This is a genomic window from Cryptosporangium sp. NPDC048952 (genome assembly GCF_043197895.1).
In the GTDB taxonomy this organism is placed as follows: domain Bacteria; phylum Actinomycetota; class Actinomycetes; order Mycobacteriales; family Cryptosporangiaceae; genus Cryptosporangium.
In genome coordinates, this window is sequence record NZ_JBICTY010000003.1 from 401,742 (window position 1) to 515,247 (window position 113,506).

The 113,506-nt window shown below is 70.4% G+C and carries 107 protein-coding genes and 1 tRNA gene (1 of these 108 running past the window's edge); 72 read left to right on the forward strand and 36 right to left on the reverse strand.

Annotated elements, in window-relative coordinates:
- The coding region (locus tag ACGFY5_RS17885) for a hypothetical protein (RefSeq protein WP_392721071.1) at positions 1-685 on the reverse strand (685 nt) is incomplete at its 3' end.
- Positions 686-997: 312 nt separating this feature from the next.
- Here ACGFY5_RS17885 and ACGFY5_RS17890 point away from each other — a divergent pair.
- The 8 genes from ACGFY5_RS17890 (at position 998) to ACGFY5_RS17925 (ending at position 7,196) form a co-directional block, all read left to right on the forward strand.
- Positions 998-1,258, forward strand: a complete 261-nt coding sequence (locus tag ACGFY5_RS17890; protein ID WP_392721073.1) for a hypothetical protein — start codon at positions 998-1,000, stop codon at positions 1,256-1,258.
- The gene (locus ACGFY5_RS17895) at positions 1,255-1,563 is read left to right on the forward strand and encodes a DUF167 domain-containing protein (RefSeq protein ID WP_392721074.1); all 309 of its coding nucleotides are present in this window, start codon (positions 1,255-1,257) and stop codon (positions 1,561-1,563) included. Before ACGFY5_RS17890 ends, ACGFY5_RS17895 begins: the two co-directional genes overlap by 4 nt.
- Positions 1,564-1,790: 227 nt before the next feature.
- On the forward strand, positions 1,791-2,327 hold the full coding sequence (locus ACGFY5_RS17900; protein ID WP_392721076.1) for a TraR/DksA family transcriptional regulator: 537 nt from the start codon (positions 1,791-1,793) through the stop codon (positions 2,325-2,327).
- 34 nt (positions 2,328-2,361) lie between these two features.
- Positions 2,362-3,306: an RluA family pseudouridine synthase gene (locus tag ACGFY5_RS17905; protein ID WP_392721078.1), complete on the forward strand. Its 945-nt coding sequence runs from the start codon at positions 2,362-2,364 to the stop codon at positions 3,304-3,306.
- Positions 3,303-4,082, forward strand: a complete 780-nt coding sequence (locus tag ACGFY5_RS17910; protein ID WP_392721079.1) for a hypothetical protein — start codon at positions 3,303-3,305, stop codon at positions 4,080-4,082. Before ACGFY5_RS17905 ends, ACGFY5_RS17910 begins: the two co-directional genes overlap by 4 nt.
- A 64-nt stretch (positions 4,083-4,146) precedes the next feature.
- Positions 4,147-5,115, forward strand: coding sequence for a GNAT family N-acetyltransferase (locus ACGFY5_RS17915; RefSeq protein WP_392721081.1), 969 nt, complete (start codon positions 4,147-4,149; stop codon positions 5,113-5,115).
- A gap of 94 nt (positions 5,116-5,209) precedes the next feature.
- Positions 5,210-6,259, forward strand: coding sequence for a MinD/ParA family protein (locus ACGFY5_RS17920; RefSeq protein WP_392721083.1), 1,050 nt, complete (start codon positions 5,210-5,212; stop codon positions 6,257-6,259).
- A gap of 16 nt (positions 6,260-6,275) precedes the next feature.
- Complete coding sequence (locus tag ACGFY5_RS17925) at positions 6,276-7,196, forward strand: DUF2567 domain-containing protein (RefSeq protein WP_392721084.1); 921 nt, start codon at positions 6,276-6,278, stop codon at positions 7,194-7,196.
- Between the two features lie 4 nt (positions 7,197-7,200).
- On the opposite strand, the gene ACGFY5_RS17930 is transcribed toward ACGFY5_RS17925, so the two are convergent.
- Positions 7,201-7,926, reverse strand: a complete 726-nt coding sequence (locus tag ACGFY5_RS17930; RefSeq protein ID WP_392721086.1) for an LON peptidase substrate-binding domain-containing protein — start codon at positions 7,924-7,926, stop codon at positions 7,201-7,203.
- 145 nt (positions 7,927-8,071) lie between these two features.
- Between ACGFY5_RS17930 and hisD the strand changes: the two genes are divergently transcribed.
- The 7 genes from hisD (at position 8,072) to hisF (ending at position 13,765) form a co-directional block, all read left to right on the forward strand.
- Positions 8,072-9,400 (forward strand): histidinol dehydrogenase, encoded by a 1,329-nt coding sequence (hisD, locus tag ACGFY5_RS17935; protein ID WP_392721087.1) that lies wholly within the window; start codon positions 8,072-8,074, stop codon positions 9,398-9,400.
- Positions 9,401-9,438: 38 nt separating this feature from the next.
- A complete protein-coding gene (locus tag ACGFY5_RS17940) occupies positions 9,439-10,533 on the forward strand; it encodes a histidinol-phosphate transaminase (RefSeq protein ID WP_392722511.1) in 1,095 nt (364 codons plus the stop codon).
- Positions 10,530-11,132, forward strand: coding sequence for an imidazoleglycerol-phosphate dehydratase HisB (hisB, locus tag ACGFY5_RS17945; RefSeq protein WP_392721089.1), 603 nt, complete (start codon positions 10,530-10,532; stop codon positions 11,130-11,132). The genes ACGFY5_RS17940 and hisB overlap by 4 nt, the downstream gene beginning before the upstream one ends.
- Positions 11,129-11,740, forward strand: coding sequence for an imidazole glycerol phosphate synthase subunit HisH (hisH, locus tag ACGFY5_RS17950; protein WP_392721091.1), 612 nt, complete (start codon positions 11,129-11,131; stop codon positions 11,738-11,740). The genes hisB and hisH overlap by 4 nt, the downstream gene beginning before the upstream one ends.
- 103 nt (positions 11,741-11,843) lie before the next feature.
- On the forward strand, positions 11,844-12,275 hold the full coding sequence (locus ACGFY5_RS17955) for a hypothetical protein (RefSeq protein WP_392721093.1): 432 nt from the start codon (positions 11,844-11,846) through the stop codon (positions 12,273-12,275).
- Positions 12,276-12,998, forward strand: coding sequence for a bifunctional 1-(5-phosphoribosyl)-5-((5-phosphoribosylamino)methylideneamino)imidazole-4-carboxamide isomerase/phosphoribosylanthranilate isomerase PriA (gene priA / locus ACGFY5_RS17960; protein WP_392721094.1), 723 nt, complete (start codon positions 12,276-12,278; stop codon positions 12,996-12,998).
- Positions 12,995-13,765, forward strand: coding sequence for an imidazole glycerol phosphate synthase subunit HisF (gene hisF / locus ACGFY5_RS17965; protein WP_392721096.1), 771 nt, complete (start codon positions 12,995-12,997; stop codon positions 13,763-13,765). The genes priA and hisF overlap by 4 nt, the downstream gene beginning before the upstream one ends.
- A 107-nt stretch (positions 13,766-13,872) precedes the next feature.
- Here hisF and ACGFY5_RS17970 read toward each other — a convergent pair whose 3' ends face one another.
- Positions 13,873-14,136: a hypothetical protein gene (locus ACGFY5_RS17970; protein ID WP_392721098.1), complete on the reverse strand. Its 264-nt coding sequence runs from the start codon at positions 14,134-14,136 to the stop codon at positions 13,873-13,875.
- Between the two features lie 310 nt (positions 14,137-14,446).
- Here ACGFY5_RS17970 and ACGFY5_RS17975 point away from each other — a divergent pair, with 310 nt between their 5' ends.
- Positions 14,447-14,779 (forward strand): hypothetical protein, encoded by a 333-nt coding sequence (locus tag ACGFY5_RS17975; protein ID WP_392721100.1) that lies wholly within the window; start codon positions 14,447-14,449, stop codon positions 14,777-14,779.
- Between the two features lie 145 nt (positions 14,780-14,924).
- Here ACGFY5_RS17975 and ACGFY5_RS17980 read toward each other — a convergent pair whose 3' ends face one another.
- Genes ACGFY5_RS17980 through ACGFY5_RS17995 form a run of 4 tightly spaced genes read right to left on the reverse strand, consistent with a single transcriptional unit; the run spans position 14,925 to position 17,647 of the window.
- Positions 14,925-15,557: a TIGR03085 family metal-binding protein gene (locus ACGFY5_RS17980; RefSeq protein ID WP_392721102.1), complete on the reverse strand. Its 633-nt coding sequence runs from the start codon at positions 15,555-15,557 to the stop codon at positions 14,925-14,927.
- Positions 15,558-15,577: 20 nt separating this feature from the next.
- Positions 15,578-16,180 carry a TetR family transcriptional regulator gene (locus ACGFY5_RS17985; RefSeq protein WP_392721104.1) on the reverse strand — a complete coding sequence of 201 codons (603 nt, stop codon included), beginning with the start codon at positions 16,178-16,180 and terminating at the stop codon, positions 15,578-15,580.
- 8 nt (positions 16,181-16,188) lie between these two features.
- Entirely contained in the window at positions 16,189-16,923 is a 735-nt protein-coding gene (locus tag ACGFY5_RS17990; protein ID WP_392721106.1) for an ABC transporter permease, read from the reverse strand.
- Position 16,924: 1 nt separating this feature from the next.
- Positions 16,925-17,647, reverse strand: a complete 723-nt coding sequence (locus ACGFY5_RS17995) for an ABC transporter ATP-binding protein (protein ID WP_392721108.1) — start codon at positions 17,645-17,647, stop codon at positions 16,925-16,927.
- Positions 17,648-17,756: 109 nt separating this feature from the next.
- On the opposite strand from ACGFY5_RS17995, the gene ACGFY5_RS18000 reads away from it, so the two are divergent.
- The 3 genes from ACGFY5_RS18000 to hisI are packed head-to-tail and all read left to right on the forward strand — an operon-like array spanning position 17,757 to position 19,468.
- Positions 17,757-18,131 (forward strand): MerR family transcriptional regulator, encoded by a 375-nt coding sequence (locus ACGFY5_RS18000; protein WP_392721110.1) that lies wholly within the window; start codon positions 17,757-17,759, stop codon positions 18,129-18,131.
- Positions 18,128-19,102 carry an aldo/keto reductase gene (locus ACGFY5_RS18005; protein WP_392721112.1) on the forward strand — a complete coding sequence of 325 codons (975 nt, stop codon included), beginning with the start codon at positions 18,128-18,130 and terminating at the stop codon, positions 19,100-19,102. The genes ACGFY5_RS18000 and ACGFY5_RS18005 overlap by 4 nt, the downstream gene beginning before the upstream one ends.
- A gap of 9 nt (positions 19,103-19,111) precedes the next feature.
- Complete coding sequence (hisI, locus tag ACGFY5_RS18010) at positions 19,112-19,468, forward strand: phosphoribosyl-AMP cyclohydrolase (RefSeq protein ID WP_392721114.1); 357 nt, start codon at positions 19,112-19,114, stop codon at positions 19,466-19,468.
- Here hisI and ACGFY5_RS18015 read toward each other — a convergent pair.
- Positions 19,445-20,644, reverse strand: a complete 1,200-nt coding sequence (locus ACGFY5_RS18015) for a PP2C family protein-serine/threonine phosphatase (RefSeq protein WP_392721116.1) — start codon at positions 20,642-20,644, stop codon at positions 19,445-19,447. The two genes, hisI and ACGFY5_RS18015, sit on opposite strands and share 24 nt — an antisense overlap.
- A gap of 79 nt (positions 20,645-20,723) precedes the next feature.
- On the opposite strand from ACGFY5_RS18015, the gene ACGFY5_RS18020 reads away from it, so the two are divergent.
- The 12 genes from ACGFY5_RS18020 (at position 20,724) to ACGFY5_RS18075 (ending at position 36,182) form a co-directional block, all read left to right on the forward strand.
- Positions 20,724-22,238 carry an anthranilate synthase component I gene (locus tag ACGFY5_RS18020; RefSeq protein ID WP_392721118.1) on the forward strand — a complete coding sequence of 505 codons (1,515 nt, stop codon included), beginning with the start codon at positions 20,724-20,726 and terminating at the stop codon, positions 22,236-22,238.
- Positions 22,239-22,264: 26 nt separating this feature from the next.
- On the forward strand, positions 22,265-22,756 hold the full coding sequence (locus tag ACGFY5_RS18025; protein ID WP_392721119.1) for a Trp biosynthesis-associated membrane protein: 492 nt from the start codon (positions 22,265-22,267) through the stop codon (positions 22,754-22,756).
- An 84-nt stretch (positions 22,757-22,840) separates the two neighbouring features.
- Positions 22,841-23,143, forward strand: a complete 303-nt coding sequence (locus ACGFY5_RS18030; protein ID WP_392721122.1) for a hypothetical protein — start codon at positions 22,841-22,843, stop codon at positions 23,141-23,143.
- The gene (locus ACGFY5_RS18035) at positions 23,140-23,589 is read left to right on the forward strand and encodes a type II toxin-antitoxin system VapC family toxin (protein WP_392721124.1); all 450 of its coding nucleotides are present in this window, start codon (positions 23,140-23,142) and stop codon (positions 23,587-23,589) included. Before ACGFY5_RS18030 ends, ACGFY5_RS18035 begins: the two co-directional genes overlap by 4 nt.
- A 133-nt stretch (positions 23,590-23,722) precedes the next feature.
- Complete coding sequence (trpC, locus tag ACGFY5_RS18040) at positions 23,723-24,535, forward strand: indole-3-glycerol phosphate synthase TrpC (protein WP_392721125.1); 813 nt, start codon at positions 23,723-23,725, stop codon at positions 24,533-24,535.
- Positions 24,536-24,644: 109 nt separating this feature from the next.
- Positions 24,645-25,865, forward strand: a complete 1,221-nt coding sequence (gene trpB, locus ACGFY5_RS18045; protein WP_392721127.1) for a tryptophan synthase subunit beta — start codon at positions 24,645-24,647, stop codon at positions 25,863-25,865.
- A 29-nt stretch (positions 25,866-25,894) separates the two neighbouring features.
- Complete coding sequence (gene trpA / locus ACGFY5_RS18050) at positions 25,895-26,689, forward strand: tryptophan synthase subunit alpha (protein WP_392721128.1); 795 nt, start codon at positions 25,895-25,897, stop codon at positions 26,687-26,689.
- A gap of 103 nt (positions 26,690-26,792) precedes the next feature.
- A complete protein-coding gene (locus ACGFY5_RS18055; RefSeq protein WP_392721130.1) occupies positions 26,793-27,377 on the forward strand; it encodes a VanZ family protein in 585 nt (194 codons plus the stop codon).
- Between the two features lie 18 nt (positions 27,378-27,395).
- The gene (gene lgt / locus ACGFY5_RS18060) at positions 27,396-28,415 is read left to right on the forward strand and encodes a prolipoprotein diacylglyceryl transferase (RefSeq protein WP_392721133.1); all 1,020 of its coding nucleotides are present in this window, start codon (positions 27,396-27,398) and stop codon (positions 28,413-28,415) included.
- A 323-nt stretch (positions 28,416-28,738) separates the two neighbouring features.
- On the forward strand, positions 28,739-33,301 hold the full coding sequence (gene gltB / locus ACGFY5_RS18065) for a glutamate synthase large subunit (protein ID WP_392721134.1): 4,563 nt from the start codon (positions 28,739-28,741) through the stop codon (positions 33,299-33,301).
- Positions 33,294-34,748: a glutamate synthase subunit beta gene (locus ACGFY5_RS18070; protein WP_392721136.1), complete on the forward strand. Its 1,455-nt coding sequence runs from the start codon at positions 33,294-33,296 to the stop codon at positions 34,746-34,748. The genes gltB and ACGFY5_RS18070 overlap by 8 nt, the downstream gene beginning before the upstream one ends.
- 48 nt (positions 34,749-34,796) lie before the next feature.
- Positions 34,797-36,182, forward strand: a complete 1,386-nt coding sequence (locus ACGFY5_RS18075; RefSeq protein WP_392721137.1) for a sensor histidine kinase — start codon at positions 34,797-34,799, stop codon at positions 36,180-36,182.
- A gap of 39 nt (positions 36,183-36,221) precedes the next feature.
- On the opposite strand, the gene ACGFY5_RS18080 is transcribed toward ACGFY5_RS18075, so the two are convergent.
- Positions 36,222-36,539, reverse strand: a complete 318-nt coding sequence (locus ACGFY5_RS18080; RefSeq protein ID WP_392721139.1) for a hypothetical protein — start codon at positions 36,537-36,539, stop codon at positions 36,222-36,224.
- Between the two features lie 144 nt (positions 36,540-36,683).
- On the opposite strand from ACGFY5_RS18080, the gene ACGFY5_RS18085 reads away from it, so the two are divergent.
- From ACGFY5_RS18085 to ACGFY5_RS18095, 3 genes are all read left to right on the forward strand, one after another.
- A complete protein-coding gene (locus tag ACGFY5_RS18085; protein WP_392721141.1) occupies positions 36,684-37,340 on the forward strand; it encodes a response regulator in 657 nt (218 codons plus the stop codon).
- Positions 37,341-37,442: 102 nt separating this feature from the next.
- Positions 37,443-38,639: an alpha/beta hydrolase gene (locus ACGFY5_RS18090; RefSeq protein ID WP_392721143.1), complete on the forward strand. Its 1,197-nt coding sequence runs from the start codon at positions 37,443-37,445 to the stop codon at positions 38,637-38,639.
- Positions 38,636-39,805 (forward strand): acyltransferase, encoded by a 1,170-nt coding sequence (locus tag ACGFY5_RS18095; RefSeq protein WP_392721144.1) that lies wholly within the window; start codon positions 38,636-38,638, stop codon positions 39,803-39,805. Before ACGFY5_RS18090 ends, ACGFY5_RS18095 begins: the two co-directional genes overlap by 4 nt.
- Positions 39,806-39,950: 145 nt before the next feature.
- On the opposite strand, the gene ACGFY5_RS18100 is transcribed toward ACGFY5_RS18095, so the two are convergent.
- Positions 39,951-40,391, reverse strand: coding sequence for a winged helix-turn-helix transcriptional regulator (locus ACGFY5_RS18100; protein ID WP_392721146.1), 441 nt, complete (start codon positions 40,389-40,391; stop codon positions 39,951-39,953).
- A gap of 65 nt (positions 40,392-40,456) precedes the next feature.
- Between ACGFY5_RS18100 and ACGFY5_RS18105 the strand changes: the two genes are divergently transcribed.
- Positions 40,457-40,933 (forward strand): PaaI family thioesterase, encoded by a 477-nt coding sequence (locus ACGFY5_RS18105; protein WP_392721148.1) that lies wholly within the window; start codon positions 40,457-40,459, stop codon positions 40,931-40,933.
- A gap of 293 nt (positions 40,934-41,226) precedes the next feature.
- On the forward strand, positions 41,227-43,338 hold the full coding sequence (locus ACGFY5_RS18110) for an ArnT family glycosyltransferase (RefSeq protein WP_392721150.1): 2,112 nt from the start codon (positions 41,227-41,229) through the stop codon (positions 43,336-43,338).
- A 14-nt stretch (positions 43,339-43,352) separates the two neighbouring features.
- Here the strand turns inward: ACGFY5_RS18110 and ACGFY5_RS18115 are convergent, their stop codons facing one another.
- A complete protein-coding gene (locus ACGFY5_RS18115; RefSeq protein ID WP_392721151.1) occupies positions 43,353-43,598 on the reverse strand; it encodes an FmdB family zinc ribbon protein in 246 nt (81 codons plus the stop codon).
- A gap of 86 nt (positions 43,599-43,684) precedes the next feature.
- On the opposite strand from ACGFY5_RS18115, the gene pyk reads away from it, so the two are divergent.
- The gene (gene pyk / locus ACGFY5_RS18120; protein ID WP_392721153.1) at positions 43,685-45,100 is read left to right on the forward strand and encodes a pyruvate kinase; all 1,416 of its coding nucleotides are present in this window, start codon (positions 43,685-43,687) and stop codon (positions 45,098-45,100) included.
- A gap of 65 nt (positions 45,101-45,165) precedes the next feature.
- On the opposite strand, the gene ACGFY5_RS18125 is transcribed toward pyk, so the two are convergent.
- Positions 45,166-45,248, reverse strand: a tRNA-Leu gene (locus ACGFY5_RS18125).
- 226 nt (positions 45,249-45,474) lie between these two features.
- Here ACGFY5_RS18125 and ACGFY5_RS18130 point away from each other — a divergent pair.
- The 10 genes from ACGFY5_RS18130 (at position 45,475) to ACGFY5_RS18175 (ending at position 55,864) form a co-directional block, all read left to right on the forward strand.
- Complete coding sequence (locus ACGFY5_RS18130) at positions 45,475-46,110, forward strand: ANTAR domain-containing response regulator (protein WP_392721154.1); 636 nt, start codon at positions 45,475-45,477, stop codon at positions 46,108-46,110.
- Positions 46,111-46,389: 279 nt separating this feature from the next.
- Entirely contained in the window at positions 46,390-47,523 is a 1,134-nt protein-coding gene (locus ACGFY5_RS18135; RefSeq protein ID WP_392721156.1) for a branched-chain amino acid ABC transporter substrate-binding protein, read from the forward strand.
- Between the two features lie 172 nt (positions 47,524-47,695).
- Complete coding sequence (locus ACGFY5_RS18140; RefSeq protein ID WP_392721157.1) at positions 47,696-48,646, forward strand: branched-chain amino acid ABC transporter permease; 951 nt, start codon at positions 47,696-47,698, stop codon at positions 48,644-48,646.
- The gene (locus tag ACGFY5_RS18145) at positions 48,643-50,196 is read left to right on the forward strand and encodes a hypothetical protein (protein WP_392721159.1); all 1,554 of its coding nucleotides are present in this window, start codon (positions 48,643-48,645) and stop codon (positions 50,194-50,196) included. The genes ACGFY5_RS18140 and ACGFY5_RS18145 overlap by 4 nt, the downstream gene beginning before the upstream one ends.
- A 58-nt stretch (positions 50,197-50,254) precedes the next feature.
- Entirely contained in the window at positions 50,255-51,073 is an 819-nt protein-coding gene (locus ACGFY5_RS18150) for an ABC transporter ATP-binding protein (RefSeq protein WP_392722513.1), read from the forward strand.
- The gene (locus ACGFY5_RS18155) at positions 51,063-51,779 is read left to right on the forward strand and encodes an ABC transporter ATP-binding protein (RefSeq protein WP_392721161.1); all 717 of its coding nucleotides are present in this window, start codon (positions 51,063-51,065) and stop codon (positions 51,777-51,779) included. The genes ACGFY5_RS18150 and ACGFY5_RS18155 overlap by 11 nt, the downstream gene beginning before the upstream one ends.
- Before the next feature lie 106 nt (positions 51,780-51,885).
- Entirely contained in the window at positions 51,886-52,791 is a 906-nt protein-coding gene (locus ACGFY5_RS18160; protein ID WP_392721162.1) for an ABC transporter substrate-binding protein, read from the forward strand.
- Positions 52,791-53,765 (forward strand): amino acid ABC transporter permease, encoded by a 975-nt coding sequence (locus tag ACGFY5_RS18165; RefSeq protein ID WP_392721164.1) that lies wholly within the window; start codon positions 52,791-52,793, stop codon positions 53,763-53,765. Before ACGFY5_RS18160 ends, ACGFY5_RS18165 begins: the two co-directional genes overlap by 1 nt.
- Positions 53,762-54,529, forward strand: coding sequence for an amino acid ABC transporter ATP-binding protein (locus tag ACGFY5_RS18170; RefSeq protein WP_392721166.1), 768 nt, complete (start codon positions 53,762-53,764; stop codon positions 54,527-54,529). The genes ACGFY5_RS18165 and ACGFY5_RS18170 overlap by 4 nt, the downstream gene beginning before the upstream one ends.
- 60 nt (positions 54,530-54,589) lie before the next feature.
- The gene (locus tag ACGFY5_RS18175; protein WP_392721167.1) at positions 54,590-55,864 is read left to right on the forward strand and encodes an ABC transporter substrate-binding protein; all 1,275 of its coding nucleotides are present in this window, start codon (positions 54,590-54,592) and stop codon (positions 55,862-55,864) included.
- 33 nt (positions 55,865-55,897) lie between these two features.
- On the opposite strand, the gene ACGFY5_RS18180 is transcribed toward ACGFY5_RS18175, so the two are convergent.
- On the reverse strand, positions 55,898-57,106 hold the full coding sequence (locus tag ACGFY5_RS18180; protein ID WP_392721169.1) for an RNA-guided endonuclease InsQ/TnpB family protein: 1,209 nt from the start codon (positions 57,104-57,106) through the stop codon (positions 55,898-55,900).
- Between the two features lie 104 nt (positions 57,107-57,210).
- Between ACGFY5_RS18180 and ACGFY5_RS18185 the strand changes: the two genes are divergently transcribed.
- Both ACGFY5_RS18185 and ACGFY5_RS18190 read left to right on the forward strand, forming a co-directional pair.
- Entirely contained in the window at positions 57,211-58,059 is an 849-nt protein-coding gene (locus ACGFY5_RS18185; RefSeq protein WP_392721171.1) for a carbohydrate ABC transporter permease, read from the forward strand.
- Positions 58,056-58,868: a carbohydrate ABC transporter permease gene (locus ACGFY5_RS18190; RefSeq protein WP_392721172.1), complete on the forward strand. Its 813-nt coding sequence runs from the start codon at positions 58,056-58,058 to the stop codon at positions 58,866-58,868. Before ACGFY5_RS18185 ends, ACGFY5_RS18190 begins: the two co-directional genes overlap by 4 nt.
- Here ACGFY5_RS18190 and ACGFY5_RS18195 read toward each other — a convergent pair.
- Positions 58,858-59,259 carry a PaaI family thioesterase gene (locus ACGFY5_RS18195; RefSeq protein ID WP_392721174.1) on the reverse strand — a complete coding sequence of 134 codons (402 nt, stop codon included), beginning with the start codon at positions 59,257-59,259 and terminating at the stop codon, positions 58,858-58,860. The two genes, ACGFY5_RS18190 and ACGFY5_RS18195, sit on opposite strands and share 11 nt — an antisense overlap.
- A 52-nt stretch (positions 59,260-59,311) precedes the next feature.
- Here ACGFY5_RS18195 and polA point away from each other — a divergent pair, with 52 nt between their 5' ends.
- The gene (gene polA, locus ACGFY5_RS18200) at positions 59,312-61,990 is read left to right on the forward strand and encodes a DNA polymerase I (RefSeq protein ID WP_392721175.1); all 2,679 of its coding nucleotides are present in this window, start codon (positions 59,312-59,314) and stop codon (positions 61,988-61,990) included.
- Positions 61,991-62,026: 36 nt separating this feature from the next.
- Here the strand turns inward: polA and ACGFY5_RS18205 are convergent, their stop codons facing one another.
- On the reverse strand, positions 62,027-62,527 hold the full coding sequence (locus tag ACGFY5_RS18205; RefSeq protein WP_392721176.1) for a general stress protein: 501 nt from the start codon (positions 62,525-62,527) through the stop codon (positions 62,027-62,029).
- 293 nt (positions 62,528-62,820) lie between these two features.
- On the opposite strand from ACGFY5_RS18205, the gene ACGFY5_RS18210 reads away from it, so the two are divergent.
- Positions 62,821-63,180: a hypothetical protein gene (locus ACGFY5_RS18210; protein WP_392721178.1), complete on the forward strand. Its 360-nt coding sequence runs from the start codon at positions 62,821-62,823 to the stop codon at positions 63,178-63,180.
- A 51-nt stretch (positions 63,181-63,231) separates the two neighbouring features.
- A complete protein-coding gene (locus ACGFY5_RS18215) occupies positions 63,232-63,912 on the forward strand; it encodes a hypothetical protein (protein WP_392721180.1) in 681 nt (226 codons plus the stop codon).
- 35 nt (positions 63,913-63,947) lie between these two features.
- Here the strand turns inward: ACGFY5_RS18215 and ACGFY5_RS18220 are convergent, their stop codons facing one another.
- Positions 63,948-65,189, reverse strand: a complete 1,242-nt coding sequence (locus ACGFY5_RS18220) for an oligosaccharide flippase family protein (RefSeq protein ID WP_392721182.1) — start codon at positions 65,187-65,189, stop codon at positions 63,948-63,950.
- Between the two features lie 1,127 nt (positions 65,190-66,316).
- Entirely contained in the window at positions 66,317-66,823 is a 507-nt protein-coding gene (locus tag ACGFY5_RS18225) for a pentapeptide repeat-containing protein (RefSeq protein WP_392722515.1), read from the reverse strand.
- Positions 66,824-67,678: 855 nt separating this feature from the next.
- Between ACGFY5_RS18225 and ACGFY5_RS18230 the strand changes: the two genes are divergently transcribed.
- Positions 67,679-67,828: a DUF2613 family protein gene (locus tag ACGFY5_RS18230; protein WP_392721184.1), complete on the forward strand. Its 150-nt coding sequence runs from the start codon at positions 67,679-67,681 to the stop codon at positions 67,826-67,828.
- A gap of 379 nt (positions 67,829-68,207) precedes the next feature.
- On the opposite strand, the gene ACGFY5_RS18235 is transcribed toward ACGFY5_RS18230, so the two are convergent.
- Positions 68,208-69,326, reverse strand: coding sequence for a glycosyltransferase family 4 protein (locus ACGFY5_RS18235; RefSeq protein ID WP_392721185.1), 1,119 nt, complete (start codon positions 69,324-69,326; stop codon positions 68,208-68,210).
- Positions 69,327-69,486: 160 nt separating this feature from the next.
- Between ACGFY5_RS18235 and ACGFY5_RS18240 the strand changes: the two genes are divergently transcribed.
- Positions 69,487-70,191 (forward strand): class I SAM-dependent methyltransferase, encoded by a 705-nt coding sequence (locus ACGFY5_RS18240; RefSeq protein WP_392722517.1) that lies wholly within the window; start codon positions 69,487-69,489, stop codon positions 70,189-70,191.
- Entirely contained in the window at positions 70,188-74,531 is a 4,344-nt protein-coding gene (locus ACGFY5_RS18245) for an alpha-(1->3)-arabinofuranosyltransferase (protein WP_392721188.1), read from the forward strand. Before ACGFY5_RS18240 ends, ACGFY5_RS18245 begins: the two co-directional genes overlap by 4 nt.
- 16 nt (positions 74,532-74,547) lie before the next feature.
- Here the strand turns inward: ACGFY5_RS18245 and ACGFY5_RS18250 are convergent, their stop codons facing one another.
- Both ACGFY5_RS18250 and ACGFY5_RS18255 read right to left on the reverse strand, forming a co-directional pair.
- Positions 74,548-75,936: an acyltransferase family protein gene (locus ACGFY5_RS18250; RefSeq protein ID WP_392721190.1), complete on the reverse strand. Its 1,389-nt coding sequence runs from the start codon at positions 75,934-75,936 to the stop codon at positions 74,548-74,550.
- Positions 75,933-77,837, reverse strand: a complete 1,905-nt coding sequence (locus tag ACGFY5_RS18255) for a hypothetical protein (protein WP_392721191.1) — start codon at positions 77,835-77,837, stop codon at positions 75,933-75,935. Before ACGFY5_RS18255 ends, ACGFY5_RS18250 begins: the two co-directional genes overlap by 4 nt.
- Positions 77,838-78,013: 176 nt before the next feature.
- Between ACGFY5_RS18255 and ACGFY5_RS18260 the strand changes: the two genes are divergently transcribed.
- The gene (locus ACGFY5_RS18260) at positions 78,014-78,961 is read left to right on the forward strand and encodes a DUF3068 domain-containing protein (protein ID WP_392721192.1); all 948 of its coding nucleotides are present in this window, start codon (positions 78,014-78,016) and stop codon (positions 78,959-78,961) included.
- Positions 78,962-79,030: 69 nt separating this feature from the next.
- Here ACGFY5_RS18260 and ACGFY5_RS18265 read toward each other — a convergent pair whose 3' ends face one another.
- Positions 79,031-79,885, reverse strand: a complete 855-nt coding sequence (locus ACGFY5_RS18265; protein WP_392721193.1) for a class I SAM-dependent methyltransferase — start codon at positions 79,883-79,885, stop codon at positions 79,031-79,033.
- Positions 79,886-80,236: 351 nt separating this feature from the next.
- Here ACGFY5_RS18265 and rpsA point away from each other — a divergent pair, with 351 nt between their 5' ends.
- Both rpsA and coaE read left to right on the forward strand, forming a co-directional pair.
- A complete protein-coding gene (rpsA, locus tag ACGFY5_RS18270) occupies positions 80,237-81,748 on the forward strand; it encodes a 30S ribosomal protein S1 (protein ID WP_392721194.1) in 1,512 nt (503 codons plus the stop codon).
- Positions 81,749-81,822: 74 nt separating this feature from the next.
- Positions 81,823-82,704: a dephospho-CoA kinase gene (gene coaE, locus ACGFY5_RS18275; protein ID WP_392721197.1), complete on the forward strand. Its 882-nt coding sequence runs from the start codon at positions 81,823-81,825 to the stop codon at positions 82,702-82,704.
- A gap of 22 nt (positions 82,705-82,726) precedes the next feature.
- Here coaE and ACGFY5_RS18280 read toward each other — a convergent pair whose 3' ends face one another.
- Both ACGFY5_RS18280 and ACGFY5_RS18285 read right to left on the reverse strand, forming a co-directional pair.
- A complete protein-coding gene (locus tag ACGFY5_RS18280; RefSeq protein WP_392721199.1) occupies positions 82,727-84,394 on the reverse strand; it encodes an ABC transporter permease in 1,668 nt (555 codons plus the stop codon).
- The gene (locus ACGFY5_RS18285) at positions 84,391-85,287 is read right to left on the reverse strand and encodes an ATP-binding cassette domain-containing protein (RefSeq protein ID WP_392721201.1); all 897 of its coding nucleotides are present in this window, start codon (positions 85,285-85,287) and stop codon (positions 84,391-84,393) included. The genes ACGFY5_RS18280 and ACGFY5_RS18285 overlap by 4 nt, the downstream gene beginning before the upstream one ends.
- Before the next feature lie 64 nt (positions 85,288-85,351).
- Here ACGFY5_RS18285 and ACGFY5_RS18290 point away from each other — a divergent pair, with 64 nt between their 5' ends.
- The 3 genes from ACGFY5_RS18290 to ACGFY5_RS18300 all read left to right on the forward strand — a co-directional run bounded on the left by ACGFY5_RS18290 (position 85,352) and on the right by ACGFY5_RS18300 (position 89,376).
- The gene (locus ACGFY5_RS18290) at positions 85,352-85,855 is read left to right on the forward strand and encodes a GbsR/MarR family transcriptional regulator (RefSeq protein ID WP_392721203.1); all 504 of its coding nucleotides are present in this window, start codon (positions 85,352-85,354) and stop codon (positions 85,853-85,855) included.
- Complete coding sequence (gene uvrB, locus ACGFY5_RS18295) at positions 85,852-88,038, forward strand: excinuclease ABC subunit UvrB (RefSeq protein WP_392721205.1); 2,187 nt, start codon at positions 85,852-85,854, stop codon at positions 88,036-88,038. The genes ACGFY5_RS18290 and uvrB overlap by 4 nt, the downstream gene beginning before the upstream one ends.
- Positions 88,039-88,170: 132 nt before the next feature.
- Positions 88,171-89,376, forward strand: a complete 1,206-nt coding sequence (locus ACGFY5_RS18300) for a cellulase family glycosylhydrolase (RefSeq protein WP_392721206.1) — start codon at positions 88,171-88,173, stop codon at positions 89,374-89,376.
- Between the two features lie 68 nt (positions 89,377-89,444).
- On the opposite strand, the gene ACGFY5_RS18305 is transcribed toward ACGFY5_RS18300, so the two are convergent.
- Positions 89,445-89,741 carry an antibiotic biosynthesis monooxygenase family protein gene (locus ACGFY5_RS18305; protein WP_392721207.1) on the reverse strand — a complete coding sequence of 99 codons (297 nt, stop codon included), beginning with the start codon at positions 89,739-89,741 and terminating at the stop codon, positions 89,445-89,447.
- 319 nt (positions 89,742-90,060) lie between these two features.
- On the opposite strand from ACGFY5_RS18305, the gene ACGFY5_RS18310 reads away from it, so the two are divergent.
- Together ACGFY5_RS18310 and ACGFY5_RS18315 are read left to right on the forward strand one after the other, a co-directional pair.
- Positions 90,061-91,023 (forward strand): TerC family protein, encoded by a 963-nt coding sequence (locus tag ACGFY5_RS18310; RefSeq protein ID WP_392721208.1) that lies wholly within the window; start codon positions 90,061-90,063, stop codon positions 91,021-91,023.
- Positions 91,024-91,101: 78 nt separating this feature from the next.
- Positions 91,102-92,100, forward strand: coding sequence for a TerC/Alx family metal homeostasis membrane protein (locus tag ACGFY5_RS18315; protein ID WP_392721210.1), 999 nt, complete (start codon positions 91,102-91,104; stop codon positions 92,098-92,100).
- On the opposite strand, the gene ACGFY5_RS18320 is transcribed toward ACGFY5_RS18315, so the two are convergent.
- On the reverse strand, positions 92,081-93,634 hold the full coding sequence (locus ACGFY5_RS18320) for a PucR family transcriptional regulator (RefSeq protein WP_392721212.1): 1,554 nt from the start codon (positions 93,632-93,634) through the stop codon (positions 92,081-92,083). The genes ACGFY5_RS18315 and ACGFY5_RS18320 overlap by 20 nt on opposite strands.
- A gap of 64 nt (positions 93,635-93,698) precedes the next feature.
- Here ACGFY5_RS18320 and ACGFY5_RS18325 point away from each other — a divergent pair, with 64 nt between their 5' ends.
- The 9 genes from ACGFY5_RS18325 to ppk2 all read left to right on the forward strand — a co-directional run bounded on the left by ACGFY5_RS18325 (position 93,699) and on the right by ppk2 (position 101,720).
- A complete protein-coding gene (locus tag ACGFY5_RS18325; RefSeq protein ID WP_392721213.1) occupies positions 93,699-94,157 on the forward strand; it encodes a nucleoside deaminase in 459 nt (152 codons plus the stop codon).
- Entirely contained in the window at positions 94,150-95,106 is a 957-nt protein-coding gene (locus ACGFY5_RS18330) for an isopenicillin N synthase family dioxygenase (protein ID WP_392721214.1), read from the forward strand. The genes ACGFY5_RS18325 and ACGFY5_RS18330 overlap by 8 nt, the downstream gene beginning before the upstream one ends.
- Positions 95,107-95,125: 19 nt before the next feature.
- Positions 95,126-96,547 (forward strand): purine-cytosine permease family protein, encoded by a 1,422-nt coding sequence (locus ACGFY5_RS18335; RefSeq protein WP_392721215.1) that lies wholly within the window; start codon positions 95,126-95,128, stop codon positions 96,545-96,547.
- 49 nt (positions 96,548-96,596) lie between these two features.
- On the forward strand, positions 96,597-97,772 hold the full coding sequence (locus ACGFY5_RS18340) for a PAS domain S-box protein (RefSeq protein WP_392721216.1): 1,176 nt from the start codon (positions 96,597-96,599) through the stop codon (positions 97,770-97,772).
- A complete protein-coding gene (locus tag ACGFY5_RS18345; protein ID WP_392721217.1) occupies positions 97,765-98,136 on the forward strand; it encodes an STAS domain-containing protein in 372 nt (123 codons plus the stop codon). The genes ACGFY5_RS18340 and ACGFY5_RS18345 overlap by 8 nt, the downstream gene beginning before the upstream one ends.
- Positions 98,120-98,542 (forward strand): ATP-binding protein, encoded by a 423-nt coding sequence (locus ACGFY5_RS18350; RefSeq protein WP_392721219.1) that lies wholly within the window; start codon positions 98,120-98,122, stop codon positions 98,540-98,542. Before ACGFY5_RS18345 ends, ACGFY5_RS18350 begins: the two co-directional genes overlap by 17 nt.
- Before the next feature lie 373 nt (positions 98,543-98,915).
- Complete coding sequence (locus ACGFY5_RS18355; RefSeq protein ID WP_392721221.1) at positions 98,916-99,545, forward strand: SpoIIE family protein phosphatase; 630 nt, start codon at positions 98,916-98,918, stop codon at positions 99,543-99,545.
- Positions 99,542-100,723 (forward strand): ATP-binding protein, encoded by a 1,182-nt coding sequence (locus tag ACGFY5_RS18360; protein ID WP_392721222.1) that lies wholly within the window; start codon positions 99,542-99,544, stop codon positions 100,721-100,723. Before ACGFY5_RS18355 ends, ACGFY5_RS18360 begins: the two co-directional genes overlap by 4 nt.
- A gap of 76 nt (positions 100,724-100,799) precedes the next feature.
- A complete protein-coding gene (gene ppk2, locus ACGFY5_RS18365) occupies positions 100,800-101,720 on the forward strand; it encodes a polyphosphate kinase 2 (protein ID WP_392721224.1) in 921 nt (306 codons plus the stop codon).
- A gap of 10 nt (positions 101,721-101,730) precedes the next feature.
- Here ppk2 and ACGFY5_RS18370 read toward each other — a convergent pair whose 3' ends face one another.
- From ACGFY5_RS18370 to ACGFY5_RS18420, 11 genes are all read right to left on the reverse strand, one after another.
- Entirely contained in the window at positions 101,731-101,922 is a 192-nt protein-coding gene (locus ACGFY5_RS18370; protein ID WP_392721226.1) for a hypothetical protein, read from the reverse strand.
- Positions 101,915-103,006: an MSMEG_0565 family glycosyltransferase gene (locus tag ACGFY5_RS18375; protein WP_392721228.1), complete on the reverse strand. Its 1,092-nt coding sequence runs from the start codon at positions 103,004-103,006 to the stop codon at positions 101,915-101,917. The genes ACGFY5_RS18370 and ACGFY5_RS18375 overlap by 8 nt, the downstream gene beginning before the upstream one ends.
- Positions 103,003-103,827, reverse strand: coding sequence for a carbon-nitrogen hydrolase family protein (locus tag ACGFY5_RS18380; protein WP_392721230.1), 825 nt, complete (start codon positions 103,825-103,827; stop codon positions 103,003-103,005). The genes ACGFY5_RS18375 and ACGFY5_RS18380 overlap by 4 nt, the downstream gene beginning before the upstream one ends.
- Positions 103,828-103,845: 18 nt before the next feature.
- The gene (locus ACGFY5_RS18385; RefSeq protein WP_392721232.1) at positions 103,846-104,700 is read right to left on the reverse strand and encodes a carbon-nitrogen hydrolase family protein; all 855 of its coding nucleotides are present in this window, start codon (positions 104,698-104,700) and stop codon (positions 103,846-103,848) included.
- Positions 104,697-106,172 (reverse strand): MSMEG_0567/sll0787 family protein, encoded by a 1,476-nt coding sequence (locus ACGFY5_RS18390; protein WP_392722519.1) that lies wholly within the window; start codon positions 106,170-106,172, stop codon positions 104,697-104,699. The genes ACGFY5_RS18385 and ACGFY5_RS18390 overlap by 4 nt, the downstream gene beginning before the upstream one ends.
- Before the next feature lie 10 nt (positions 106,173-106,182).
- Entirely contained in the window at positions 106,183-107,235 is a 1,053-nt protein-coding gene (locus ACGFY5_RS18395) for an MSMEG_0568 family radical SAM protein (protein WP_392721233.1), read from the reverse strand.
- A gap of 2 nt (positions 107,236-107,237) precedes the next feature.
- A complete protein-coding gene (locus ACGFY5_RS18400; protein WP_392721235.1) occupies positions 107,238-107,768 on the reverse strand; it encodes an MSMEG_0572/Sll0783 family nitrogen starvation response protein in 531 nt (176 codons plus the stop codon).
- Positions 107,758-108,582: an amidohydrolase family protein gene (locus ACGFY5_RS18405; RefSeq protein ID WP_392721237.1), complete on the reverse strand. Its 825-nt coding sequence runs from the start codon at positions 108,580-108,582 to the stop codon at positions 107,758-107,760. The genes ACGFY5_RS18400 and ACGFY5_RS18405 overlap by 11 nt, the downstream gene beginning before the upstream one ends.
- On the reverse strand, positions 108,579-109,904 hold the full coding sequence (locus ACGFY5_RS18410; RefSeq protein ID WP_392721239.1) for an MSMEG_0569 family flavin-dependent oxidoreductase: 1,326 nt from the start codon (positions 109,902-109,904) through the stop codon (positions 108,579-108,581). Before ACGFY5_RS18410 ends, ACGFY5_RS18405 begins: the two co-directional genes overlap by 4 nt.
- A 131-nt stretch (positions 109,905-110,035) precedes the next feature.
- The gene (locus tag ACGFY5_RS18415) at positions 110,036-111,655 is read right to left on the reverse strand and encodes a hypothetical protein (protein ID WP_392721241.1); all 1,620 of its coding nucleotides are present in this window, start codon (positions 111,653-111,655) and stop codon (positions 110,036-110,038) included.
- A 161-nt stretch (positions 111,656-111,816) separates the two neighbouring features.
- Positions 111,817-113,506: the 3' portion of a sensor histidine kinase gene (locus ACGFY5_RS18420; protein ID WP_392721244.1), read on the reverse strand. 53 nt of this gene lie beyond the right edge of the window; 1,690 of the gene's 1,743 nt are visible here — the last part of the coding sequence; the start codon falls outside the window, past its right edge; the stop codon is at positions 111,817-111,819.

Here is a 113,506-nt window from a genome sequence, read left to right on the forward strand (position 1 = left end):
CCGCGCGGAGTCGGATCGCCGTGCGGACGCCGAGCGTCGCGCGGAGTCGGACCGCCGTCCGGACGCGGATCGTCGCGCGGAGTCGGATCGCCGTGCGGACGCCGAGCGTCGCGCGGAGTCGGACCGCCGTCCGGACGCGGATCGTCGCGCGGAGTCGGATCGCCGTGCCGGCGCCGACCGTCACGCTGACGCCACTCGCCGGACCGAGTCGGACCGCCGTGCTGACGCCGAGCGTCGTGCGGAAGCGGATCGCCGTGCGGAGGCGGATCGCCTTCGGGACGTGGAGCGCCGCGAAGCCGATCGGCGTGCCGACGCACAGTGGCGTGCGGACGCGGATCGTCGGGCCGAGGCGGATCGTCGGGCCGAGGCGGATCGTCGGGCCGAGGCGGGCCGATGGGCTGATGCGGAGCGCGCAGCGGACGCGAGTCGCAGCGCAGGCGGGGGCCGCCAGGCAGAGTCTTCCCGCCAGGCAGAGTCTTCTCGCCGGGCGGAGGCCGAGCGCGCGGCGGAGGCCGAGCGTCGGGCGGGGGCCGGGCGGGGTGCGGAAGGCGACCGTCGTGCCGAGGCCGGCCGCCGGGCCGAGGCGGACGCTGGGCGGGCGGGGGAGTGGTGGCCGGAGACGGCTGGGGAGGCGGAGCCGGTTACCGAGGCGATGACTCTGCCTACTGAGCAGGCGGAAAGCCACGGGGGTACCGCGCGCGCGGCGGCGGAATCGCGTTGGTTCGGTGGTGGTGCGGCGGACGAGTCGGCGTCGGCCTCTGAGCAGTATTCGGCGTCGTCGCGGGCGGACGAATCGTCGGGCTTCGGAGCCCAGAGTTCGCCCCCACAGAGCACGTCCGCGCAGGGGACGTCCGCGCAGGGGACGTCCGCGCAGAGCCCGGCCGCGCCGAGCGCGGCATCACGTCAGAACCCCGGTGCGCCGGACGCCGGAGCGGGGTCGGGCGCGGGGTCGTCGGGGGCTAGGTCGGCGGCGGGAGTCGGCGCGGCGGGGAGTGGGTTGCCCAGTCCTACGGGGGACGACTCCGATCCGGAGCCGGCCGCCGAGCTGCTGCTCTCCTCGGAGAAGAAGAAGCTCGCCGGCGCGGAGGAACCGGTCCTCGTCGTCGACGGGCGCCCGCGCTACCACCTGCACGCCTGCCCCCAGCTCGAAGGCCGCACGACCATCGAACTGAACGCCGGCACCGCGATCGACCTCGGCTTCACTCCCTGTAGCCGCTGTGCGGCGGCAACTCGACTCCTCGTCGCCCTCCGCCGGTGACGCAGCGTCAACCAGACCCCGATCGCTTCGTCATCCCCGTCCGAGTGAAACCCGGCGCCTCCCGCCCCCGCGTGGGCGGCACCCACGACGGCCCCCACGGTCCGGCCCTGGTCGTCGCGGTCACCGCCCGCGCGGTCGAGGGCAAGGCCACCGAGGCCGTCCTGGACGCCGTGGCAGCGGCCTTCGGCGTCCGCGCATCGCACGCCACCCTCCTCGCCGGCCGCACGAGCCGGGACAAGCTGATCGCGCTCGACCCGGCCCCCGCCGACGCCGCGGCGCGGCTCACCGCTCTGCGCCACAGCTGAGGCTTTGCCGAACCCACGTCAGGTTTGAGAAGTCCGACCGACACGGTATGTGAGAGAAGACTCACTGTGCGCACAGACCCGGACTGACGGAGACTGTGCCGGACACGAGCGTGTACGGCGTCAGCATTGGTGCGCGTCGCATTGTCGGGCGGGCATCGGCTACGTATCCTGAGCGCTCTGACCAACCGCCGGCTAGGCACGGCGAACCTGGGCGGAGGTGGCCGCGTATGGCCGAGCAGGTGAAGGCCACGAAAGAGACCTCGCGTCGGGTGGCAGCGAAGACCGGCACGCGCCGGACGACGCGCACCGCGGCGACGGGCAGCACACCAACGGGCAGCACACCAACGGGCGGCACGACTGCGGAGGCCCCGCGCGCCCGCGCGAAGGCCGGGTCCGCGAAGTCGGTGGATCCCCGGCACGAGGAGCTGCAAAGCGTCCTCGAAGCACGGCTGCACGAGCTGACCACCGAGTACGACGAGGCTGTCGTCGTCCTCACCGATCTGCAGCGCAGCCGGGTGGCCGACGGGGCCGGCGACGACCAGGCCGACACGGGCACCAAGACGTTCGAGCGCGAGCAGGAGCTGTCGCTCGTCCACGGTCTGCGGGAACGCGTCCAGCAGGTGGAGCACGCGCTGGCACGGCTGGCGGAGGGCAAGTACGGCTCGTGCGAGCGGTGCGGCAACCCGATCCCCACCGCCCGGCTCGAGGCGTTCCCCAGCGTCACCCTGTGCGTGAGCTGCAAGCAGATCGAGGAACGCCGCTGACCCGGCGCGCGGGGCGGGCGGGCACAATTGAGGGATGACTGAAGTCGTCCGCGGCGAGCACCGTACCCTTCCGGTCCCCGACGGACTGGAGGGAATGCGCCTGGACGCTGCGCTGGCCCGCCTGTTCGGCCTCTCGCGCACCGTGGCCGCCGGCGTGATCGAGGCCGGCGACGTGTATCTCGACGGCGCCCCGGCCGGGAAGTCCGACCGGGTGTCGGGGGGCGCGTGGCTCGACGTCACGCTGCCCGCCCCGCCGGCGCCCCCGACGGCCAATCCGGAGCCGGTGCCCGGTCTGCGCGTCGTGTACTCCGACGACCACATCGTCGTCGTCGACAAGCCGGTCGGCGTGGCGGCCCACCCGAGCCCCGGCTGGACCGGGCCCACCGTCGTCGGTGGGGTCGCGGCCATGGGCTACCGCATCTCGACGTCCGGCGCCGCCGAGCGGCAGGGCGTCGTGCACCGGCTCGACGCCGGCACCACCGGGCTGATGGTTCTGGCCACCAGCGAGCGCGCGTACACGCTGCTCAAGCGCGCCTTCAAGGAGCGCGAGGTCAGCAAGGTCTACCACGCGCTGGTGCAGGGCCACCCCGATCCGAGCCGCGGCACGATCGACGCGCCGATCGACCGGCACCCGTCGTCGGACTGGCGGTTCGCCGTGGTGGCCGGCGGCAAGCCGAGCGTCACGCACTACGACACGATCGAGGCGTTCCGAGCGGCGTCGCTGCTGGAAGTGACGCTGGAGACCGGCCGCACCCACCAGATCCGCGTGCACTTCTCCGCGCTGCGGCACCCCTGCGTCGGTGACCTGACGTACGGCGCCGACCCCACGCTGGCCGCGCGGCTCGGGCTCACCAGGCAGTGGCTGCACGCGATGCGCCTCGGCTTCGACCACCCCGACACCGGCGAGTGGGTCGAGTTCACCAGCGAGTACCCGGCCGACCTGCAGGCGGCACTGGACACGGTCCGCGCGGAGTCGTGAGAACCGTCCTGGCCCGGCTGGGGCGCGGGGCGCGTCGGCTGTCCCGGTCGTGGACCGCGCTGGTCACCCTGGTCCTCGTCGTCGCGCTGGTCGTCGTCGCCTATCGGGCGGGAACCCGGACGGCGCCGGTCGACGACACGGTCGGGAACGTGCCGCGCGTCGGACCGGCGGACGGCCAACAGGTCGACGCGTACCGCTCGGCGGCGTCCGCGGAGCTCGCCGGGCTGTCCGCCGGTGCGCCGGTCTGGGCGCTGGTGGGGCTGGCCGACTATCAGCGCCCGGATGCCCTACCGGCGCTGTTCGACGGCTATCCGGTGAACCGGGTGGTGGCCCGGGTGCCGCTCCCGGGCGTCCAGACCCAACTGGTGACGCTGGTCGTCGACCGGTTGGCGGTGGACGTGCCGGCCGGCATGAACCGGGTCGCGTCGGAGAAGGAGCGTGCCGCGGCGGACGCCACCAGCGCCGCGAAGTCCGCCGCGACGGCCGACCTGGCAACGGTCTACACGTCGGCGGCCGACCTCCAGCGCCGCGAGGCGGCCGCCTATCGGCAGCTGTGCGCGTGCGTGTACGCGGCGGTGGTCCGCGCGACGCCCGACCGGCTGCGCGCGCTGGCGCAGCGGCCGGGAATCCGGGTGGTCGACGCGGCGCCCGAGGTCACCCGGTTGGATCGGGCGGCGTTCGCGCCGTTGCTGCCCGAGCAGTCCGGAACTGTCGGTCCGCCGTCCGATAATTCAGCCGGCCCGAGCACGACGCCGTCTCCGACGGCCGCCGGCTGAGCCGGCCCGACCCGACGGCAGAGACCCCGATCCGAACGTTGTTCCGCACGAAAGGCTTTCCAGCATGCACATGAAGACCCATCAGGGCTCACTCTGGGTGACGGAGGCGGCCGGTGCGGCTCTGCCTGCTGTGTTCGCGCTGCGTCACGACGTGTTCGTCGTCGGGCAGTCGGTGCCGGTCGAGATCGAGCGCGACGAGCTCGACGCGACAGCGGTGCACATCGGCGCCTACGAGGTCGATCCGGAGGCACCGGCGGGGGCCGAGCCGCGGCTGGTCGGCACCGGGCGGCTCGTCGGGGAGCCACCGGCACCCGGCCGCGTCGGGCGAATGGCGGTGCGCGCCGAGGCCAGGCGCGGCGGCGTCGGTACCGCGGTGCTCCGCGGGCTGGAGCGGGCCGCGATGCGCCGGGGCAACCCGGAGATCGTGCTGCACGCGCAGCTGCACGCCGCCGGGTTCTACGAGAGGGCCGGTTACTCGGCCGTCGGGCCGGAGTTCGAGGAGGCCGGCATCCGGCACGTCGAGATGCGCAAGGTGCTTCCGCTGATCCGTCCGGTCACCGACGCCGATTCGGCCGGGCTGATCGAGTTGATCGGCACCACCTGGGGCGAGTACCCCGGCTGCGTGCTCGACATCGACGGCGAGGAGCCGTGGCTGCGGGCACCCGGCGCCTACTACGCGACGAATGGCGGCCGGATGTGGGTGGCGGAGCTCAGCGGCGCGGTCGTCGGCTCGGTCGCGTTCCGCCCGGGGCCCGACGACGCCGCGGAGCTCAAGAGCCTCTACGTCGGTGCGGTCGCGCGTCGGCACGGGCTCGGTGAGGTGCTCACCTCGCTGGTGGAGGACGAAGCCGTGCACCGGGGCGTCCGGAAGCTCGAGCTGTGGACCGACACCCGGTTCGCCGACGCCCACCGGTTCTACGCCCGGCTCGGCTACACGCGGCTCCCGGGTAGCCGTGAGCTGCACGACCTGTCGAACACCGTGGAATATCCGTTCGTGAAGTCGTTCCCGTACACGGCGGATCTGGCCGGATGACCGAATCAGATCGCGACTGACGAGCACAACGAGGCAGAAGATACGTAGTCTTGCGGTGAGCTGATCGCAGTGGCGTCCGAACGGGGAGGTGCCGGTGGGGCCCAGTGAGCCCGCCGACCGGGGCGAAGCGGTCAGGCGTTGGCGTGCGTTGCTCGGCCGGTCGCGGAGTCGTCCGCGTCCGATGGGCGTCGCGCAGCCGCTCGCACCCCCGCTCGTGCCACCGCCCCTCGCGCCGACGCTGGTGCCACCACCGCAGCGAGTCGGAGAGATGCCCCCACCGCCCGTGCAGCCGGCCGCACCCCCGTTGCCCGCGGCGCTCGTGGGCACGGTGCCGATCCCGCAGGCACTCGAAGTGATCCGGGCCCACGTCGGTAGGCCGAAAGCGGTGGCGTTCGTCAACCCGAAGGGTGGCGTCCACAAGACCACCGCCACTGTCCTGGCCGCCGCGACACTCGGCAGCGTGCGCGGCGGCGGGGTGCTGGCCTGGGACGACAACGAGTTACGCGGCACGCTCGGCCTGCGCGCGGGCACCGCCCGGCACGCCCGGACGATCAAGCACCTGATCGGCGACCTGCCCGGCGTCGAATCGGCGGTCACGTCGGGTCAGCCGATCCAGGACGTGCTGGAGAACTACCTCCGGCACTCCTCCGACGGCTCGTTCGACGTCCTGGCCGGCGACGAGGACCCGCGGGTGGCCAGGCACCTCAATCCCGACGTCGTGCAGCGGCTGATGAGGCTGCTCACCAGCGCGTACGACATCGTGTGCGTCGACACCGGCAACAACGTCGAGAGCGCGAACTGGAAGACCGTCATCCAGCAGAGCGACCGGATGGTGGTCACGACCTTGCCGCGCGAGGATGCCGCGTTCACCGCCGACTGGATGCTCGACCTGCTGGAGGAGGACGGCCACGCCGACCTCGTCGCGGATGCCGTGACGGTGCTGAGCTGCCCCAGCCCGGTCCGTTCGCCGCTGCTGGAGGAGCTTGTCGAGCACTTCGCGCAGCGCACGCGGGCGGTCGCCGTGATCCCCTACGACCCGGCGCTGGAGTCCGGGTCGACCATCGCGTTCTCGAAGATCGCCGACGCCACTCGTCGGGCCTGGTTGGATGCGTCCGCCGCCCTCGTCCAGGGTTGGGGACGATGAGCACTATGGTTGACGTGTGCGCCAGGAATCGCCGAGGCCGTCGGACGGCGTGACGCCGCCGCCCGCGCCGCCGCCCGGCTCCGCGCATCCGAACACGATCGGTGGCGCCCCGGAGCCCGGGGCAGGCCGCTACCTCATCGGCCCCAACACCGGAAGCGGCCCGAGCGCCGCTGGCGGCCCGAGCGCCGCTGGCGGCCCCAGCGCCGGGAGCGGCCCCAGCGCCGCTGGCAGCCCCAACGCCGGGAGCGGGCCGAGCGCCGCCGGCGGGCCGAACACCGGGAGCGGTGCCGAGCTGGTGCCGGTGCGTCGTCGGCACGGGGCCGAAGACGAGCCGGAGGACCCGGTGGCGCTCTCGCCCGCCGCCCTCTGGGCGGGCCTGCGCGCGTCGATCGCGTGGCGCGACGTTCTCGCGGCCGTGATCCTCGGGGTCGTGGTCGCCGCCACCGGCCTGGGCACCGGCGCGCTGTGGTCCTGGATCGGGCCGCACGTTCCGGTCCTGATGACCGCGAACGGGCCGATCCTCGCCGAGTACTACGGCGAATCGTCGGTCGGCCAGCAGGCGACGTTCGGCGGGCTCGCGCTCGCGGTCGGGCTGATCTCCGGCCCGATCGCGTACCTGATCCGCCGGCGTCGCGGGCCGATCCTCCTGCTCGGGCTGGCCGCGGGCTGCCTGGCGGCCGCATTCGTCAGCTGGAAGTTCGGCGTCTGGATCGGGCAGGAGGAGTACGAGTCCCTGCTGCAGACCGCCGCGCCGGGCCGCGAGTTCTCCATGCCCGTGGAGCTGGACGCCCGGGGCCTGCTGTTCCTCGAGCCGCTCGTCGCGGTGCTCGGGTACGTGCTGGTCGCCGCGTGGTCACGCTATCCCGACCTGAAAGCCGATCCGACGCTCAACCGCGCCCACGGACGCCACTGGGGAGCCCGCCCGCCGGACCAGTGAGCCTTCAGTTGGGGGACTGCACGACCTGCAGCTCCGCCAACGGCACCGGCACGGCACGCAGCCGGGACAGCATCGTCGCCTCCCGCTTCAACAGCCGCAGTTCACGGCGCAACCGGCTGACCGGCTCGTCGATCGCGAGCAGGCTCTGCTGGTCGTCGAGCGTGAGCGGTGCGGCCGACCCCACCAGGTAGGACAGCATCGACGGGTCGCTGGGCAGCGGCAGCGCCGGCAGCACGGGACGGCTGTCGTCGCCCGCGGCCTGCTCCCCGGCGCGCAGCGTCGCGTGCAGCAGCGTCCGGCACCGGGCGAACACCTCGCGCACCCCGCCGGCCAGTACCTCGGCCTCCTCGTTCGCCGAGACGTCGGCGTCGAACTCCGGCAGCCGTTCGATCCGTGCGCGCAGGTAGGGCACGTCGGCGCCGGCCGGGAGGACCTCCAGCAGGCGGAACCGGTTCCGTCCGACAGTGACCACGTCCATCCGCCCGTCCCGGTAGGGATGGACCTGCCGGAGCTCCGCCGTGCACCCCACCTCGTAGAGGGCGGTCACGGCGTCCTCACCGACCTCCCAGCCCTGCCGTATTGCGCACACCCCGAACTGGCGGGAATCAGGCTCGGCGGCCATCAGGTCGCGGATCAACGCCCGGTACCGCGGCTCGAAGATGTGTAGCGGGAGCACCACTCCCGGGAACAGGACGGTGCCGAGCGGAAACAGCGGGATGATCTCGGCCACGTCTTCAGCGTAGGAGCGCAACCGCGAGCGTGCGCGCTGAAACCGTACGCTGCGTCGGTTACCACATTTTGAATCGGGTAGAGCCCATCGTTGAGCGCGTCACCGCGGGGCAAATCCTGTCGGGCCGCTCCGTAGACTCTTACCCGTGCTGACCCGAATCGACCTCCGCGGGATCGCTGCCGAGCGCAGCACCGCCGACCTGCGGGGAGTACTGCCCCGCGCCGCCCTTGACGTGGACTCCGCCGTGGAACGGGTCCGTCCGGTGGTGGAGTCGATTCATCGCCAGGGTCTCCCGGCCGTCCTCGACGCGACCCGTCGGTTCGACGGTGTCGAGGCCACCGGCGTCCGGGTGCCGGCCGAGGCGATCGCTGCGGCCGAAGCGAATCTCGACGCAGGGGTCCGGGCGGCGCTGGCCGAGTCGATTCGCCGCGCCCGTCTCGTCCACGCGGATCAGCGGCGCACCGATGTCACCACGCGGGTCGTGCCCGGCGGCACGGTCACCGAACGGTTCGTGCCCGTGGGGCGCGTGGGGCTCTACGTCCCCGGCGGGCTGGCCGTGTATCCGTCCAGCGTCGTGATGAACGTGGTGCCGGCGCAGGAGGCCGGTGTCGCGTCGCTTGCCGTCGCCTCACCCCCGCAGAAGGAGTTCGGCGGCCTGCCGCACCCGACGATCCTGGCGGCGTGCGCGCTGCTCGGCGTCGACGAGGTCTATGCGGTCGGCGGCGCCCAGGCGATCGCGGTCTTCGCCTACGGCCTGGCGGGCGCCGGTGACGGGGCGGGTCCCGTCGAGCCGGTCGACATCGTCACCGGCCCCGGCAACATCTACGTCACCGCGGCCAAGCGGCTTCTGCGCGGCGTGATCGGCATCGACTCCGAGGCGGGCACCACCGAGATCGCCGTGCTGGCCGACGACACCGCCGACCCGGTGCACGTCGCCGCCGACCTGATCAGCCAGGCCGAGCACGACCCGGCCGCCGCGTCGGTGCTGGTCACCGCGTCCACCGAGCTGGCCGACGCGGTCGACGCCGAGGTGGTCCGGCAGGTGGCCGCCACCAAGCACGTCGAGCGGGTCCGCACCGCGCTGGCCGGCCCGCAGTCCGGCGTGGTCCTGGTGGACGACCTGGAGCAGGGCCTGCGGGTCGTCGACGCCTACGCCGCCGAGCACCTGGAGATCCAGACCGCCGACGCCCGTGAAGTGGCCGCGCGGGTCCGCAACGCGGGCGCGATCTTCGTCGGGGCGTGGTCGCCGGTGTCGCTCGGCGACTACTGCGCCGGGTCCAACCACGTGCTGCCCACCGGCGGCTGCGCGCGGCACTCGTCCGGGTTGTCGGTGCAGACGTTCCTGCGCGGTGTCCACGTCGTGGAGTACACCGAGGAAGCGCTGCGCGACGTGGCCGACTACGTCACCACGCTCGCCGACGCGGAGGACCTCCCGGCCCACGGCGCCGCCGTCCGAGCGAGGTTCCCCCAGTGACCGCTCCCGGCCCGGACGGGCGGTGGGCGGATCGCACGGTGACGCTCGCCGATCTCCCGATCCGCGACGAGTTGAAGGGCAGCGAGCCCTACGGCGCTCCGCAACTCGACGTCCCCGTCGCGTTGAACACCAACGAAAACTCCTACCCGGTGCCGGACGCCGTCGTCGAGGCCATCGTGGCCGCGGTGCGCGCCGAGGCCGCCGGTCTCAACCGGTACCCCGACCGGGAGGCCACGGCGCTGCGCGAGGAGCTGGCGCGGTACGTCGGCCACGGCCTCACCGTGCACAACCTGTGGGCGGCGAACGGCTCGAACGAGGTGCTGCAGCAGTTGCTGCAGGTCTTCGGTGGTCCCGGGCGCACCGCCCTGGGCTTCACGCCCGCGTATTCGATGCACCCGATCCTGAGCCTCGGCACCGGCACCGCGTGGATCGACGGCCGGCGCAACGCCGACTTCTCGGTCGACGCCGAGCAGGCCGCCGCCGACGTGCGGAAGCACGATCCCGACATCGTGTTCCTCTGCTCGCCGAACAACCCGACCGGCACCGCGCTGGGGCTCGACGTCGTCGAAGCCGTGCTGGATGCGGCCCGCGGCATGGTCGTCGTCGACGAGGCCTACGCGGAGTTCCGGCGCGAAGGCACGCCGAGCGCGCTGACGCTGCTCCGCGCGAGCCACCGGTTGGTCGTCACCCGGACGATGAGCAAGGCGTTCGCGCTGGCCGGGGCGCGGCTCGGTTACTTGGCAGCCGACCCGGCGGTGATCGACGCGATCCGGCTGGTGCGGTTGCCGTACCACCTGTCGTCGATCACCCAGGCCACCGCTCGTGCCGCGCTGGCGCACACCGACGTGTTGCTCGCCACTGTGGAGGCCATCAAGGAGCAGCGCGACCGCATCGTCTCGTCGCTGCGCGAACGGGGCCTCGACGTCGTCCCCAGCGACGCGAACTTCGTGATGTTCGGCGGGCTCGGCGACCAGAAAGCGGTCTGGCAGCGCGTGCTCGACCAGGGCGTCCTCATCCGTGACGTCGGCCTGCCCGGCTACCTGCGGGTCACCGCGGGCACACCGGACGAGACCGACGCGTTCCTGGCAGCGTTGGACGCTGCGCTTCCCTCGAAAGGACACGAAACAGCATGAGCCGCACCGGGCGGATCGAGCGGGCGACCGGCGAGTCGAAGGTACTCGTCGAGGTCGACCTCGACGGGTCGGGGAAGTGCGACATCTCCACCGGCGTCGGCTTCTACGACCACATGCTCAACCAGCTCGGCAAGCACGGCGGGTTCGACCTCACCGTGCAGACCGTCGGCGACCTGCACATCGACGCGCATCACACGGTGGAGGACACCGCGATCGCGCTCGGGCAGGCGTTCAACCAGGCGCTGGGCGACAAGGCGGGCATCCGCCGGTTCGGTGACGCGCTGGTGCCGCTCGACGAGGCGCTGGTCCAGGTGGCGGTCGACCTGGCCGGGCGTCCCTATCTCGTGCACGAGGAGCCCGCGGTGATGGAGGTGGCCATGATCGGCCCCGCCTTCCCGGGCACGCTGGTCCGGCACATCTGGGAAGCGTTCACACACAACGCGTCGATCGCGCTGCACGTGCTCGTCCGGTCCGGACGCGACCCGCACCACATCGCGGAGTCGCAGTTCAAGGCCGTGGCACGGGCATTGCGCGACGCCACGGCGTTCGACCCGCGGGTGAGCGGTGTCCCGTCGACGAAGGGGCGGTTGTCCGGATGAGCCGCCGGGTCGTCGTACTGGACTACGGGTCGGGCAACCTGCGGTCGGCCGAGCGGGCGCTGGAGCGTGCCGGGGCCGACGTGACGGTGACGCCGGATCTCTCGGCGGCTGCGGAGGCCGACGGGTTGGTCGTGCCGGGTGTCGGTGCGTTCGCGGCGGTGATGGCCGGGATCGAGAAGCTGGGCGCGCAGGACGTCATCCACTCGCGGGTGGCCGACGGCCGGCCGGTGCTCGGGATCTGCGTCGGCATGCAGGTGCTGTTCGACTACGGCGTGGAGCACGGGGTTCGCACCCACGGGTTGGGCGTGTTCCCCGGGGGTGTCACGCGGCTGACCGCCGAGCGGATTCCGCACATGGGGTGGAACACGATCGAGGTGGGGGCCGGGTCTGCCCTTTTCCAGGGGGTGGAGGACGAGCGGTTCTACTTCGTCCACTCGTACGCGGCACCGGCCGCCGGCATCGACGGGGTGCTCACCACCGCCTCGCACGACGAGCCGTTCCTGGCCGCGATCGAGCGCGACGCGGTCGCGGCTACCCAGTTCCACCCGGAGAAGTCCGGTGACGCGGGCGCTGCGGTGCTCGCGAACTGGGTACGAGCATTGCCATGACGATCACCGTGCACGCCGCGGCCGCCGCCCGAGCGGTCCCCTTCGCACGCGTCATGGCGCACCCGATGGGGACCGCTTCGCGGTCGGCCGCGGAGCGAATCCGATGACGAGCAAGGCGCGGGCGCTGGCGCGTGCCGCGCGGGAAGCCGAGGCGGAGCGCCTCCGGCTCGAAGCCGAGCGGCGCGCCCGCCGCCGGGCCATCCTCACCGCCCCCTACCGCGCGGTCCGCGCAATCGTCCCCGGCCGAGCCGGCGGCCCGACCGGCTCCGCCGGCCGCTCCAGCCGCGGCACGGGTGGCCGCGGCGGCTCGGGCGGGCGCGGGCTGTTTCGGCGGGGCCGCACCGGCCGCGTGTCCGCGCGGCGCGACCGCGCGCAGCTCGCGACCATTGCGACCGGTCTGATCGTGCTGCTGCTCGTCGTCTGGGTCACGCTCGACTCGCTGGCGCTGCGCATCGGCGCAACCATCCTGGCGTTACTGCTGACGCCCGTTCTGCTTGCCCTGACCCGAACCGATTACTCCCGGAGTGTGCGCTAGATGACAAGGCTCGAACTGCTTCCCGCGGTCGACGTCGCCGACGGCCAGGCGGTCCGGCTGGTGCAGGGCGAGGCAGGCAGCGAGACGTCCTACGGCGACCCGCTGGAGGCCGCCCTCACCTGGCAGCGCGACGGCGCGGAGTGGATCCACCTCGTCGACCTCGACGCGGCGTTCGGCCGCGGCTCCAACGCCGCGCAACTGGCGCAGGTCGTACAGGCGGTCGACGTCAAGGTCGAGCTCTCCGGCGGCATCCGCGACGACGCCTCCCTGCGCGCCGCCCTGGCGACCGGCTGCACGCGGGTCAACATCGGTACCGCCGCGCTGGAAGACCCGGAGTGGTGCGCCAAGGCCATCGCCGAGCACGGTGACCGCATCGCGGTCGGCCTCGACGTCCGCGGCACGACGCTGTCCGCGCGGGGCTGGACCAAGGACGGCGGCGAGCTGTTCGAGGTGCTGGCGCGCCTCGACTCCGAGGGCTGCGCGCGGTACGTCGTCACCGACGTGCGCCGCGACGGCACGCTGACCGGCCCGAACGTCGAGTTGCTGAAGTCGGTGTGCGCGGCGACCGACCGTCCGGTGGTCGCGTCCGGCGGTGTGTCCACGCTGGACGACCTGCGTGAGCTCGCGACACTCGTGCCGCAGGGCGTCGAGGGCGCGATCGTCGGCAAGGCGCTGTACGCCGGGGCGTTCACGCTGCCGGAGGCTCTGGACGCCGTCAAATGACGGTGGCCGTGCGGGTCATTCCGTGCCTGGACGTCGACAAGGGACGCGTCGTCAAAGGCGTGAACTTCACCCGTCTGCGGGACGCCGGTGACCCGGTGGAGCTGGCCCGCGCGTACGACGCAGCCGGCGCCGACGAGTTGACGTTCCTCGACATCACCGCGTCCTCGTCCGGTCGGGAGACTACGTACGACGTGGTGCGTCGCACCGCCGAGACCGTGTTCATCCCGTTGACGGTGGGTGGCGGTGTTCGCACCACCGACGACGTCGACGCGCTGCTGCGTGCCGGTGCCGACAAGGTCGGCATCAACACTGCCGCGATCGCGCGGCCGGAACTCCTGCGGGAGGCTGCCGAACGGTTCGGTTCCCAGTGCGTCGTTCTTTCGGTCGACGCCAGGCGAGTGGTCGACGGGCCGCCGACGCCGAGTGGGTTCGAGGTCACCACGCATGGTGGTCGGCGGGGGACGGGCATCGACGCGGTCGAGTGGGCGGCGCGGGGGCAGGAGTTCGGGGTCGGTGAGATCCTCTTGAACTCGATGGACGGGGACGGCACGAAGGACGGATACGACCTGCCGTTGATCACGGCGGTACGGAAGGTCGTGGACGTGCCGGTGATCGCGTCCGGGGGTGCCGGAGCCCTCGAGCACTTCCCGCCCGCGATCGCAGCGGGCGCCGACGCGGTTCTCGCCGCCAGCGTCTTCCACTTCGGCGAACTGACGATCCCCCAGGTCAAAGACACTCTCCGAGCCGCAGGCACCCCGGTCCGCTAGCCCGACCAAACAGCGCCCCCCGCCGAAGGCGGAGGGCGCTGTTCGCTCTGACATGGAGCCCTCCCAGGGCTCGCCTGTCAGCCTCGGTCTGGGAGGGCCGTGCAGGACTAGAGCTGGAGCAGGCGGCCTATTACCTCGCGGTGGCGGAGGAGAGCCACGCGGAGGTCTTCGGTACCATCGGCGGCCTCGGCGGCGTCGGTCACCGAGCGGCGGAGCCGCTCCAGGCCGCGACCGATCTCACCGATCGAGTCCTCCAGCACGACGCTGGCCTCACGCACCGCGCTCTCGGGGTCGTCGACGAACGCCGACTGCACCCCGAACCACCGCTCCCGCACGGTCGCGGCGTACTCGGCTTCCAGCAGCGGCTGCACGTCCGGCCGGGCTGCGGCGCCACCGGCATCGCGCCCGCCGTTCAGGCCCGAGCGGGCGCCGCCACCGGGAGCAGGCCGTCCAGCCGGGACCAACCCAGCGGTGCCGTCACCCGCACCCGTTCCCGTCCCGGCCGTCCCGGGAGCCCCTGCGCCAGGGCCGCCTGCGCCAGAGCCCCCTGCGCCGGGGGCGCCGGTGCCAGGACCACCAGCACCCGGCACGCTAGTCCCGGGGCCGCCCGACGAACCGGAACCACCGGTACCACCCGGAACGCCGGAACCGGGGGCACCCGAACCGGCCGAGCTCGCCCCCGTGCCGAACGTCGGGTTCGTACTGGGCGTGCTGCCGACCGAAGAGGTCGACGATCCGCTCGACGTGCTGCCGGGGGTGGACGACGGGCCGGCTCCGGTCGGTGCGCTGCTACCGCCCGGCGCGCCGGGGCCGCGCTGGGCGGGCGTCACCGGCGGCGTGGTGCGGGCGCTGTCGCCTGACCGGTCGCTCGTGTCGACGTCTGGCACTCGAGACTCCTGTCCTTTGCTCCGTTGTAGGGCCGCCCAGAGGTTGTCGACGACCTCCTCGGCCGACTGGCCCGACGGGTCGGACCCGGCCAGTGACGTCCGCGAACGGTCACCGGGTTGCATCTGAAGGTCCTCTCCTCATGACGAACCGCGAGCCCGCGATCGGCAGTTGATCCCCGCGCCGACGGCAACCTCGGCTCCGGCGAACCCCCCGGGTCGCCGGTACCAGAAACGCACGTTACCAGTGCCTATTAACGTGACTCAGGTTTTCTTTACACACCCAGGTCGGTACCGCGCAGCTTCGCAGCTGCCTCGGCGTCTCCCTCGATCGTCACCCGCGTGTGTTCCTGACGACCGAAGCAGAACATCACGAGCTCAGCCGGCTCGCCCGACACCTTGAGCATCTGCTCCCCGGATTTCGCGATCCGTTCACCGTGACCCGGTGACACCAACCGCACGCCCGCCGGTGCCGACCGCAGCAACAACCGCGCGCTGCCGAGCGTCCGCCAGAGAGCTTTCTGGAACTCGGGGGACAACGAACGCGGTTCCCAGCCGTCCTGCGCCCGCCGCACGTCCTCGTGGTGGACGAACATCTCACCCATGTTGGCGAGCCCGTCGACACCGGGGAGCCCGAATGGACTCAGCAGCGGCGGGCCCGAGCGCAGTTCGGCGATCAGGCGCTCGTAGCCCCGGGAGCGCAGCGCGCCCAGGCGGACGCGGTCGGTGTACCCGGCGAACGCGCCGAGCCGAATGCCGGGCAGGCTGTCCGGGCGCCGCTCGCGGACGACCAGGTGCGCGGCGAGGTCGGCGGTGGTCCACCCCTCGCAGAGCGTCGGGGCGTCGGGGCCCAGGGCTTCGAACAGGTCAGCGAGGGCGGCGCGCTCGGTCTGCGCGATCGTCGGCATGTCCGCAGCCTAGCCCCGCACTAGCCGCCCGGCAGGTCGAGCGGATCGGTCAGGTACCGCTGCAGCGTCGGGCCGATCCCCGCGACGAGTTCGTCCGGAGTGGCCTGCACCATCGCGGGCAGTTTGAGCAGGTAGCGGGTCATCACGATGCCGGCCATCTGGGACGCGACCATGGCGGTGCGCAGCTCCGGCCGGTCGGCGTCGATCGCTTCGACGATCGTGGCGAAGATCGCCCTGCTGGCGAACTCGCGGAACATCGTCGCGGCCCGGTCGTACGTCATCGCGCTCCGCAGCAGTGCCGCGAACGGGTTGTTGTCGCCCGCGCTGTCCCACACTCCCAGCAGCATCCGGACGACCCGCTCGCCGAGGCCGTCGAGCCCCGGTTCGAGCAGCGCGGGCAGGATGACGGTGGGGTCGAACGGCAGCTCCATCGCCGCGACGAAGAGCTGCTCCTTGGTGCCGTAGTAGTGATGCACGAGCGCGGGGTCGACCCCGGCCTTCCCGGCGATGCCGCGGATCGTCGCGCCGTCGTAGCCGGATTCGCTGAACGCGGCGCGGGCGGCGTCGAGGATCGCTTCCTGCGTCCCCGATCCGCCGCCCGGTCGTCGTCCGGTTCGTGGCATGCAGCTCCTTACTCCGTGCGGCGCCGCAGGGTCGCGGCTGCCAGGCTCAGCGCGACGAGCGCGGCACCGCCCACGATCACGATGTCGCGCACCAGCACGCCGGTGATGTCGGTGTTCGCGGTGACCTCGGTGAGCGCGTCCACCGCATAACTCATCGGTAGCACGTTACTGATGCCTTCGAGCCACCCGGCCATCGCCTCGCGCGGCGTGAACAGCCCGCAGAGCAGCAGCTGGGGCAGGACGAACGCCGGCATGAACTGCACGGCCTGGAATTCGGTGCGGGCGAACGCGCTGACCCACAGCCCCAACGCCATCCCCAGCACCGCGTCGGCGACGGCGATCACGACGACCAGCCACACCTGCCCCTGCGTCTCGAGACCGAGCAGCCAGTACGCAGTGGCACATGCGACAGCGGCCTGGACGGCGGCCGCGAGCGCGAACGCGATCCCGTAGCCGAGCAGCAGGTCGAGCTTGCCCAGCGGGGTGGTGAGCAGGCGCTCCAGCGTGCCGCTCGTGCGCTCGCGCAGCATCGCGACGCTGGTGACCAGGAACATGATGATGAACGGAAAGACGCCGAGCAGCGCCGGAGCGAGCCGGTCGAACAGCTGGTCGCTGTTGAAGACGTATCGCAGCAGCACCATCAGGACGCTGGGGACGATCAGCAGCATCGCGACCGTGCGGCGATCGCGCAGGAGCTGGGTGAGCACCCGCCGGGCCGTGGCGGCGGTGACACGTGGGGACATTTCAGGCCACCTCCATCGACGCGGAGCGGATCAGGCGGAGGAACGCCTCCTCGAGGTCTTCGGTGCCGGTCTCGGCGCGGAGTGCGGCCGGGGTGTCGTCGGCCACGAACCGGCCCTCGCGCATCAGCAGCAGCCGGTCGCAGCGGCCGGCCTCGTCCATCACGTGGCTGGAGACCACGAGGGCCGTGCCCGCGGCGGCCAGTTCGTGGAACCGCTGCCAGAGTTCGTTGCGCAACACCGGGTCCAGGCCCACCGTCGGTTCGTCGAGCACCAGCACGTCGGGCCGCCCCACCAGCGCGCACGCGAGCGATGCCCGGGTGCGCTGGCCGCCGGAGAGCGCGTCCACCCGCTGACCGGCGTGGTCGGAGAGACCGACGTCGCTCACCGCGCGGTCGGCTTCCGCCGGCGAGACGCCCAGTACGGCGGCGAAGTAGCGGGCGTTCTCCCGGACGGTCAGGTCGCCGTAGACGGAGGGCGCCTGGGTGACGTACCCGACCCGGCGACGCAGGGGAGCGCTGCCTGCTGGTTCGCCGAGCACGGTGACCGTGCCCGACCGGACTTTCTGGACTCCCACCAGGCACCGCATGAGTGTCGTCTTGCCGCAGCCGCTCGGCCCGAGCAGCCCGACGACGCTTCCCGGCGCCGCCAGGAAGCCGACGCCGTGCAGCACCCGCCGCTTACCGCGATCGACGACGAGGCCGTCGACCGCTATCGCCGGTTCCATGTCTCCTCCTGAAGTCATCGGCTGTTGAATTCAACGGTAGTGGAAATCCGGCGGACGCGGCAAGAGGGAAGCTTGACTTCGAGCGCGCTCTAAGAGAGAGGCTTGATCCATGACGCCAGGGCTCACTGTCCAGGACACCGCCGACAAGACCGGGCTGACCGCCCACACGCTGCGTTATTACGAGCGCGTCGGGCTGATCTGGGACGTCGCGCGCGACTCCGCGGGGCACCGCCGCTACACCACGGGCCAGATCGACTGGCTGGTGATGCTCACCCGCCTGCGCGCCACCGGCATGCCGATCGCGGGAATGCTGCGCTACGCGGAGCTGGTGAAATCCGGCCGCGCCGACGCGGAGCGCCTGGAATTGCTGCGACACCACCGCGTAGCGCTCGCCGCCCGGGTGGCCGAGCTCACCGCGGACCTGGCGCTCATCGACAACAAAATTGCCGTCTACGAACGGCGCGTGAGTGAGGAATCAGCATGAAGCACCGGGTACTCGGCCGGAACGGACTGGAAGTCTCCGCGATCGGCCTCGGCTGCATGGGCATGAGCCACGCGTACGGACCGAGCGACGAGGCCGAGTCGCTGGCCACGCTGCACCGGGCGCGCGAGCTCGGCGTGACGTTCTGGGACACCAGCGACCTGTACGGCTGGGGCGAGAACGAGAAGCTGCTCGCGAAGATGCCCCGGGACGGCATCCAGCTCGCCACGAAGTTCGGCATCAGCCGCGACGCCGACGGCAACCGCGTGATCCGCAACGAGCCGGCCTACATCCGCGACTCCATCGACGCCTCGCTGCACCGGCTGGGCACCGACCACGTGGATCTGTACTACATGCACCGGCGTAACCCCGACGTGCCGATCGAAGACGTGGTCGGCACGATGGCCGACTTGATCGACGTCGGGAAAGTGCGTTTTCTGGGCCTGTCGGAAGTGAACGGCGAGACGTTGCGCCGGGCGCACGCCGTGCACCCGATCGCCGCGGTGCAGCAGGAATGGTCGCTGTGGACCCGCGACCTGGAGGACGACCTCGTGCCGGTGGCGCGTGAGCTCGGGGTCGGCCTGGTGCCGTACTCGCCGCTCGGGCGCGGGGCACTGACCGGTGCGCTGACCTCGCTCGACGATCTCGCCCCCGACGACTTCCGGCGCACGAACCCGCGGTTCGCCGACGGCAACCTCGACCGGAACGCGGCGCTGGTGGAGGCGGTCGGGCGGGTCGCGGAGGAGGTCGGCTGCACACCGGCGCAGGCGGCGCTCGCGTGGCTGCTCGCGCAGGGCGAGAGCGTGGTGCCGATTCCGGGCACGCGGAAGATCTCGCGGCTGGAGGAGAACACCGCAGCTCTCGACGTCGAACTGACGGCGGAGCACCTCGCCGCGCTCGAAGCCGCCGTGCCGGCTGCCGCGGTCGCCGGAGCCCGGTACGACGACGCGGGCATGGCCGGAACGCTTCTTTAGGATGGGGGAGTGACTCGTCTCGATCCAGCGATCGCCGCTCAGCTCAAACGAAACGACCAGGGTCTGGTCACCGCGGTGATTCAGCAGCACGACACCCGCGAGGTGCTGATGGTCGGCTGGATGGACGACGAGGCGCTGCACCGCACGCTCACCACCGGCCGCGCGACGTACTGGTCGCGCAGCCGGTCGGAGTACTGGGTGAAGGGCGAGACGTCGGGGCACCGGCAGTGGGTCAAATCGGTCGCGTTGGACTGCGACGGGGACACGCTGCTGGTCACCGTCGACCAGGAGGGCGCGGCCTGCCACACCGGCGACCGCACCTGTTTCGACGCGAAAGTGCTGCTAACCGCGCCACTCGACCAGTAGGACCGTCGCGTCGTCCTGCAGGTGGCCCTCCTGGTGGTCGAGGATCGACCGGATCAGGCGGCGCAACGTCTCGGTCGCGGGCTGGTGGTCGGCCTCCCGCCGGATCACGAAGTCGACGAGACGGTCCAGGCCGAACTCGTTGCCGTCGGAATCGCGCGCCTCGGTGACCCCGTCGGTGTAGAACAGCAGCCGGTCGCCGGGCTCGAGCTGGACGGTGCCCACCTCGGTCGGGCGACGCAGGCCGATTCCCATCGGCAGACCGGGCTTCAGCCAAAGCGTCTTGACCCACTTGCCGTCCCGGATCAGCACGGGCGGCGGATGACCGCGCAGCACCCACTGGAGTTTCCCGCTGCCCGCGTCGAAGTGCGCGAGGACGCCCGTGACCAGCTCCGGCGGGCCGAACCGGGCCGCGACCTGCTCGTCGATCGCATCGCCGAGCTCCCGCAGGCCGAGGCTCTGCCGACGTCCCTTCCGGTACGCCGCCGCTGCCAGGCCGACGACGACGGCCGAGTTCAGGTCGTGCCCTGCCGCGTCGAACAACGCCAGGTGGACGCCGTCGTCGATGACGCCGTAGTCGAACGTGTCGCCAGCGACCTTGTACGCCGGCTCCAGCGCCCCTGCCACCACGATGCGCTCGGTGGCGAACGTCAACGGGGGCAGCAGACCCCACTGCATCTCGGCGGAGAGCGTCATGTCGGAGTGCCGGGTGAGCTCCACCAACGTGTCGCTGTACGCGCGCTTGGTCACGACCAGCAACCCCACCAGCGACGCCAGACGACGGGCACGCTGGGCGATCGTCGGATCGACGTCGTGCCGGTCGTCCGCGTCGACGGTGATCCGGAACACGCCGAGTCGCTCGGAGCCCTCCAGCAGCGGCATCCACATGTGGGCGCGCCCGTCGTCGGTGGGCGTGAAGTGACATTCGCCGTAGCGGAAGATGCGCCCGAGCGCGGTGGTGTCGATCGGTACCCGCTCCGCCGACCGGATCGGGGCGCTGACGCGGCCACGCGGCACCCGGACGAGGTTCGCCTGCTGGAGATCGGCCAGGTAGAGCACCGGGTCGTGCAGCCCTACCGGAGCCGCATGGATGGCGACGAGGTCGATGAGATCTTCGGGATGGCACCGATGGGAGTCGAACAGCAGCCGGTCGAACATGGCTTCACCGAGGTCGCTCACTTCGCCTCCGTCCCGACGCGCTATCCACAGAGGGCTTTACCCGGCTGCTCGGAAATCTCCCGTCGGCCACAATGGGTTCGTGACTACTGGCACCGACGGTACGTTCAGCCCCGATCGCGACGAGTTCGCCCGCCTTGTCCGCGACCGGCGGGTCGTTCCGGTGACCCGCCGCCTGCTCGCCGACGGCGAGACCCCGGTCGGGCTCTACCGCAAGCTGGCCGGAGGACCGGGCACCTTCCTGCTCGAATCCGCCGAGCACGGCGGCGTCTGGTCGCGCTATTCCTTCGTCGGCGTGCGCAGTGTAGCGACGCTCACCAGCCGCGACGGTTCCGCCCACTGGCTCGGTGACCCGCCGCCCGGCCTGCCCGTCTCCGGCGATCCGCTGGCCGTGCTCGGTGAGGTCGTCACCGCGTTGGAGTCACCCGTGCTGCCCGGGTTGCCCACGCTCACCGGTGGGATGGTCGGCTATCTCGCGTACGACATCGTCCGCCGGATAGAAAAACTGCCCAGCAACGGAATCGACGATCTGGAGCTGCCCGAGCTGGGCATGATGCTGGCCACCGACCTGGCCGTGCTGGATCACACCGATGGGTCGCTGCTGCTGATCGCGAACGCGATAGTGCCTGCGGGCGCGTCTCCCGAGGCGGTGTCCGAGGCGTACTTCCGGGCGGTGGGCCGGTTGGAGTCGATGACCACCGCCTTGTCGCGGCCGACACCACCCGGCGTCTCGACGATGACGCGGCTCGGGCCGGGGTCGTTCCGCAGCCGCACGCCGGACGGTGAGTTCCCGAAGGCCGTGGAGGTCGCCAAGGAAGCGATCCGCGCCGGCGAGTGCTTCCAGATCGTGCCGAGTCAGCGGTTCGAGGTGAGCACCGAGGCCGATCCGCTCGACGTCTACCGCGTGCTGCGGACGACGAACCCCAGCCCGTACATGTACCTGCTGCGGTTCGACGGGTTCGACATCGTGGGGTCGTCGCCGGAAGCGCACGTCAAGGTGACCGACGGGCGGGCGTTGCTGCACCCGATCGCCGGGACGCGGTGGAGGGGCGCGACGCCGGAGGAGGACGCCCGGCTGGCCGCCGAGCTGATCGCCGACCCGAAGGAGCGCGCCGAGCACGTGATGCTCGTCGACCTCGGGCGCAACGATCTGGGGCGGGTGTGCCGGCCCGGCACCGTCGACGTCGTCGACTTCATGGAGATCGAGCGGTACTCGCACGTGATGCACATCGTGTCGACGGTGGTCGGCGAGATCACCTCGGGTCACTCCGCGTTCGACGTGCTGACCGCCACGTTCCCGGCGGGGACGCTGACCGGCGCGCCGAAGGTGCGGGCGATGGAGATCATCGACGCGTTGGAGCCGACGCGGCGCGGGCTCTACGGCGGCACCGTGGGGTATTTGGATTTCGCGGGGAACCTGGACATGGCGATCGCGATCCGTACCGCGCTGATGCGTGGCGGAACCGCGTACGTGCAGGCCGGGGGCGGTGTCGTCGCCGACTCCGACCCGCTGGCCGAGGAGCGTGAGTCCCAGAACAAGGCCGCGGCCGTGCTTTCGGCCATCGCGACCGCCGAAACCCTCCGGGCCGCGCGATGAGCTCGCGCGGGCTTGCCGTGTCGGTGGTGACCGCGGTGGTGGGGGGCGCGGTCGCCTACTTCGCGACCGGGCGGGTGTGGGAGTCCACGACCGTGGAGCGAGCCGCGCCGCTGTTGCCGGAGACCGTGCGGACGACCGGCAGCGACCTGGTGCCGTGGGCGTCGGCTGCGGCGCTGGTCGGGATCGCGGGAGGGTTGGCGTTGCTGGCCACGCGGGGGCGGGGTCGGTTCGCTGTCGCGTGCCTGGTGGCGTTGGCCGGGCTGGGAGCGGCTGCGGGCGGTGTCCGCGGGCTGGTCGGTGACACGACGTTCGGGTGGCCGTTGCTCAGCGTGGCGGGTGGGGCGTTGGTGCTCGGCGCCGGTGTCGTCGCGCTGGCGCGCGGGAAGCGGTGGGCGGCGATGGGTGCCCGTTACGACGCCCCGGCCGCCCGGGCGGAGGCCCACGCCGCGACCGGCCCCGATGCGCCCCCCACAGCCCTCTGGGACGCCATGGACCAGGGCGACGACCCCACCCGCTGAGTAACGCCCTACACCGTTCAGCCGACCACCTTCCACCCACTCAGCGCTACCTGTCCCCGCTCACTCATAGGTACGTTGGCCCGTATGAACGCATCAACCGCTACGCAGGCTTATGATCACGAAGTGGCCGATGAAGCGGGCAATTTCGTCGTCGAGGGTCTCGACCCGGAAGACCTCGCCGTTCTCGCCGCTCACGGCATCGACGCCGCCGCTCTCGTGCAAGCCCACCTGCACGAACGCGCCGAACAAATTCGCGCCGAAGAGCGCCATGCCTATCGAAAGCGTCTGATTCGCGAAGTCGGTTCGTCGGATCGATTCGGTAGGGCGACCACCGAGGAGATCGTCGACGGCATCCACGCCGATCGGCGAGAGGCGGGGTGGGAGTGAACACCGCCCCGACCGATCCGATCGTCGTCGACTCCTCCGTGGTCATCCGCTGGCTGCTAGTCGATGGCGGGGATGCCGGCGAGCGTCGCCGCGCGACCGCGTTGTTGGAGCGGTCGCACGGCCGCCTGGTCGCCCCGGCGTTATTCGTCAGCGAAGTACTCGGCCGGATCTCGGGTCGCACAAAGGCAAGGGGTGCCGACCGACTCGCCCCGGAGCTCGCAATCGAAGCGGCATCCACTGTCTGGGATCTCGACGTCTCCTTGTTCACCCCGGATCCGCGTCGCGACACCGCCCAGTTGCTGAGCCTGGGCAAGAACCTGTCTATCTCGGACGCGCTCTACGTCCAGTTGGCCGATCGCCTGGAGACGGTCCTGTATACGTTCGATCGGCGGTTGATCGACGGGGCGGGGAAACTCGGGCTCGGCGAGCTCGCAACGCAGCCGTGAGGTGGTGACGGGTTGGAGAATTGGGGGGTTTGTACGGCGGTGAGCCGTGTAGAGGGCACCCGGAGTCACCCCGGATCCATACGGTCTGGCACTCTCGTTACGATTCCGCCATGGCACCACGGGATGGAGCCGCATGACGAGCGCGCTGGACGAGATTCTGGTCGGCGTCCGAGCCGACCTTGCTGACCGCGAGAGCCGCGTACCGTTCGAACGGGTCAAGGAACTCGCTGCGGCCGCGAAGCCGGCACGCGATGCTTGGGCTGCGCTGCGCGCGCCCGGCGTCGGCGTGATCGCAGAGGTGAAGCGTGCGTCGCCCTCGCGCGGCGCGATCGCCGACATACCTGACCCGGCTGCACTGGCCGGCGACTACGAGGCCGGGGGCGCCCGCTGCATCAGCGTCCTCACCGAGCGGCACCGCTTCGGCGGTTCCCTGGAGGACCTGGACGCGGTCCGGGCAAAAGTAGACGTTCCGGTGCTGCGCAAAGACTTCATCGTCTCGACGTACCAGGTCCACGAGGCCCGCGCCCACGGCGCCGACCTCGTGCTGCTGATCGTCGCGGCCCTCGAGCAGAACGTCCTCACGGGTCTGCTGGAGCGCGTCGAGTCCCTCGGCATGACCGCGCTCGTCGAGGTCCACACCGAGGAAGAGGCCAGTCGCGCACTCGAAGCGGGGGCGCGCGTGATCGGCGTCAACGCGCGTGACCTCAAGACGCTCGAGGTCGACCGGTCGGTGTTCGAGCGCATCGCGCCGGGCCTGCCGTCGCAGACGGTGAAGATCGCCGAGTCCGGCGTCCGTGGCCCGCACGACCTGATCTCGTACGCCGCCGCCGGTGCCGACGCGGTGCTGGTCGGCGAGGGCCTGGTCACCGACCGCAGCCCCCGCCAGGCGGTGGCCGACCTGGTGACCGCGGGAAGCCACCCGGCAACCCCGCGAAGCCCCCGGTAACCATGGCAACGACGTACCGCACCGGGGACGACAGGGCTCGTCCCGACGGGAGACGATGGCGCAACGGCGGAGTTCGCTCAGCCCACGCCGTTCTCCCGTAAGGAACCTCATGACCGTAATGCCCGACAAAACTGGACACTTTGGTCGTTTCGGTGGTCGTTTCGTCCCGGAAGCCCTGATCGCGGCTCTCGACGAACTCGACGCCGAGTACACCAAGGCGCAGGCCGACCCGGAGTTCCGCGCCGAACTCAAGGCGTTGCTCGACGACTACGCCGGCCGCCCCAGCCGTCTCTACGACGCCCAGCGGTTCAGCGAAAAAGCCGGCGCGCGCATCCTGCTCAAGCGCGAGGACCTGAACCACACCGGCGCGCACAAGGTGAACAACGTTCTCGGTCAGGCGCTGCTCACCCGCCGCATGGGCAAGAAGCGCATCATCGCCGAGACCGGCGCGGGCCAGCACGGCGTCGCGTCGGCCACCGCGGCCGCACTGTTCGGCCTCGAGTGCACCGTCTACATGGGCGAGGTCGACACCGAGCGCCAGGCGCTCAACGTCGCCCGGATGGAGTTGCTCGGCTCCACTGTCGTACCGGTCAAGTCCGGTAGCCGCACGCTCAAGGACGCGATGAACGAGGCGTTCCGCGACTGGGTCACGAACGTCGACACCACCCACTACCTGATCGGTTCGGTCGGCGGCCCGCACCCGTTCCCGCTGATCGTCCGCGACTTCCAGAAGATCATCGGCGAGGAGGCCCGCGAACAGACGCTGGCCCTCACGGGCCAACTGCCCACCGCCGTCTGCGCGTGCGTCGGCGGCGGCTCGAACGCCATCGGCATCTTCCATGCATTTCTGGACGACGCCCAGGTGCAGCTGTTCGGCTTCGAGGCCGGGGGCGACGGCATCGACACCGGTCTGCACGCCGCCGCGATCACCGGCGGCTCGCCGGGCGTCCTGCACGGGGCACGGTCGTTCGTGCTGCAGAACGAGGACGGCCAGACGATCGAGTCGCACTCGATCTCCGCGGGTCTGGACTACCCGGGTGTCGGGCCGGAGCACGCGCACCTGCACGACATCGGCCGGGTGAACTACCAGCCGGCCACCGACGCCGAGGCGATGGAGGCGTTCCGCCTGCTCTGCCGCACCGAGGGCATCATCCCGGCAATCGAGAGCGCCCACGCGCTGGCCGGGGCGCTGCGCGTCGCGAAGGAACTCGGCCCCGACGTCACGATCCTGGTGAATCTGTCCGGGCGCGGCGACAAGGACGTGGCGACCGCTGGCCGCTGGTTCGGCCTGCTCGACGAGCGCGACCTGGAAGCGAGCGAAGGCCGATGAGCCGCGTGCGCGAAGAGCAGGGTGCACGGATGAGCGTCTCCACGGTCTTTTCGAAGGCCAAGGCTGACAACCGCGGTGTGCTGGTCGGCTACCTGCCGGTCGGGTTCCCCGACGTCGCCGGTTCGCTGGACGCGATGAAAGCAATGGTCGACGCCGGGGTGGACGTCGTCGAGGTCGGCGTGCCGTACTCCGACCCGGTGATGGACGGGCCGACGATCCAGGCCGCGGCCGAGCAGGCCCTTCGGAACGGCGTCCGGGTGAAGGACGTGTTCAAGGCCGTCGAGGCGGTCGCGTCCGCCGGAGCGCCGGCGCTCGTCATGACGTACTGGAACCCCGTGGAGAAGTACGGCGTCGAGCGGTTCGCCGCTGATCTGGCGTCGGCCGGGGGAGCGGGGCTGATCACCCCCGACCTCATTCCCGACGAGGCCGAGCCGTGGTTGGCGGCGTCCGACGCGCACGGGCTCGACCGCGTGTTCCTGGTGGCACCGTCGTCGACCACGGCGCGGATCGCGTCGACGGTCGCTGTATGCCGAGGGTTCGTGTACGCCACCGCGGTGATGGGTGTGACCGGCGCTCGCGAGTCGACCAGTGAGGCCGCGGGGCCGCTCGTCGAGCGGGTCCGGCAGGCCACTGACCTGCCGGTGGGTATCGGGCTCGGGGTTTCCAACGGAGCCCAGGCGGCCGAGGTCGCCGGCTACGCCGACGGTGTGATCGTGGGTTCGGCCCTGGTGCGTTGCCTACTCGACGCAGAAGATCGCGCCGCGGGCCTCCGTGCGATCGCGGACCTCTCCGCCGACCTGGCCGCCGGGGTCCGTCGCCGCTGACGCCCCTCCGGGGCGTGCACATTTTGGGGGGCTATGGCCCACCAAAATGTGCACTCCTCGGAGGCCACGATTGAAGTTCGTGTCCACGGGGGACTGGCTCTCCGTGACCGCGAACGTTGAGACCGCAGCGCCCAAGGCCATTGATCGCCTTCGCACGAAGATCGCGCGCAAGCCCCGACGGACGGCACCTCCCGAGCCGAGGAAAACCCGGTCGGAGTCGGTCTCGGTCGAGAAGGGCAAGTACCGGCGGCCGTGGCTGCGGATCGGGCCCCTGCTGCTCCTGGTGATCTACCTCGCGATCACGGCCGCGATCACCCTCGGCCCCGGCGATCCCGAAGCCGCCGCCGGTGCGGGCGCCGCCGACAACTACACGCCGTTCGCGGAGATCAACCGCTCGCTCGCGGACGGTTCGCTGCGGTCCCTCGCGCAGGTCGTCGGCAATGCATTGCTGTTCGTGCCTTTCGGCATCCTCGTGCCGCTCTCGTTCCCCCGACTGAGCATCGTCACCGCTGTCCTCGCGGCTGCCGCAGCGTCCGCCGTGGTCGAGTTGGTCCAGCTCACGCACATCGCGGGCCGGATGTTCGACATCGACGACGTCATCCTCAACGTCGCCGGTGCCCTGTTCGGCGGCCTGCTCGTCGGGATGGCGCGAGGTGTTGCCGCCCTGATACGTCTGGTGCGGCGCTGACCGTCTAGCGTGGGGGCCGTGACCCTCGCCTCGATTCCGAGTCCGACGACCAGCGTGTGGCACCTCGGGCCGATCCCGCTCCGGGCGTATGCGCTGTGCATCCTCGCCGGGGTGTTGGTCGCGGTGTGGTTGTCCGACCGTCGGCTGCGTGCCCGCGGGGGGCCGCCCGGGATGATCGTCGACATCGCGGTCTGGGCGGTGCCGTTCGGCATCATCGGCGCGCGGATCTACCACGTCATCACGTCGCCCGATCACTACTTCGGCGCGAACGGCCAGCCGCTGGACGCGTTCAAGATCTGGGAGGGCGGCCTCGGCGTCTGGGGCTCGATCGCGGGCGGGGCCGTGGGGGCGTGGATCGCCTGCCGCAGGTCAGGGCTCCCGCTGATGGTTCTCGGTGACATCGTCGCTCCCGGCATCATCCTGGCGCAGGCCATCGGACGCTGGGGGAACTGGTTCAACAACGAGCTCTACGGCAGTGAGACCTCGCTGCCGTGGGGCCTGGTCGTGCACCGGATGGGTTCCGACGGCAGGGCCGTCGAGGAGATCCCGGGCACCTACCACCCGACGTTCCTCTACGAGTCGCTCTGGTGCCTCGCGATCGCGGGGCTGTTGCTCTTCGCCGAGCGTCGGTGGCGCCTCGGGGGCGGCCGGGTCTTCGCGTTGTACGTCATGGGTTACACGGTCGGGCGGGCCTGGATCGAGCACCTGCGCATCGACGAGGCCCACCACTTCCTCGGGCTGCGGCTCAACGAGTGGACCGCTCTGGTCTGCTTCATCGGCGGCCTGATCTGGTTCCTCACCCATCGCGGGATCGCCCCGGCCCGTCTGGAGTACACCGACGACGGCCGCATCCTCCTGCTCGACCCCGACGCCCCCGCCGTCGAGGCCACCGAAGCAACCGACGGCGCCGCCGCTGAGAGCGACGCGGGCGAGAGCGCCCCCCACCCGGCCTCGACGGACGGCGCCGATGCCACGGCGCCCGCGCGCTCGGCGTCGGCCGGAAAGACCGAAACCGACGCGAAACCCGAGCGGGACTGACCTCTCTCACACCGTCGGAGCGGTGTCAACGCGACGCGAGTCGGGCATAGTAGAAGGATCGCGCGTTCGGGCAGGCCCACCAGCGTCGTCGCCGGGCACCTTACGGCGCTGACCACGCCCGGAAGCGCGAACAACTGGAGTGAGCGTTACCGCACGGTGTCTGCGCCACGCCGGTGACGTTGCTCACTTCAGCTCTTGTTACCGGCGGGTCGCCACATGTGTAACCTCTAGGAAACCTGGGCCGACGTCGTCCCGCATCGACCTCGCCCGTCGATCACGCACCCAGCGGATCTCAGCGGGCTGACGACGGAAGGAGCCCGCGCGTGACCTTTTCTGCGCTCCCCCCGGCTCAGGGACTCTATGATCCCGCGAACGAACACGACGCCTGTGGTGTCGCGTTCGTTGTCGATGCCCAGGGCCGACGGTCTCATCGCATCGTCGAGCAGGGAATCACCGCGCTGGCGAACCTCGATCACCGAGGCGCCGCGGGTGCCGAGGCCAACTCCGGAGACGGTGCCGGCCTTCTGCTGCAGATTCCGGATGCCTTCCTGCGCGAAGTCGTGGACTTTCCGCTTCCCGCCACCGGCGCGTACGTCGTCGGTAATGCCTTTCTTCCTGCCGACGCCGACGAGCGCGCCCGCGCGGTCGAGCTGATCGAGCGCATCGCGGTCGACGAGGGTGTCACGCCACTCGGTTGGCGCACCGTTCCGACCGACAACGACGGAGCCGACATCGGGCCGCAGGCCCGCGCGGTCGAGCCTCACGTCGCCCAGTTCTTCTTCACCGACAGCGTGGTCGGCGAAGAAGCTCGAACCGATCTGAAGCTCGACCGGGTCGCGTTCGTCATCCGCAAGCGGGTGGAGCACGAGTCCCGCGCCGCCGGCATCGAGGTGTACTTCCCCTCGCTGTCCTCGCGGACCCTGGTCTACAAGGGCATGCTGACGACCAGCCAGCTGCCGCTCTTCTTCCCCGACCTGCTGGACCCGCGGGTGGAGAGCGCGATCGCGCTGGTTCACTCCCGCTTCTCCACGAACACGTTCCCCTCCTGGCCCTTGGCCCACCCGTACCGCTTCATTGCCCACAACGGTGAGATCAACACCGTACGAGGCAACCGCAATTGGATGCGTGCCCGCGAAGCGCTGCTGCGCTCGCCCGGCACCACCGAGGCCTTCGGCGGCGACATCGAGCGGATCTTCCCGATCTGCACGCCGGGCGCGAGTGACTCCGCCACGTTCGACGAGGTGCTCGAGCTGCTCCACCTCGGTGGGCGGTCGCTGCCGCACGCGGTGCTGATGATGATCCCGGAGGCCTGGGAGAACAACACCGCGATGGACCCGAAGCGGCGGGCGTTCTACCAGTTCCACTCCACGATGATGGAGGCCTGGGACGGCCCGGCCGCTGTCTGTTTCACCGACGGTTCGCTGATCGGCGCCGTACTCGACCGCAACGGCCTGCGTCCCGCCCGCTGGTGGAAGACCAAGGACGACCTCGTCGTCCTCGCCAGCGAGGCCGGCGTCCTGGACATCGACCCCGCGGACGTCGTCGCGAAGGGCCGTCTCCAGCCCGGCCGCATGTTCCTCGTCGACACCGAGGCCGGCCGCATCGTTGCCGACGACGAGATCAAGGCCGAACTCGCTGGCGCCGAGCCGTACACCGAGTGGCTGCACGCCGGCTTGATGAACCTGTCCGACCTCCCAGACCGTGAGCACGTCACCTACGGCCACGAGTCCGTTCAGCGCCGTCAGCAGACCTTCGGCTACACCGAGGAGGACCTGAGGGTTCTCATCACGCCGCTCGCGCGCACCGGTGGCGAAGGCCTCGGCTCGATGGGCACCGACACCCCGATCGCGGTGCTGAGCAACCGCTCGCGGCTGGTGTTCGACTACTTCAGCCAGCTGTTCGCGCAGGTCACGAACCCGCCGCTGGACGCGATCCGGGAAGAGATCGTCACCGCTGTCAGCAACGCGATCGGTCCGGAGCAGAACATGCTCGAGCCGGGTCCGGCGTCGTGTCGTCTGATCACGCTGCCGTTCCCGGTCATCGACAACGACGAGCTCGCGAAGATCGTCCACATCAACGAGGACGGCGACAAGGCCGGCTTCCAGGCCGTCACCGTCTCGGGTCTGTACCGGGTCGCCGACGGCGCCGAAGGCATGAAGGCCCGCCTCGACCAGATCTGCCAGCACGTGTCCGAGGCGATCGAGGACGGCGCGCGCCTGATCGTGCTGTCCGACCGCGATTCCACCCGCGACCTGGCGCCGATCCCGTCGCTGCTGCTCACGTCCGCCGTGCATCACCACCTGGTGCGGGAGCGGACGCGGACGCAGGTCGGCCTGATCGCGGAGTCCGGTGACGCCCGCGAGGTGCACCACGTCGCGCTGCTGCTCGGCTTCGGCGCGTCCGCGGTCAACCCGTACCTGGCGTTCGAGTCGATCGAGGACATGGTCCTCACCGGCGAGCTGGCCGGAGTCGACCCGCACAAGGCGATCCGCAACTACGTCAAGGGCCTGGGCAAGGGCCTTCTCAAGGTCATGTCGAAGATGGGCGTCTCCACCGTGGCGTCCTACGCCGGTGCGCAGATCTTCGAGGCGATCGGTCTCTCCCAGGAACTCGTCGACAAGTACTTCACCGGGACGACGTCGACGCTGGGTGGTATCGGTCTGGCGACGATCGCCGCCGAGGTCGAGTCGCGGCACAGCCGGGCCTGGCCCGCGAACTCCACGGAGCTCGCGTACCGCCGGCTCGAGGTCGGCGGCGAGTACCAGTGGCGTCGCGAGGGCGAGGTGCACCTCTTCAACCCGGAGACGGTGTTCCTGTTGCAGCACGCCACGCGCAGCCGGCAGTTCGAGGTCTTCAAGAAGTACACGGAGACCGTCGACCAGCTGGCGGCGAAGTCCGGCACGCTGCGCGGACTGTTCAAGCTCAAGACCGGCGAGCGGCCCCCGGTTCCGATCGAGGAAGTCGAACCGGTCGAGTCCATCGTGAAGCGGTTCAGCACCGGCGCGATGAGCTACGGCTCGATCTCGATGGAGGCGCACCAGACCCTCGCGATCGCGATGAACCAGCTCGGTGGCAAGTCGAACACCGGCGAGGGCGGCGAGGACCCGGAGCGTCTCTACGACCCGTCGCGTCGCAGTGCGATCAAGCAGGTCGCCAGCGGTCGGTTCGGCGTCACCAGCGAGTACCTGGTCAACGCCGACGACATCCAGATCAAGATGGCGCAGGGCGCGAAGCCCGGTGAGGGTGGTCAGCTGCCCGGCCACAAGGTCTACCCGTGGATCGCCAGGACCCGGCACTCAACGCCGGGCGTCGGGCTGATCTCGCCGCCGCCGCACCACGACATCTACTCGATCGAGGATCTCGCGCAGCTCATCCACGACCTGAAGAACGCGAACGACGCGGCGCGGGTTCACGTCAAGCTCGTCGCCGAGATCGGTGTGGGTACGGTCGCCGCCGGTGTCTCCAAGGCGCACGCGGACGTCGTCCTCATCTCCGGACACGACGGCGGAACGGGTGCCGCCCCGCTGACCTCGCTGAAGCACGCGGGTGCGCCGTGGGAGCTCGGCCTGGCCGAGACGCAGCAGACGCTGCTGCTCAACAACCTGCGCGACCGCATCGTCGTGCAGGTCGACGGCCAGCTCAAGACCGGTCGTGACGTGGTCATCGGCGCGCTGCTCGGCGCCGAGGAGTTCGGGTTCGCGACCGCTCCGCTGGTGGTCAGCGGCTGCATCATGATGCGGGTCTGCCACCTCGACACCTGCCCGGTGGGCGTGGCGACGCAGAACCCGGTGCTGCGCGAGAAGTTCAGCGGCAAGCCGGAGTTCGTCGTCACGTTCTTCGAGTACATCGCCGAAGAGGTCCGCCAGTACCTGGCCGAGCTGGGCTTCCGCTCGATCGACGAGGCGGTCGGCCACGCCGAGCTGCTGGACGTCGCCGGGGCCATCGAGCACTGGAAGGCCGACGGGCTCGACCTGTCGCCGATCTTCGAGGTGCCGTCGATTCCCGAGGGTGCCTCGCGCAAACAGGTGATCCAGCAGGACCACGGGCTCGACCGGGCGCTGGACAACACGTTGATCCAGCTCTGCGAGGGCGCACTGCTCGACGGCTCGCCGGTGAAGTTCGAGATCCCGGTGCGCAACGTCAACCGGACGGTCGGCACGATGCTCGGCTCGATGGTGACCCGTCGTTACGGCGGCGAGGGCCTGCCGGACGGCACGATCGACCTGACGTTCACCGGCTCGGCCGGGCAGTCGTTCGGTGCCTTCGTGCCGAAGGGCATCACGCTGCGGCTCTTCGGCGACGCGAACGACTACGTCGGCAAGGGTCTGTCCGGTGGCCGGATCATCGTGCGCCCGGCGCGCGAGGCGACGTTCCTGCCGCAGGAGAACGTCATCGCCGGCAACACGATCCTCTACGGCGCCACGCAGGGCGAGCTGTACCTCCGCGGCCGGGTGGGCGAGCGGTTCTGCGTCCGGAACTCCGGCGCGATCGCCGTCGTCGAGGGCGTCGGCGACCACGGGTGCGAGTACATGACTGGTGGTCAGGTCGTCGTGCTCGGCCCGACCGGCCGTAACTTCGCCGCCGGCATGTCCGGTGGCACCGCGTACGTGCTCGACCTCGACCCGGTGCTCGTCAACACCGAGATGGTCGATCTGGAAGAGCTCTCGACCGACGACGCCGCGACGCTGCGCGCGCTGATCGGACGACACCTGGACGAGACGGGGTCGACGGTGGCCGAGGGGCTGCTGTCCGACTGGAACCGGCACGTCCGGTCGTTCACGAAGATCATGCCCCGCGACTACAAGCGGGTTCTCGAAGCGACTCGTCAGGCGCAGGCCGCTGGCCGTCCGGTGGACGAGGCGATCATGGAGGCGGCACGTGGCTGATCCCCAGGGTTTCATGAAGAGCGGACGGGAGTTGCCCGTCCGGCGTCCGGTCGACATCCGGATCACCGACTGGCGCGAGGTCTACGAGGAGTTCCCCGAGAAGAACCTGCGCACGCAGGCCTCCCGGTGCATGGACTGCGGCATCCCGTTCTGTCACAACGGCTGCCCCCTCGGAAACCTCATCCCGGAGTGGAACGACCTGGCCCGCACCGGGCAGTGGTCGCTCGCGATCGATCGCCTGCACGCGACGAACAACTTCCCGGAATTCACCGGGAAGCTCTGCCCGGCGCCGTGCGAGGCCGCCTGCGTCCTCGGCATCGCCGACGACCCGGTGACGATCAAGCAGATCGAGGTCGAGACGATCCTTCGCGCCTTCGACGAGGGCCTGGTCAAGCCGCAGCTGCCGGAGAACCTGTCCGGCAAGAAGGTCGCGGTGATCGGCTCCGGTCCCGCCGGGCTCGCGGCGGCTCAGCAGCTCACGCGGGCCGGACACGAGGTGACCGTGTACGAGCGGGCCGACAAGATCGGTGGCCTGCTGCGGTACGGGATCCCCGAGTTCAAGATGGAGAAGTCGAACATCGATCGTCGCCTTGCGCAGATGGAAGCGGAAGGAACGAAGTTCGTCACCGGGGTCTCCGTCGGCACCGACCTGCGCGTCGAAGACCTCGACGCCGACGCGATCGTGCTGGCCACCGGCTCCACCGTGCCGCGCAACCTGCCGGCGCCCGGCCGGGAGCTGAACGGCATTTACGCCGCGATGGAGTACCTGGTCCCGGCGAACAAGGCCGCGCTCGGCGTCGAAAACCCCGAGGGACACATCGACGTGCGCGGCAAGCACGTCGTCATCATCGGCGGCGGCGACACCGGCGCGGACTGCCTGGGCACCGCCCACCGGCAGGGCGCGAAGAGCGTCACGCAGCTCGAGATCATGCCGCAGCCGCCGGAGGCGCGGGCCGGTCACATGCCGTGGCCGACCTACCCGATGCTCTACCGCGTCACGAGTGCCCACGAGGAAGGTGGCGACCGGGTCTACGCGGTCAACACCGAGAAGTTCGTCGGGGACGAGAACGGCAACGTGCGGGCGATCGTGCTCCACGAGGTCGTGTCCGAGGGTGGGAAGTTCGTGCCGGTCGAGGGCACTTCGCGGGAGATCCCCGCGGAGGCGATCTTCCTCGCGATGGGCTTCGTCGGGGTCGAGAAGGGGCCGCTCTACGACGAGCTCGGCGTCGAGATCGACGAGCGTGGCCGGGTCGTCCGGGACGCGAACTGGAAGTCGACAGCCGACAACGTGTTCGTCACCGGTGACGCCGGTCGTGGCCAGTCGCTGATCGTCTGGGCGATCGCCGAGGGCCGCGCGGCCGCCGCCGCCGTCGACAAGCACCTCGCCGGGTCGACGTTCCTCCCGTCGCCGATCCTCCCGACGACGATGGCGCTCACTGCGCGCTAGCTCTGAAGGGTGACGCCGCACCGGCGCTCACACCGTAATCTCGGGCTCATGAAAGCGGTCGCGTCCTACCTACTCGGTGTGTGGGACGCGGCCGTTCGGGCGCCGATCAAGCCCGTGCAGGGGCGCCCCTGGTTGCCCCGGCGCGGGTGGCGGCGGTGGGCGCTCGGCGCGTTCTCCGTGCTGCTCGGGGGCGCGCTCACCGGCGGCACGATCGCCGAACTGGTGCTGGCGCTCCGCGTCCCGAGCGTGTTGGCCGCGTTCCTCGGCCTAGGTCTGGCGTTGCCGTTCGTCGTCGCGCCGGCGCGGCCGCTGCTGGCCTGGCGGATCATGATCGTCTGCTTTCTGTACACACCCCTCGCGGTCACGTTCGGTCCGCGTGAAGGGGTGGTGTGGCCGTGGCCGGTCACCGCGTGCGTGGCGATGCTGTTCACGCTCATGCTGATCGGGGCGTCCCACCCGCGCCCCATCTGGTTCGGCGTCGGTCTGCTGAGCAGTGTCGCGGTGTTCGTGTTCGGGGTGACCGCCGGGATGCCGTTCTGGATCGGCGACATCCTCATGGCGTCCGCGTTCGCCGGGCTGCTGTTCGGGGATGCGATCGGTGGCCGCCGCAGCATTCAGGCCCGGCTCGACGAGCAACGTGCGCTCCGGAAGCGTGATCTGGCCCGCCAGGCCGTGCTCGAGGAGCGGGGCCGCATCGCGCGTGAGCTGCACGACGTGGTCGCGCACCACATGACGATGATCGCGATCCAGTCCGAGGCGGCGCCGCTGAAGGTGCCGGACCTGCCGCCCGCGGCGGTGGAGATCTTCGCGCAGCTCAACAAGGCCGCGCGGGAGGCGCTGAGCGAGACGCGCACTGTCGTCGGGCTGCTCCGTTCCGAGGAGGAGGCCGCTGAGCGGTCTCCGGCTCCCGGCCTGGAGCTCCTCGACGACCTGGTGACCCACGCCCGCGCGGGCGGCCTCACGGTGACACCCGCCGTCGTCGGCGTCCCGCGTCCGCTGTCCGCCGCCGTCGACGTCTCCGCCTACCGCATCCTGCAGGAAGCCCTCAGCAACGCCACGCGCTACGCGCCCGGCAGCCAGGTGCGGGTCGAGGTCCGCTACGGTCCCGAGGCCCTGCACCTGACCGTCACCAACACCGCGATCGACGCCATTCACCGCACCCCCGTGGGCGCAGCCACCGGCCCGCCACCACCCGACGCTTTCCGCGCCGCGGAAGCGCGCGGAGGTGGTGCGGGTGCCGCGGGTTCGCGGGGCGCGGGGGAGCGCGCTAGCGCGGCGGCGGAGGCTGCGGAGCGGGCTTCGATGGGTGGGGGACACGGGTTGGTGGGGATCCGGGAGCGGGCCGCGATGCTCGGGGGAGAGATGTCTGCCGGGCCGCGCCCCGGCGGGGGATGGGAAGTCACAGCGGTGCTCCCGACGAACGATGTGGCGTAAGGCCCACCAGGGCGGCCCCTACGCCACATCGTTCGCGGATCAGGCGGACTTGCGAGGGCGCTTCTTGGACGCCTTCTTCTGCTTCTCGGCGGCGACTTCGAGCGCGTCGCAGAACGCGTTCACCGAGTCGCGCAGAAGACGCGCCTTGCGAAGCGCGTTCTTACGGTCGCCGGCCGAAGCGTTCGAGTACACGTCGAAATCGAGCGTCGCCGAACGACGACAGTCCGCGAGCTGGAACTGGGCGATCAGGTCGAGCCCGCCATCGTCCGGGCGCAGCTCGATCTCCGACAACACGAACGCGGAACTGTGGAATCCGGGCCGGTTCAGCCAGAACCGCCGGTAGAAAACGCGTGACACGGGGTGCTCCCAGAGCGACGAGATGGGCCGGGATTCGCCGGTCCGGCTAGCGAATCCCGCAGGGCAACAGCCCTTGCCGCAGCTCTTCTCTGCTCATCACGTCCTCGACTCTACGACCCGGAACCAACCGAATAAGGTGCTCGCATGACGATCCGGGTGGTGGTCGCCGACGACCAGGTGATGATTCGGGACGGTCTCGCGACCCTGTTGACCGCCGCCGGCGACGTCGAGGTGGTGGGTCAGGCCGGCAACGGCCGGGAGGCCGTCGAGCTGGCCCGCGAACTCACGCCCGACGTCATCGTGATGGACGTCCGGATGCCGGTGCTCGACGGCATCGCCGCGACCGCCGAGATCCTCGGTGACACCCCGGAGGACGACGCACCGAAGATCCTCGTGCTCACGACGTTCGACCTCGACGAGTACGTGTACGACGCGCTGTCCGCCGGAGCGAGCGGCTTCCTGCTCAAGGACGCCCCGGGCGCGGACCTGCTCAACGCGGTCCGCGTCGTGGCGCGTGGCGATGCGCTGCTCGCCCCGTCGGTGACGCGTCGGCTCATCGGCGACTTCGCACGCCGCCGGAAGCGCGATCTGCCTGGTGGTGCTGTCACCGAGCTGACGCCACGCGAGCGCGAGGTGCTCGGGCTGATCGCGCGGGGGCTCTCCAACGCGGAGATCGCGGGGGAGTTGTTCCTCGCCGAGCAGACGATCAAGACGCACGTCGGGCACATTCTGACAAAACTCAACCTGCGTGACCGCACCCAGGCGGTCGTCTTCGCGTACCAGCGGGGGCTCGTCGGGTAGGGGGTACTAAGGGTCGACGTCTCGACCGATACCTGAGAGGGAGGCAGGCTGGACTCCGCAGCGTGACGATTCACGGCGCCAGAATTTCTAGCGTCTGGAGGCATGAAGGCCAGCCTCACCCTCCTCCTCAGTGGATTGATCCTCATCGGCTCGATCGCCGCCACCGGATGGTGGGCGACCGGCAACCCCTCCTCGCGTCCGCAGGCGCCGCTCGGTGCCGAGGCCTGGGCCAGCGTCGTCGCCACGATCGCGCCGGACCTGCGCCGCGCAGACGTGCCCGCGCTGACCGCGGCACCCTCCGAAGTGGCCGCTTTCGTCGAGCGTCTCACCCCGCGTCAGCGGGATGATCTGGTGCGGCTCGCGCCCACCACTATCGGCAACCTCGACGGCATCCCACTCACCATGCGTTACGCCGCCAACGAATCCGTCCTGGCCGAGACCACCACCCCCACCGTCGAACAAGCGCTGGCCGTAGACGCCCCCACCAATACCGCGGCGCTCGCGCCGGTGCGGTGGGTCGTGGCGCCGAGTGCCACTCCCACCGACCACGGTGGGCGGCCTCGGGGCATCGAGATGGAGCGAACGGCGGGGACGGGGCAGGTGCGGCCCGGGCGCACGTTGGCTTACGACCCGCGCGGCGACGGCCGCGTGGTGCAGGTGATCGGTGACCTGGAGCGGGCGAAGCACATCGCGGTGCTGGTACCCGGCAGCAGCTGGCGGCTCGACAACGTGCTGCGCTGGCCGTCCGGGCACCGGGTGTCGCCGCTGGCCAACGCGCTGGTCCTGCAGAGCGCGCTGGGCGACGACGCGGCGATCGTCGTCTGGCTCGGCTACGACGCTCCGGAGCGCGTGGACCTGGCCGCGGTCGGGTCGGCGCGCGCGATCGCCGGCGAGGGCGCCCTGCGCCGGTTCCTGAACAGCCTGCCGGACGCGCACGTCAGCCTGCTCTGCCACAGCTACGGCTCGGTGGTGTGCGGCCGCGCGCTCCCCGGCTCCCCGGTGGACGAGGTCGTCGCGATCGGCTCGCCGGGCATGGACGTCGGCAAGGCCTCCGACCTGCGCACCACCGCCCGCGTCTGGGCGGCCCGCACCGCCGACGACCCGATCCGCATCACCCCGGCGGTCCGCGTGCTCGGCCTGGGCCACGGAACCTCGCCGGTCAACCCGAAGTTCGGCGCCCGGGTGTTCCGCACCGGCACCGCCACCGGCCACGACCAGTACTACGCCGAAGGCACCGAGTCGCTGGCGAACATCGCCCGGATCGTGCTCGGACACGCAGGAGAGGTGACCCTCCGATGACGCTTGCCACTCGAATCGAAGCCGCTACCCCCGCCAACCGGGACCGGGCGCTCGACGGGCTGCGTGCGCTGGCCGTCATCGGCGTGGTGGTCGGGCACTTCCTGGTGATGGCACTGGTGCCGGACGCGAACGGCGCGCTGCGGGTGCGCAGCCCGCTCACCGCGCTGCCGGACTTCGCGCCCCTGAGCTGGGTGCTCCAGATGCTCGCGCTGTTCTTCCTGGTCGGTGGATACTCCGCGGCGCGGAGCCTCGGGGACCGCGAGTACGGCCCGTGGATCCGGCGCCGATCGATCCGGCTGACCCGCCCGGTGATCGCCGTGACCGCAGTGCTGGCGTGCGCGTTCCCGCTGCTCGCGCTGGCCGGTGTCCCGGCGGGGACGCTGCGCACCACGACCGCTCTGGTGATCCAGCCGCTGTGGTTCATCGCGGTGTACGGGGTGGTCACGGCGCTGACGCCGGTACTGGTGGGTATGGTGCGCCGGCTCGGGGCGTGGGCCGCGCTGCCGCTGGTGGTGACCGTCGCGGCCGTCGACGCGCTGCGCTACGGGGTCGAGAACGTGCCCGGGTGGGTCGGGTTGATCAACGTTCTGCCGGGCTGGGCGTTCGCGTACGTACTGGGTGTGGCGTGGGCGCAGGGGCGGTTGTCGCGGCGGGCGGCTCTGGTGCTCGCGGGCATCGGGGCGGCGCTGCTGGTGTCACTCGTGCTGTGGTTCGGCTACCCCGCGAGCGTGGTCGGCGTTCCCGGCGCGGGTCGGGTGAACTCGCACCCGCCGTCGTTGCTGGTCGTGGCGCTGGCGATGGCGCAATGCGGGCTCGCGGTGGTGCTCCGCGACCGGCTGGCGTCGTTCCTGCGGGAGCCGCGGCGGTGGGCGGCGGTGGCGATGCTGAACCTGGTCGCGCTCACCGTGTTCTGTTGGCACCAGATCGCGCTGGTGCTGTTGACGCTCGTCACTTTCGACCTGCCGGGTCTGCACCAGCTGCCGGACGGGCTCGGCTGGGCCGGCTGGCGACTGCTGTGGCTCCCGGTTCACTGCCTGGTGCTGGCCGCCCTGGTCTGGGCCACCCGCCGCTTCGAAGCACCCTGGACCGGTGCGTTACGCCGAGTCGGTCCCGTGGCGGTACTGGCCGCAGCGGGCTTCGGCGCCTACGCGGTATCGGTGCTCTAGCGCCGACCGGGCGCCGACCGGGCGCCGACCGGGCGCCCAGCGGGCGCCCAGCGGGCGCCGAGCGGGCGCCCAGCGGGCGCCGAGCGGTCCCGTTCCGGCGGGCTGTGGCGCGCCGGAACGGGACCGCTCGGCGCGCTCGGATGAGTCAGGCGGGGGTGGCGCGGACGTCTCGGGCGGTGACCGGGTCGCCGCAGGTGCCGCACGCGAGCGTGGGGGCGAGCGGCCCCTCGCAGCCGAGGTGCGTCAACAGCACCGGCGGCCCGCTGCCGTCGTCCATCCACCGATCGCCCCAGCTCATCAGCGACACGATCACCGGATACAGCTCGAGCCCCTTCGCGGTGAGCCGGTACTCGTACCGGTCGGGCTTCTCGGCATAGCGCTCGCGCCGCAGCACCCCCTCGGCGGTGAGCTGCCGAAGCCGCTCGGCGAGCACCGGCCGCGACGCCCCGGTGCGCTGCTGAAAATCCTCGAACCGCCGTACGCCGCGGAACGACTCCCGCAGCACGAGCATCGTCCAGCGCTCACCGATCACCGAGAGCGTCCGGGCGATCGAACACCGCTCGCCGCCGATCTCCGACCATCGCATGTTCCGCATCCTATCGTTGAACTGCTAGGTTCTGAAACAGAACTCACTAGCAGCGAGGAGCCGCCGTGACCACGATCCGACCCGGACAGTCGGACCCGTCCGCTCTGCACGGCCTGGCCGGCCACTCGGGGCTCGAGCTCATCCGCGCGATCTCGACGGGCGAAGCAGCGCCCCCGAACATCGCGCTGCTGCTGGGCATGGCCCTCACCGAAGCCGACGAGGGCCGGGTCGTCTTCACACTCGACACCCGGCCCGAGTTCTCCAACCCGCTCGGCACCGTGCACGGCGGCATCCACGCGACGCTGCTCGACTCGGCGATGGGCTGCGCAGTGCACACCACGCTCCCCGCCGGCGTCGGGTACACCACGCTGGAACTGAAGGTCAACTACATCAAAGCCATCACGCTCGACGCGGGCACGCTGACGTGCGTCGGCGAGGTGATCCACGTCGGCGGCCGCGTAGCCACCGCCGAGGGCCGAGTAACCGACAGCGCCGGCCACCTCCTCGCCCACGCCACCACCACCTGCATGATCTTCCGGTAGTGGGCGGCCCGCTCAGAACGACGCTGCCGAGCGGGCGGCAGGACTTGAGTGTCACTTACACGCGGCGTCCTGCCGCCCGATCGGCAGCGCCGCTCTGAGCGGGCTCCAGGTCAGAGCAAAGCAGGACAAGCACAGGTTGTTCTTGGGCTCGTCTCAGCTCGGCGCCAGGTTCGGCGTAGATCGTCGGGGCCGTGCTGGAGACTGCGACCGAACCGACCCCCTCGTCCGCGCCCCCGACGGCGCCAGCGGAGAACGCACCGCGGTGGCGCCTCCGCGGGCGCCCAGGCGATCCCGTGTGGGTGCGCCCCACGCTCGCGCTGATTCTCGCCGTGTCCGCCGGGCTCTATCTGTGGGACCTGGGCGCCTCCGGGTGGTCCAACGACTTCTACGCCGCCGCGGTACAGGCCGGCACGAAGAGCTGGACCGCGTTCTTCTTCGGCTCGTCCGACTGGGGCAACGTCATCACCGTCGACAAGCCCCCGGCGGCGATGTGGGTGATGGCACTGTCCGGGCGCATCTTCGGCTTCTCCAGCTGGAGCATGCTGGTGCCCGAGGCGCTGATGGGCGTCGCATCGGTCTGGCTGCTGTACGCGGCCGTCCGCCGCTGGTCAGGGCCTGCGGCCGGCCTCGCGGCCGCCGCGCTGTTCGCGCTCACGCCGGTCGCCGTGCTCATGTTCCGCTTCAACAATCCCGACGCCCTGCTCGTGCTGTTGATGCTGGTCGCGGCGTACTGCGTGACGCGTGCCGTGGACGCGGCGGCGTCGCGGGGTGGTACATGGTGGCTGGCGCTGGCCGGTGTCGCGCTCGGGTTCGCGTTCCTCACCAAGACGCTGCAGTCGTTCCTGGTGCTGCCGGCGCTGGCCCTGGTGTACCTGGTGTGCGCGCCGGCCGGACTCTGGCGCCGGATCTGGCAGCTGCTGGTCGGAGGCGCCGCGATGGTCGTCGCCGCCGGTTGGTACGTGGTGGCGACGATGCTGTGGCCCGCGGACAGCCGGCCGTACATCGGTGGGTCAGGGGACAACACGTTCCTCGGGCTGGCGTTCGGTTACAACGGGCTCGACCGGGTCGTGTCCGGGGGCGGTAGTGGACCGGGTGGCGGCGGTCCCGGCGGTGGCGGCGGGATGGGCGGCGGTGGGTTCGGTGGGACCACCGGGATCACCCGGCTGTTCAACGACCAGATGGGGACGCAGATCGCGTGGTTCCTACCGGCGGCGGTGGTGGCGTTGATCGCCGGGCTGTGGATCACGCGGCGGGCGGTGCGCACCGACCGGGTGCGGGCTGGGTTGATCCTCTGGGGCGGATGGCTGGTCGTGACCGCCGGGATCTTCAGCTACATGGAGGGGATCTTCCACTCGTACTACAACATCGCGCTGGCGCCCGGGGTGGCGGCGACGCTCGCGATCGGCGGGCGGGAGCTGTGGCGGACGGCGGTGGCCGGACGGGTGGTTCTCGCCGGGATCGTCGCGGTGAGTGCCGTCGTGGCGTGGGACCTGCTCGGGCGGGCGTCGGACTGGAACCCGTGGCTGCGGTGGGTGGTGCTCGTCGCCGGCGTGGTCGGGGTGTTGGCTCTGTTGCTCGGAGCCCGGATCGCCCGGCGGGTGGCGGTCGTGGGTGCGGCGGTGGGGGCCGTGGCGGTGTTGGCCGGTCCGGCTGCGTACGCCGCCCAGACCGCCGTGACGCCCCACAGCGGCTCGACCCCGACAGCCGGCCCCGCCGGCACCAGCGGCTTCGGCGGCCCCGGCGGCACCCGCCGCGGCTACTTCCCAGGCGGCCAATTCCCCGCCAACCAGGCCCAAGGCCAACCCGGCCAGGCCCAGCAGGCGCCGGGCCAGCAGGGCCAGGGCCAGCAGGTGCCGGGCCAGCAGGTGCCGGGCCAGCAGGTACCGGGCCAGCAGGTACCGGGCCAGCAGGTACCGGGCCAGCAGGTGCCAGGCCAGCAGGGCCAGGGTCAGCAGGGGCAGCAGGGGCAGGGGAACCAGGCTCAGGGGATGCCCGGCCAGCAGGGGCAGCAGGGGATGGGCGGGCAGGGTGATCAGCAGGGAGGGCCCGGCGGCTTCGGCGGCCAAGCCAACAAGGAACTCGTCGCGCTGCTGAAGAAAACCACCACGAAGTGGGCCGCAGCCACCAACGGCTCACAGAGCGCGTCGTCGCTCCAACTCGAGAGCGACCGCGCGGTGATCCCGATCGGCGGCTTCAGCGGCAGCGACCCGGCTCCCACCCTCGACCAGTTCAAGAAATGGGTCACCGAGGGCCAGATCACCTACTACGTCGGCGGCGGCCGAACCGGCGGCCCGGGCGGCGACCGAGGCACCAGCAGTGACATCAGCACCTGGGTGCAGCAGAACTACACCGCCACCACCGTCGGCACCCAAACCGTCTACGACCTCACGAAACCGAAGTCATAGCGGGACGGCGCCGATCAGCTGCAGCACCCACCACCGCAGCAACCGCCAGCGGCAGGCGCGGCCGTCATCGGCGCGGACGCGCCACCACCAACCGCCACGGCGGAGAACACCCGCGAGGTGTCAGCGTGACCCGCCGGGCACGGAACGACGGACGGGGAGCTCTCGTGCACGGAACGCCGCACCTCGAAGATGCTCGAACACTCCCGACAGCGGTACTCATAGGCGGCCACGGGCACCACGATAACGCCACCCCGGCACACCCCTCCCCAGCTATAGCACCCTAGTTGACATCAATCAGCCACGGGAGGGATGTGAATCGGTTCACTAGGAGGGCTACCTTGACCTCATGACGCGTCGAGCCAAAATCGTGTGCACCATCGGACCGGCGACCGCGTCGTCAGAGCGCCTCCGCGCGCTGGTCGACGCTGGTATGAACATCGCCAGGCTGAACTTCAGCCACGGTGCACACGCCGATCACGAAGGGGTCTACCAACGGGTCCGGGAGGCCGCAGAGGCCACCGGTAAGGCAGTCGGCGTCCTCGCCGACCTGCAGGGACCCAAGATCCGCCTCGGAAAGTTCGCCGAGGGCCCCGTCGAGTGGAAGACCGGTGAGGTCGTCTCGATCACCACCGACGAAATCGTCGGCGATCACGACCGGGTCTCCACCACCTACCGCAAGCTGGCCAACGAGGTCGCGATCGGCGACCGGCTGCTGATCGACGACGGCAAGCTCGCCCTCGAGGTCACCGGCGTCGAGGGCAACGACATCCGCTGCCTCGTCCTCGAAGGCGGCCCGGTCAGCAACAACAAGGGCCTCTCGCTGCCCAACGTCAAGATCAGCGTCCCGGCGCTCTCGGAGAAGGACGCGGAAGACCTCCGCTTCGCGCTCCGCCTCGGTGCCGACATGATCGCGCTCTCGTTCGTCCGCTCGCCCGACGACATCAAGCTCGTCCACGCGATCATGGACGAGGAGGGCCGCCGGGTCCCGGTCATCGCCAAGATCGAGAAGCCCGAGGCCGTCGAGTACCTCGAGCAGATCGTGCTGGCGTTCGACGGCCTGATGGTCGCCCGCGGCGACCTGGGTGTCGAGCTCCCGCTCGAGCAGGTGCCGCTGGTGCAGAAGCGCGCCATCCAGCTGGCGCGGGAGAACGCCCGCCCGGTCATCGTGGCCACGCAAATGCTCGACTCGATGATCGAGAACTCGCGCCCGACCCGCGCGGAGACCTCCGACGTCGCGAACGCCGTCCTCGACGGCGCCGACGCGCTGATGCTCTCCGCGGAGACCAGCGTCGGCCGCTACCCGATCCTCACCGTCCGGACGATGGGCAAGATCATCGAGACGGTCGAGGACTCCAAGACCCCGGTCCCGTCGCTGCTGCACGCGCCGAGGACGCAGGGTGGCGCGATCGCGGCCGCCGCGCGTCAGATCGGCGAGGTCATCGAGGCCAAGGCCCTGGTGGCGTTCACGCTCACCGGTGACACCGTGCGCCGCGTGGCCCGCCTGCACACCCAGCTGCCGCTGCTCGCGTTCACGCCGATCGAGAGCGTCCGCAACCAGCTCGCGCTGTCCTGGGGCGTCGAGACGTTTCTCTCACCGTCGGTGGAGCACACCGACGACATGGTGAAGCAGGTCGACACGCTGCTGCAGGAAGCTGACTGGTGCTCGCAGGGCGACAGCGTCGTCATCGTGGCGGGTACGCCGCCGAACCAGGCCGGCGCCACCAACACCGTCCGCGTCCACCGGATCGGCTCGCTGGGCTGAACCAATTCAGTACCTATCCAGCACAAAGGGCCTGGCCGCAGCTGCGGCCAGGCCCTCGTCATCGGTGCCGGGAGCGGGATTCGAACCCGCACGCCCTTTCGGGCAGACGCTTTTGAGGCGTCCGAGTCTGCCATTCCTCCATCCCGGCGGTGGCGGTAAAGGAGTTACCACCGCCAGCGCCGCCCCCGCAACTGCGAACCGGAGGAAACGGGCAGCCGGAAGTATCCGGCGGCCGGTTCACGGCCCGCGCACGGAAGCTCTGACAGCTTAGCCCGGTACGCTGCTCGCCAGCAGGCAACATCAGCCGTCGGCCTCCGACGCCTCGTGACCCGGGGCGCGAAAGCCCGGCTCCACGTCAACCCAGAGGAGGCCCCATGGCTGAGTCTCCGGCGTCCAACCCGGCTTCGGCCGCCGCCGAAACCGCAACTACGACGCGACGCGTCCTCATCGCCGAGGACGAGGCGCTGATCCGCCTCGATCTGAAGGAGATGCTGGTCGAAGAGGGTTACGAGGTGGTCGGCGAAGCCGGCGACGGTCAAAAGGCGATCGAGCTCGCCGAGGAGCTCCGCCCCGACCTGGTGATCCTGGACGTCAAGATGCCGATCCTCGACGGCCTGGCCGCCGCCGAGCGCATCGCCGGCGACCGGATCGCGCCGGTTGTGATCCTCACCGCTTTCAGCCAGCGTGACCTCGTCGAGCGGGCGCGCAGCGCCGGGGCGATGGCCTACCTGGTGAAGCCGTTCCAGAAGAAGGACCTGCTGCCGACGATCGAGATGGCGGTCTCGCGGTTCTCCGAGATCACCGCGCTCGAGAAGGAGGTCACCGACCTCACCGAGCGCCTCGCCACCCGCAAGGTCATCGAGCGGGCCAAGGGTCTTCTGCAGGAGCAGGGCATGAGCGAGCCGGAGGCGTTCCGCTGGATTCAGCGCACCGCGATGGACCGCCGGACGACGATGAAACTGGTCGCGGAAACGATCGTCGAAACACAGACGCAACGCGCCGGTAGTTGAGAAACGCTAGTCCGTTCGGGCACCCGGTCGTCCCAATTGGGTAACGGCCGGGTTGTCAGTCTCTGCTGGTCAGACGTACGACGTGCGGATTTCGTCCCGTCCGCGGCTCTCGTCTGGTCACTTTGGGGTTACGACGTCCAACAAGGCTGGTCAGAGCAGTGACGGCCCTCCTATAGTCCCTCCCACACAGGGGGATGCGGATTCGTGCCGAGAGCGGTGACGGACGGCATGCCCACGTTTAGTGGAGGTTTACTCGTGCGTCTTCGCAACCTCGCGCGCGTGGCGGCTGTCAGTGCCGCCGTCGCGCTCGCCATCACCGGCTGCAGTAGCGGCGGTGACGACGACGGCGGGTCGAACGCCAGTGGCGGCGACAAGGCCTGCGACCTGATCATCGGGTTCGTCGGTCCGCAGACCGGTGACAACGCGGCGCTCGGGATCAACATCTCGAACGGTGCCCAGTTGGCCGTCGACCAGTACAACGAGAAGAACGCGGACTGCAAGGTCACGCTGAAGAAGTACGACTCCGAGGGCAAGCCGGAGAAGGCCTCCACGGTCGTTCCCGAGGTCGTCCAGGACGAGAAGATCATCGGCGTGGTCGGCCCGGCGTTCTCCGGTGAGACCAAGGCGACCGGTCCGACGTTCGAAGAGGCCGGCCTCCCGATCATTTCGGCTTCGGCGACGAACCCGGCGCTGTCGGAGAACGGCTGGAAGACCTTCCACCGCGTTCTCGGTAGCGACAACGCGCAGGGCCCGCAGGCTGCCAAGTACATCAAGGAAGACCTGAAGGCGACGAAGGTCTACGTCGTCGACGACGCTTCCGAGTACGGCAAGGGCCTCGCCGACATCGTCAAGAAGGACCTCGGCGCCTCCGTGGTCAAGTCGCAGACGGTCCAGGACGGTCAGACCGACTTCTCCGCGGTCGTCACCGACATCAAGGCGTCCGGTGCCACCGCGATCTACTACGGCGGTTACTACGACGAGGCCGGCCTGCTGCGCAAGCAGCTGTCGCAGGCCGGTGGCCAGGCCATCACGATGATCGCCGGTGACGGTGTGAAGGACGTCAAGTTCGTCGACGGCGCCGGTGCGGCTGCCGCCGAGGGCACGATCGTCACCTGCCCGTGCCTCCCGCCGGAGAAGGCCCCGGGCACGTTCTTCGACGACTACAAGAAGGCGTTCAGCGCTGACCCGTCGACCTACTCGGCCGAGGCGTTCGACGCCGCGACCGTGTTCCTCGACGGCATCGCCGACGGCAAGAAGACCCGCGCCGAGATGCTCGAGTTCGTGACCTCCTACGACAAGCAGGGCATCACGAAGCAGATCAAGTTCGACGACAAGGGCGAGGTCGCCGACAAGGGCGTCTGGGCCTACAAGTTCGAGGGCGGCAAGATCGTCGCGCTCAAGGAGATCAAGTAACACCAGCGGGCCGGACGTATCTCCGGCCCACCTGATCTGCTCTTGAGTAACGACGAGGCCGGGCGCCGGCACCGACCGGCGCCCGGCCTTCGTCGTGCAAGGCCAGACGTTGCCGCCACGAACGGCGGCGTCACCCCATAGCCCCCGAACCCACCGGTTGGAACTTTGGCAGATGGACTTCTCTGCACTATTCGATAACTTCGGTCAGCTCACCGCGACCGGATTCACCCAGGGAGCGATCTATGCGCTCATCGCCCTGGGTTACACACTCGTTTACGGCGTGCTGCGGCTGATCAACTTCGCGCACTCCGAGGTGTTCGTCACCGGGTCGTTCGCGGCGATCCTCACCACGCGGTTGCTGGGTGTCGGCGCGGACGATGCGATCCCGGGCACCGCGGTCGTCATCGCCGTGCTGTTCGCCGCGGTGATCGCCGCGATGGCCGCCTCCGGCGCCACGGCGCTCATCGTCGAGCGGGTCGCGTACCGGCCGCTGCGGAAGCGCAACGCGCCGCCGCTGGTCTTCCTGATCAGCGCGATCGGTGCGTCGATCGCGATCTCGGAGGCGTTCGGCGTCTTCTACAGCCGCGACAACGTGCCGGTCGGCAACCTGATCGACCCGAAGACGCAGTTCGAGATCTTCGGTGCGTCGATCACGAACCGGATGATCCTGATCGTCGTCGCCGCATTCGGCATGATGATCCTGCTCGACACGATCATCAACCGCACCCGCCTGGGCCGCGGCATCCGCGCGGTGGCCATGGACCCGGACGCCGCCGCGCTGATGGGCGTCAACAAGGACCGCGTCATCGCCTGGACGTTCGTCCTCGGCGGTCTGATGGCCGGCGTCGCCGCGGTGCTCTACAACCAGAACATCGGCGTCACGAAGTTCAACGCCGGCTTCCTGCTCGGGCTGAAGGCGTTCACCGCCGCGGTGCTGGGCGGTATCGGCAACCTGCGTGGCGCGCTGCTCGGCGGGCTGCTGCTCGGTCTGGTCGAGAACTGGGGCCAGGCGGTGATCGGGTCCGAATGGCGTGACGTCATCGCGTTCGTCTTCCTGATCCTGGTCCTGATGTTCCGGCCGACCGGTCTGCTCGGCGAGTCGCTGGGGAGGGCCCGCGCATGAGTCAGGACACTCTCGCACCGCCGGCGCCGCGTACGGGGTCGCCGCTGCTGAAGGTCGCCGACGCGATCGCCGACCGGCGGTCCGCGGCAATGGGGTCGCTCCGCTCGCGGTTCGCCAGGCTGCCGAAGCCGGCCCGGTACGTCCCGGCCGCGATCCTGCTGATCGTGCTGGTGCTGCTCCCGGTCTGGGACAAGAACCTGCGCTCGTCCACCGGCTCCGGGCTCCCGGTCATCGGCACGCCCAACACGAGCTTCTCCGGCGTGCTGTTCCTGGTGGGTGCGTTCGCACTCTGCGCGATCGGCCTGAACGTCGTCGTCGGCTTCGCGGGCCTGCTCGACCTCGGGTACGTCGGCTTCTACGCGGTCGGCGCGTACACGGTCTCGGTCTTCGGGTCGCCCTCCAGCGACCTGGCCACCGCCTACCCGTGGCTGATTTGTGTGCCGATCGGCATCGCCATCGCGATGTGCGCCGGTGTGCTCCTCGGTGGTCCGACGCTGCGCCTGCGCGGCGACTACCTGGCGATCGTGACGCTGGGCTTCGGTGAGATCGTCCGGCTGGCCGCGGTCAACACGTCGTGGCTGGGCAACCGGTCGGGTATCTCGAACATCCCGAAGCCGCCCGGTGAGAAGGCCGACGGCTCGAAGCTGTTCGGCGTCGTCGACATCACGCCGTTCTACTGGCTGATCCTGGCGTTCATCATCGTCATCCTGATCCTGGTCTCGAACCTGGAGCGCAGCCGCGTCGGCCGCGCCTGGCTCGCGATCCGCGAGGACGAGGACGCGGCGGAGCTGATGGGCGTTCCGACCTTCCGCTTCAAGCTCTGGGCGTTCGCGATCGGCGCCGCGGTCGGTGGCATCTCCGGCGGCATCTTCGCCAGCCGGCAGGGCTTCATCAACCCCGACACGTTCGACGTCCTGACCTCGATCCTGTTCCTGGCCGCTGTCGTCATCGGCGGTTCCGGCAACAAGTTCGGCGTCATCCTCGGCGCGGTCATCGTGGTCTACATCCCCGAGCGGCTGCGCGGTTTCGACGAGTCGCTGTTCGGCACCTGGTTCGTCGTACTGATCATCGCCCTGGTCGCGACGCTGATCGCGCGCCGGAGCACGCTGCTCAGCACCAACCTGCGAGCGGCGGCGACGATCGTCGGGGGCATTCTCGGCTTCGTCGTCGCGGCGTCGGTCGGCACGCAACTGCACTCGATCGTGACCGACGTCGGCACCGACAACCCGACCCGCCTGCTGGTCGGCGCGGTGGTCGTCGTCGCGATCGTGGGAATCCTGCTGGTGCGCGTGATCGGGTTGTCCGAGGCACCGGCGGCGAAGACCGTGGCACTCTTCCTGGGGGCCTTCCTCACGGTGCTTCTCGGTGCGATCGCTCCCTACGTGTTCGACGAGATCGGGGACGGTGTCCAGGCGCTGCGTTATTTCGCGTTCGGTATCGCCCTGATCGTGATGAGCGTGTTCCGTCCGCAAGGTCTGCTGCCGAACCGGCGCCGCGCGACCGAACTCGCCGACCGGAAGAAGGAGGTGGCGGTCGGTGTCAACGCCTGATATCCCCAACGGGGCTGTTCCGGACGCCCCGCCGCCGCACGTCGACGAGCACGTCGACCTGCCCGAGCGGGAAGCGCACGTCAGCGTCGGCCAGAAGTTGCTGGAGATCCGCAACGTCACGTTGCGCTTCGGCGGCGTCACCGCGCTCAACGGCGTCGACTTCGCGATCAACCGGGGCGAGATCCTCGGTCTGATCGGGCCGAACGGCGCCGGCAAGACGACGTGCTTCAACGTCATGACCGGCGTCTACCAGCCCACCGAGGGCGAGGTCTGGTTCGACGGCAAGAAGCTGGGCCGACGCAAGAAGTTCCAGATCACCCGGCTCGGCATCGCCCGGACGTTCCAGAACATCCGGCTGTTCCCCGAGATGAGCGCGCTCGAGAACGTCATGGTGGGGGCCGATGCCCGCCACAAGACGAGCGTCCCCGGCGCGGTGTTCCGGCTTTCCCCGCGGCACTTCCGCGAGGAGAAGGACGGCCGCGAGCGGGCGATGGAGCTGCTCAAGTTCGTCGGGATCGCCGACCTGGCGCACGCGTCGGCGCGCAACCTGCCGTACGGGTACCAGCGTCGCCTGGAGATCGCCCGAGCGTTGGCCACCGAGCCGACGCTGCTCTGCCTGGACGAGCCGGCCGCCGGCTTCAACCCGGCGGAGAAGGCCGAACTCATGGACCTGATCCGCGCGATCCGCGACCAGGGGTACACCGTGCTGCTGATCGAGCACGACATGCGCCTGGTCATGGGAGTGACCGACCGGATCGTCGTCCTCGAGTTCGGCAAGAAGATCGCCGAGGGAACCCCGGCGGAGGTCCGCGACAACCCCGCGGTCATCGCGGCGTACCTCGGTGTGCCGGAGGGAGAGCCGACCGATGTTGCTTGAGATCAACGACCTCGCGGTCGCCTACGGGCGGATCGAGGCACTGCACGGCATCTCGATCCAGGTCGAGGCCGGCGAGATCGTGACGCTGATCGGCGCCAACGGTGCCGGCAAGAGCACGACGATGCGCGCGATCTCCGGTCTGCGGCCGGCGAGCCGGGGCAGCATCGTGTTCGACGGCGAGGACATCACGACGTTGCGCGCGGACCTGCGCGTGACCCGGGGCATCTCGCAGGCCCCGGAAGGCCGGGGGATCTTCGCCGGCATGTCGGTGGCCGAGAACCTGGACATGGGCACCTACGCGCGCAAGGACCGGCGTGGCCCGGCCCGCGTCTCCGACCTGGAGCGCGTGTTCACGCTCTTCCCGCGGCTCAAGGAGCGCAGGTCCCAGATCGCCGGCACGATGTCCGGCGGTGAGCAGCAGATGCTGACGATCGGCCGCGCGCTGATGGCGCGTCCGCGACTGCTGCTCCTGGACGAGCCCTCGATGGGGCTGGCTCCGATGCTGATCCAGCAGATCTTCACGATCATCAAGGAGATCAACGAGCAGGGCACCACGGTGCTGGTCGTCGAGCAGAACGCCCAGCAGGCGCTCTCGATCGCCGACCGCGCGTACATCCTCGAGACCGGCTCGATCGTGAAGAGCGGTCAGGGGCGGGAGATGCTCGGCGATCCCGCGATCAAGGCCGCCTACCTGGGCGTCGCTTGATCCTGTAGCACCCCCGCGGGCCGGCTCAGCGCAGAAGTCGGCCCGCGGTCGCAGTCCCGCCGGATCCCCCGACCCGGCGGCAGTTATTTACCGGGAGGTAACTCCAATGCGCTCGCTCCCTGTCGGCCGTGGCCGTCGAATGTTCGCCACCGTGGCCGTGCTCGCCGCGGTCGCCGCCGGTCTGGCCGGCTGTGGTGACGACCCCAGCGATACCTCGTCCGAGTCGTCCCCCGCGCCGAGCGCCTCGGCCGACACCGACCTCGCCTCGAAGGTGCCGGACGCGATCAAGTCCGACGGCAAGATCCTGGTCGGCACCGACTCGTCGTACGCGCCGAACGAGTTCCTCGACACCGATGGCAAGACCATCAAGGGCTTCGACGTCGATCTGTTCACCGCCGTGGCCCAGAAGTTGGGGCTGAAGGCGGAGTTCGTGACCGCTGGTTTCGACGACATCATCCCCGGCATCGGCTCGGGCAAGTACGAGATCGGCGTCTCCTCGTTCACGATCAACGACGAGCGCAAGCAGACCGTCAACATGGTCAGCTACTTCAACGCCGGCACCCAGTGGGCGACGAAGAAGGGCACCAAGATCAACCCGGACGACGTCTGCGGCCAGAAGATCGCGGTGCAGAAGGGCACGGTCCAGGTCGACGACATCACGGCCCGGTCGAAGAAGTGCACCGACGCCGGCAAGAAGGCGATCACGATCGACCAGTACGCGGGTCAGGACCAGGCCACCGCGTCGGTCGTGTCCGGCAAGGACGCCGCCACGCTCGCCGACTCCCCGATCGCCGCGTACGCCGTCGAGCAGTCGAACGGGCAGCTCGAGCTGGCCGGTGACATCTACGACGCGGCGCCGTACGGCTACGTGGTCAAGAAGGACCAGGCCGACTTCGCGCAGGCGATCGCCGACGCCACCAAGGCGCTGATCGCGGACGGCACCTACAAGACCGTCCTGGAGAAGTGGGGCGTCGACGCCGGCGCGATCACCGACCCGGCCGTCAACCCCTGATGTCCTCGCCGGAGGATTCTCCGGCTCCCTCGGCGGGCGCTCCGGCGCCCGCCGAGCGGGTTCGTCCGGAGCCGATCAAGGCAGTTCCCGTCCGTCACCCCGGCCGCTGGGTCGCGGTGGTGGTCATCGTCGTGCTGGTCGCGATGTTCGTGCACATGCTCGTGACGAACCCCGCGTTCCAGTGGTCGTTCATGGTCAACCACATGTTCCGGTCGCCGATCATCGAGGGCGTCCGCACCACGCTGGTCATGACCGTCCTGGCCATGCTCATCGGCATCCTGCTCGGCGTCGTCGCGGCAGTGCTGCGGCTGTCGCCGAACCCGGTGCTCTCGACCGTGGCCTGGCTCTACACCTGGTTCTTCCGCGCCGTGCCCCGGTACGTCCTGCTGGTGCTGTTCGGCAACCTGGGCATCCTCTACGCCCGGTTCGAGTTCGGCCTGCCGTTCGACCACCAGATCGCCGACCTGCTCGGCATCGACTTCAGCGCCCGGATCTTCGGGCTGAACGCCAACACGTTCCTCACCGGCTTCACCGCCGGTCTGATCGGGCTGGCGCTCTCCGAGGGCGCGTACATGGCCGAGATCGTCCGGGCCGGTATCCAGTCGGTCGACCCCGGGCAGACCGAGGCCGCGCAGGCGCTCGGCATGGGCCGCACGGCCACGATGCGGCGGATCATCCTCCCGCAGGCGATGCGGGTCGTCGTGCCGCCGACCGGCAACGAGGTGACAGCGATGTTGAAGGACACCTCACTGCTCGTCGCGGTGCCGGTCACCAACGAGCTGTTCTTCCAACTCGAAGCGATCGGCAACCGCACCTTCCAGGTGTTCCCGATGCTGGTGGCCGCGTGCCTCTGGTATCTGGCGCTGTCGAGCATCCTGATGATCGGTCAGTATTTCCTCGAGCGGTACTTCGGCCGTGGCTTCGGCACCCAGCAGCCGCGCCGCAGGATCCGCGGTGGGACGGGGGGCGCATGACTACCACTCCGATGGTCCTGTCGGAGAACGTCCACAAGTCGTTCGGCCACCTCGAGGTCCTCAAGGGCATCGACCTGAAGGTCGATCCCGGCGAGGTGATGTGCATCCTCGGCCCGTCCGGCTCCGGCAAGTCGACGTTCCTCCGGTGCATCAACCACCTGGAGAAGATCAACGGCGGAAAGCTCTGGGTCGACGGTCATCTGGTCGGCTACCAGGAGCGCGGCGGCAAGCTCCACGAGATGTCCGAGAAGCACATCGCGGAGCAGCGCCGCGACATCGGCATGGTGTTCCAGCGCTTCAACCTGTTCCCGCACAAGACCGTGCTCGACAACGTCATCGAAGCGCCGGTGCAGGTGAAGAAGGAACGCAAGGCCGACGCGCGGGACCGTGCCCGGACGCTGCTGGACCGGGTGGGGCTCGGCGAGAAGGTCGACAACTACCCGTCACAGCTCTCCGGCGGACAGCAGCAGCGCGTCGCGATCGCCCGTGCGCTCGCGATGCGTCCCAAGCTCATGCTGTTCGACGAGCCCACGTCGGCGCTCGACCCGGAGTTGGTCGGCGAGGTGCTCGACGTCATGCGCGGGCTCGCCGAGGACGGCATGACGATGGTCGTCGTCACCCACGAGATCGGGTTCGCCCGCGAGGTGGGCGACAGCCTGGTGTTCATGGACGGTGGCGTGGTGGTCGAGTCCGGCCCGCCGCGTGACGTCATCAACAACCCGCAGCACGAACGCACGAAGTCGTTCCTGTCCAAGGTGCTCTGACCGTCACGACGCTCCTCCGATAGCATCCCTGTCCACTAGGGATTGTCGGAGGAGCGTCTGATGATTACTCGTCGTCGGTTACTGCAGCTCGCCGCTTACGGGGGGAGCGCGGCCGCGTTGGCCGCCTGCGCCGGGCCCGGTTCCTCCGACCCCGGGCCCGAGTCGACGAGCGGATTCGACGGGCCGGTCGAGGGCACGCTCTCGTTCGCACACTGGCGGGCGGAGGACAAGGCGGTCTTCGAGACGATCATCGCCGACTTCGCGAAGAAGAACGCGAAGGTGACGATCCGGCAGGACATCTCGCCGTCCGAGGACTACCAGAGCACCGCGTTGCAGAAGCTGCGCGGCGGCAAGGTCGGCGACGCGTTCACCGCCTTCCGGGGCGCGCAGTTCAGCAACATGGCCAAGGCGGGGCTGTGGTCGCCGCTGGACGGCCAGGACCTGGTGAAGCAGTACGAGCCGGCGCTGATCGAGGCCGGTGCGAGCGGCGGCAAGCAGCTGGGCCTGCCCTACCAGCTCGTCTTCAACATGCCGCTGACCAACGTCGATCTGCTGGCGAAGAACGGCTTCGCGACGCTGCCGGCGGACTGGGACTCCTTCCTCGGCATGTGCGACGCGCTGAAGCGCAAGGGTGTGACGCCGCTGGCGTTCCCCGGCGGTGACCCCGCCAACGCCAGCCAGCTGCTCAACACGATGGTGATGAACAACGCCCCGTCCGACGACGCGTTCGCGCAGGTCGAGGCCGGGAAGCTGAAGGTGACCGACGACTGGTTCCTGACGACGCTCAAGCAGTACGCGCAGCTGCGGCCGTACGTGCAGAACGGCGTCAGCGGCACCGGTACCGAAGCGGCCCAGCAGCTGTTCGCCACCGGGAAAGCGGCACTGCTGGCCACCGGCTCGTTCCACGCCGGTGCGGTGCGCAAGCTCGGCGCGAAGTTCCCGCTGGGGCTGTACGCGCCGATCACGGTGGCCGCGGGCAAGGCCAAGTACGAGGGCGTGCACAACGCGACGTTCATCCTCGGCGTCAACGCCCGCTCGACGCATCGCGCGGCGGCACTGGCCTGGCTGACCCATCTGTCCGACCCCGCGGTCGCCGCCGTGTACGCCAACGGCACCGCGCAACACGTCACGGTTTCCGGGGTCGAGTACACCGACCCGGACCTGAAGGCGTTCGCGCCGTGGCTGGAGAAGAAGAGCCTGCTGGCGCCGCGTTTCCAGTTCCTGAACCTGGACGTGCGGGGCGCGGTGGAGAACGCGGCGATCTCCGTCGTCGGAGGCACCGCGCCGGAGAAAGCCGCCGAGAACGCGCAGAAGATCGTCGATCAGAAGCGTTGACGTCCTCCCGGCCTTGACAGGCCGGGATTCCAACTATTGCCGGTCTCGCGAGGAGGTGGCGAGTTGAGGTTCACGCTTCGCAGACCGGGCCGACTTCGCCCTGTCTCCACGTGCTGCCACGGTCCGTCCGACCGCAGTCTTGCCTTCAGCGATGTTGCGAGCCGCATTGACGTCGGCGTTGGCTTGGTGCCCGCAGGCACAGCACCGGAACACCGCTTGGCTCTTGCAGTTGTCCGTGGCGCAGTGCCCGCAGGCGTTGCAGGTCAGCGACGTGTACGCGGGATTGGTCTTGACGACTCGGCCGGGTGCTTTATGTTCCAACCGAGCCAGCAGCAGGCCCCATCCGGCGGCCAGGATTCCCCGGTTGAGTCCTGCTTTCTGCCGAACGTTCCGGCCCGGTGCGGCAGCCGTGCCGCGGGCAGATCGGGTCATTGCCTTGACGTTCAAATTCTCGACGTGGATCACGTCGAACCGTCGAGCCAGGTCCGTGGTGGTCTTCTCGATCCAGTCTTTTCGCCGGTCGGCATGACGCGCCTTGATCCGGGCGATGCAAAGCCTCACGGCTTCGCGGCGGTTGGATCCGCGCTGCGCGCGGGCGAAACGGCGTTGCAATCGGTGGAGGCGTTCGCTTTCTTTCGGCCGCAACCCGTTCGGCGACGTCAGTTCTCCAGTGGACAGGGCCGCTGCGACGGTGACGCCCCGATCGATGCCGACCACGTCACCCGTGCCCGGCCCGGAGATCGGGTCGGGCACGGCCGCGAACGCGATGTGCCAGCGCCCCGAGCGGTCACAGGTAATGCGGTAGGACTTCGCGACGGGAAGCTCCCGGGTTTGTCGCAGCGCGACCCAGCCGACCTTAGGAATCAGGACGCTGGACCGACGTCGGTTGTCCTGACGGAAACGCGATGCCTGGGGGCCGACAATCCGGAAACCCTCGTGTTGACCACGACGACGCCACGTCGGTCGGCCGTGAGTGCCCGCGAAGAAATTCGTCCATGCCCGGTCAAGATCACGCAAAGCCTGCTGCTGCACCGTCTGCGACCCGGCCGCCAGCCATGGCTCGGCCCGGCGGGCCTCGGTCAGCTGAGCTGCCTGACCGTGGTAGCCGGGAGTAGGGCCGCGTTCGCGCCGCCACATCAGGCGCTGCTCGAGGCCAAGGTTCCATACGAACCTGGCGTGCCTACAGTGCTCCGCCAGCAGCGCTTCCTGTCCAGACGTTGGGTACAGACGGAATCGAGACACGTGGTTGATCATATCGTTGGCGCGTACCATCGAGTTATTGATGGTCGATGTCTGCGGAGGTTTCTGGCCGCAAACGGCGGGGGTCCCATCCCGGGCGTGCTGCGATGAGACGGGTTCCGGCGACGCTGTGGCTGTTCCCGGTTCCCGCGCTCGCGCTCTACCTGACGTTCTTCGTGCTGCCGGCGGTGCAGGGCGTGCAGTACGCGGTGACCGACTGGGACGGGTTCAGCCCGACGTTCTCGCAGGTCGGGGCGTCGAACTTCACCGACATCGCGACCAACGACGACCTGTTCGCGCGGGCTTTGGAGAACAACCTCAAATTTCTGCTCGTCGTGGTCGTTGGCCAGACTGCCCTGTCGCTGCTGCTCGCGGTGCTGCTGGCTCGGCGCAGTCGCGGCTCGACGCTGCTGCGCGCGCTGTTCTTCCTGCCGACGATCCTGTCTTCGGTGTCGGTCGCGTTCGTCTGGCGGTTCGTCTACGACCCGAATTTCGGGCTGCTGAACGCGCTCGGCTTCTCCGGGTCCTACCTGGGTGACGACGCCACCGCGATCCTCTGGGTAGCGGTGGCGCAGGTGTGGTTCCACGCCGGGCAGATGATGATCGTCTACATCGCCGGGCTCAACCAGATCCCGGTGTCGCTCTACGAGGCCGCGCGCACCGACGGCGCCACCCGGTGGCAGCAGTTCCGGCACGTCACCTGGCCGATGGTGGCGCCGGCCACCGCGCTCGTGCTCGCGTACACGACGATCCAGTCGTTCAAGGCGTTCGACCTGGTGCTCGGGCTCGGCGGCAACCCGCCCCGACCGCCGCTGGACATCCTGTCGACGCGGATCTACACGACGTTCGCGGACTCGCGCTTCGGCTACGCGGCGGCCGAGTCGATCGTGTTCATGGCGATCATCGCGTTGGTCACCTGGCTGCAGAACCGCTCCGCGCGGTTGGCACACGGATGAGCAGGCTGTCCCGCGGCGGAATCCTGGCCGTGTACGCGCTGCTGGTCGCGGTGCCGTTGCTGGTCGTCGTCGGCGGCAGCCTGAAGACCACCCAGCAGCTGTTCTCCGCGCCGTTCGGGCTGCCGACCTCACCGACCCTGTCGAATTACCGGACCGTGCTGGGTGAGCAGGACCTCGCCGGCGCGCTGCGCAACAGCGTCGTCGTGGCGTCGATCTCGGTGCCTTTGACGCTTTTCCTGGCGAGTCTGGTCGCGTTCGCTGTCGCGCGGATCCCCGGGTGGCGGGGGCACGTGCTCTACGGGATCTTCACGGCGGGGCTGGCCGTGCCGGCGCAGGCCGTGATGATTCCGCAGTACGTCCAGCTGGACAGGCTCGGGCTGCGGGACAGCCTGCTCGGGTTGGCGCTGGTCAACGTCGTCGTGACGTTGCCGGTAGCGGTGTTCATCCTGGGCGGTTTTCTGCGGACGCTGCCCGCCGAGCTGTACGAGGCCGCCGAGATCGACGGCGCGTCCCCGGCGCTGGTGTACGCGCGGATCGCGATGCCGCTGTCCCGGCCGTCGCTCGCCGCCACCGCGATTTTTCTGCTGGTCATGCACTGGAACGACCTGCTGTACCCACTGCTGCTGATCGACGATCCGGCGAAGCGGACGCTGCCGCTGGCGCTGCTGGACTTCCGCGGGGAGTTCCTGACCGACTATCCGCTGCTGTTCACCGGTGTGGTGGTGTCGTCGGTGCCGATGGTGCTGGCCTACGCGTTCCTTCAGCGGCACTTCGTGGCCGGGCTCACCGCGGGGTCGGTCAAGGGGTGAGGTTGGCGATGAGGTTGGCCAGGCGCACCTGGCCGCGGGCGACGAGTTTGCCGTCCTCGTCGTGGGTCTCGACGACCCAGACCTGCTGGGAGCGGCCGCGGTGAACGGGGGTGGCGACGCTCGTGAGGCGCGCACCCTCCGTGGTGGGGCGGTAGAAGTCGGTCGTGTTGGTGGCGCCGACGACCTTCCCGCGCTCACCGAGCCAGACGGCGGCTCCCGTGCTCGCGAGGCTCTCGACGACCGCGCAGTGGACGCCACCGTGCAGGATGCCGTAGGGCTGGAGCAGTTCGGCCCGGACGGTCCAGCGCGCGGTGATCTCGTCCGCGGTGACGGTGTCGAGTTCGAGCCCGAGGAACTTCGCGAACGGTCCGAGATCATCGCTGGTGAACATGGCGTCCAGCCTAGGCGCGAGTTTTGTCGGTGGTCTTGACTAGGCTCGGGGTGTGAGCCAGACCGCCTCCCGACTGCTCCTGCTCGACGGCCACTCGTTGGCGTACCGGGCGTTCTTCGCGCTGCCGGTGGAGAACTTCTCCACGACCACCGGCCAGCCGACGAACGCCGTGTACGGCTTCACGTCGATGCTGATCAACGTGCTGCGCGACGAGAAGCCGACGCACCTCGGCGTGGCGTTCGACGTGTCGCGCACGTCGTTCCGCACCGAGGCGTACGCGGAGTACAAAGCCGGCCGCTCGGAGACACCGTCGGACTTCAAGGGCCAGGTCAGCCTGATCCAGGAGATCCTGGATGCGCTGCAGATCCCGTTCCTGACCCTCGAAGGCTACGAAGCCGACGACATCCTGGCGACGCTGGCCACCGAGGCCAACGCCGCCGGCGCCGAGGTGCTGATCTGCAGCGGTGACCGGGATGCGTTCCAGCTGGTCAACGACAAGACGACGGTGCTGTACCCGCGCAAGGGCGTCTCCGACCTGGCCCGGATCGATCCGGCGGAGGTCGTCACCCGCTACGGCGTGCCGCCGACGCTCTATCGCCACCTGGCCGCGCTCGTCGGCGAGACCAGCGACAACCTGCCCGGCGTGCCCAAGGTCGGCCCGAAGACGGCCGCGAAGTGGCTCACCCAGTACGGCTCGCTGGAGGGCCTGGTGGAGCACGTCGACGAGGTCAAGGGCATGGCGGGGGAGAACCTGCGCACCCACCTCGGCGACGTCCTGCGCAACTACCAGATCAACGCGCTGCTGACCGACCTCGAGCTGCCGCTGCACCTGGCCGACCTGGAGCGTCGCGCCTGGGACCGGGAGAAGGTCCACCAGGTCTTCGACACGCTGCAGTTCCGCGTCCTGCGAGACCGGCTTTACGCCACGCTCGAGTCCGCCGAGCCGGAGGCCGATTCGACCATCGAGGTCACCGGTGAGCTGCTCGGCGCCGACGCGGTCGCGCCGTGGCTCGCCGCGCACGCCCCGGCCGGCGTCCGCACCGGGGTGGCGTTCGACGGCAAGTGGGGGCGCGGCACCGGCGAGCTGACGGCGATCGGAGTGGCCGGCGCCGACGGAGCCGGGGCATGGTTCGATCCGTCGCAGCTCACCGCCGCCGACGACCAGGCGGTCGCGGCGTGGCTCGCCGACGAGACGCGGCCCAAGGCCGTCCACGACCTGAAGGGCCCGCTGCTGGCGCTGACCGCCCGCGGCTGGAGCATCGAGGGCGTCACCGCCGACACCGCGCTGATCGCCTACCTGGTCAAGCCCGACAACCGCACGTACGACCTGACCGACCTCGCGCTCCGGTACCTGCGCCGCGAGCTCCGAGCCGAGGGGCCCGGCGACGGCCAGCTCTCGCTCGACGGGCTCGACGAGGATGCCGCGAAGAACCACCTGATGGAGCGGGCGCAGGCCACCGCCGAGCTCGCCGAGGCGCTGGTCGCCGAACTCGACCAGCGGGGCGGCACCGCGCTGCTCACCGGCGTCGAGCTGCCGCTCGTGCACGTGCTGGCAGACATGGAGCGCATCGGCATCGCGGCCGACACCGCGCACCTGGCCGATCTGGAGTCGCACTTCGCCGCCGAGGTGAAAGCCGCCCAGCAGGCCGCTTACGGCGTGATCGGGCGCGAGTTCAACCTGGGCTCGCCCAAGCAGCTGCAGGGGATCCTGTTCGACGAGCTCGGGCTGCCGAAGACCAAGCGCATCAAGACCGGGTACACCACCGACGCCGACTCGCTGCAGTGGCTCTACGCGCAGACCGAGCACCCGCTGCTCGAGCACCTGCTGCGCCACCGGGACGTCGCGAAGCTCAAGACCACTGTCGACGGTCTGCTCAAGACGGTCGCCGACGACGGCCGCATCCACACCACGTACAACCAGACGATCGCGGCGACCGGGCGGCTCTCGTCCACCGACCCGAACCTGCAGAACATTCCGGTGCGCACCGAGGAGGGGCGGACGATCCGGAAGGCGTTCGTCGTGGGTGAGGGGTACGAGACCCTGCTCACGGCCGACTACAGCCAGATCGAGATGCGCATCATGTCGCATCTGTCGGCCGACCCGACGTTGATCGAGGCGTTCACGTCCGGGCACGACTTCCACGCGGCGACCGCGGCCAGCGTGTTCGACGTGGAGCCCACCGCGGTCAGCGGTGAGCAGCGCAGCAAGATCAAGGCGATGAACTACGGCCTCGCGTACGGATTGTCGGCGTACGGGCTCTCGCAGCAGCTCGGTATCACCACCGAGGAAGCGCGGGCGTTGATGACCGACTACTTCGAGCAGTTCGGGGGCGTGCGGGACTACCTCGCCGAGGTGGTGGCGCGGGCTCGGGGCGAGGGCTACACCGAGACGATGATGGGGCGGCGTCGGTACCTGCCCGATCTCAACAGCGACAACCGGCAGCGGCGGGAGATGGCGGAGCGGATGGCGCTGAACGCGCCGATCCAGGGGTCGGCTGCCGACATCATCAAGGTGGCGATGCTCGCTGTCGACAAGCGTCTTCGCGAGGAGGGGCTGCGGTCGCGTCTGCTGCTGCAGGTGCACGACGAGCTCGTGTTCGAGACCGCGCCCGGCGAGCGCGGTGCGCTCGAGGCCCTCGTCCGCGACGCCATGGGCGCCGCCTACCCCCTGAACCTCCCCCTCGACGTGTCCGTCGGTTCCGGCCGAACCTGGGACGACGCCGCTCACTGACCGCCGAATGCGATCAATGAGCAGCGTCAGATGTTCTCAGCGGGCCGTCATGCCCTCGAGGACGCGCTGGGCGTCGCCGAGGTGGGCGCTGGAAACGAGGACGTCGTAGCGGCCGGCGGCTAGGGAGCTGCGGGAGGCGAAGTCGCGCTGGCCGCCGGTGAGGGAGTGGGCGACGAGGCCGAAGATCGCGCCCCAGACGGCTCCGATCACGATCGCGGTGATGATCAGCGCGATCCAGGACCCGAAGCTGTCGTCGCTGAAAAGCCCCAGCAGCAGGCCGAAGAAGAGCCCGAACCAGGCGCCGGAACCGGCACCGGCCGCGGCGGCCTTGCCGAACGACATCCGGCCGATCACCTGCTCCACGAGGCGCAGGTCCGATCCGATGATCGTGGTGTGCTCGACCGGGAACTTCTGGTCGGAGAGGTAGTCCACCGCACGCTGGGCGGACAGGTAGTCGCCGTAGCTGGCGAGCAGCGTCCGGTCGACGTCGTTCGCGCTGACGGGCGAACCGGCGGACGGTCCGACGGGGATGGTCATCGTTTTCTCCCGGACAGATCCCGCGGCACGGTGAGCACCGCGCCTCACCAGCCCAGTACCCCGCGTCACCGCCCCGAACCCTGTGTCCCGCGCGACACTCACCGCCATGTCCTTACTCGCGCGCAAACAACCCCGCTAGCCGACGCGCGGCGCTCCCGTGGTGCGCACGGGGCACGCACCACGCGGGGTGCGCGCGAGGACGCGGCGCGCTCGGGGCGGCGCGCTCGCGCGGCGGGGCGGCGCGCTCGCGCGGCGGGCGGCGGGGCGCGACCGCGCGGAGGAGCGCCGTCGCGATGGGCGGTGCTCACTTCGCGGTGGTGATTGCGTTGCGAGGTGTGGCGTCGGTGTGGAGGCAGGTGGGCCGCCGTCCTTTCGCGGCTGCGAGCACGGACGCCCCCGTCGCCGGCGACGGGGGCTCAGCGAACGAGCTGCTCGAGGCCGGCTACGCTCTCGCCGGCTCGACGCGGCCCCGCAACGGCAACGCGCTCCGCGAGGGCGTCGAGGCGGACGAGAACCTCTACCGCTTCGTCCGGGACACGGTAGGCGCACCCGAGCGCACCTACGTCTGGGGCGAATCGCTGGGCGGCGTCGTCGCCGAGCTGCTCACCGAGCGAGAGGACTGGGTCGACGGTGCGCTCCAGTGCGCTGGGTAACCAGGTGTCAAAATCCCGGGAGCACGACGACGCGACCGTCGAATCGCGGTCATGGCCTACGCGACGATCGCTCGGTACGACCTGGAGCTACGGGTCCTGGGAAACCCGTCGTCGAACACCGGGGCGCGCTACGACCAGCGCATCTCCGTCAAAGAAAAGCAGGAGATGGACTTCATCGACCCGGGCGGGCTGCCGGGCCACCTCGCGGAACTGGCGCGCGCACCCCGGGCCGCTGCGGACTCCGCCGCACGCAAGCGGGCCGATCTGCTCGGCGACCCGACCGGCGCACTGCGGGTACCGACGCTCACCATGCATCCGGGTTACGACGGGACCGCGATCGTGCAGAACGAGACCGTGTTCGCGAACCGCACGCTGAGGTCGACCGGTCGCACCGGGGACCTGATGCAGATCTCCACGACGCCGCTGGCGAGATACCCCGGTTCGGGCGCCCCGTACGGCGCCGGGCACTGCAACTTCACGACCGACGAGCGGGTCGGCGCGATGACGAATCTCAACCGCTTGGTGCGTACCGGCGCACGCCCGTCCCTCGCCGACGTGGCGATCCTGATGCGCGGCACCGGCAAGTCCTCCGGCTTCGACCCGCTCTTCGTCCCCGGCCACTGGCCCGCCGAACGCGAACTCGACTCGTTCCCGGCCCTACGCGACTTTTCGGCCCTACGACGACTTTCCGGCCCTACGACCGGCCCTCGTAGGCCCCGAAACCCGTCGTAGGCCCGACAACTCGTCGCAGGCCTGCTGCGGGCTCGTCAGCCTGCGGTCGCGCCGGCGGCTGGTACCGGCACGCGGGGGGTCGTGCCCTGGCGCGAGCGGGTGAGCAGTAGGGCGACCACCACGCTCAACGAGGCGGTCACGAGGGCGACGGTTGCGGTGTGGGTCAGGGAGTACGGACGCCACGCGAGCACCCCCAGCGTCTCCACCAGCGCGGCCGCCCAGAGCGGCGCCGCCACCCAGCGGGAACCGGCCGCGATCCGGGCGGTGAGGAACAGGTTCACCAGGGCCCACCCGGCACCGGCCGCCGCGAACAGCCACGCTTCGTCGGCGAGTCCCGCGTAGTCGCCCTTACCGGCCACCCGAACGGCCAGGTCACCGGCGAACACCGTCGCCAGCACACCGATCAGGCCGGTCGTCCCGACCACGAGCGCGCCGACGAGCAACGCCCGCCGCTGCCCCTGCGCGAGCCGGGGAAGCGCCACGACCGCCACGACCTGCGGCGCCCAGTACGCCGCATTGGACAGGATCGCGCCCACCGCGTACTCACCGCTGACCCCCGCGGGCAGCACCGCCCGAGCCAGCAGCAGGTCCGCGTTGACCAGCGCGAGCATCGCCAGCATCGCGCTGCACGCCCCGAGCACCTCGACGATGCGCGGCGCGCCCGCCGCGGTCGACCGGCGCACCGGCCGGGACAGCGCGTACGCGGCCATCAGCGCGAACGCACCCCCGACCGCGACCCCGAGCAGCGTCCAGAACGCACTCCGGCCGACCAGCAGGCCGATCAGACCGCCACCCGAGCGCCCCACCGCGGCCACCGCGGTGACGACGGCGAGTCGGCCGAACCGCTCGGAGCCCTGCAGGAGCCCCATGTGGATGCCGATCGCGTTGAGCGGCCCCACTGCGGCTGCGAGCGCCACCGCCGGCCACAGGCTCGGCAGGTGCAGCACGGCCGCGAGCAGCGGCGACGCGAGCAGCAGAAGCGCCGAAGACGCCAGCGACAGCCGGACGCCGATCGTGACCAGGCGCTCCGGGTCGCTGTCGCCCTTCGCGGTGCGGACCGCGGCGACCGTCTGCGTGCCGACCTGCAGCACGGACGAGACCGTGAGCAGCGCGATCAACGCACCGAGCGCGCCGTTCTCGTCGGTGTCGAGGAGCCAGTTGCCGCCGAGCCGGAGGCCGTACGCGAGGACGTTCGCCGCCATCGCGGCGACCGCGACCAGCGTCGCTCCGGCGGCGAAACGTGCCGCGGTGACGCCGGTCGGCTGCGGCTCGGACATGGGCCTCCTCGTCCTCGATACGGTGAGGGGGCCCAGCCTAGCTACTGACGAGTAAGTTTGGAGGCGGAACGCGCGTGCCTCGTCGCTCCCGCGCGGCCAAGCACGGGCTCGCCGCCGTTCTCGCGCTTCTCGTGCTCGCGCCGGTGCTGCGTCCGGGGTACGTGTTGAGCTACGACATGGTGGCCACGCCGCGGGTGCCGTTCACCGCGGCGACGCTCGGGTGGGGGGACGGGTTGCCGCGGGCGGTGCCGCAGGATGCGGTGCTGGCCGTGCTCACGAGTGTCGTGCCCGGGTGGCTCGTGCAGGTGGTCGCGCTGGTCGCGGTCGTGTGGTTGGCGGTGGTCGGGGCCGCGCGGCTCGTGCCCAGTGAGCGCGTTGTCGTGCGGCTCGTCGCCGGTGCGGCGTACGGGTGGAATGCGTTCGTCGCCGAGCGCCTCCTGATCGGACACTGGGGCCTCCTCCTCGCCTACGCCGCCCTCCCGTGGATAGTCCGCGCCGCCCTACGCGCCCGCCTCGGCCGCGCGGCGGTACGCGCCCACGGCCGCGCGGCCCGGTTCGCGGCTGCGGCGCCGTTGCTAGGGTGGTGCGCGCTCGCGGCGCTCACGCCTACCGGCGGTGTGATCGCCGCCGTCACCGCGTCCGCGGTGCTCCTCTGGCCCTCACCACGCGATGCCGACGTCCGGCAGGAGCCGTCGCCCGCCGCGCCACCGTCCGCCGCGCCACCGTCCGCCGCGCCACCGTCCGCCGGGCCACCGTCGGCCGGGCCGTCGTCCGCCGGGCCACCGTCGGCCGGGCCGTGGTCCGCCGGGCCACCGTCGGCCGGGCCGTCGTCCGCCGTGCGCGGGTCGGAGCGGGCGGTGGGTGTGAAGCTGTGGCCGCGCATCGTGGTGGTGCTGGCGGTGGTTGCGTTGAACGCGCCGTGGGTGGCCGCGGGAGCCGTGGCGCGGGTGAGTGCGGTCTCCGACCCGGACGGGGTCGGAGCGTTCGCCGCCCGCGCCGAGAACTGGTCCGGCACGCTCGGCGCCGTCCTCGGCCTCGGCGGAATCTGGAACGCCGAGGTGGTCCCCACCAGCCGCACCCTAGCCACCGCCCCCCTCTTCACCCTCCTCGTCCTCGCCATCGCATCCCTAGGCCTCCGCCCCTTCCTCCGAGCCCACCCCGCCGCCGCGCCTCCGCCGCCGGCCGCGCCTCCGCCGCCGGCCGCGCCTCCGCCGCCGGCCGCGCCTCCGCCGCCGGCCGCGGAGGCGCGGCCGGCCGCGTCGGAGGCTGCCGCGCTTTCGCCGCCGGTCGCGTCGGAGGCTGCCGCGCTTTCGCCGCCGGTCGCGTCGGAGGCTGCCGCGCTTTCGCCGCCGGTCGCGTCGGAAGCCGCCGCGCCTCCGCCGGTGGCCGCGTCGGAGGGTGGCGCAACGGAGGGTGGCGCGTCGGAGGGTGGCGCGTCGGAGGGTGGCGCGTCGGAGGGTGGCGCGTCGGAGGGTGGCGCGTCGGAGGGTGGCGTGGCGGCGGATCGCGCTGGGCGGGCCGCAGGGGTCGGGGGGTTCGGGGCGCTGGTCGCGGTCGCGGGCGGGGCGCTGGTGGTGGCCATCACCGGGACCGTGCCGGGGGGTGACTGGGTGCTGGGGGAGGTGGTGGCTCATGTGCCAGGGGGCGGGCTGCTGCGCGACGGGCAGAAGTTCGTGGCGCCGTTCGCCCTCCTGCTCGCGCTCACCTTCGCGCTCGGCGTCGAGCGCATCACCGACGCGCTCCGAACCCGCGGCGCCCGAACCGCCGCCACGGCCGCCGCAGTCGCGGCTCTGGTGTTCCCGATCGTCGCACTCCCGGACCTCGCCTGGGGCGGCGCCGGCCGCCTCACGTCCGTGCTCTACCCCGACGACTGGGAGTGGGTGGCGGAGAAGATCGCCGCCGACCCGCACGGCGAACTCGCCGTGCTCCCCTTCGAGACCTTCCGCGCCTTCGACTGGAACGACAACCGCACCGCGCTCGACCCGGCTCCGCGCTACTTCCCGGTGGACGTCGTCACCGAGGACGCCCTGGTCGTCTCCGGCACCACGGTGAGCGGCGAAAGCCCTCGCGCACTTGCTGTGCGCGAAGCCCTGGCCGACGGACGGTCGCTCAGCAGCGTCGGCATCCGCTGGATCCTGGTCGAGCGCGACACCCCCGGACCCGTGCCGGCCACCGCCCTCGCGGGCTACCACGAGTTCTGGAAGGGCCGGAGCCTCGCCCTCTACCGCGCCGGCTCAGCCGGGGCCCCGCCGAGAGGACCTGAAACGGTACGGGTGGTAACGGTTGTGTTCGGATACGCCGTTCCCGTTGGCATTCTGCTCGGCGCCTTGGCATCATGGGCGCTCACCCGGTCGCGACTGCGCGTCGAACGATCTGAGTAACACCGCAGATCAGTTTTCCGATATCGCACAAGGGTATTCACTTCAAGACTTCCCTTACCAAGCTACTGCTTGGTAACGTCATCCCCGCTTCGTATGGAGGGAGCCCCCATGAGCTCGTTTCTCTCGATCATCGTCGCCGCCGTCATCGGCGTCGTACTGGCGGTGGCGACCACTGTCGGGATCGTGAGCGTCACCAAGCAGTCGCCTGAGAACACCCCGGCGGTGAGCAAGCCGCTGGTTCAGTACGGGCACCGCTGAGTTCACCGAGGTCCCGCTGCCGTTCGGGGGCGGCGGCTGACCAGCGGATCAGTAGTCAGAGGCCGGTGTGGCCGCAGTCGGAACAACTGCGGCCACACCGGCCTCCGTCTGTCGCGCCCCTGTCCGGGTCGCACCTCGGGGCGCCCTCTGTCGGTGAACACCCATTTGCCGGTTTACCGCGCCGCGCAGAATAGTCGTGCCGCGTTTTTGCGCGTCACATGACAACGTTGCGCGACCGATGACGAACGAATTTGATTAGTCATTCCTGGCGGCACCCGAAATGCTTGATGTGTCCACTGGACAACGCCGCGTAATCGAAATGGACAGGCTCTGGTACCGCGCGGTCCCACTTCGACCGCGCGGTACGGAGCAGCCGGTTTCAGCCCGTGACGTCGTCCACCAGGGCCGCAAATCGCTTGCCGGTCTCGTCCCAGGTGAAACGGCCCGCATGGGCTCGCGCCGCTTCGCCCATCGCGCTGCGTAACGCGTCGTCCGCGATCAGGTGGGCGCAGTGCCGGAGGAACTCCTCCTCGTCGTCGGCCAGCAAACCGGTCTCCCCGTCGACGACCGACTCCGCGACACCACCGGCGGTGCGGAATGCCACAGCGGGCGTGCCGTGGGCGGCGGCCTCGATGACCGACAGCCCCCACCCTTCCTTCAGTGACGGCACGAGCATGGCCCACGCCGAAGCGAGCAACCGCTGCTTCTCGTCCTCGTCGACGAAGCCGGCGAACCGCACCCGGTCGCTGACGCCGAGCCGCGAAGCCTCCTCGCGCAGCGGGTCGAGCCACCAGCCCTGCCCGGCGACCACCAGCTGGATGTCCGGGTGTGTCTCCGCCAGGCGCTGCACCACCCGTAACGCCACCTCGACCCGCTTGTGCGGAACCAGCCGCCCGAGCACCAGCAGTGTCGGTGCGGCGGACCGGGCCCGCGCAGCAACAACCGGCGGTGGCGTGCCGTTGTGGATAATCGTGATCCGCTCGGCGTCGACGCCGAGTCCGGTCAGCTCGTCGCGCGTCGACTCCGACACCGCCACGTACCGGCAGCCCCGGTGGACGCGGGGGGACAGCCAGGACTCGACCCACCAGCCGAAGCGGGCGGCGACCGGCCCCAGCACGACCCGCCACTGCTCGCGGTGCACGTGGTGGACGAGCAGGACCACCGGCGTGCGCGCGTAGAGCCGCGACAGGAACGGCAGTCCGTTCTGGACGTCGATCACGACGCCGGGACGCCCCAGCCGACCGCGCACGTACTCCCAGGCAGCACGGGCGTACACCGTGTGACGGCCGCCGCGGCGCACGATGCGCACGCCGTCGGTCGTGGTCTCCTCGGGCGCCCCGTGCGCGTGGGCCGCGCACACGATCGTGACCGGATGGCCCCTTCGGGCCAGCGCCGCGGCGACCTGCTCCGCGTACAACTCGGAGCCACCGCCCTCGGGATTACGTAAATCCCGCCAGTTCAAGATGAGTACGGCGGGTAGAGCGGCGGTTTCCACCACGCATCTCCCTACCAATCAGTAACCTTGCCGCGACACCGTACGACACTTGGCCCGTCCGGAGGGACGAATCGCGTTGATCGACGTTTCAGGGAGCTCGACCGGCATCGCCGCCGACGGGCGCCGTCTGGTCGTGCCGCCGCCCGGAACGCTCCGCCGCTCGATCGCGCTGTTCCGCGCGTTCCGGGTGGAGCAGACCGACCCCGACCTCTTCTACGGGATGCTCGCGGCCGACTCGGCGCGGCAGGTCGCCGGCTACACGGACCTGGCCGGGAAGACGGTGTTGGACGTCGGCGGTGGGCCCGGGTACTTCGCGGACGCGTTCCGCAAGGCCGGGGCGAGCTACGTGGGAATCGACGCCGACCTGGGAGAACTCGCGGCGCGCACCGAGCCGGGACCGGGCACTGTGCTCGGCAGCGGCATGGCGCTGCCCATCCGCGACGGGGCCGTCGACGTCTGTTACTCGTCCAATGTGCTCGAGCACGTCGATCGTCCCGAATTGATGGCCGACGAGATGGTGCGGGTCACCAAGCCGGGCGGGACGGTGTTCCTGTCCTACATGCTCTGGTGGGGCCCCCACGGCGGCCACGAGACCTCCCCGTGGCATTACCTGGGTGGCAACTACGCCGCGAGGCGTTACGCCCGAAAACAGGGTCATCAGCCCAAGAACGTCTTCGGTGAGAGCCTCTTCCGAATTACCGCGGGCGAGATGATCCGGTGGGCCAACCGGGGCCGGAAAGCGCGTAAGTTCGACGTCCTCGACGTCGTTCCGCGCTACCACCCCAACGGCGCCAAGTGGGTGGTCCGCGTGCCGGGAGTCCGGGAGCTCGTGACGTGGAACCTCGTTCTCGTGCTGAGGGTTCGGTGACCGCCACCGCGGTCACCGGTCCTGACGACACGTCCGACGAGCATTCCGTGGATCGCCCGGGGCCGGGGCGCACCACGACGACATCGCCGACCGTCCGCCGCGTGCGGCTGATCGGCGTCGCCCTAGCTCTTGTTGTTCTTGCTTTTCTCCAGAAGCCCGGCGAGATCGCCGCCGACACGAAGCTCGACCTCGTCGTCGACCCGCTCGCGTTCCTCGGTCGGGCGATCGGGCTGTGGGATCCGACCGGCTACGCCGGTCAGCTGCAGAACCAGGCGTACGGCTACCTGTTCCCCATGGGGTCGTTCTTCGCGCTCGGCGACGTGCTCCACATCGACGCCTGGATGGTGCAGCGGCTCTGGTTCGCCGCGCTGCTGGTCGGCGCGTGGGGCGGCACGTACCGCCTGCTCAACGCGATGCGCATCGGGACACCCACGGTCCGCGTGATCGCCGCGCTCACCTACGCGCTGGCGCCGCGGATGCTCACCGAGCTGGGCGGCATCTCGGCGGAGGTGATCCCGTTCGCTGTCGCGCCGTGGGTGCTCACGCCGCTGGTGCTCGGCGCCCGCCGCGGATCGCCGCGCCGGGCGGCCGCGGCCTCCGGCGTCGCGTTCCTATTCGCCGGCGGGGTGAACGCGGCCGCCGCGCTCGCGATCCTGCCGTTACCGGCCTGGTGGCTGCTGACCCGCGAAAAAGGCAAGCGCAAGAACCAGCTGATCCGCTGGTGGGTGCTCGCGATCGGGCTGGCGTCGCTCTGGTGGGTGGTGCCGCTGCTCGTGCTCGGCCGCTACAGCCCACCATTCTTGGATTGGATCGAGTCGAGCTCGTTCACGACGTCGGCCACCAGCCTGATCGAGGCTTGGCGTGGAACGACGCAATGGGTGGCGCGCATCGCGGGACCGGACGGCCCGGAATGGACCGCCGGCTGGGTGCTGCTCACCGCGCCGGCTGCGATCATCGCCACGGTGCTGGTGGCGGCCGTCGGGCTGGTCGGCGCCGTGCAGCGCAGCAATCCGCACCGGCTGTTCCTCGGCGGGGGCCTGGTCATCGGCCTCGCGCTGATCACGTTCGGCCACACCGGTCCGCTGACGCCGCCGTGGGCCGGTTCCGCCCAGGACCTGCTGGACGGCCCGCTCAGCCCGTTCCGCAACATCCACAAGTTCGACCCGGTGATCCGGCTGATGCTCTCCATCGGCCTCGCGCACCTGCTGGCCGCGATCCGGCCGCTGCGCGGCATCCAGCTGCGGGACCTGCCGGTGGCGGCGCTGGTCCGGATCGCCGTCGCGGCAATGCTGCTGGTCAGCGCCGTCCCCGCGTTCAGCGGCGACCTGGTCAACCGGTCCCGGCCCACCGAGTACCCGACGTACTGGGCCGACACCGCGGACTGGCTCGCCGACAACGCGGGGGAGAGCCGCGGGCTGGTCGTCCCCGGTGCGCCGTTCGGTCTGTACTACTGGGGCCGCACCAACGACGACGTCCTGCAGCCGCTGGCGAAGAGCGGCTGGCTGGTGCGTGACGGCGTGCCGCTGAGCTCCGCGGGCAACATCCGCCTGCTCGACGCGTTCGACCAGCTGCTCGCCGACGGGCAACCGTCCGCGGGGCTGGCCACCGCGCTCGCCGGCGCGGGCATCGGGTACGTCGTCGTGCGCAACGATCTGGACTGGCGCCGCGGGCGCGCCACCCGGCCGGAGCTCGTGCACGAGGCGCTCGACGGATCACCGGGGCTGGAGCGGGTGAAGACGTTCGGGCCGGAGCTGACGGTGGCCGGTGACCTCGTCGACCGCAAGCTCTACGACCCGAAGGTGGCCGCGTACCGCGCGGTCGAGATCTACAAGGTCACCGGCGTCCCGGCGACGGTCCGCAGCGTGCCGCTGGAGAACGTCCTGCGGATGGCCGGTGGTCCGGAGGCGACGCTCTCGCTCGCCGAACAGGGTCTGCAGGTCGGTCGGCCGTCGGTGCTCGCCGGCGACGACCGGCTGCTCGGCCCCGGGGTGGGCACGCCGGTCGTCACCGACACGCTCCGGCGGCGCGAGGTCAACTTCGGCGAGGTCAGACACAACGTCTCGGCGACGATGACCAAGGACGAGCCCTTTCTCGCCCCCCGTTCTGCGCACGATTACCTCAACAGCGACGACCCGTCGCTGCTCACCGTCGCCCGCTACACCGGCGTCTCGGGGTTCCGGGCCTCGTCGTCCGGGTCCGACGTCGACGCGGCGGTGTCCCACGACGCCGCCCACGCGCCCTGGTTCGCCGTCGACGGCGACCCGCGCAGCAGCTGGGCGACCGGTTCGCCGGGTGCCCTTGGTCAGTGGCTCGAACTGCACTTCGATACCGACGTCGATCTGACGTCGATAAAAGTGCAGTTCGACGCGGGCTTGAAGCTGGGGCCGTTGCCCACCCGACTCGAGGTCACCACCGACCGGGGAACACGGTCGGTGGACGTCCGGCCGAACGGCGATCCGCAGGAGATCAGCGTGCCGGCGGGGCAGACGCGGACGCTTCGGCTGACCGTGCGGGACGTGGACGGGGACGCTGCCAAGGCCGGTGGCTTCGCGATCTCCGAGATCACGGTGCCGGGCGTCCGGCCGACCCGGACGCTCGTCACCCCGAAGGTGACCGGCACGAACCCGGCGATCGTCGTGTTCCGCGCGGCGACCAGCGGGCACGGGGACTGTCTCACGTACGACGGGCGGCCGGTCTGCCTGCCGGGGCTGTCCACCCCGGCGGAGGAGCCGACCGGCATCGACCGGACGTTCACGCTCCCGGCGAAGGCCTCGTACGCGGTCACGATCGCCGGGCTGCCGACGTCCGGCGACGCACTGGACGCGCTGCTCGCACCCGAAAAGGACGACGCGGCGATCGCGACCAGCGACGACACCGGCTACAACGATCCGAGGACCCGGCCTCAAGCCGTGTTCGACGACGACCCGGACACGGTCTGGATCGCAGCTCCCGGTGTCCAGGCGCCCAAGCTCACCGTCACGCTTCCGGAGCGACGCAGGATCACCGGGCTGACGCTGCGGCTGGACGGCACCGCGACCGCCGCGCCGCCGCGGACGATCCAGGTGACCAGTGACAACGGACAGACCCAGTTCGGCACGGTCGTGCCGAACGGCGTCACCGGATCGGTGCGGTTCGCCAAGCCGCTGACCGGTCGTGCGTTCGACGTCACGGTGATCGAGACGGCACCGGTCGCGACGACGAACGCCGCCAACGGTTTCCAGGAGCTGCTGCCGCCGGGTATCGCCGAGCTCCGGCTCGTCGGGGCCGAGGACACGGTGGAGCCGGTTCCCGCCGACACCGTCGTCGACCTGCCCTGTGGCAAGGGACCGACGCTGCGGATCGACGGACGCACCGTCCAGACGAAGGTCGTCGGTCCCGCGACCAGCACGCGGGCCGCCAGTGTCGTCAACGAGCAGGGGCAGCTCGAGGGTGCGGCGACGCAGCGGCCGCTGACCGTCGGCGACCTGCTGGAGGAGCGGCCGGTCAAGATCGAGCCGTGCGTGGAGGGCGATCGGCCGGGAGCCGACCTCGAGCTGAGCGAGGGGGAGCACCGGCTGCAGCTGGTCGGTACCGACAACCTGCGCCCGGTGTCGGTGATGATGGCGCCGCTCGGTGCCACCGGGATCCGCTCGGCGCAGCGCACGGCCGACGTCCGCGACTGGGGGTCGACCTCGCGGAGCGTCGACCTCGGGCCGTCCAACCGGCCGAGTGTGCTGGTCGTGCCGGAGAACTTCAACGAGGGCTGGGTGGCGTCGCTCGCCGGGGAGGACCTGGTGCCGATCCGGGTCGACGGGTGGGAGCAGGCGTGGATCGTTCCTGCCGGTGACGGTGGCACCGTCGAGCTGAGCTACCGGCCGAAGTGGATCTACTGGGGTGGATTGCTGGTCGGGCTGCTGGCGGTGATCGCGCTGATCGCGCTCGCCCGCTGGGGGCGCCCGCTCGGTCGGACGACGCCGGCCACCGCGGAGGCTGGGTCCCCCGAGGCGTTGGCGCCGGTCGGGGCGGGACGTACGCCGCTCACCCGGCGGCTGCCGTTGCTGCTGCCCGCGGTGATCGGTGGGGTGCCGGGGCTGATCGGCACGATCGTCCTGTGGGTGGTCGTGCGGAAGCTGCGCTGGGGGAATTCGCTCGTGCGGTGGCTGCCGTTGGTCGGGGGCGCCGCGCTGGTGGCCGCCGGGATCGCCAGCGCGTGCCGGCCGTTCGCCGGGGAGCACGAGCCGTGGGCCGACACCTGGCCGGTGCAGGCGTTGTGCCTGGCGGCTGTCGTCGTCGTGGCGGTTGTCGCAGTTCACCCGACGTCGGCCGAGGACGCCCCGGAGCTGACCGAGGAGGACAGCTAGCCCGGCGGCCGCCGGGCTAGTCGGACGGGCCGCGTTGGGCCGGCGGGGGGAGGCGGGGGATGGGTTCGGTGGTCTTCTCGGACGCGGGCTGCTCGGGCACCCACGGGCCGAGCTGGACCGGCTGGTCGTAATCCCAGCGCACGACCGGCTCCACCGGCTCGGCCGGTGCGGCGGCGGGGGCGGCGGGGGCCGCCGGGGTGGGCTGCACGGCCTGGATGTCGGCGGCGCCGCGGCGGGTGCGGCGCCGGACGTAGGCCTGCGCCGGCCGCTCCAGCACCCGGTAACTGATCGCCGCCACGACCACCGCGGCCAGCACCGTGAGGGGGAACAGCGTGCTGAACCCGCCTCGGAACAGCTCCAGGTTCAACGCGTCCACCAGCGTGAACATCAACACGAGGTGGAACAGGAACACGCCGTAGCTGATCTCCCCGAGCCACCGCACGCGTTTGTCGGTGAGCACCCTCCGCAGCGGATGGGTTCCCGGCGCCGGCGACACCAGCGGTAAGAGCATGAAGAACGCGGTGGCACCGTACAGGAGGTGCTTGGCCAGCCACTGCGACGTCGTCGCCGCCTCCAGCGTGTACGGCCCCGCGACCGGCGTCATCGACAGCGAGAACAGGATGCCGGCGATGATCCAACAGGTACCGGGCGCGGTAGCCAGATCCTCCGCGAGCTTCCGCAGCCGCGGCCACGCGTCGACCGAGGCCGCGGACGGCAGACACGCCAGGATCATGCCGAGCGCGAACCAGTCCAGGTAGGCGGGCAGCCACTGCAGCGCGAGCTGGTCACGCAACGTCGGAATCTGGTGGACGACCAGCCCCCACAGCGGGCCGATGGCGAACAGCACCGCGAGCGCGACGGTCTGGCGCCGCATGATCCGGCGCGGCCGCCGGCCCTTCAGCGACACCGCCGCGATCAACGGCAACGCCAGATAGAAGGACATCTCGACGGTGAGGCTCCAGATGTGCGTGAGCGCCTGGTGCGGGTTGTCACCGAAGTAGATGTGCGTGAGCGTCGCGTACTCGATCCAGTCGGTCCACGTCGTCTTCTGCACCGTGAACCCGACGTCGTGCTCCCACGGCCGGATCAGCATCGTGAGCACGAGCAGCGCCCAGTACGCCGGGAAGATCCGGGCGAACCGCCGCCACAGGAACGCCTTGCTCTCCGGCCGCGGACGCAGATCGAGCGCGGACTCCACGAACGGCCGGTACAGCAGGAAGCCCGACAGCAGGAAGAACAGCGTCACGCCGAAGTCGAGCCGGGCCAGGAACGGCGCCCAGAAGCCCTCGACCGCCCGGCCGGTCTGGAACCCCACGTGCGTGCCGACGACCGCGAACGCGGCGATGGCCCGGACGCCGTCCAGGACGTCGAGATGCCCACCGGCCTTCACCGTCGGCGCGGTCATGAGGCCGGCTCCGGGTGGCCGGCTTTCGCCGCCAGGCAGATCGACGCATCGGGGTCGGTGCTGCGGATCACGACCCGGTCGAAGGCCTTGCCCGGCGTGCCGAGCAGCAACGAGGAGTACGTGCCCGCGGTCAGCGTCGGCGTGGCGAACCGACGCGGTGCGAACGTGCGAGCGCCGTCGGCAAGCTCGATCGACACCCCGCTGGGTAACTGCGACAAATAGTCCAGCCGCACGAACGAATCCGGACGAGTGATGCGTTTGCTCAACGTCACGGTCACCGACCCGACCCCGCGTAACGGATGGGCGCAGAACACGCCTGGCTGATCGGCACTGGTGGCCTCCTCCACGAACCGGGCCCGGAGCAGGTGACCTCCCTGGTCGAACATGTACAGCGGTCGTGATGCATCGTCCCATCGGACAGCGGTCGGTAAACCCTGTTCGATCGGCCGGAAGATTTCGGAGACCCGGCGATTGACCTGTAACAGCGTCGCGACGGCCGGGGGTGCCGTGTTGTCGTAGATCGCGATCTGACGATCCGCGGCGTTCGTCCGCAGATCGTGGATTCCGGTGGTGAGGTAGTCGCGGATCGGGTTCTGCACCCAGCGGCTCTCGAACCCGTGGACCGTGACGCCGTAGCTGACCGCGTACACGAGGAGCACGGCGACGAGGCCGAGGCTGACGGTCTTCGTCGGAGGTCCCTCGTCGTCCGAGAAGAGACCCGTGCGACCTCGTTCCGCGACCGCCGCCGGATCCGGCACCACGAGTAGCAGGACGACGGCCAGCACCAGCGGAATCGTCAGCTCGGACAGGTAGTGGAAGTTCCGCGCCAGGATCACGCCGACGTACTCGAACCGGCCGGCCGCCAGCAGTCCCGAGGTGCCGAGCAGCACGGTGAACGGCAGCAGCCAGGCGCGCAACGTGCGCCAGCCGTTCCGGCGCACGGCCACGGCGCTGAGCACGATCACGGTGAGCTGTCCGGCGACGGTCGTGATCGGGCCGGGGTGCGCCGCGCTGTAATAGATGATGTCGGCGGAGTACCAGTGCCACGGCCCGCCGAACAGCGACGGCGCGAGCGAGTGCATCCACGCGTCCCAGAAGACGTTCCAGACGTCGCCGATCTTCGGCGAGGAACCGGCCTTCGGGTAGTCGCCGAGGACGAAGTACGCGAAGAACGCGACGACCGGCACGGCGTAGACCACCCAGGCACGCCACGACTGCCAGACCGCGCGGAACCGGGCCTTTCCGCCGCCGCTGCTCAGGTACAGCAGCGTCAGCAGCGGAGCGAGCGCGACACTGAGCACGGCTTTTTCCCAGAACAACAGAGCCAGGAGGACGCCCAGCGCGCCGAAGACCGCGTAGCGCAGTTCCCGCGTCGCCTCGTACCGCACGTGCATCACCAGCAACAGCAGGATGCCGACGTGGGTGGGTAGCAGGTTGACGCCGCTGGACAGGGAGAGCAGCGACGGAACCAGCAGCGGCGAGAACGCGTAGAGCCCGAGCCCGAGCAGCGCGGCCTTTCCGGGGCCGAGCAGCTGCGCCAGCAGGTAGCCCATCAACGCGGTGGCGACGGCCTGGAACAGCACCCGGACCAGCACCGTCGACGCGTTGTCGTACGGGGCGAGGTGCGCGCTCAACCAGTAGAACGTGCGCAGGCCCGGCGTCAGGTGGTCGTTCAGGGCGAGCGTGACGTAGTCCCAGCCGAACGGGTGTTTCGCGGCCTCGGAACTCATGTCGAGATCGTCGAGATAGAAATAGCCGGACAGCGCCAGCGCGCCGATCACCACGCCCTGCACGGCGGCGACCGTCGCGACGACGAGCGTCCAGGGCCGTAACCCGCGTTTCCCGCCGGCCCCTGACCCCGGGCGCTTGCGCGCCGGAGCCGTCGGCAGGTACGTGGTCATGTCTTCGACACCCTCCTGGAGCTGCGGAGATAACGCCGGAAAACTGCTTCGAGGTAACCATGCGAATGCGCCCACGGGGAGTTTACTCACTGGTAACCTCTGCGGGATCGCTCGGGGAAACAGCGTTGAAGTGCAGGTCTCCTGGGAGGAACCTCATGCGTCGCACCGTGGGTGCCGTGGTTTTGGCACTCGGAAGCTTCTTGGTGGTCGCAGCGATTCTGCTGCCCACCTACGTGGCCGGGAATCTGGTGAAAACACCGCTCGACCAGTACACGGTCAGCGTGGCCACGTCCGACAACGCAACCGTATTCGACGTCGCTTCTCTGCAGGTGCAGCAGAACGTGCCGGTCGAAGCGACCCGTACGGTCCGAGCAGATCCGGAGAAGAGTACCGACGACGTCGTCGTGCTGGACGAGTTCCTCGTTCTCCAGGACGCGCGGGACGACAAGCAGATCACGTACTCGAGCGACCGGGTGGGGCTGCACCGGCGTACCGCGGAGGCCCAGAAGGGCTTCGACGCGGCGGTGGACGACGAGCCCACCGACCACGAGGGCCTGATCTACAAGTGGCCGTTCGGCGCGGAGAAGAAGTCCTACGACTACTTCGACACCACGGCCAAGAAGACGTACGAGGCCAAGTACGTGAGCAGCGAGGACATCAACGGCCTCGAGGCGTACAAGTACGAGATGCAGGTCCCGGCCGTCAAGATCGGTGATCTCGAGGTGCCGGGCGAGCTGGTGGGCAGCGCCGAGCCGGCGGTCACCGCCGACCGGTACTACACCAACACCCGCACGGTCTGGGTGGAGCCGAAGACCGGCGTCATCCTCAAGGGCCAGGAGAACCAGTCGCAGACGCTGCGCGACGCGTCCGGCGCGGACAAGGTGACGCTGTTCGCGGCGACGCTGACGTTCGACGACCAGACGGTGAGCGAAGCCGTCAGCCTCGCCAAGGATTCGATCTCGCAGATCACCCTGGTGAGCACGGTCGCGCCGATCGTGGTCGGTGTTCTCGGCGTGATCCTGATCGTCGTCGGCCTCTTCCTGGCGTTGCGCCGTGGCGGAAATTCGCAGTCGTCGTTTCGCTCCACGAAGCACTCCGACTCGCGGACGCCGGTGAGGTCGTAACGCTTAGGTACGGATACGTACCGGGACGTTCGAATAGTGCCGCCCCCACGGGGCGGCACTATTTCGTTTTTATCGCCGGGAACAGACGTAAATGGCGGTTCCGGGCACCAATGCGCCGCGCAGCGGGCTCCACTGCCCCCACACCTCCTGGTGCCCTTCCGGCCACTCCGGCTCGATCAGGTCGGTCAGCTCGAACCCGGCGCCGACCAGCTCGCGGACGCGGTCGCCGAGCGTCCGGTGGTGCTCGACATAGGTGATGCGCCCGTCGTCGTCGAATTCGGCGTACGGCGTGCGGTCGAAGTACGAGTGGTAGACGGTCAACCCCTCCGGGCCCGGGTCGTCCGGGAACGCCCACCGCAGCGGATGCGTGGTGGCGAACACCCATCGCCCGCCCGGCCGCAGCACCCGGTGCACCTCACGCATGACGACGGCCGAGTCGGCGACGAACGGCACCGCGCCGAACGCCGAGCAGGCGATGTCGAAGCTGGCGTCGGGGAACGGGAGCTCTCCGGCGTCAGCGAGCACGAGGGGTACGGGGACCCCGGACCGGTCGTTGGCCTCCTGCGCGTGACGCAGCATCCCGGCCGACAGGTCCAGCGCCACCGGCCGCGCACCGTGCGTCACCAGCCAGCGCGAACACGACGCCGCGCCGCAGCCGACCTCGAGCACGTCCCGGCCGGCGACCGGACCGAGCAGGCCGGCGTCCTCCTCGACGAGGCCCTCGGGGCACCAGCGGAAGCGCACGTCGCCGAGGAAGTCGCCGTGGGAGGCCTGGTAGTCGTCGGCGTCCGCGTCCCACCAGAGCCGGCTCGCCGACCGGCTCTCGGCCGGGCCCACCTGGCGGTGCGTGATGCCGGTGGTGCCGAGCGTCTGGACGGCGGTGAACTTCTCGGTGCCGTCGTCCGTCTCCGTTGTGTTCTGCACCCGTCCAGTGTGATCGACGCACCGCGTCGGTTGGACAGCCACCTGATAACCGGAATTCCGGTTACGGGAGGCGGAATAGCGTCGCCGGATCGCAGGTTGTTCGGCAGGCGAAGGTGCACAGCACCTCGCGTTGGACCTTAAGCCCGCCTGCACGGTAGGCTTGAGAACGCGTTATGGGCTGACCGTGCCTCAGTAGGGAGCAGGCTCGCAGCCGTATGCGTGATCGGGTCTGAGTGCGCCCGAGTCGCGCCCGTTGGTATCGGGGTGTGACTGGAGTGTTTCGACCCGCGTCCGCGGCGGGCCCTTGACGCACGGCACGACCCATTGTCCCAATCCGGAGCAACCGCCCACATGACGAGCAGCACCGAGGCCCAGCCGACCACCCCGCAGGTAGCGGTCAACGACATCGGTTCGGAAGAGGCCTTCCTCGCCGCGATCGACGAGACCATCAAGTACTTCAACGACGGCGACATCGTCGAGGGCACGATCGTCAAGGTCGACCGCGACGAGGTTCTGCTCGACATCGGCTACAAGACCGAGGGCGTCATTCCCTCGCGCGAGTTGTCGATCAAGCACGACGTCGATCCGGCCGAGGTCGTCTCCGTGGGTGACCACGTCGAGGCCCTCGTCCTCCAGAAGGAGGACAAGGAAGGCCGCCTGATCCTCTCCAAGAAGCGCGCTCAGTACGAGCGGGCCTGGGGAACGATCGAGAAGATCAAGGACGAGGACGGAGTCGTCACCGGCACCGTCATCGAGGTCGTCAAGGGTGGTCTCATCCTCGACATCGGCCTCCGCGGCTTCCTCCCCGCCTCGCTGGTGGAGATGCGTCGCGTCCGCGACCTCCAGCCGTACGTCGGTCGCGAGCTCGAAGCCAAGATCATCGAGCTCGACAAGAACCGCAACAACGTGGTCCTCTCCCGCCGCCAGTGGCTGGAGCAGACCCAGTCCGAGGTCCGCAGCGAGTTCCTCAACAAGCTGCAGAAGGGCCAGGTCCGCAAGGGCGTCGTTTCGTCGATCGTCAACTTCGGTGCCTTCGTCGACCTGGGCGGCGTCGACGGTCTGGTCCACGTTTCCGAGCTCTCCTGGAAGCACATCGACCACCCGTCCGAGGTCGTCGAGGTGGGCCAGGAGGTCGAGGTCGAGGTTCTCGACGTCGACCTGGACCGCGAGCGCGTCTCGCTGTCGCTGAAGGCGACGCAGGAAGACCCGTGGCGTCAGTTCGCCCGTACGCACCAGATCGGCCAGGTCGTCCCCGGCCGGGTCACCAAGCTGGTGCCGTTCGGTGCGTTCGTCCGCGTGGACGAGGGCATAGAGGGTCTGGTCCACATCTCCGAGCTGGCCGAGCGTCACGTGGAGATCCCGGAGCAGGTCGTCAACGTCGGCGACGAGATCATGGTCAAGGTCATCGACATCGACCTCGAGCGTCGCCGGATCTCGCTGTCGCTGAAGCAGGCGAACGAGGGCGTCGTCGACCCCGACTCGTTCGACCCGACTCAGTACGGCATGGCGGCCACGTACGACGAGGCCGGCAACTACGTCTACCCGGACGGCTTCGACCCCGAGACGAACGACTGGCTCGAGGGCTACGAGAAGCAGCGTGAGGAGTGGGAGCGCCAGTACTCCGAGGCGCAGACCCGCTTCGAGGCCCACCAGAAGCAGATCACCGAGGCCCGCGCGGCCGAGGCGAACGCTGCCGAGGAGACCTCGTACTCGTCCGACTCGGGTGCCGCCGCTGGTGCCGCCAGCAGCAGCACCAGCTCCACCAGCACGAGCCGTGGCGACGACTCGGCCGCGACGGGAACGCTCGCGACCGACGAGGCGCTGGCCGCGCTGCGTGAGAAGTTGGCCGGTGGCCGCAGCTAAGTAGTTCAGAACGGACGAAGGGCCCTTCCGACGAGAGTCGGGAGGGCCCTTCTCGTTTCGGGCAGGATGGGCGCATGCTGCGGATCGGGTTGACCGGGGGGATCGGGGCGGGCAAGAGCGCGGTCGCCGCGCGGCTGGCCGAGTTGGGTGCGGTGGTGATCGACGCCGACCGGCTCGCGCGGGAGGTCGTCGAGCCGGGCACGCCGGGGCTGGCCGCGATCGTCGAGGCGTTCGGTGCGGACGTGCTGGCTGCGGACGGGTCGCTGGACCGGCCCAAGCTCGGGAAGATCGTCTTCGCCGACGACGCGGCGCGGGCGCGGCTCAACGGCATCACCCACCCGCTGATCGGCGCGCTCACCGCGGAGCGCGCGGCCGCCGCGCCGCCGGACGGGATCGTGGTCCACGACATCCCGCTCATCGTCGAGGGCGGCTCGGGGGCGAGCTTTCACCTGGTCGTCGTCGTGATGGCGACGGAGGAGATCCGGCTGCGGCGGTTGACGGAGCTGCGCGGGATGCCGATCGAGGACGCCCGGGCCCGGATCGCGGCGCAGGCGACCGACGAGCAGCGGGTCGCCGCCGCTGACGTCCTGCTGGACAACTCCGGTGCGCTGCCGCAGCTGCGGGCCGCTGTGGACGCGCTGTGGGAGGACCGGTTGGTGCCGTACGCGTCCGGGATCGCGAACGGGGTTGCGGCGGAGGCCGCCGGTGCGCCGGTGCCGGCTGACCTCGAGCGCGCCGCTGCGCGGCTGCGCAACTGGCTGCACCGGCCCGACCTGCGCGTCGAGCAGGCCGGGCCCCTGGAGCTACGGGCCTTTCTAGCCGACGCCGACGAGGTGCGGTCGGTGGGCAAGGCCCTGGCGGGGTCGGGCTGGATCCTGGACGGAACCCGCGGAAGTACCGCCCGCTCCGCCGACCCCGGCCAGCCGACCCGCCTGGTCCTCGCGGTCGCGCCCTGACCGCGCTGACCGCCCCCGGCCGTCAGCCGAGGTCGCGGCGGCGGAAGGCGGCTAGTCCGGCGGCGGTGAGTGCCGCCGCGAGCGCTACCAGCCAGCGGTAGGGCGCCGGGGTGGCGTCGGCGCCGGGCAGTTTCGGCAGGTGGGTGAACGGCGACAGGTCCATCACCCACTGCGGCAGCTGCAGGATCTCCCCGAACTGTCCGATGACGACAGCCAGCAGCAACACCACCCAGCTGACCAGCGTCAACCGCGGCAGCAGACCGAAGAGCGCCACGGCGACGCCGGCCAGCACCAGCACCGCGGGCAGCTGCCCGAGCGCGGCCCCGACTTGCCGGGTCACCTCTGCACCGACCGCGTCGGTGCGCAGCCCGTGGGCGAGCCCGGCCAGCAGGCCGGAGGACGCCAGGATCACCGCCGAGCCGACCGCGACCCACAGCACGTGCGCCCCCGCCCAGCGCACCCGGCTCACCGCGCCCGCGAGCACGGGCTCGGCCCGCAGCGACTCCTCCTCGGTCCGCAACCGCAGCATCGCGGCGACCGCGTAACCGGCCACCACCATGCCCATCACCAGGTAGATCATCCCCAGGTAGACGTCGGCGAGGCTGCCACCGGCCCCGGTGTAGTCCCGCAGCATCTCCGCGGTGTTCGGGTCGTCGTTCGCCGCGGTGACCATGTCCTGGGCGAGCCCGCCGAACACGGCCCCGCCGATCCCGGCGCCGATCGCCCACCCGAGGACGCTGCCGCGCTGGAGCCTCCACGCGAGGCCGACCGGACCGCTCAGCGTGGACGGTGCGGACGCCGGACCGAGTCGGGGCCGGAACACGCCCGCGCCCGCGTCGCGCCGGGCTCGCAGCACCACGACGGCGACGAGCAGCACCGCGACCGCCAACGCCGGGACGAGCAGCACCACCCAGCGGTTCCCGGCGTACGGCCGGACCTCCTCGGCCCAGCCGATCGGCGACAGCCAGGTGAGCCACCGGCCGGACGAGCCGTTGACCGCCGCCGAGTCGCCGGCCGCGCGGAGCAGGAACGATGCCCCGAGCAGCGCACCGGCGATGCCTCCGGCGGATCGCGCGTGCTCGGTCAGTTGGGCGGTGACCGCGCCGAGCGCGGCGAAGACCAGCCCGACCGAGACGCATCCGGCCATCAGCGCCAGCGAACCGCTGAACGGGATGCCACCGACGGTGAGCAGCGACGCGACACCGAGCACCAGGATCAGGACGTTGAGCAGCGCGACGTGGACCAGCGCGGCGGCCAGCCGTGCGTAGCGGCCCACCGGCGCCGCGTCGAGCAGGTCGGACCGGCCGGCCTCCTCCTCGGCGCGGGTGTGCCGCAGCACCATGAGGTAGCTCATCAGCGCGAGGATCACGGCGGCGAACGTCAGCACCTGCCAGGCCGTCGCTCCGCCGTACGTGTTCAGCGCGCGCGGCGGGCCGGTGATCGCGACCAGGCCGGGGTTGACGCCGCTGCCGTAGGCGCGGGCGAACGAGTCCAGATCGGCCTGGGTGGGGTAGACGTCCTTGAGCGGTACGGCCTGGCTGTACACGAACAGCGTGACGCCGAGCACCCACGCGGTGGCGCGGACCCGGTCGCGACGCAGGGCCAGCCGGAGCAGCGCCATCGTTCCGGTGAACTCGCTGCTGGAAGCGGGCGCCTGGGTCCGGCGTTCCGCGGTGAGTACCGCGGTCATGACGTGGCCGCCTCGGAGTAGTGCCGGAGGAACAGCTCCTCCAGCGTGGGTGGGCGGCTGGTGAGGCTGCGGATGCCCGACGCCTCCAACCGGCCGAGCAGGGCGCCGAGCGCCGCCTGGTCCACCTGGCACGAAAACCTGTTGCCCGCGATCTGTACGTCGTGCAGGCCGGGCAGGTCGGTCAGCCCGTGCGGCTCCCGGTCGAGCTCGGCGTCGATCGACGTGCGGGTGAGGTGACGCAGCTCGCTGAGCGTGCCGGTCTCCACGACCCGCCCGGCGCGGATGATGCTCACCCGGTCACACAGCTTCTCCGCCTCGGCCAGGATGTGGCTGGAGAGCAGAACCGTGCGTCCGTTCGCCCGCTCGTCGCTGATGCACTGCTGGAACGCCGCTTCCATCAGCGGGTCCAGGCCGGACGTCGGCTCGTCCAAGATCAGCAGATCGACGTCGGACGCGAGCGCGGCGACGAGCGCGACCTTCTGCCGGTTGCCCTTGGAGTAGGTCTTGGCCTTCTTGCGGGGGTCGAGCTCGAACCGGTCGAGCAGGTCCTTGCGCCGCGTCGGGTCCAGGCCGCCGCGCACCCGGCCCAACAGGTCGATCACCTCGCCGCCGGACAGCGTCGGCCACAGGTTGACGTCGCCGGGGACGTAGGCCAGACGTCGGTGCAGTGCCACGGCGTCCTTCCACGGGTCGCCGCCGAGCAGGCGGATCTCGCCCGCGTCGGCGCGCAGCAGGCCGAGCAGGACCCGGATCGTGGTGGTCTTACCCGCTCCGTTCGGCCCGAGGAAGCCGTGGACCTCCCCGGACCGCACCGTGAGGTCGAGTCCGTCGAGTGCGCGGACCGGCCCGAACCTCTTCACGACTCCCGCGAGTTCGATCGCGTTGGTTGGCATAGTTCTGACGGTATCGAGTCTTCACAACTTTGTGAAGATTAAAGAATGCCTCTAGGATTCGGACATGAACGACGATCCACGCGCCGAGTACCGGGAGCGATTCGCGCTGCTCATGACCGACATGGGTCTCCAGCGCATGGTCGCCAGGGTCTATGCCGCACTGACGGTCGCCGAGGGTCCGACGATGACGATGCCCGAGCTGGCCGAGACGCTCCAGGCCAGCGCCGGTGCGATCTCGGGCGCGATCAAGACGCTCACGACGATCGGTCTGGTCGAGCGCGTGCCGGCGCCGGGAAGCCGCCGTGACCACTACCGCATCGCCGACAACGGCTGGTACGACACCGTGATGCACAAGTACAAGGTGCTCATGCAGGGCGTCATCGACCTGGCCGCGGACGGCGTGGAGGCGGTCGGCGAGGACACCGTGGCGGGCCACCGGCTGGCCGAGATGCGCGACTTCTACTCGTTCATCTCGGCCGAGGTGCAGGAGATGTTGCCGCGCTGGGAGAAGGCCCGGGATTCGCGTCGGGGAGAACTGTCGGACCCCCGACGTACCGTTGAATCATGAGTCCGTCAGCCCGCCCCTCCGCCGGTCCGAACGCGCCCGAAGGCCTGCGTGACGACACCGTCGCCCACGGCGCGACCACGGCCATCGTCCGGCGTCCCGGCCGGTTCGAGGTGGTCAGCGAGTACGACCCGGCGGGTGACCAGCCGGCTGCGATCGACGAGTTGGAGCGCCGGGTCAGGGCCGGCGAGAACGACGTCGTGCTGCTCGGTGCCACCGGTACCGGTAAGTCCGCGACGACGGCCTGGCTGATCGAGCGGCTCCAGCGGCCGGCGCTGGTCATCGCGCCGAACAAGACCCTGGCGGCCCAGCTGGCCAACGAGTTCCGCGAGCTGCTGCCCAACAACGCGGTCGAGTACTTCGTCTCGTACTACGACTACTACCAGCCCGAGGCGTACGTCCCGCAGACCGACACCTACATCGAGAAGGACTCCTCGGTCAACGAGGAGGTCGAGCGGCTCCGGCACTCGGCGACGATGTCGCTGCTCACCCGGCGCGACACGATCGTGGTCGCCACCGTGTCCTGCATCTACGGCCTCGGTACACCGCAGGAGTACATCGACCGGTCGATCCCGCTGAAGGTCGGCCAGGAGATCGAGCGCGAGAAGCTGCTGCGCTGGCTGGTCGACGTGCAGTACACGCGCAACGACCTGAACTTCACCCGGGGCACGTTCCGCGTCCGTGGCGACACGGTGGAGGTCATCCCGGCGTACGACGAGCTCGCCGTCCGCATCGAGATGTTCGGCGACGAGATCGAGAAGCTCTACCACCTCAATCCGCTCACCGGTGAGGTCGTCAACGAGGAGACCGAGCTCCACGTCTTCCCGGCCACCCACTACGTGGCCGGCCCGGAGCGGATGGAACGGGCGATCCGCGGCATCGAGGCCGAGCTCGAGGAGCGGCTCGCCGAGCTCGAGCGGCAGAACAAGCTGCTCGAGGCGCAGCGGCTGCGGATGCGCACCAGCTACGACATCGAGATGATGCGCCAGGTCGGCTTCTGCTCGGGCATCGAGAACTACTCCCGGCACATGGACGGCCGGGAGCCCGGCTCACCGGGCTTCTGCCTGATCGACTACTTCCCGGAAGACTTCCTGCTGGTCATCGACGAGTCGCACGGCACCGTGCCGCAGATCGGCGGCATGTACGAGGGCGACATGTCCCGCAAGCGGACGCTCGTCGACTTCGGCTTCCGGCTGCCCAGCGCGATGGACAACCGGCCGCTGCGGTGGGAGGAGTTCCAGGACCGGGTGGGCCAGACGGTCTACCTCTCGGCGACGCCCGGCAAGTACGAGATGGGCCGGGCGAAAGGCGAGTTCGTCGAGCAGATCATCCGCCCGACCGGCCTGATCGACCCGGAGGTGCTGGTCAAGCCCACCAAGGGCCAGATCGACGACCTGGTGCACGAGATCCGCGTACGGGCCGAGCGCGACGAGCGGGTGCTGGTCACCACGCTCACCAAGAAGATGGCCGAGGACCTCACCGATTACCTGCTCGAGCTCGGCATCCGGGTGCGGTACCTGCACTCCGAGGTCGACACGCTGCGCCGCGTCGAGTTGCTGCGCGAGCTGCGCAAGGGTGACTTCGACGTGCTCGTCGGCATCAACCTCCTGCGGGAGGGCCTCGATCTGCCCGAGGTCAGCCTGGTGTCCATCCTGGACGCCGACAAGGAGGGGTTCCTGCGCAGCGAGACGTCGCTGGTGCAGACGATCGGTCGTGCCGCCCGTAACGTCTCCGGGCAGGTGCACATGTACGCCGACCAGATCACCCCGTCGATGAGCCGGGCGATCGAGGAGACCAACCGGCGGCGCGAGAAGCAGATCGCGTACAACACCGAGCGCGGGGTCGATCCGCAGCCGCTGCGCAAGAAGATCGTCGACATCCTCGACGACATCTACCGCGAGGCGGCCGAGAACGAGTCCGGCGAACTGATCGGCGGCTCCGGCCGGCAGCAGTCCCGCGGGAAGTCGCCGGTGCCCGGGCTGAAGTCGAAGGCCACCACGGTCGGCGTCGGCGCCCACCGCGAGGGCATGGCCCGCGCCGAGCTCGCCGACCTGATCCAGCAGCTCAACGATCAGATGCTGGCCGCGGCGCGCGAGCTGCAGTTCGAGCTCGCGGCCCGCCTGCGCGACGAGATCGGCGAGCTCAAGAAAGAACTCCGCGGCATGGACGCCGCCGGCGTCAAGTAGCCCCCCGGGAGCCGGGCGGGCGGCGTGTGGACGCGCTACCGTTCGGCTCCTGGACGATACTCGTGCCGTACCCGTTCGCTTCCGATGAGACAGCCGTCAGGAACACGGATTGTTCTCCCGGAGGTAAAGACGATGGATCGTCGCAAGCTGCTCGGCGCCGCCGCTATCGCCGTCCCCGCCATCGCGGGAGCCGCTCTGATCAGTGACCTGGACTTCGGCTCCGACCCGCGCGCCGAGGTCACCGAGGGCTTCTCGGGCCAGGCCGAGGAAGTTTCCGGCGACGCCGCGACCACGCAGAACGCCGCCCCGCCGGTCGTCGGGGTTCAGTTCCACGGCACGTGGGACATGTACTGGAACGGCACCACGCCGAACGCCATGTTCTACAAGCACCTCGACACGCTCGCCGAGAACGGGGTCCAGGTCATCCGCCTCGACGTCGGCTGGTCGTCCGCGCAGCCCACGAACGTGGCGCCGACCGCGAGCCAGTGGTACCACCAGCGCGTCAACACCGTGCTCGACCAGGCCCGCTCCCGCGGCATGCAGGTGTTCGTGACGATCCACCAGTCGCCGGCGTGGTCGCGCCCCAACACCGGTAGCGAGGTCAAGCAGTACCCGACCGACCCGAACTCAATCAAGCCGTGGCTGACGTTCTTCGCCTCCACCTACGGGTCCAAGATCCTGGCGATCGAGGTCTGGAACGAGCCGAACCTCGCCGAGTTCTGCGGCATCTCCGACGCCTACCAGCGTGCGGTGAAGTACGTGCCGATCCTCAAGGCCTCCTACGCGGCGATCAAGGCCGGCCGCTCCTCGCTGCCGGTGATCTTCGCCGGCCCGAGCCAGACCGACGACGTCTTCATCAAGGACTGCTACACCAACGGCGCCAAGGGCAACTTCGACATCATGGGTGTCCACCCGTACCAGGGCAACCAGATGAAGGCGCCGGAGTCGACCGACATCACCGGCAAGGCCCGGATGACGAACATGCCGGCGATCATCAACCTGATGGCGCAGAACGGCGACTCGGCCAAGCCGATCTGGTGGACCGAGTTCGGCTTCAGCGTGCACTCGAACGACGCGGTGCCGGCCGGCCAGGTCTGGCTCAACGGCGTGCCGGACGAGCAGACCGCGGCGTCCTACATCTCCCGGTCGTACTACCTCGCCTGGCAGCAATACCCGCAGGTGAAGCTCGCCGTGACGTACTGCGGCTACAAGACGCCGTCGGACAGCCTCGGCCACCAGTACGGCTTCCGCATCATGGAAGCGGACGGCACCGCGAAGCCGCAGCTCAAGGCCCTGCAGAGCATCCGGCAGGCGTTCGGGACGCTGCAGAAGCTCTGACCCACCGCGCTGACCCACCGCACGACGACGGCCGGCCGCTGACCCCCAGCGGCCGGCCGTTCGGCGTCCTACTCCGCCGCCACGTCCACGAAGTGCTCCACGCGGGGCGGCCCGGCGAAGAACGGGCCGATCGCCGCGCGCCACCGCGTGTACCGCTCGGTCGCGCGGAAGCCCTGCTCGTGCGCCTCGACCGAGTCCCACTCGACGAGCAGCACGAACCGGTTCGGCGTCTCGACGCCCTGGGTCATGCGGATCGACCGGCAGCCGTCCGCGCCGTCCAGCTCTGTAACTGCGGTGCGGTACGCGTCGGCGAACTCCGCTTCGCTACCGGGGGTGACGTCGATGAGAGCAACTTCCAGAACCATGATCCGGAGCCTATCCGTCGGGATGACGACAGAAGCATCACGCTCGGTGCACGTACGCTCGATGCACGAGGCTCTGTGCAACGCGCACGTGAATATCTGGTCACTGAGGTGAGGTGTTTCAACACTCACCCGGTCTCCCTTGGCCTGAAGCCGGAACGCCCCCTACTATGGGGAACCGACGAGGGGAGTAGCCCCACGGTCCACCCGGTCAATACGGCGAGTGCGGATACGATCTGCACGGACCCCGGGCACCGGCCTGTTTCGGCAGGTAGCGAGACCTCGGACACGTAATGTTTGCTGCGCGTGATCCGGGGGCTTTATGTCCGTCTCGTTGTGGGTGTGGGCCGCGACCATCGCTGGTCTCGCCATCATCGTCGCCATCGACATCTGGCATGCCAGACGTCCCCACCACGTGGGCTTCAAGGAAGCGACCACCTGGTCGGTGATCTATATCGCGCTCGCGATCCTGTTCGGGATCGGCGTGATGATCTTCGGTGGCACCGAGCCGGGCACCGAGTTCTTCGCCGGCTGGCTGATCGAGAAGAGCCTGTCGGTCGACAACCTCTTCGTCTTCGCGGTGATCCTCGGGACGTTCGGCGTACCCGACAAGCACCAGCAAAAAGTGCTGCTGATCGGCATCCTCGGTGCGCTCGTCATGCGGGCGATCTTCATCGCCGTGGGTGCCGCGGCGATCCAGCGCTTCGCGGTGACGTTCGTCGTCTTCGGTGCGTTCCTGATCTACACCGCGATCAAGCTGGTGCGCTCGCACGGGGAACAGCCGGACGTCGGCAACAGCCGTGCGGTGAAGATGCTGCGACGGTTCATCCCGGTCACCGACGACTACCCCGACAGCAGCGCGCTCACGGTCAAGCGGGACGGCAAGCGCCTCGCGACCCCGCTGCTGGTCGTCGTCGTCACGATCCTGTCGGTCGACCTGGTCTTCGCGCTCGACTCGATCCCCGCGGTCTTCGGTGTCACCGAAAGCGCGTACATCGTCTTCACAGCGAACGCCTTCGCGCTGCTGGGCCTGCGTGCCCTCTACTTCCTGCTGATCGGACTGCTCGACCGGCTGGTGCACCTGCATTTCGGCCTGGCGTTCGTGCTCGCTTTCATCGGAGTCAAACTGATCCTCCACTACGCACACACCGTGTGGCCGTCCGTGCCCGACATCCCCACCGCCCTGTCGCTGGCGGTAGTGATCCTCACGCTGGCCGTCACCACGTTCACCAGCCTGCGGGCTACTCGGAAAGCGTCCCGTGAAGTGACGGCCGATCATGGGTAGTTCGTGCGTTCGGCGACACACGGCGACGTCGTTGTCGCACCATGTAAGGCGCGGGTCTGACTCGAGGAAGGCCTGACGGTGGACATACCTGTCTGGGTGGAGTGGGGCGTGCTGGGCACGCTCGTCGTCCTGCTGGCGTTCGACGTCTGGGTGATCGGGCGTCGGCCGCACGAGCCCTCGACGCGCGAGAGCACGTTGGGCGTCATCGGCTACGTGGCGTTGGCGCTGTTGTTCGGCTTGGGTGTCCTCTGGCTGGCCGGCGGGCGGTACGCCGGTGAGTTCTACGCCGGCTGGCTGACCGAGTACAGCCTGTCGGTCGACAACCTGTTCGTGTTCCTCGTGATCATGAGCCGATTCAAGGTGCCCCGGCAGTTCCAGCAGAAGGTGCTGCTGATCGGCATCGTGCTCGCGCTGGTGCTCCGCGGCATCTTCATCGCCGCCGGTGCGGCCGCGATCGAGCGCTTCATCTGGGTGTTCTTCCTGTTCGGTGGCTTCCTCCTCTACACGGCCTGGAACCTGGCGTTCCACCACGAGGAGGAAGAGGAGTTCAAGGAGAACGTGCTGATCCGGTGGTCGCGGCGGGTGCTGCCGATCTCCAAGGACTTCGGCGACGGCAAGCTGCGCACGCACCAGAACGGCAAGCGGATCTGGACGCCGATGGTCGTGGTGCTCATCGCGATCGGCACCACCGACCTGCTGTTCGCGTTCGACTCGATCCCGGCGATCTTCGGCCTCACCCGGGAGCCGTTCCTGATCTTCACCGCGAACGTGTTCGCGCTGATGGGCCTCCGGCAGCTGTACTTCCTGCTCGGAGGTCTTCTCGATCGGCTCGTCTACCTCTCGATCGGCCTTTCGTTCATCCTCGCGTTCATCGGCGTCAAGCTGATCCTGGAGGCGCTGCACGAGAACTCGCTGCCGTTCGTCAACGGCGGCCACGAGATCGAGTGGGTGCCCGAGGTGCCGATCTGGCTCTCGCTGGTGGTCATCATCGGCACGTTGGCCGTGACGACGGTGGCGAGCCTCTGGAAGTCCGGCCGCGCGGCGACGCAGAAGGAGCTCAGCTCGACGGCGTCGTGACGAGCAGGCACGCAGCCAGGAGAGCCGGGTAGAGCGCCGGGTCGGCCGGTGCGTGGCCGAGCAGGGTCTCGATGCGCTCCAGGCGCTGGTAGAGCGACTGGCGTCGCAGGTGCAGCGCGGCGGCGGTGCGGGTGGCGCTGGTGCCGTGGCGCAGGTAGAGCTCCAGCGTCCGCACCAGCTCGGTGCGGTGGCCGGCGTCCCAGGCCACCAGCGGGCCGATCGTCCGCTCGACGAACGCATCGAGCCGGTGGGGCTCGCCGCTCCGGCGCAGCTCCAACTCGAGGGCCAGTGTGCGGGCGGGCACGACCGTCGGCCGGGAGCCCCGACGGCGGGCGCCGGTCAGCGCCAGGGCCAGCGCGGCCCGGGCGTGCTCGAGCGACGCCGCCCAGCCCGGCGTGCCCGTGGCGTCGACCGGGTACCCGATCGCGACAGTGATCTGCGGCGCGCCGGAGCGGAAACCGGCCTCGATGAACGCCGCCTCGACGGCAGTCACCGCGTCGCCGGTGCTGTCCGGCGCCACCACCAGCGCCAGTACCGACTCCCGGACGCGGGCCCGCAGCGCGGTGGTGCCGAGCAGACGCGCCGCGGAGTCGATCAGTGTGACCGCGGGCCGGGTCTCCGGGGCGTCCACCGCGACGCCGATCAGCGACCGGCCCGGCGGCGGACGGAACCCCGCGAGCCCGGTGCGGACCGCGGCCTCGGCCGGGGCAAGCCCACCCGCGGCGACCAGGTCGGCCAGCAGCGCGGCGGCGTGCCGCTCCCGCTCGGTCGGCGGGTCGCCGGTGCGCAGGATCTCCACCGCCAGCGCGGTCGCGGTGCGCTCGATCGTCGACACGAGGTCCTCGGCGGGCAGCGACGACCCGGCTCCGGCGACGAGCCGCCCCCAGGCGCGGCCGTGCACGATCACCTCTGCGTCCGCCGCGGCCGCGTCCACGGTGGCCCACGCCGCGTGGTCGTCGGGAACACCGTAGGAGGCCACCAGCGCGCCGCTCACCGTCGTCAGCACGACCGGCGCTCCGGTGACGTCCGCGGCGGTGCGCAGCAGGCCGGCGACACCGGCGCCGGAGATCAGCGCCTCGTTCAGCTCCCGGGTGACGCGGTCACCGAGGCGGAGCCGCCGGGCGGCCTCGTCGACGATCGCGGTGTTCGCGGCCTCGCACATCCGGATGAACGGCACCACGGCGCGCAGCACGATCAGGGGGAAGCCGTGACGCGACGCCTCGTCGATCAGTTCCGCCGGAACGTCGGGAAAGCTGCGTCCGAGCTCGACCGCGAGCCCGCTCACGCCACGCTCGGCCAGGTCACGGACGTAGTGGCGGCGCGCGCCCGCGTCGCTGCCGGCGAGGCCGAGGCCGGTGGTGAGCAGCAGTTCCCCGCCGGAGAGCAGCGGGCCGATCTCGTAGATTTCGCTGGAGTGCACCCAGCGCACGGGTCGATCGAGCGCCCGCCGACCGGCCAGCACCTCCGGTTGGGCGTCCCGGACCGCCTCGAATTGCAGGAGCTCGGCGAGCGTCAGCGACATGGTGTCAGTCAAACACCCTCCGAGTGTGGACACCGTGTCAGTTGTCCTCTGCATCCGTCGGGCGCACAGTGTCTGCATGACGACGCTGGATCCATCCACGCTGCTCGCCGCGGCGGTCGAGGAAGCGCGAGCCGGGCTGGCGGAGGGCGGCGTCCCGATCGGGGCGGCGCTGTTCACCACCGACGGCACGCTGCTCGGGCGGGGCCACAACCGGCGCGTGCAGGACGGTGACCCGTCGCTGCACGCCGAGACCGCCGCGTTCCGCAACGCGGGTCGGCGCCCGACCTACTTCGACACGATCATGGTCACGACGCTCTCGCCGTGCTGGTACTGCTCCGGGCTGGTGCGCCAGTTCGGCATCGGGCACGTGGTGATCGGCGAAGCGGTGACGTTCTACGGTGGGCACGACTGGCTCGCGGAGAACGGCGTCGAGATCACGCTTCTCGAGGACCCCGAGTGCATCGGGCTGATGACCGACTTCATCAAGAACCGCCCGGAGCTGTGGGCCGAGGACATCGGAGCCGAACTTGACTGAGCCCGTACCGTCCATCGATCTGCGCCCCTGGTTCTCCGGCGACGACCGCGCGGGAGTCGCCGCTCAGGTCGACGCGGCCCTGCAGCGCTCGGGATTCATGCTGGTCACCGGCCACGGCATCGCGCCCGAGCTGCGCGCAGCGACCCGCGCCGCCGCCCGGGCGTTCTTCGCGCTGCCCGCCGACGTCAAGCAGCGCTACGCCGCGACGGTCGGTGGACGCGGCTGGCTGCCGACCGGCGTCGAGGCCAATGGGTACGCGGAGGGCACCGAGACCCCGCCGGACCTGAAGGAGACGTTCGCGATCGGCGCCGACACCCCGGTCGGCGACCCGGTCGTCGACGCGGCGTGGTTCCTGCCGAACGTCTGGCCGGGGGAGAGCCCTGCGCTGCAGGAGACGCTCACCGAGTACCAGGCCGCGATGCGCACGCTCGCCGACCAGCTGCTCGAGGTGTGCGCCGTGGCCCTGGGCCTCCCGGAGGCCTTCTTCGGCCCCACGACCGATCACCCCACCTGGACGCTGAACATCAACTGGTACCCGCCGATGGGTGTCGTCGGCGAACCGGAGGAGGGCCAGTTCCGGATCGGCCCGCACACCGACTTCGGCACGCTGACGCTGCTCGACCGCGAGTACGGCAGCGGCGGCCTGCAGGTGTTCACCGCCGACGGCGAATGGGTCGACGCCCCCTACGACCCGGACGCGTTCACGATCAACGTCGGTGACCTGCTCGCCCGCTGGACCGGCGACCGCTGGCTGTCCGCGCGCCACCGCGTCCTGCCGCCGCAGGCCGACGCCCCCGACGAGGACTTGGTATCACTCGTTTACTTCTACGAAGCCAACCACGACGCGATCGTGGAGACACTGGAGCCGCCGATCGGTCGCGCCGCGCACCCGCCGGTCGTCTGCGGCGACTTCATCCGAGAGCGCCTCGACGCCATCACCATCGGCTGATACCTGCGGGAGGACGACCATGTCGTTAGTTGAGGAAAACGACGTCGAGCCCCTCCGGGAGGGGAGCTACGGCACGAAAGTGGTGGCCGTCGAGCCCGGCGGCATCGAGAAGATCCCGCTGGCCGACCGGCACGGCACGCCGCTCAACCTGTTCTGGACCTGGGCATCGCCGAACCTGGAGTTCGCCACGATCTACCTGGGCGTGCTCGCCACGCTCGTGTTCGGCCTGACGTTCTGGCAGGCCGTGGCCGCGATCGTGTTGGGCAACGCGCTCTCGTCGATCGCGCACGGTGTGCTCTCGGCGCGCGGGCCGGTGCACGGCGTTCCGGAGATGGTGCTCTCGCGGGGCGCGTTCGGCTTTTGGGGCAACCTGCTCCCGGCCGGGTTCCTCTCGGTGACCGCGGGCATCGGCTGGTTCGCTGTCAACAGCGTCAGCGCGTCGTTCGCCCTCAACGCGCTCACCGACCTGCCGACGTGGGCGTGCCTGGTCGTCGTAGTGCTCGCCCAGGTCGCGATCGCGTTCTTCGGGCACAACTTCGTGCACTCGTTCGAGCGGTGGGCGTTCCCGGTGCTGGCCGTGATCTTCGTGATCGGCACCGTCGTCGTGCTGAGCAAGTCGCACCCGGGTGCGCCGGCCGGTGACGGGATCCCCGGGGTCGGGACGGTCGGCGGGTTCCTGCTCACGCTCGCCGCGGTGTTCGGGTACGCGTCGGGGTGGAACCCGTACGCCGCGGACTACACGCGCTACCTGCCGCCCGACACGAACCGACGCCAGGTGGGGATCTTCGCCGGGCTGGGCATCTTCGTCGCGTGCACGGTGCTGCAGATCGTCGGCGCGGCGTCGGTCACGATCGGCCCGCCGGCGTCCGACAACCCGACGACGGCGTTCGTCGACACGATGCCCTCGCTGCTGGCGAACCTGACGCTGCTCGCGATCGTCATCGGCGGCATCTCGGCGAACGTGCTCAACATCTACTCGGGGTCGATGTCGTTCCTGACGATGGGCGTCAAGCTGCCTGCGCACCTGCGCCGGGCGCTCGTCGCGCTCACGTTCGGCGTCATCGGTTTCGTCGTGGCGTACTTCGGGCTCGAGGACGCGGGGCACAACTACGAGAACTTCCTGCTGGTGATCGGGTACTGGATCGCGCCGTGGCTCGGGATCGCGCTCACCGACCTGTGGATGCGACGCGGGGAGGACTACTCGGCGGTGCTCTACGACCGGACGTACGCGAACTGGGCCGGGCCGATCGCGATGGTGACCGGGCTCGTCGTCTCGATCGGGCTGTTCTCGAACCAGGCGCAGTACACGGGCCTGGTTGTGCGGTCGAGCCCCGGGATCGGCGACGTGACGCCGATCGTCGGCTTCCTGCTCGCCGCCGTCGTGTACTTCGGGATCCGCTCGGTGTTCCGTCCCACTGGTCGAGGTTATTCACAGATCTAACTTTTAGTACATATGGTGTCACTCAGGGCGAGCTTTGCGGGAGGCTGGCGTGAGTGACGCGGTGCAGGCGAACAGTGGGGACAACACCGAGTACCGGGAGATGGTCGACGCCATCACCGAGTTCGGTTTGATCCGGCTGGATCCCGGCGGTCTCATCAAGGGTTGGCACGGCGCGATCAGCGACATCACCGGCTACCGGCCGGACGAAGTCCTCGGCACGTCCGCCGAGGTGCTGTACATCGATGCCGAGACGCTCCGTGCCGACCTGACCGCCGCCGCCTCCGTCGGCCAGCGGGCGACCGAGGGCTGGCGCCTGCGCAAGAACGGCGAGCGCTTCTGGGCGACGATCACGATCACTCCGCTGCCGGTCACCGGCGGTTATCTCCTGCTCGTCCGGGATCTCACCGAGCGGCGCGACCAGGAGCTCGCGCTCCGGAGCGTCGAGGAGATGATCGACAGCATCACCGACTACGAGGTGATCCGCCTCGACGCGGAGGGCCTGGTCCAGTCCTGGAACCCGGGTGCCGAGCGGCTCCGGCAGTACAGCGCCGAGGAGGTGCTCGGTAAGCCGGTGTCGATGTTCTACTCCGAGGACGAGGCACGGCGTGGCGTCGCGGAGCGGGAGATGGCGGCCGCGGTCACCAACGGACGCTTCGAGGCCGAGGGCTGGCGGCTGCGCCGCGACGGCAGCCGGTTCTGGGCCAACGACGTGCTCAGCCCGATCAAGGGCGGGAACGGCGACGTCATCGGCTTCGTCAAAGTCGCACGGGACCAGAGCGAACGACGTGAGTCCGAGCAGCTGGTGTCCCGCCAGCGCGACGAGATCCTCGAGCTCTCGACGCCGGTCATCCAGGTCTGGGACGACGTGCTGGTGCTCCCGGTCATCGGGACGCTCGACAGCGCCCGCGCCGCGCGGCTGACCGAGAACCTGCTCGAACGCATCGCCCGTGACCAGGCCGAGGTCGTCATCCTCGACGTCAGCGGCGTTCCTGCGGTGGACACCGAGGTCGCGCAGCACCTGATGAAGACCGTCGAGGCCGCGCGGCTGATGGGGAGCGTCAGCATCCTCTCCGGCGTCCGGCCGGAAACCGCGCAGGCCATCGTCCACCTGGGCATCGAACTGGGCGCACTGCGCTGCCGCAGCAACCTCAAGGACGCCCTGCAGCTCGCGCTCCGATTGGTCGGTGCGCCGATCGCGGCCGAGAAACCGACAGTCGATGCCTGACGAGGTCCCGATCATGCGGATCGGCCGGAACCTCCTGGTCACTCTGCAGGGTGACCTCGAGGACGCCACGGTCGAGCAGATCGAACGTGTCGTCACCCGCGAGGTGGCCCGGACGCAGGCCAGGGGCATGCTGATCGACATCAGCGGCCTGACGCTGGTGGACTCGTTCGTGGCCCGGGTCATCGCCCGGCTCGTCGGGATGACCCGGCTCCTCGGCGCGGAGACGACTGTCGTCGGCATGCAGCCGGCGGTCGCGATCACGCTCGTCGAGCTGGGCGTCTCGATGAAACACGTCCACACCGCGCTCAACGCCGAGCAGGGCATGGCGCGCCTCGAGGGACTGCGCGATGACCACCTCTATTGACGGCGACACGCACTCGGTGGCGATCCTCGCCGAGTCGGACCTGCTGAAGGTCCGGACGACGCTGCGTGCCGAGTCGCAGGCCGCCGGCCTCGGGCTGACCGCCGCGACGAAGCTCGTGACCGCCGGCAGCGAACTGGCGCGCAACATCGTCCGGTACGCGGTGCATGGTCAGGGCGAGGTGCTCATCGAGGCGCTCGACAAGGGCGGCCGGCACGGTGTGCGGGCGACGTTCAGCGACGCGGGCCCCGGCATCCCCGACCTCGACGCGGCGATGACCGACAACTTCACCACCGGCGGCGGGCTCGGACTGGGCCTGCCCGGCAGCAAGCGTCTCGTCGACGAGTTCTCGATCGACACCGGCCCGGGCCGCGGCACCACGGTGGTGATCACCCAGTGGGGCCGGTGAACCGGCGGTTCTCCCCGCACCGGCAGGTCGTCGTCACTGACGGGACCGCGGTGGGGGAGGCGCGGCGGATCGCGAACCGGATGGTCACCGAACTCGGCGGCGACGAGCAGGCCGTCACCAGGGCCGAGTTGGTCGCCACCGAGCTCGGCACGAACCTGCTGCGCCATGCCGACCCGGACGGCTGGCTCCTGCTGCGACCCGTGCCTCCGGGGCAGATCGAGATCCTCGCCGTCGACCGCGGCCCTGGCATCCGCGACCCCGCGGCCGCGCTGGAGGGCCGTGCACCGGCTCCTAAAGGCCTGGGTGCGGTCTGGGGGCGGCCCGCCGGGCGTCGGCGCTGTTCGACCTCTACACCCGCGTCGGCGCCGGCACCGTGGTGCTCAGCGTCGTCGACATCGGCGGTTCCGAGGCGCAACCGAGGACGTGCGGCGGGGTCTCCGTCGGGCTCTCCGAGGTCAGTGGTGACGGTTGGTCCGTCTGCGACGCCGACGTGGGGCGCCAAGCGGTGGCGGTGGTGGACGGCGTGGGGCACGGCGCTGCCGCCTCGGCCGCCACGGACGTCGTCTTCGACGTCTTCGGCGAGGACCCCGCGTCGCTGACGTCGTTCACCCCGCGCGCCAACGAGGCCGCCCGGGGCACCCGGGGAGCGGTCGCCACGGTGTGCGTGCTCGACCCGGTCACCGACACGCTGTCGGCTCTGGCGATCGGCAACGTCAACGGCCGCGTGCTGGTCGGCGACGTCGAGAAGGGCGTCGTGACGTTCAGCGGCAGCCTGGGGCTGGCGGCCAAGCCGCCGAACGCGCGGATCCAGCAGTACCCCTGGCCGCGCGACGCGACGCTGGTGCTCTGGAGCGACGGGCTGCGCAGCCGGCTGGAGTTCGACGGCTACCGCGACCTGTTCGACCACGACCCCGCCGTCGCCGCGGCGGTGCTGCACCGCGACTACGCACGCGGCACCGACGACGCCACTGTCGTCGTCGCCCACCGGCGGGACCGGCCATGACGGACGAAGCGGCGCTCCGGGAGGAGGTCGAGCTGCTCCGGGCCGAGCTGGACGAGACCAGCCGCGGGCTGATGGCGCTCTACGCCGAGCTGTCCGCGCAGACCGAGGAGCTCGAGCGGGCCCGCGTGGCCGCCGAGGAGGCGACGCGGGCGAAGGCAGCGTTCCTCGCGGACATGGGGCACGAGATCCGCAACCCGCTGAACTCCGTGATCGGGTTCGCGGAACTGCTCGGCGAGACCGAGCTGACGTCCGAACAGGTCGACTACCTGACACCGATCCGGGCGGCCGGTGACCACCTGCGCAGCCTCATGGACGACCTGCTGGACTTCTCCAAGCTCGAAGCCGGGCACTTCACGTTCGAGTGCATCTCGTTCGACCTGATCACCTGCGTCGAGGACGCGCTGGCGATCGTGGCGCCGCAGGCGGCGTCGAAAGAAGTGGGCTTGGCGGCAGTTTTCACCCCGGACACGCCGGTCAAGGCGTGCGGAGACCCGACGAGGTTGCGCCAGATCCTGGTGAATTTGCTGGTCAACGCCGTGAAGTTCACGGCGGAGGGCCACGTGTGGGTGGAGCTGGACACCCGCCGGACGGGCCGGAACCGGGCGTGCCTCGCATTCGGGGCGCACGACACCGGCATCGGGATCGCTCCGGACGCGCTGGAACGCATCTTCGTGCCGTTCGGGCAGGCTGACGTGTCCACCACGCGGCGGTTCGGCGGCACCGGGCTCGGGCTCTCGATCGCGCGGGAGCTCAGCCAGCGAATGGACGGCGAGCTGACGGTCACGTCCGAGCTCGGCATCGGTTCGACGTTCACCAGCACGGTGAGCATGGACGTGGGACCGGCGAGCCTCACCGACCCCGACGACCGGCCGCTCGCCGGCCGGACCGTGCTGATCGCGCACGGCGAGAAGGTCACCGAGCGGGCGCTCCGGACGCACCTGGTGAGCTGGGGTGCGACCGTGCGGACCGAGCCGGGACCGGCCGATCCCGCGTTCGCGGTGGTCGACGCCGACGCGTGCGTCGCCCCCGGGGTCCCGCGTGTCGTCGTGGCGCCGCTCACCGCGCGCCGGGCGGCGGACCCCACCGAGACGGACATCGCCGCGGTACTGCACAGTCCGGTCCGCCGGGCGCAGCTCCGAGCGGCCGTCGACGCGGCTCTGGGCGCTCATTTCGCGTGAGCCTGTCCGTCGTTCACCGGACGTTCACGCAGCTGGGAAACGGTTATCCGGTGCGTAGGACGACGGAGGGACCGCGATGAGCATCCAGAGCAGCGTCGACGGAGCCGAGCTGTACGACGAGGACGGTCGTTTCGTGTTGGCCCGCGCTCACGGCTACCGGGTGCAGGACAACCCCGAGGACGACCCGGTGCTGCTCCACGCGGACGGCACCCCGGTCGACACCTGGCGCGAGGGCTATCCGTACACCGACCGGATGACCCGCGACGAGTACAACCGGGTCAAGCGGCTGCTGCAGATCGAGCTCCTCAAGCTGCAGAACCACATCAAGGGGACCGGCGACAAGCTGGTCATCCTGTTCGAGGGACGCGACGCCGCTGGCAAGGGCGGCACGATCAAGCGCTTCATGGAGCACCTCAACCCGCGTGGTGCGGTCGTGGTCGCGCTGGAGAAGCCGACCGAGCGCGAGCAGACCCAGTGGTACTTCCAGCGCTACGTCTCGCACCTGCCGGCGGCGGGCGAGATCGTGATGTTCGACCGGTCCTGGTACAACCGGGCCGGGGTCGAGCGGGTCATGGGCTTTTGCAGCGACGAGCAGTACGAGCAGTTCTTCGAGGACGTGCCGAAGTTCGAGCAGATGCTGGTCGAGAACGGCGTGCACCTGATCAAACTGTGGTTCTCGGTGACCCAGTCCGAGCAGCGCACCCGGTTCGCGATCCGGGAGATCGACCCGGTGCGGCAGTGGAAGCTCTCGCCGACCGATATCGCCTCGCTCGACAAGTGGGGCGCCTACACAACGGCGAAGCAGGAGATGTTTCTCCGCACCGACCTGCAGATGGCGCCGTGGACCGTCGTGCGGAGCAACGACAAGAAGCGCGCCCGGATCGAGGCGATGAAATACGTGCTCTCGCGGTTCAACTACGCGGACAAGGACGAGGAGATCGCGACCGAGCCCGACCCGGAGATCGTCGGTAGCGCGGCGCACGTGCTCCCGGACTAGGCCGCTCGAATCAGGCCCGGAAGAAGCGAGCGGGGCTGAACGCGCGCCAGCACAGGTACGCGCTGAGCAGCAGGCCCGCCAGCGCGGCGACGAGCCGGGCACCGTGGTCGAGCTGATCGACCACGACGCAGGAGATCAGCAGGACGAGGCCGGGGGCGGCGGGGTGAACCCCGCCCCCACGCCGGGGTAACTGTTCAGTCACGCATCGATGGTCCAGTGCCCCACCGAACAGCTCGGAAACGCTGGTAGAAGTCGAGATGCCGGTGGGCGGCGGTGGGCCAGGTGTAGTGGGAGGCCAGGGCTCGGCCCTCCTCGGGGTTCCCGCCGTTGCCCAGTGCGTCTTTCAGGGCGACGCCCAGCGAGGGGACGTCGGCGGCGAAGCGGACCGCGGTGCCGAAGACCTCGCGCAGGACCGGGAGGTCGCTGGTGACGACCGGGACGCCGGCGGCGAGGGCCTCCATCGCGGCGAGCCCGAAGCCCTCCTTCGTCGAGGGAAACGCGAAGACGGCGGCGGACGCCACGAGCGACGGCAATGCGTCGTGGTCGACCGGGCCGAGCACGACCGGTTCGACACCGAGCTCGCGGGCCCGGGCCTCCCATTCCGCGCGGTAGTCCCGGTAGTCGAACAGGGTCTCGCCGCCGGCGATCACCAGCTTCACGTCCGGCCTGCCCAGCAGTGCGAACGCTTCGAGCAGCGCCAACGACCCCTTGCGCGGCTCGATGCCGCCCACCGCCAGGACGTAGCTCCCGAGCCCCGCCGGATCCGTGGCATCGGCGGACGCGAAGCGCTCGGCGTCGACACCGTTGGGGATCACCGTCGGCGACAGCCCCCAGCCCGCCTGGACCTCGGCCGCGACCGCGGACGAGACGCAGATGTGTGCGGCGGGTTCCACGATCGCGCGTTCGTGGCAGGCGGCGAGCTCCGGCGTCGTGAACGTGTCCAGGTGGTGCACGGTGCGGGCGTAGCGCGTACCGCGGACCGCGTTCGCGCTGATGCAGTCCTGTGCGTGGACGACGTCGTAGTCCACGGGGTCGAACGCCTCGCGGAGCACGGCGATCGACCGCACGATCCGTTCGCCGACCGACTCCTCGGACGACGCCTCGAACGGGACGACCCGCACGGTGACCGCCGGGTCGACCGGCCGGAAGAACCCGCCGTCGCCGCCGCGGCCGAGCGTCCAGACGGTCACGTCGACGCCGAGCCGCGCCAGCGCCTCGGCCAGCGCCAGCGTGTGCACGACCCCGCCGCGCGGCTTCGTCGAATACGTCAGCAGCGCGACCCTCACGCGTACGCCCCCGGACGCCGTTCCGCCAGGTGTGCGAGCACGCGCCGGGCCCGCGCGATCTCCGCCGCGACGTCCAGCTCCGCCACCGCCATCCCCGCTTTCGACCAGGTCCGCGCCACGATGTCACCGCCCGGACCGACCACTTTGGCCTGACCGAGGAACCGCATCCCGCCCATCGCCCCGGTCAGGTTCGACGACGCGAGCACGACCTGGTTCTCCGCTGCCCGCGCGCAGTCGTACAGGTCGAACAGCCGTGACTGGCGGTCGTCGGCCATCCGTGGCGCCCGATTGGTGATCGACGTCGGCCAGGCCGACAGGCAGGTGAGGATCTCGGCGCCGTCGAGCGCGAGCGTGCGCGCGGACTCCGGGAACGTCTTGTCGTAGTCGACGAGCATGCCGATCCGGCCGACCGGGGTGTCGAACGCGGCGAACCGGTCACCGGCGGTGTACGCGGCCGACTCGCCCGCTGGTTGGTGCACCTTGCGGTGCGTGCCGAGGATGCCGTCGCCGGACAGGCACACCGCGGTGTTGTAGCGGTGTTCGCCGGCGGCCTCGCGGAGTCCGAGGCAGACGATCATGTCGCCGGCCAGCGTGGTCACCGTGTCGAGCAACGGTCCGTCCAGGTCCACGGCGGGGGGCAACGTCGCCGGGTCGGGGTCGCGCAGGTCGGAGAGGTAACCGCCGAGTGCGGCGTCGGGGAGGACGAGCAGGTGGACGCCCTGTGCGCGCGCTTGGTCGATCAGCCGGGCGATCCGCTCGAGGTCGTGGTCGAGGTTCCGCCCGAAGTGGGCCGACACGGCGCCGATCCGGATCACCGCCATGCAGCCGAGATTAGCCCCTCAGACATGCTCGAACTCCGGGCGACCACCCAGGACGGGGTAGGCCTCCGGGCGGCGGTCGCGGAGGTGGCCCATCGCGCGCCGCGCGTTCTCCAGCGCCTGCCGGACGTCGAGCGACGCGACCGCCATGCCCCCGGCCACGCCGGTGTCGGACAGCACTTCCCCACCCGGATCGACGACCTTCGCGCTGCCGACGAAACGCAGCGAACCGAACGTGCCGGTCTGGTTCGCCGAGAGCCAGACCACCTGGTTCTCCAGTGCACGGGCCTGGTCGAACAGGTCGAACCGGCGTTTCCAGCGGTCCGAGGAGAGGTCGCTCGACGGGTTGGTGCGGCTGCCCGGCCAGGCGGAGACGCACACGACGATCTCCGCGCCGTCCAGGGCCAGGGCGCGTGCGGACTCCGGGAACGCCTTGTCGTAGCAGATCATCGTGCCGATCCGGCCGATCGGGGTGTCGAAGGCGGCGAACCCGTCGCCGGCGCCGTAGGAGGCGTCCTCGGCGAGGGGCTGGTGCACCTTGCGGTGGTTGCCGAGCACGCCGTCGCCGGTGACGCACACCGCGCTGTTGTACTTCGTTCCGTCGGGGGCGATCTCGCAGTACCCGGCGACGACGACGAGCTCCCGGGCCAGCGCGGCGAGCCGGGAGATCTCCGGACCATCGAGCGCGAGGGGCGGTGGGCCTTCGGCCCCGCCGTTCAGGTCCGCCAGGTACCCGCCGAGCGCCGCTTCCGGCAGCGCCAGCAGCCCGACGCCGTCCGTGCGTGCTTTCTCGACGAGCCGCTCGATCCGGACGAAGTCCGCCTCCAGATCCCGATCGAACGGCGCCGCGACAGCGGCCATGGTGAGGGTGCTCATCGTTTCTCCTCGGTAGGTGTGGCGCCCAGGCCGGTGACACCGGATGCGATCACCTCGGTGAGTTCGCCGTCCGGCCAGCGGAGGGTCACGCCGGACCCCTCGACGAGTTCGCCGCAGACCGCGCTGGTAGCCGGGCCGGCGGTCGGGGCGCCGGTGCCCGCGTCGGTGGCGGTGAGCATGCCGAAGCCCGGGAAGCACGTGAGCCAGTCGCTCATCGTCGCGCCGTCCGGGCGCGGGACGGCGGCCACGTCGAGGACCGCGCGGCAGCCGGAGGCCTCGGCGAGCATGCCGAGCGTGCCGGCGATGCCCGCCATCGACACGTCCTTGGCCGCCGCCGGGCGGTACGCGGCGACGAACGAGCTCATCGCGCGCAGGTCCGCGGGGGCGCGGAACGAGGTCGAGTCCCATTGCCGACCGGTGTGACCCGGCCGCCATCCACCGCCGAGATCCACTGTGAGCCGCACTTCGTGCCCCGGTTTCCCACCCCCTCCGCGAACTGGGGCTGGTGCCGAGCCGAGAGCGGTGACGGCCAGGGCGGCGGGGACCCCCAGCTGGGTGTGGCCGCCGAGGATCGGGACGCCGTAGGCCGCCGCGGCGGCCTTGACCCCCGCGAGTACGCGTGCCGCGTGCTCGGCGTCGCGCGCTCCGAGCGCGTCGAGCAGTCCGACCGGTGCCGCACCCATCGCGGACAGGTCGTTGACGTTCACGAGCACGCCGCACCACCCCGCCCACTCCGGGTCCCGCTCGACCATCGACGGCAGGATCGCGTCGCACGCGGCGATCAGGTCCGATCCCGGCACGGGTGCCCCGTCGTCGCCGACCCACCCCGCGCCTCCCGGCGCGAGTCCGGTCAACAGTGCGCCGAGGTCGCTTTTGGTGGCCGCCACCAGCGCGGCGATCCGCCCGATCGGCCACCGCATCAACACGTGCGGACGCCCGGCGACGGTCACCGGCCCGACCGTGTCCCATCCGAGCCGCCGGAACATCGTCGCGGCCCGGGGCTGCACGGTGGCGTCGAACCGCAGCACACCCGCGTTCTCCGCATACGCACAAGCAGCCCGCACCAACGCGGCCCCCACGCCGCCGGCTCCGACGCCGCCGGCCCCGCGCTCGCCGCCGGCTCCGCGCCCGCCGACCGCTCCGCGCTCGCCGACCGTCCGGTCGGCACGGCCGCTCACACCGCGCCAGGCGGGGGCTACGGCCAGGCGGCCGCCGGTCCACCAGCCCAGGTCAGGGCCGTCGGTCGCGGGGCCGAGCCGGACACCGCCGACCACCCTCCCCTCCCGGTCCCGCGCGACGAGCACCACAGTGCGCGGATCCTCGTCCCGCTCGTCGAGATCGGACCCCGCGAACAGCCCCTGCTCCGCGACGAACACGTCCCGCCGCAACGAGCGGTAGGCGCTCAACTCGTCAGCACGCTCGATCGTGACCGTCGGCCGTCGCACGCCGGTGAGCGTGGGAACATCCAGCAGCGGACGCACGTCATCCTCCCGCGGCGGGAAGGGCGCTGCAGGCGCCGCAGGCGGCGCAGCCGGCACCTTGGGCGGCGCCGGACATCCCGGCGTCCCGCAGCAACGCACCGACACGCGCGGTCACGTCCCGCACCAGCGACGGTGGGGGAGCTGTCGCCCCGTCGCGACGCGCGAGCGTTCCGGCCATCGGGCGGAACGGCACGACGAACGGGTACACGCCCCGGTCGATGAGCCGGGCAGCGCCCGCGACCAGCTCGTCGGGGTTCTCGCCGAGCCCGACCAGCAGATACGTCGACACCCGGTTCGGGCCGAACACCCGAACCGCTTCGTCCCACGTGGCCTCGTACTCGGCCAGCGGCACGCTGCCCTTCCCGGGCATCCACGCCTTCCGAACGGCGTCGTCGAGCGACTCGACGTGAATGCCGATCGCGGTCGCCCCGGCCTCGCGCAGGTCCGTGAGAACCCCCAGATCGCCGGGCGGCTCGATCTGCACCTGGATCGGCAACCCGGGCACTGCCTCGAGCACCGCCCGGACGCACCGCACGAGGTTTCGCGCACCCCGGTCGGGACCGGTGGTCGTCCCGGTCGTCATCACCATCTGCGTGACGCCGTCCAACCGCACCGCGGCCTCGGCCACCTCGGCGAGCTGCGCCGGGGTCTTCGCCGCGATCGTCGCGCCGGAGCGCAGTGACTCCTCGATCGTGCAGAACCGGCACCGCTGGTCCTCGACGTAGCGGATGCACGTCTGGACGACGGTGGTGGCGAGGACGTCCCTGCCGTGCAGCCGCGCGATCTTCTCGTAGGAGACGCCGTCCGCGGTGGCCAGGTCGTAGAAGCGAGGGCGGCGCACCGGCTCGAGCGAGAGCCCGGTGTCCTCGCCGAGGTACAGCAGCCGGCCGCCCGCCGCCGAGTAGGGCGAATCCAGCACCAGCGGGATCGCGGCGTTGGAACCGTCGAGCGTGACGTGGCCATCGTTGCTGGGACCGGCGCCGTCGGGCCGGCGAACCGGGGCGTCCAGCCGCACGCCCCGGATCGCGACATCCACCCTGGTGCTGAGCGTCATGCTCAGAACATGTAGGTGGAGTTGATGATCGCGCCCTTGCGCGCGTAGTGGATCAGCGCGTCCTGGACGTCGAGTGGGTGCGTCGGGATGACGCCGGAGATCAGGTCTTCCTCGCGGGCCCCGTGCAGCGACAGCCCGAACCGGCAGCAGTACACCTTGCCGCCCTCGGCGATGAACGTCTTCAGCGAGTCGTTGATGTTGTGCTCGCCGGGGAACGCCGAGTTGCCGGTCGTCGGGAAACCACGCGTGGCCAGGCAGTTCAGCGAGCCCGGGCCGTAGAAGTAGATCGCGGACTCGAACCCTTTCCGCTGAGCGCGCGTCGCCTGCAGGATCGCCACGAAGCTCACCGACGACTCGTGCGCGATGCCGTGCACCAGCGTGAAGTACGACTGGCCGGGCTCGGCCTGGTAGTCCGGGAAGACCTTCGTCCCGCCGTAGATGCTGCTGCCTTCGGGCAGCGACGGGTGCGGGATCTCGGTGAGCGACTTCTGCTCGGCCTCGGTCAGCGTGGTGGCAGCGGTCTCAGTGGTCATGGCTCGGCCTTCCGTAGAGGGTTTCGAAGGTGTCGGTGAAGATCAGGCGGCCCAGTTCGCCGTCGCCGGTGACGGCCTTCAGACGGGCGTGCTCGCCGGCGAAGTCGCCCCAGGGCTCGTCGCTGGCGAAGAGGATCCGGTCGTGCCCGACGCCGCGGCGTTCGATCTCGGCGGCGAGCCAGCGCGGGGCGAAGCCGATCGCCCACGACAGGTCGGTGTAGACCTGCTTGCCGGCCGCGATCCAGTCGAAGAAGCGCCCGCTGACGAGCTTGATGTGGCCGCTCATGCCGCCGCCGAAGTGCACGAGGTGGATGCGGGCGTCGTCGCCGTACCAGTCGACGAGGTGGGTGATCTCGTCGATGTCGGAGGCCGCGCCGGGCGACGTGTGGACGTGGACGGTGAGATCGTGCTCCCGGGCGGCGGCGAAGATCGTGTCCAGGCCGGGGCGGGAGTCGTGGACGGTCCCGCCGAGCAGGAAGCTCAGCTTCAGCGCCCGGACGCCGGGCTCACCCGCCAGTGCCAGCGCGGCAGCGGTGCGCTCCGCGTCGGACGGCTTCGCCGAGACCCACAGCCCGGCGCGGATCCGGTCGTCCTTCTGCGCCGCTTCGACGCACAGCTCGTTGAAGCCGAACGCGACGGTGGGGTCCGGGACGCCGTAGTTCGGAATGACCAGCGCCCGCTCGGTTCCCTCGGCGTCGAGGTCGGCGATCAGCTCGGCGAGCGTGGCGCGTGCGGTGACGTCGGGGTTGACCGGCGGACCACCGTAGAACGGATAGGCGGGCAGCACGCCGAGGTGCCGGTGGGCGTCGTTCACGCGGTTCTCGCCGGGATCCAGTCGGTGTTGTACGTCTCCGTCGGGGTTCCGGCCAGCCAGTGGATGCCGGTCCGCGGCTTCCGCACGATCTGCTCGACGAGGTACGCCGCGTCCGCGCCGACCCCGCCGAAGCGGCCCGAGCCCCACGTCCACTGCCACGGCAGTCCGACGAAGTACAGGCCGGGAGACGGCGTGACGCCCCGGTCGTGCACCGGATAGCCCCTGCCGTTGAACACCGGCGCTTCGATCCAGCGGTGATCGGGGCCGAAGCCGGTGCTCCAGATGACCGCCGAGAGCTGGTCCGCGGGCAGTTCCCGCAGGTCGTAGTCGGCGTCGCCGGGCGTCCACACGGGGACGTAGCGGGGTTCCTCCGGGGCTTCGATGCCGGTTCGCGCCAGGTACTCGTCGATCGAGTCTTTGATGGACTCGGAGACCCGGTCGGCGCCGTCCAGGTTGGCCGCCAGATCGTCGTCGAAGTGCAGGGCTTCGGCGACGGCGCTCAACCGTCCGTGCAGACGCATGCCGTCGCGGGCGAAGGCCCGCAAGTCGATGTCGCGTCCGCCGTCGCGGCCGGTGACGTAGTGGTTGACGCGGAAGCGCACCGCGTCGGCGTCCGCGAAGTCGGCGATCGTGCGGGAGTAGTAGCCCATGTCCTCGAGCCAGGCGACGACGTCGCGGCCCCGGTAGAACCGGGCGACGCGCGGCGCGCTGCCCACCGCGAGGTGGACGCGGCGGCCCGCGAGGTGCAGGTCCTCGGCGATCTGCGCGCCGGACTGCCCGCTGCCGACGACCAGCACCTCGCCGGGCGGGAGCAGGCCTGCGTTGCGGTACGCGGACGAGTGCAGCTGGGTGACGCCGTCCGGCAGCCGCTCGGCCAGGCGTGGCGTCACCGGTACCTGGTACGGGCCGGTCGCGACGACGACCTGGTCGGCGATCACGGTTCCGGCCGACGTCGTGAGGTCGTAGCGGCCGTCCGGGCGACCGCGCAGCCGGGTCGCGCTCACGCCCTCGTAGAGGGGCACCGGGAACGACGCGGCGTAGTCGGTGAGGTAGTCGAGGATCTGGTCGCGGACCATGAACCCGTCCGGGTCCGCACCCGCATAGGGGTGGCCGGGGAGGTCGCACTGCCAGTTCGGGGTGACCAGGCAGAACGTGTCCCAGCGGCGGGTGCGCCACTCGTGCCCGACGCTGTGCCGTTCGAGGACGACGTGCTCGATGTCGTGTTGGGTAAGATGCCAGCTGATCGACAGTCCGGCCTGACCGCCGCCGACTACGACGACCGGTAACTCGTGTCCGTCCAGCGTGTCCGGTACTAACCGCATGGCTAGAAGTACAGTCGCGGTCGATTTCCCCACGGTCTCATCGGGAACAACTGCCCGTTTCGCGCGTAACGGACCTGTTAGGCGGATGCACAAACGGGGCGCCCCGGACCTCGGGCGCCCCGTCGTGGGCTTCAGATCTCTTCGGCGCGGGCGCTCTCGAGTTGGGTGAGCGTGTTGCTCGCCAGCCCGTGCAGGGGGTGCTCGGGCGGGGTCGAGTCCCGCAGCGTCCGGTAGGCGTTGATCGCGGAGTCGAGGTCGGCGAGTGCGCCGCGGCGGCCGAAGCGTTCGCTCAGCGCGAGGCCGAGCCGGAACGTCACCGCGTTCCGCCCTTCCTGCTCGTCCGGCGCCTCCTCGTCCGGAGCGGCCGCGCCATCGGCCTCCGCACCCGCAGCCGCACCCGCACCCGCAGCCGCAGCCGCAGCCGCTTCGGCGGAGACCGGGGCTGTTGCCGCGGGGGAGCGGAGCGGGGCGCGGAGGGCCTCGCGGAGGAGCTCGACCGCCTCGTCGAGGTCGGCGTCGCGTCCGGCCCGGTGGCTGCTCGTCTGCAGCAGGAACCCCAGCGAGGCCACGCGTCCGGGCAGGTCCGGGTGGTCGTCGCCGGTCGCGGCCACGGCGGCCTGACCCAGCTCCAGCGCCTCACCGATGTCGGCCTCGGCGCCGTACCGCTCGTACCGCTCGGCCAGCACCGTGCCCAGCCGCATGTTCACGGCCGCGGGCTCGGGCGTGCCGCTGCGCTGCGCCGACACCGACGCCTGCCGCAGCGTCGTGACCGCCTCGTCCAGGTCCTCGCGGCGCTCGTGCAGCTCGAACCGCTCGAACAGCGCGTCCCCGAGCTGCCACCGCCGCACGGCGAGCCCGGGATGACCGCTCGGCCCGCTGACGATCGACGAGCGGGCGTTGACGATCGCCTCGTCCAGATCGGTCGGTTCACCGTCCCGGTCCCAGCGCTCCTTGAGCACGGCGGCCAGGCACCAGGCCGCCTCGTGCTGCTCGGGGCTTTCCGGCGGCAGACCCTTGACGGCCCGGCGCAGGGCGTCGATCGCCCCGTCGAGGTCCTCGTCCTGGCCGCTGAACGCGTGCCGATCGGCCAGCGCGAGCCCGAGGTTCGCGAAGTACCCCGGCCGGTTCGGGTCGGCGTCGATCGAGAGCTCGGCGCACTGGCGCAGCATCGTCACCGCCGCGTCGGCGTCGGCGGTCCGGCCGCGTACCCGGAAGCGCAGCCGGAGCGCCAGGCCCAGCGTGCAGAGCGCCTGCGGGGTGCGGTGGTCGCCCTTGGCCATCGAATCCACTGCCGTGCCCGCGGTGCGGATCGCCTCGTCCAGCAACTCGGCGTCCTGCGCGGACTCGGCGCGCGCCAGCAGGGCGTCGGCATAACCGGCGAGGAACCCCGGACGGGCCGGATGGTCGTTCGGCAGGCCGGGGATGCCGCCCTCGTAGAGGGCGAGCGCCTCGGCGAGGTCGCTCTCCTGGCCGGCCTCGCGGAAGCGGCCGAGCAGCGTGTCGGCGAGGTCGGCGCGGGCGTCGACGACGGCGGGGTGCTGCGACGGCGTGCCCGCGAGCAGCTCGCGCAGGAGCGCGACGGCGTCGTCGAGGTCGGCCGGGTGCGCGTAGACGCCGTAGCGGACCTGCAGCGCGGACTTCAGGCTCCACAGGGGAGCGAGGCGAGTGGGGTCGTTCTCGGGGAGCTCAGCAGCGACCCCGCGAAGCAGAACGACGGCCTCGTCGAGCAGATGGGGGTCGTGCTCCTCCATCGCCTGCTCGATCAGACGGTCGGCGTGCCGGACACGGGCTGTTGTGTCTGGCTCGGTGTTTTGTGCGGGGGCTGCCACCATTCCTCCTCTTTTGGTGGCTCTCAGTATCAGGGAAGTCACGAAAGTGTGGGGGACAGCCACGTCCCTCTAACGGTGTGTACTCAGTCGAGCGGGAGACGCACGCGCAACGTCGTGTCGACGGCTTCGATCTCGCCGCCCAGTGCGCGGGCCCGGTCGCGGATCCCGTCCAGCCCGCTGCCGTGCCACGACACGTCCGCGGCGACCTCGCCGACCAGGAACCCGTCGGCCACGTAGACCCGCACCACGACCCGCGACGCCCGGCTGGCCGCGTTGGTCAGCGCCTCGGCCAGCGTCAGGTACAGCGCCCGCTCCAGCCCCGGCGACGGGCGGACGTCGTCGACCCGTAACTCGACCGCCAGGTCGAGCCGCTCGGCGAGGCTCTCCAGCGCCGCCGGCAAGCCTTCCTCGGTGAGCTGTCCGGGGTGGATTCCCCGAGCGAACGCCCGCAGCTCGCCCAGCGCCTGCGTCGCGGCGTCCCGGGCCTCGCGCAGCGCGCGCCGGGCCTCCGGCTCGACGACGGTGCCCTCCACCGCGGCCAGCCGCATCGCCAGCGCCACCAGCCGCTGCTGGGCGCCGTCGTGCAGGTCGCGCTCCATGCGCTGGCGCTCGGTGGCCTCGGCCTGCAGCAGCCGCATCTGCGCGGCGCGGACCTGCTCGATGCGTGCCTGCACCTCGGTCTGCAGCTGTGCGTTCTCCAGCGCCCGACGCCCGGCGAGCAGCGCGGAGGTCACCAGCCCCTCGTGCCGGCGCAGCGCCGGGTCGGTGTCCACGATCGCCAGCGGCGCCCCGTGCTCGGTCACCACCGGCAGGCGCCAGCGTTCGTTGTCGGCTGCGGGCGGGTGAACGACCCGTCCGGCGTGGTCGACGTGCTGACCCTGGCGCGGCACCCAGAACCAGACGTCGAGCGTCGGATCACGCAGAACGGCGCGGAACGCGTCGCGGACCCGGACCGCCGACGGCGGGCGGGTGAGCTGCAGCAGCTGATCGGCCACCGCGACTTCGGCCCAGCGCCGCCGGAGCCCGACGGCCAGCAGCGCCAGCGGCACCGACAGCGCGAGCGTGCCCTGCACCAGGTACGTGTCGAGCTGCCGGTCGAGGCCCGTGATCGCCCCGGTCTGCACGAACGCGGAGAGCAGCCCGACGACCGCGACCAGCGCGAGCACCGGCAGCGTCAACGCGCGTTCGACGCCGTGCAGCCGCCGCTGCCGCCACCAGATCACTGCCGCGAACGTCGCGGCGGCCGCTGCCGAGATCACCGTGACGCCGATCAGCACGATCGTCTCGGAGCGGTCGGAGTGCCACAGCCGGGGCCAGAAGATGTCGTCGGCGAAGCCGTAGAGCGTCGGCGGGGTCGACAGGCAGAGCATCGCTTGGCCGCCGATCAGCGCGAGCGCGCCCCCCGTGGCCCACCAGCGCTCCGGCCGCCCGTGCAGGCGACCGTCCGGGTAGTACAGGATCCCGATCGCGCCGGTCGTGAAGAACAGCGACTGGGCGAACACCGCGATCAGCGGCCCCGGCCCGGCGTTCCACGCGGCCAACCACGTCAGCGCCCAGCAGAACGACGCCACCAACAGGTAGACACCGGTCGGACGCGTACCGCGCCCGGTGGCCAGCAGGACGCCGGCTGCCGCGGTGGTGGCGCACTCCAGCAGCGTGATCGTGGCGGCCAGCGTGTGGACGCCCCAGTGCGGCCACCCGGCCACCGTCGCCGTGAGCGCCGCGCCGATCGCCGCCAGCATCGCCCACTGCCGCGGGTAGCGGTCGGGAGCC

What these genes read in the sequence shown, in the direction of transcription:
- ACGFY5_RS18230 (WP_392721184.1), top strand. Translation starts at nt 67,679, where the DNA reads ATGAGCTCGTTTCTCTCGATCATCGTCGCCGCCGTCATCGGCGTCGTA.
- ACGFY5_RS18215 (WP_392721180.1), top strand. Translation starts at nt 63,232, where the DNA reads ATGGCCTACGCGACGATCGCTCGGTACGACCTGGAGCTACGGGTCCTG.
- ACGFY5_RS18130 (WP_392721154.1), top strand. Translation starts at nt 45,475, where the DNA reads ATGGCTGAGTCTCCGGCGTCCAACCCGGCTTCGGCCGCCGCCGAAACC.
- ACGFY5_RS18205 (WP_392721176.1), bottom strand. Translation starts at nt 62,527, where the DNA reads ATGACCATCCCCGTCGGACCGTCCGCCGGTTCGCCCGTCAGCGCGAAC.
- ACGFY5_RS18005 (WP_392721112.1), top strand. Translation starts at nt 18,128, where the DNA reads ATGAAGCACCGGGTACTCGGCCGGAACGGACTGGAAGTCTCCGCGATC.
- ACGFY5_RS18145 (WP_392721159.1), top strand. Translation starts at nt 48,643, where the DNA reads ATGAGTCAGGACACTCTCGCACCGCCGGCGCCGCGTACGGGGTCGCCG.
- ACGFY5_RS18250 (WP_392721190.1), bottom strand. Translation starts at nt 75,936, where the DNA reads ATGACCGCGCCGACGGTGAAGGCCGGTGGGCATCTCGACGTCCTGGAC.
- trpC (WP_392721125.1), top strand. Translation starts at nt 23,723, where the DNA reads ATGACGAGCGCGCTGGACGAGATTCTGGTCGGCGTCCGAGCCGACCTT.
- ACGFY5_RS18345 (WP_392721217.1), top strand. Translation starts at nt 97,765, where the DNA reads ATGCCTGACGAGGTCCCGATCATGCGGATCGGCCGGAACCTCCTGGTC.
- ACGFY5_RS18075 (WP_392721137.1), top strand. Translation starts at nt 34,797, where the DNA reads ATGAAAGCGGTCGCGTCCTACCTACTCGGTGTGTGGGACGCGGCCGTT.
- ACGFY5_RS18185 (WP_392721171.1), top strand. Translation starts at nt 57,211, where the DNA reads ATGAGACGGGTTCCGGCGACGCTGTGGCTGTTCCCGGTTCCCGCGCTC.
- ACGFY5_RS18380 (WP_392721230.1), bottom strand. Translation starts at nt 103,827, where the DNA reads ATGGCGGTGATCCGGATCGGCGCCGTGTCGGCCCACTTCGGGCGGAAC.
- ACGFY5_RS18305 (WP_392721207.1), bottom strand. Translation starts at nt 89,741, where the DNA reads ATGGTTCTGGAAGTTGCTCTCATCGACGTCACCCCCGGTAGCGAAGCG.
- ACGFY5_RS18400 (WP_392721235.1), bottom strand. Translation starts at nt 107,768, where the DNA reads ATGACCACTGAGACCGCTGCCACCACGCTGACCGAGGCCGAGCAGAAG.
- ACGFY5_RS18190 (WP_392721172.1), top strand. Translation starts at nt 58,056, where the DNA reads ATGAGCAGGCTGTCCCGCGGCGGAATCCTGGCCGTGTACGCGCTGCTG.
- ACGFY5_RS18410 (WP_392721239.1), bottom strand. Translation starts at nt 109,904, where the DNA reads ATGCGGTTAGTACCGGACACGCTGGACGGACACGAGTTACCGGTCGTC.
- coaE (WP_392721197.1), top strand. Translation starts at nt 81,823, where the DNA reads ATGCTGCGGATCGGGTTGACCGGGGGGATCGGGGCGGGCAAGAGCGCG.
- ACGFY5_RS18030 (WP_392721122.1), top strand. Translation starts at nt 22,841, where the DNA reads ATGAACGCATCAACCGCTACGCAGGCTTATGATCACGAAGTGGCCGAT.
- pyk (WP_392721153.1), top strand. Translation starts at nt 43,685, where the DNA reads ATGACGCGTCGAGCCAAAATCGTGTGCACCATCGGACCGGCGACCGCG.
- ACGFY5_RS17980 (WP_392721102.1), bottom strand. Translation starts at nt 15,557, where the DNA reads ATGCCGACGATCGCGCAGACCGAGCGCGCCGCCCTCGCTGACCTGTTC.
- priA (WP_392721094.1), top strand. Translation starts at nt 12,276, where the DNA reads ATGACAAGGCTCGAACTGCTTCCCGCGGTCGACGTCGCCGACGGCCAG.
- trpB (WP_392721127.1), top strand. Translation starts at nt 24,645, where the DNA reads ATGACCGTAATGCCCGACAAAACTGGACACTTTGGTCGTTTCGGTGGT.
- ACGFY5_RS17955 (WP_392721093.1), top strand. Translation starts at nt 11,844, where the DNA reads ATGACGAGCAAGGCGCGGGCGCTGGCGCGTGCCGCGCGGGAAGCCGAG.
- rpsA (WP_392721194.1), top strand. Translation starts at nt 80,237, where the DNA reads ATGACGAGCAGCACCGAGGCCCAGCCGACCACCCCGCAGGTAGCGGTC.
- ACGFY5_RS18095 (WP_392721144.1), top strand. Translation starts at nt 38,636, where the DNA reads ATGACGCTTGCCACTCGAATCGAAGCCGCTACCCCCGCCAACCGGGAC.
- ACGFY5_RS18395 (WP_392721233.1), bottom strand. Translation starts at nt 107,235, where the DNA reads ATGACGCTCAGCACCAGGGTGGATGTCGCGATCCGGGGCGTGCGGCTG.
- ACGFY5_RS18100 (WP_392721146.1), bottom strand. Translation starts at nt 40,391, where the DNA reads ATGCGATGGTCGGAGATCGGCGGCGAGCGGTGTTCGATCGCCCGGACG.
- ppk2 (WP_392721224.1), top strand. Translation starts at nt 100,800, where the DNA reads ATGAGCATCCAGAGCAGCGTCGACGGAGCCGAGCTGTACGACGAGGAC.
- ACGFY5_RS18290 (WP_392721203.1), top strand. Translation starts at nt 85,352, where the DNA reads ATGAACGACGATCCACGCGCCGAGTACCGGGAGCGATTCGCGCTGCTC.
- ACGFY5_RS18285 (WP_392721201.1), bottom strand. Translation starts at nt 85,287, where the DNA reads ATGCCAACCAACGCGATCGAACTCGCGGGAGTCGTGAAGAGGTTCGGG.
- hisH (WP_392721091.1), top strand. Translation starts at nt 11,129, where the DNA reads ATGAGCCGCCGGGTCGTCGTACTGGACTACGGGTCGGGCAACCTGCGG.
- ACGFY5_RS18415 (WP_392721241.1), bottom strand. Translation starts at nt 111,655, where the DNA reads ATGGAGGAGCACGACCCCCATCTGCTCGACGAGGCCGTCGTTCTGCTT.
- ACGFY5_RS17900 (WP_392721076.1), top strand. Translation starts at nt 1,791, where the DNA reads ATGGCCGAGCAGGTGAAGGCCACGAAAGAGACCTCGCGTCGGGTGGCA.
- ACGFY5_RS18225 (WP_392722515.1), bottom strand. Translation starts at nt 66,823, where the DNA reads ATGAGCCACCACCTCCCCCAGCACCCAGTCACCCCCCGGCACGGTCCC.
- ACGFY5_RS18175 (WP_392721167.1), top strand. Translation starts at nt 54,590, where the DNA reads ATGATTACTCGTCGTCGGTTACTGCAGCTCGCCGCTTACGGGGGGAGC.
- ACGFY5_RS18170 (WP_392721166.1), top strand. Translation starts at nt 53,762, where the DNA reads ATGACTACCACTCCGATGGTCCTGTCGGAGAACGTCCACAAGTCGTTC.
- ACGFY5_RS18195 (WP_392721174.1), bottom strand. Translation starts at nt 59,259, where the DNA reads ATGTTCACCAGCGATGATCTCGGACCGTTCGCGAAGTTCCTCGGGCTC.
- ACGFY5_RS17985 (WP_392721104.1), bottom strand. Translation starts at nt 16,180, where the DNA reads ATGCCACGAACCGGACGACGACCGGGCGGCGGATCGGGGACGCAGGAA.
- ACGFY5_RS18300 (WP_392721206.1), top strand. Translation starts at nt 88,171, where the DNA reads ATGGATCGTCGCAAGCTGCTCGGCGCCGCCGCTATCGCCGTCCCCGCC.
- ACGFY5_RS18085 (WP_392721141.1), top strand. Translation starts at nt 36,684, where the DNA reads ATGACGATCCGGGTGGTGGTCGCCGACGACCAGGTGATGATTCGGGAC.
- ACGFY5_RS17915 (WP_392721081.1), top strand. Translation starts at nt 4,147, where the DNA reads ATGCACATGAAGACCCATCAGGGCTCACTCTGGGTGACGGAGGCGGCC.
- ACGFY5_RS17990 (WP_392721106.1), bottom strand. Translation starts at nt 16,923, where the DNA reads ATGTCCCCACGTGTCACCGCCGCCACGGCCCGGCGGGTGCTCACCCAG.
- ACGFY5_RS18280 (WP_392721199.1), bottom strand. Translation starts at nt 84,394, where the DNA reads ATGACCGCGGTACTCACCGCGGAACGCCGGACCCAGGCGCCCGCTTCC.
- ACGFY5_RS18090 (WP_392721143.1), top strand. Translation starts at nt 37,443, where the DNA reads ATGAAGGCCAGCCTCACCCTCCTCCTCAGTGGATTGATCCTCATCGGC.
- ACGFY5_RS18165 (WP_392721164.1), top strand. Translation starts at nt 52,791, where the DNA reads ATGTCCTCGCCGGAGGATTCTCCGGCTCCCTCGGCGGGCGCTCCGGCG.
- ACGFY5_RS18155 (WP_392721161.1), top strand. Translation starts at nt 51,063, where the DNA reads ATGTTGCTTGAGATCAACGACCTCGCGGTCGCCTACGGGCGGATCGAG.
- ACGFY5_RS18160 (WP_392721162.1), top strand. Translation starts at nt 51,886, where the DNA reads ATGCGCTCGCTCCCTGTCGGCCGTGGCCGTCGAATGTTCGCCACCGTG.
- ACGFY5_RS17905 (WP_392721078.1), top strand. Translation starts at nt 2,362, where the DNA reads ATGACTGAAGTCGTCCGCGGCGAGCACCGTACCCTTCCGGTCCCCGAC.
- ACGFY5_RS18385 (WP_392721232.1), bottom strand. Translation starts at nt 104,700, where the DNA reads ATGAGCACCCTCACCATGGCCGCTGTCGCGGCGCCGTTCGATCGGGAT.
- hisB (WP_392721089.1), top strand. Translation starts at nt 10,530, where the DNA reads ATGAGCCGCACCGGGCGGATCGAGCGGGCGACCGGCGAGTCGAAGGTA.
- hisF (WP_392721096.1), top strand. Translation starts at nt 12,995, where the DNA reads ATGACGGTGGCCGTGCGGGTCATTCCGTGCCTGGACGTCGACAAGGGA.
- ACGFY5_RS18335 (WP_392721215.1), top strand. Translation starts at nt 95,126, where the DNA reads ATGTCGTTAGTTGAGGAAAACGACGTCGAGCCCCTCCGGGAGGGGAGC.
- ACGFY5_RS18360 (WP_392721222.1), top strand. Translation starts at nt 99,542, where the DNA reads ATGACGGACGAAGCGGCGCTCCGGGAGGAGGTCGAGCTGCTCCGGGCC.
- ACGFY5_RS18000 (WP_392721110.1), top strand. Translation starts at nt 17,757, where the DNA reads ATGACGCCAGGGCTCACTGTCCAGGACACCGCCGACAAGACCGGGCTG.
- ACGFY5_RS18350 (WP_392721219.1), top strand. Translation starts at nt 98,120, where the DNA reads ATGACCACCTCTATTGACGGCGACACGCACTCGGTGGCGATCCTCGCC.
- ACGFY5_RS18255 (WP_392721191.1), bottom strand. Translation starts at nt 77,837, where the DNA reads ATGACCACGTACCTGCCGACGGCTCCGGCGCGCAAGCGCCCGGGGTCA.
- ACGFY5_RS18220 (WP_392721182.1), bottom strand. Translation starts at nt 65,189, where the DNA reads ATGTCCGAGCCGCAGCCGACCGGCGTCACCGCGGCACGTTTCGCCGCC.
- ACGFY5_RS18210 (WP_392721178.1), top strand. Translation starts at nt 62,821, where the DNA reads ATGGGCGGTGCTCACTTCGCGGTGGTGATTGCGTTGCGAGGTGTGGCG.
- uvrB (WP_392721205.1), top strand. Translation starts at nt 85,852, where the DNA reads ATGAGTCCGTCAGCCCGCCCCTCCGCCGGTCCGAACGCGCCCGAAGGC.
- trpA (WP_392721128.1), top strand. Translation starts at nt 25,895, where the DNA reads ATGAGCGTCTCCACGGTCTTTTCGAAGGCCAAGGCTGACAACCGCGGT.
- ACGFY5_RS18140 (WP_392721157.1), top strand. Translation starts at nt 47,696, where the DNA reads ATGGACTTCTCTGCACTATTCGATAACTTCGGTCAGCTCACCGCGACC.
- ACGFY5_RS18325 (WP_392721213.1), top strand. Translation starts at nt 93,699, where the DNA reads ATGACGACGCTGGATCCATCCACGCTGCTCGCCGCGGCGGTCGAGGAA.
- ACGFY5_RS17995 (WP_392721108.1), bottom strand. Translation starts at nt 17,647, where the DNA reads ATGGAACCGGCGATAGCGGTCGACGGCCTCGTCGTCGATCGCGGTAAG.
- ACGFY5_RS18310 (WP_392721208.1), top strand. Translation starts at nt 90,061, where the DNA reads ATGTCCGTCTCGTTGTGGGTGTGGGCCGCGACCATCGCTGGTCTCGCC.